The organism is Thermogemmatispora argillosa, from assembly GCF_059696725.1.
The window spans coordinates 2,706,173-2,821,515 of the sequence record NZ_AP019377.1 but is presented as its reverse complement, the minus strand read 5'-3'; the positions used below and the strand labels follow the sequence as shown (position 1 = coordinate 2,821,515).

Below are 115,343 nucleotides of genomic sequence, written 5' to 3'. Positions count from 1 at the left end.
GGCTGCTCAGCCTGGTCACCGGTCCCAAAACCGTCATAGTGACGGTCAGGAGCTGCGCCGACTTGCCCGCTCCGTCCGACTGTTGGGTAAAGGTCACATGGGCGGTATACTTGCCAGCCGCCAGCTCCCCACGCTGAGCTATCAGCGTGACCACCTCGCTCCCGATAAAGCTGCCGCGCGCCGGGTCCACCCTCAGCCAGGGACGATCACTGTTCGCCTGCCAGCTCAACTGGCCACCGCCAGCGTTGAGCAAAGTAATCGCCAGCCTTGTCGTTGTTCCTGGAAGATCCTCTCCCAGATCGACCGTATAGTCCGAAAGCTTCAGCAGCGGCGGCGTTGTCACCGGCGACAGCACCGTAATCGTCGTTGAGATGCTCAGCAACTGCGTTTCATCCACCACAAAAAGCTGATGCTCTCCTGGTTGCCAATCAGGAGTAACGGTCATCTGAAGAGCAAAAGCGCCGATCTCGTTAGCTCGCAGATGCAATGGCTGGCCGTGGGCATCACGCAGTGGAATAGCGCCATCACGCTGCAGGCTCAGCTGATCACCCGCGCCAAATCCCTTGCCCACGAGCGTCAGACTCTCATAGACATGCAACTGACGGGGAATCACAGTCAGCGAAGGCGTAAACGTTGCTGCTGACCAACGACGCGAGAAAAACAGATACGTAAGGATCAAACTGACTGTCAGCACTATGAGAAATAGCGCCAATAAGAAGCGTAACAGCGGATGGCGCTGTCTCTGAAGCTGGAGGGGTAAATGCGCCTCAGCCTGACTTGCATGGGCATGGCCTCCGCGCTGACTCTGTGTCAGCGGAGGCAGGACCTCCTGAGCCTGCAGGAGCATCGGCTGCGGCTCGGGGCGGCCTGTCTGCGGTGTCAGGTCGGCTGGCCCGTGGGGCGCGGGTTGCTCTCTGGTCGGGGAGGGCGGTGTCGAAAAGGGACTGGAGAGATAGGGCTGATCCTCGGGATGTAGTCCGGCATGATACCCAATCGGCTGGGGCGAAGCCGGGGGAATAGAGCGCCGGAGCTGTCTGCGCCCTGCCTTCGGCGCAGTCAACGGCGCAAAAGGATACCCACAGTAACGGCAAGTGTGGGCGTGAGCAGGTACCAGTTTATGACAATGACGGCAACGCTTGGTTCGCATCGGCGTGTCCCACTCTCTGACCTAGCTGCCCAGCGGCACGGCTGGAAGCGCTGGTCTGACTGACCAATCAGCTCACCTCGTCGCCAGTGATGCCGGCTCTCGGCTACGCTGGGACCGGGCTGTTGGAGAGGGAAAGGCTGCATGCTCTCTACTGAGATAGACGTCAGACCTTGCCTGGCATCCAGAGAAGGAGCAGGACCGATCATAGTGTATCATAAATTGTCATCATGGGCACAGCAGTCGGGGAAAGTGGCTGTTGGCCGGAGTGGCAATGAAGGCAGGATGGATACGGGCCTCTGAGACGATGCTAGGAGCGACAGTAAGTTCGCTGTGGTGAAGGCGAGCGGGATGGGTCAACTGCAGGAAGGGAGAGGCAGGGCCGCGAGGGGTGCACCACAGCCCTCGCAGCTTCCTGGGAGCGGCTTACTGCTCGTCGCTCTCCTCGTCGGCAGAAGCGACCAGGGCCAGTAACTCCTCTTCAAGCTGACGCCAGACAAGGGCTTCGGCCTGGCTGATGTCCAGGGGATGACGCCGGCGCGTTGCCTCGCTCATGAGCTGGGCCGTGCGACGACGTAAGCTGGCCAGCAAAGGCTTTTGTACCTCCAGCGGCGGTAATCGGTAGAGCTGAATAAGTTCAACAGGGTAGAATTCATCAGGTTCAAAGGCAAGGAGCAGCAGATTCGTGTACTTGTGCAGAAGAGAGAGCCGCTCCTGAGACAGCAGTTGCGGCTGACTGCTCACCGCCAGCAAACAGCCAGCAACGCGGCGCGCCCGAACAATCGGGCAGGCGACAGCAACGAGAGCCTCGTCTTGCGCCAGAGGGTCTACTCCTGGAGTCGGGATCACGAGCGAGGCTTGCGCCGGCGTCTGAAAGATGACAGTGCGGGCGATAGAGACTGCGTGACCGGCCAGGGATTCGCGGCCATAGAAGCAGGCTTCGCCCTGTGAACTGAGCTGCCAGCGTCGGCTGTCGTTGGTCAGCGCAATGCGCAGGCTGCGCACGCGCCCACCGCGCGAGGGCGGCATGCAGCGCACTATGAGCAGGCTCAAGCCCTGCCGCCGCGGATCAAGATGAATGCTGGCTTGCTGGAGCACCAGGTTGCTGACTACCCATGTGCGTAACGGCTCCGGCACCTTCAGCGCAGCATTCAGAACGCGGTCGTAAAAGACAGGAGCGATCTCCTGAGCTTCACTACAGTGGGCCGCGCTCTGGTCTCCGCGGCTCAATAGAGCGAATTCCCGCGCCACCTGTTCTAATAACCCTTGATGATGCTGTGGTAATGCGCAAAAGAGACGGTAGAGAGCATACGGGCAAGGAGCTTCTTCGCCAGAGACCCAGCGCGCCAGAGTAGTGGAGGAAATGCCTGCTGCTTCTAACAAGCGCATTTGCTCTTGAGGATTGTCTTCGATACTGCTCAGGAATTCATGCCATCGTTGAGGCTCGTACATTCTTCCTTCCTTGGACCCTCTCAATAGCTACACACCGCTCCTCACCTAACTATAGCACGCCCCTCCGACCTCGGCCATTAAAATTCCGTTAAAATTACGATTGATACATCTTTTATCTATATCAGACATATATAAATAGTTATATCTTTTCCAGAAGAGGTGATCGGAGAAAGACCAGGGACAGTTGAGACCCAAAAAGGCTAGCGCAGCCTGAGATCCATACGGGGGAGAGCAGCAGACGAACCCGCTGTCTGCCGAGGACAAAACCTGGATAGTGAGCCGCGCCCGGCGCTGCCCTATGGTATAATCAGTCAAGTACGAACAATCGTTCTTCACTCTCGCGTAGCGAAGCCTGCGAGAGTGGGGGCAGGGAGAGCGATGGCAGATGTAGTCTGTCTGCCTCTCTAGCTGAGACTGGAAAAGAAGACGTGGAGCGGGGGCGGGAGCACTGCGTTTCTCCCTACTCGCTTCAGCAGCGAAGGAAGAGTCTGCCCTATGCCGATTCGCCAACTGGCCCCGGAGGTCGCAGCCAAGATCGCCGCTGGCGAGGTGGTAGAGCGCCCCGCCTCGGTCGTAAAGGAATTAATTGAGAATAGCATTGATGCTGGCGCCACGCAGATCCGAGTTGATCTCATTCATGGCGGTTTACAACTGATACGGGTCAGCGACAACGGCTGCGGTATCCCGGCTGAGGAGCTGCCGTTAGCCCTGGCGCGTCATGCTACGAGTAAGGTCAGCACTATTGAGGACCTGGAGCGCATTCGCTCGCTAGGGTTTCGAGGTGAGGCGCTGGCGAGCATTGCCGCAGTGGCAGAGGTAGTCTTGATCAGCCGTCCGCGCGGGGCGGCACACAGCGCCCAGGTCAGCGCCTGCAATGGTCAGATTTCGTCAGTGAGTTCGGCGGCCTCGCCCGAAGGCACCATTGTCACCGTGCGCAATCTGTTCAGCGCCGTGCCAGCCCGCCTGAAATTTCTGAAAAGCCGCCAGACAGAGGTGAGTCACTGCTTGCATTTACTCCAGCAGTATGCCCTTGCCTATCCCGAGATCCGCTTTACCGTTACCAGCGAGGGGCGCGAGGTCTTTACGACGCCGGGCGATGGGCAACTGGCTACGGTACTGGTGCAGATGTATGGCCCGGCGGTAGCCCGGCAGATGGTGCCGCTCAGCAGCTCAGCGGACGATGATCCCGAGCGCCCGCTGATCAGTGGCTATGTCAGCCGGCCCACGTGTTATAAAAGCACACGCCAGTATCTTTCCTTCTTTGTTAATCGTCGCTGGGTGCATAGCCGCCTACTCATTGCTGCCGTCGAAGAGGCCTATCGGACTCTGCTGCTCAGCGGGCGTCATCCGCTGGCGGTCATCAATATCCAGGTGGACCCGTCGCAGATCGATGTCAATGTTCACCCGGCTAAGACGGAGATTCGCTTCCTACGCGAGCGCCGGATTTACGCCGAGCTGATGCGGGCTGTGCGGCGCGCTCTGCTCGAAGAGGCGGAGGCTCCAAGCTGGCAACCGGCTCAACCGCAACGCTCCGCGGCGCCCACTGCTGCGAGCACCAGCTCCCGCCCTCTCGACGTGCCAGCGACTTCGCTGGGAATGGTAGCGCATCCGACTGCCACGGAGCGGCCCTCCACAGGCGAAGAGCAGACAATACCTCTCGCGCCGACCGTGATCGGGCAAGAACAAGGGGAAGCGCCTACGCAAGCAAGCCCTGCCCTTGAGCAAGAGGTTGAGGGCGAGAGCAGCGCTGGCCCCGGTCTGCGCCATGCTTTTCCTCTTGACAATCCCTGGCTGACAGTGAGCGAGGAAGAAGGCAGAGCCCGGGCAGCGCGGCAGTCGCGTCTGTGGCAGAGCCATAGGCGTCCGCAGCAGGGCGCGCCCTTGTTGCGGACAGATCCCTCTGCGCCAGCCGTTTCCTCTGCCTCCCCAGCGTCCGACGAAGGAGAGAGAGCCGGCCCAGCGGCAGCTCCTCCGCTCGCAGGTCCAGCCTCAATGGACGCTCAGTCTGGTCTTCGTCAGGCGCACAGTAATTTTCCTGAGCTGCGTGTCATTGGGCAATTGCTCCAAAGCTACATTGTTGCCGAAGGACGCGATGGCCTCTATCTGATTGATCAGCATGCTGCCCATGAGCGCATTATTCTGGAGCGCATGCTAGCTGCGCGTCAGGAACGGACCTCGCTGGCGCAGATGCTCCTGACTCCTTTGCGCCTTGACCTTTCGCCTGCCGAGTTAGAGGCCCTCGAAGAGCACCTTGAGGGACTGCGTGACCTTGGCTTCGAGCTGGAGATCGTTGATCATGGGCAGGTGCTCGCGCGCGCCGTGCCCTCGGTCCTCGCCAAACAGCTTAGCGCGCGTTCCCTGCAGGAGCTGCTCCGCGAGCTGACCGCTCCCGAGCACGATGGCTATAGCCAGACCTGGGAGGAGCACGCCCTTGCTAACATCGCCTGCAAGGCGGCCATTAAAGCCAACTATTTTCTAACCAGCAGCGAGATGCGGGAGCTGATCGAGCAGCTCGCCCAGACGCGCGCACCCTTTAGTTGCTGTCATGGCCGACCGACAACCATCCATTTTAGCGCTGCCGCTCTAGAACGCGAATTCGGGAGGCGCTAGTGTTTGCGGAAGTCCTGACCGTGGCCGCCAGTTGGCAGGGTGAGCGGCCTCTGTTAACCTATGAGGTACCGACAGAGCTGGCCGGGCAACTTCAGCCAGGTCAGTTGGTGGCCGTGCCTTATGGTGAACGCCTGGTTGAAGGCATCATCTGGCAACTGCGGGAGACCTGTGAGCATAGCCTCCTGGAAACCCTGCGTCCGTTACAGGCCTTACTTGATGTGCAGCCAGTGCTCTTGCCCCATCAGCGTGCCCTGGCGGAGTGGATGGCCGACTACTATGTGACCTCGCTCGCGCTGGTTGTTCAGCTCATGCTCCCGCCCGGCCTACTGCAGGGGTCGCGTGCTGTCCTGACCCTGGCCAATAGGGAGCCACAGGCAACGGCCTCGCTGCCACTCCAGGCGCTGATCGGTCTCTTGCTCGATGAAGGAGAGATCGATGTTGCCCGCCTGCGGAACATGCTAGGCCCGGCGCGCGCCCGCGCCTTGCTGAAGGAAGCGGTGGCCAGTGGCCTGATCGAGCGGGTGCCGCGTCTGGAGGAGCCACGCCTGCGCCCGCGGCGGCAGCGTGTTGTTCGGTTGTGCCTGCACGGCGAGAAACTGGCTGCCTGGAAACGTCATCTGGAGGCCTCTCTGCCCCAGCAGACAGCTCCTGATGCTGGGCTGAGCAACGCCCTGGAGCTGTTGCACCCCTCCTCTGCTCTGCGCCGGGGTCCGCGCTCTCCGCTCTCTCTTCAAGTGGAGGGATCTGCCGCCAGAGCTCCCAGCGCGGCAGAGCAGGCCCAACACAATGCGCAGACGCTACGCGCCTTACGTGCTCTGGCGGCCATCGACTTATTAGAGCACAGCCCCCCCGATGTACTCTGGACGCCGAGCCGTCTGGCGCGCGCCAGCGGACTCACCCAGGCCCAATTACAGCAGCTCGTCGCCGAGGGCGTCCTCGCCATTGAGGAAAACGTAGAAGTGCGACGTGACCCATTGCGGGATCGCCCCATTGTCCCTAGCTCTCCACTGCCGCTGACTCCCGCTCAGGAGGCCGCTCTCCGTGCAATTCTGGCCCCCGAAGCCGCTCAGAAGCCCCTACTGTTGCACGGCGTCACCGGTAGCGGCAAAACTGAGGTCTACCTGCAGGCCCTGGCGGCTCTCATTGCTCAGGGCAAAAGGGGCCTAGTGCTTGTCCCCGAGATTGCCATCACAGCTCAGGCTGTCCAGCGTATTGCCGGGCGCTTCCCCGGCAGAGTAGCTATTATTCACAGTGCCCTCAGCCCAGGCGAGCGCTATGACGAATGGCGGCGCATCCGCGCTGGTCAGGTCGATGTCGTGCTTGGCTCGCGCTCCGCTCTCTTCGTGCCTTTACCCGACCTGGGTCTCATCATTCTCGATGAAGAGCATGAAACGGCCTACAAGCAGGAGGAACGCCGACCGACCTACCATGCGCGCGACGTCGCCTGCGCTCTCGGGCGCCTCCTTGGTATTCCCGTGGTCCTCGGCAGCGCTACCCCTTCCGTCACCAGCTTCTATCGTGCTCAGCAGGGAGCCTATCAGCTCCTGGAGCTTCCCGAACGCATCGGGGCCCCTCTACCGCCGGTGGAGGTCGTCGACCTGCGCAGCGAACTGCATGCCGGCAACACCAGTATTCTCAGTCGGCGCCTGCACAGCGAATTAGAGCGCGTCCTTGCCCAGCGCCAACAAGCCATTCTCTACCTCAACCGCCGCGGAGCGGCGAGCTGCGTGCTCTGTCGCGAATGTGGCTACGTGGCTATGTGCGAGCACTGCGATGTACCGCTGACCTATCACGCGACTGAGCGCATGCTCCTCTGCCACTATTGCAATGGCCGGCACCCTGTCTTGACACGCTGCCCCCACTGCGACAGCCACGGCTTGCGCTACTTCGGCATCGGCACGGAGAAGGTGGAGCAGGCCATTCAGCAAGCCTTTCCTCAAGCCCGGCTGCTGCGCTGGGATCGGGATACGGCGCGCACCCGCCGCGCCCATGAAGAGCTATTGGATCGTTTTGCCAACCACGAGGCCGATATTCTGATCGGCACTCAGATGATTGCCAAGGGCCTCGATCTGCCTGGGGTGACTCTGGTAGGCGTAGTTGCCGCCGACATCGCGCTCATGCTGCCGGATTTCGCCGCCAGCGAGCGCGCCTTTACTCTCCTCACTCAGGTTGCAGGCCGGGCCGGGCGCGGCAGCGAGTCAGGCCTGGTCATTATTCAGACCTTCAACCCGGAGCATTTTGCCATCGAAACTGCCTCGCGCCACGCCTACCATGAATTCTACGCGGCTGAGATTGCGCTGCGTCAGCGCTATGGCTATCCTCCTTTCCGCCAGTTCGTCAAATTCACCTATAGCCATCATAACCGGCGCCAGGCTCAGAATGAGGCTCTGCTGCTACGCGAGCAGCTCGATCGCGCAATCGCTGAGCTGGGATTAGAGGAGACCGATATTGTAGGCCCTGCCCCTGCAGTCATGGAGCGCATCCGCGACGAATTCCGCTGGCAAATGATCGCGCGTGGTCCAGACCTGCGCCCCTTGCTCCGCGCCCTCTCTATTCCTCCCGGCTGGCACGTCGATATCGATCCAGTAAGTACCATGTAGGGAAAAGCCTGGTTGGCCCGGCGGCCCTGCCTTCAGGGAATGGCCTCAATACGGACACAGCCCTGACCGGGCACCAGGCGCACGCCCAGACGCCGGCTGATCTTCCAGAGCGCCTCGTAGACAGCATCGGCGATCTCTCCGTCCTGCAGCAGACCGGTCAACGTCTGCAGAGTCTCCTGATCTTGGGCGAGCTGCCCAAGAGCCTCCGCCAGGGCGCGGCGCAGATACTTGTCTTCCTCCTCACGACAGAGCAGATGCAGTAACTGAGGCACAATCGAGCGCTCGCCCAATTGACCAAGCGTATGCGCGATCGTGCAGCGTACTGGCAGCTCGATCTCTTCATCACTCAGCAGGGCCAGTAAGTAAGGACCGACGCTACGCTCTCCCAGGTTGCCTAGCGTACGCGCGATCGCCTCCCGCATCCAGGAGCCGCGCCGCCGATCAGCCAGCAGTCTCAGCAAGTGCGGAACGACCCAACGTTCCCCTAGATGTCCTAAAGCTCCCGCGATGGCCTCGCGGACCGGCAGCTCAACCTCCTCATTAGCCAGCAGCTCAAGCAGCAGAGGGATCACCGCACGCTCGCCTAAATAGCCCAGTGCGACCGCGATGGCATGGCGCACCGAACGATCAACATATTCATTTTCAAGCAGGCTGGAGAGCTGCGGAATCACACTGCGCTCGCCTAAGCGGGCCAGGGCGGCTGCAATAGCGTGGCGCAGCGGCAGCGGAAAGCGCTCGCTGGCAAGTAAGCGTAGCAGCTGCGGAGCTACGGAGCGCTCGCCAAGCTGTCCCAGGGCCGCTACCAGAGTATGGCGCAGCGAGAGCGGCAGGTGGTCGTCGGAGAGCAGTCCCAGCAGCTGCGGAGCTACAGAGCGCTCGCCAAGCTGCCCCAGCGTGGCCGCGATGGCATCCCGCACCGAAGGATCAACCCGCTCATCGGTCAGGAGATGCAACAGTTCGGGCGCGATGGAGCGCTCGCCGAGATAGCCGAGAGCATGAGCGATAGCATAGCGCACCGAAGGATCGATCCCCTCGTCTGCAAGCAATCGCAGTAGATGAGGGACAATCGTGCGCTCTCCCATGCGGCCCAGAGCATTGGCGATGGCGTAGCGCACCGAGGCATCGAGCTGCTCATCGACCAGCAAATGCACCAGCGGCAGGGCCAGCGAGCGTTCGCCCAGTCGGCCGAGAGCGTCGGCAATGGCATCGCGCACCAGAACATCGACGCCCTCATCGGCCAGCAAATGCAGCAGGCCCATATTGACCCACTCGCCGCCGATCTCTGCCAGAACCTCTGCGCTGTTACGCCGGTCAAGAGGATAGGGGGTCGCTGTCAGTAAGGCAAAGAGCCGGCTGATCACCTCCTGACGCAGCCCGCTTTCACGCATCGCCGGACGCATGGCCAGGCAACGCCCAGCCAGCAGTAGATTGGTATGGAAAAGGTCATCGCTAGAGCGCCGTCGCCCGCCGCTGCCAAGCAGATGCTGAAGTAGTGGGCTGATGTCGCTCACACGCCCCGCATAGAGGAGAATGACCTCTTCCCACCAGGGATTACCGCGGTGCTTGATCAACTCCAGTAGTTTACCGTGTTCGACCGCATAGAGAGCGGTGAGATATTCTTGCAACGTGAGATGTAAAAAACCGTACCAACCACGGGCCTGCTCCTTTAGGAGGGTGTGCTGCCCAATGATCTCGCTGAAAATGGCCTGGCTCTGCTCGGCATTGAGACCGATGGTGGGCAGGAAGCGAGCGATTTCCTGCAGCAGCTCATCTTCTGGGAAATAGCGCTGACCACGCAGATGAAAATGCCAGGCAATAGCTTCAAGCAACTGCAGCTTGTGCTCCGGCAAAAACTGGCTGTGCCGGCGGATATCGCGGCTGCTGTCCCAGCGGGTCAGCAGAGTCTCCACGCAGCGCCGATAGAGTTCTACTCGTCGATCAGGTAGATCTAACTGCTCTTCATAGAGCAGGACGATCAACGAGAGGAGCAACGGGTTACCCGCCAGAGCCTGCACGCGAGGGCTACGCTCCAGACGATAGATAAGGTCATTGGCGGCCTCGGGGCGCAGCTGCGAGCCAGTCAGGGCCAGCCAGCGCCGAATGAACTGGCGAATATCTTCGGGACGAAAGTCGAGTACCTCCAGCTCGCGAAAGCTGGTGAGACGGCTGCGCTGATGGTAGCCAGCCTTGCGAGCCGTCACGACGATCGGCACCTGTGGGTAGCGCGTGGCTAGCTCCACAATCATCATGACAACTGCCCGATAGGTTGACTCGGCTTCCTCCTTACTGGGGCCGGTCAGCGTCTCATCAAGGGCATCGAGCAGAAGCAGCGCCCTGCCTTCTTGTAAGCGCATATGCATCAAAGCTAGAGCTATAGAGCGAGGAATACGATAGCGTTCTTCCCATGTTCTGGCTGCAAATTGGATAATATCAATATTGTGTGGAGTAGGAGTAGCGCTAGCCGAGACGAGAGTATTCAGCTCGACAAAGATAGGGAGATCGGGTAACCCCTCAAGCTGACCGGCGAGGGAGCGCAAGGCCAAATACTTGAGCAGTGTCGTCTTACCGGCACCGGGATCGCCGAGCACCACGCTGCGACGGTAGCGGCGGACGGCCTCGTCCGGGTCAAGAGTCGAGGATGCCTGGCTATCGCCATAGCGATGGCTATTCCGGCAGAGATCGCTCAAATCGCCGCTGAGCAAACGTCCGTAGCGCTCCTCATCGAACTGATAGCCCGGGCGCGTCTCCTCATGCAGGCGCACACGGATGTAAAGATCGAGTAGATTGATGGGCAGATTCATATCAAGAATCTGGAGGTGGGTCAAGCGCGGGTCACTGCGCAGACCGGCGCGGTACTGCTCAAGTGCCTGGCGCAGGCAGCGGGAAGAGAGGCGTTGACGCCAGGCATTGGCCTCCTCTTCGCTCTGGGAGGTGCGCAGCCGTCCTAGATAGAGATTAACGGCGGCAGGAATGGCTGCAGCCAGCACGGCCCCCGTTAAGGAAATCAGAGCCACTACAATCGGAGTGTTTTCCCACCACGGACTGGCCCCAGCACCAGGGGCAGCGGTAAGCAGCCCTACGATAATCAGGCCTGATGTCAGACGAGTGCTGATCTGCCGCTCAGGCCACTCCCAAAAGGACCAGGGTAGAGTGGTGAGCGCCCAGCCGCAGCTTGCCAGGACTGCCACTGGCGCCCCCACCATAGCCGGAAGGCAAAGCGGGCGGGTACGCATACCATCCTCTTTTCTTGGCTGCCGTGCTCTGGAGGCGAATACCAACGGCCTTGCGTGAAGGACTGTTAACCCGATGTAAACCTTGGTGAGCATCGATAGATCACCACCTCGTTGCCTGCTCATACATACTGGCGAACAGGACAACCAAGACGGTAGCGCAGTCTAGCTGAACATCATCTTCCTCTCCACTAGCGGATGAGCAAAGATCGGCGAGAGGGGCATAGGATGAAAAAAGCAAGTTCGGCCCGGTCCTCCGAGCGCCTTGCCTGCCCTCGGAGCTAGGGGGCCGCTTCTTTCTCCCTTACCAGAGGCAGCCCAGCAGGCTCGTACGCAGCGCCGCGAGAAGCGTCTGAACGTGCAAGGACGACCACCCTCGCCGCGCCTCTGGGGGGGTACCTTCTGGCCTCTCTGCATCCTCTGAAAAGAGGATAGTTGTTAGTTTGTTATCTGTCAAAATAATTCCGCTATATGGAACTGTTGGTCATTGCTGTGGCTCGGCTGGAAAAAGAGAGATGAGCACTGACTGATCAATATGGAGGAAATAAGCTGAGTTTATCTCTGATAAATAAGAAATGGTGCTACTCCTCTAAAAGATGAAGGAGCAGCACCAGCATCGGACAGTCGCCTGCCGAACCGGGCGCAGCCGGCCCGCGACGGCCAGCGGTAGGAGCTCGCCGCGGCGCGGCAGAGGCGGCGCACTCAAGCTGTCCTGGAAAACAGAGGGCGCATCGGAGCGGAAGAAGGAGGCTGGATCAGCAGCGGTAGCAGCTTCGCCACGCGTGGCGTGCCCAGGCCGGTCACGGCGTCCCAGCCGGGACCAGCGCTATAGCCCTGGATCGCCACGGCGTTGCCCTGCCCATCTTGGCCGACAAAGGTATTGTCGCCCGAGGTAATGTCATGGAAGGCCTGGGTATAGAGATTCGAGCGCCCGATAGCATAGAGCGCCGGATTCAAGTTGCCCAGGCGACGACCGGCCATCTGAGCCGCCAGGGCGGCAATACCGGCCCATTGCGGTGAACCGGCGCTTGTACCGCCGAAGCGGAAGACCAGGTCCTCACCCTCGCCTGAAGAACTCCAGACCACCAGCACGCCGCTATCGATACCGGCATTGAAGGCTACATCTGGCAGGCCCCGGTAGCTGCCGATCTGGGCGACCCCGTTCTGATAGTCTGGCCGAGGATAGCTTGTGCTGAAGCCCCCACCGCTGGCCGCCTGATACTGGGGTTCGTCCCAGGCTTCTTCACCCTGATAGCTACCTGTCGTCCCGTTCGCGGCCAGCAGCGTTCCGCCGACAGCCGTGACCAGCGGATCGCTCGCTGGCGAAGAGACGCTCAGGAAGTAGGAGTTACCATCGCAGGTGTACTGGGCCGCGCCCTGATCACCGGAAGCGGCGAAGAGCGTGATACCTTGCGCCACCGCTTTAGCAAACAGCTCATGCTCCTGCTTCAGAAGCTGCGGATCGACACAGCTCTCGCCCTCGCCAAAGCTCTGCGAGATGATGTCACCCAGGTTATGTTCGATCGCGTAGCGTGTCGCGTTCAGCACATCGATGTCCTGGTTGGACTTGGCCAGCACCAGCGTGATGGCCGCGTCCGGAGCGATCGCGTGGGCCCATTCGACATCAAGGCTGATCTCGGCGGCCCAGCCGACCTGCGTGCTGTCGAAAGGATTAAAGGGTGGCAGGCCCTCGGGCGCCACGATGGTGAAACTGGGTGGGTCCGGCAGACCAAAGAGCGTGTCGAAGGTGTGCAGGTCATGGCGGATCGTCGGACTCTGGTAGGCGTCGATGATCACTATAGTGTGCCCCTTACCAGTGATCCCCTTGGCTAAGACTGGGGCGATCTCATAGGCGGCCTGGATCTGCTTCGGCCCGAAGCAGGTCGCCGGATTCGTCGACTGACATGGGAAGGTCCGGTCTTTGTTGACCGCCCCAGCATAGACATACTCGGGCCGGTTGATCACGTAGTGTGGTTTGGCCGCCTGTACGATCTGGTTGGCGTAGAAATGGATCAGCGTCCCTACCAGTAAGCCACACAGGACGATGGCGGTGGCTACCAGGTGCGGCAGCCAGCGCGTAATGGGGGTTCTCTCCATGAGAATTGTGACCTCCTTGTGAGCTAAACGGGACAATGTGCGCCGCGATCGATACCTTGCGGCACCCCATCGATCCTAGTGTAAGAGGCCACAAATCATCTTGAATAGATAAAATCAGTTAAAATATGGTTAAAAATTATAATAATTAAGTAAAAGTTTAAAAGATACAGGTATATAAGGATGCTGAGACATAAAGATGGGAGGGAATAACATGAAAAGAGGAAGAAGCGGAAAAATGAGGAGAGGACAGGCAAGAGGGAGAAGGAGGCCGAGTCAGAGTGGTCCTTCTCCCTCCTTACTTAGCCAGGTTCCTGGCCAGTAGCTACAGAGCGCGGGCCCGAGCCAAATCGCGGCCCGAGGTGCCGCAGCCGAAAGCCACCAGCAGAGGCAAGAGATTGGCCACGCGTGGCGTTCCCCAACCGGTCACGGGGTCCCAACCCTTTCCGGCGGAGTAGCCGTTAATAGTCACCGAGTTGCCGTTAACATCGGTGCCAGTGAAGGTATTGTTCCCGGTAGTGATGTCATGGAAAGCGCGCCCATAGAGTGGCGAATGACCGATCAGGTAGAAAGCCGGATTGAGGAAGCCCACACGGCGATGGCCAAGCTGGTCAGCCAGGGCGGTGATTCCAGCCCATTGGGGCGAACCAGCGCTTGTGCCGCCGAAGCGGAAGACCAGATCCTGACCCAGACCCGAGGAGCTCCACACAGCCAGGACGCCGCCGTCGACCGCGGCATTATAGGCCACATCGGGCACGCCCCGGTAGCGACCGATACCGGCAGTACCGAACTGGTAGAACGGCTTGGGGTAGATGGTGCTGAAGCCGCCGCCGCTGGCCCCTTCATACTGCGGCTCGTTCCAGACTGTCTCACTCTGGTAAGCACCAGTCTGGCCATCAGCGATCAGCTTTGTTCCTCCAACGCCCGTCACCAGCGGATCACTGGCCGGCGAACTCACGCTGAGGAAATAGGAATTGCCGTCGCAAGTCGGCTGAGCCGCTCCCTGATCGCCCGAGGAAGCGAACAACGTAATGCCCTTCAGGGTTGCCTCCAGGAAGAGTTCATGCTCCTGGCGCAGCAGCTTCGGGTCAACGCAGCTCTCGCCCTCGCCGAAGCTCTGAGAGATCACGTCTCCCAGGTTGTGACGGATCGCGTAACGAGTTGCGCTGAGAATATCCGTATCCTGATTGGACTTGGCCAGCACCAGCACGATACGAGCATCGGGAGCAACAGCGTGAGCCCATTCTACATCAAGCGTAATCTCGCCCGCCCAGCTTACCTGGTTCGCATCGTTTGGATCGAAGGGAGTCAATCCGTCCGGTGCGATGATGGTAAAAGGCGGATCGGGTAGCCCAAAGATAGAATCGAAGGTCTGTAGATCGTGGGTGATGGTGGGACTCTGGTAGGCGTCAATGATAACGATAGTACGTCCTTTTCCTGTAATCCCTTTATTCAGGACCGGAGTGATCTCATACGCCGCTTGAATCTGCTTGGGGCCGTAGCAGTTGGGCGGTGTGGTCGTCTGACAGCGGAAGGTCGTATCACTACGGGCGACACCTACGTACTCGTACTGTGGGTGTACCACGGCAAAGCCGCGGACACCATGAGCCGTCAGTGTCGCCGCGCTCGCTCCTCCGCTCAGACCGAGGCTGAGCACCAGCAGCGCGCTGACCGCTACTATGGTGATGAGCAGGCGCGAGAGCCGACGGACGAGAGCTAAATCGTTCATCAATGTCTGACCCCCTTTTCAAAACATAGTGCCTTAAGACAATAGAGAAGGCTCGTGCCTGGTGCGGATAGAGAGGAATAGGAATGGCACCCGCTTATAGTATACATGGTCTTCCAGCTTTTTTTGAAGAGGAACAGGTTGATAGAAGGTAAAGATCTAGCTTAAGAAATCTAAACATGTGAAGCTTGATTGTCTGCTCGCTTGCTTAAGGGCTGGATCATCTCTAGAGGCAAACCCGGCGCGCCTTCTCCGCTTCACTCTCGCTGTAAAGTCTCTATCAGAACCAAAGGTCTGCTGCCACGATGACTGCGTCACTTTCCCTCCAGACCGTTCGTATACTGAAAAAGAAGGAGGGAAAAAGCACGGTAGCAATGGGTAGTCTGCAGTGTCAATCTGAGCAGGAAGGAGAGCTTGACTTGACGATGACCGGGTCGCCAGAGACGTCAGCGCACCAGGGGCGGCAGCCTGGTGAGGAGCGCGCCGGGGTAGGAGAGTCTACAGCAGCGGATACTGTGGAGAGCGGGGGGCAAAAGCAGACCGCGGCAGCCGCCAGGGCTGAGATAGCTGGTGAGGAGCATGAAACTGGAGCTGAAGCCACGCTAGAGCGTCAGGCCGTTGCCGTTGATCGGCAAGAGCAAGCGGCGCTGATCGTCTCCTCGCCCGACACCATAGTGGCTGAGCACGATGCGGACACGCTCCCGCTAGCGCATCCTGTTCAGCAGGGGGCTAGCCAACAAGCCACCTTCCACAGTGCGCCGACGGTGCCGGTCTTGTCCCAAGAGTCGACGCCTGTGGCTCAGCAGCCGCAGCGCTGGTCGCGAGGTCGACTGCGGCCAGAACCGCAAAAGCAGGTCTCGCGTGGTGCTTCGGGTGGCCCCAATTTCAAGAAGCTCTGGCTAGGAACGCTCATCGCCTCTGTGCTTCTGCTGCTCTTGAGCGTAAGCCTCCTGATTTATCTGTTAACCGTGCTGGCGGCACGTGAAGGCCTCTCACCGAGCTCGCTCCTCTCGGCGACCGCTAGCGGCAAACTGGCGGGAGGGCAGCGCGGCCAGACTGCTGCAACGATCGAACTGGCGATCTTCCCTCAGAGCCTCAGCCCGGCCAACTGTCTGCCTGATAACGGCTATCGTTGTACAGTGACGCTGATGGCCAGCGGGCCGGCGGGCAGCGTGCACTGGCAAGCCTGGGCCCAGGGCGTGGCCGCCCGCGTGAACCCTGCCAGCGGCAGCATTGAGCCGGGACAGCAGCAGCAGCTCATTATCTATCTCCCCGCGACCTGCCCGGCCTCGGGAAAAATCATCTTCTCCTGGAACGACCAGCAACTCAGCCTGCCCTGGCGCTGCTGAAGTGCCGTCGAGAGCTGGCCGCCTACCTGCAGCCGGACACTGCTTCTATGGTACTCGGCTGGCTCCTCAACCCTGGGTCTGGCCGCGCCCAGGCCCGCCCCTCAGCGAGGAAGATCAGGACGCGATTTCCGCAGCCGGAGCCATCCTTTCTCTTTGGGCGGCTCCTCCTGGTTGTTCTGCCCCACTGGCGTCAGCCCCATTTGCTCCATGAAACGGATGCCGGTTTCGCTCCACGTGACGCCGGCGGCCAGCTCAATGACCTGGTCGCTGCGCACGGGCACGGGACGGTAGCCCGGCGGTGGCTCCGTGACCTGCGGCCCGGGTCGCGATGTCGGCCACTGCGGATACTTGGGGGCAACAGTCGGTACGTGTGACGGCTTTACCTTTTCCAGCTCCATCGCAGTTACCACCTTCTTTCTATGGAAAACCTCAGAAAACGTGGCAGCCTCAAAAAGGCGTGACGAGAGGAGAGCGCTGTCTATGCTGGCAAGCGGTTCCCACTGCGCTTAATACTCTCTATTTTAAGGAATGAAAGACAGCTCATCCAGCTAGATGATAACGCAAAGCGGGCGCCTCGTCCATATGGTCTCTGCTTCGCCATGCACTCTGAGCCTGCCAGCGCGAGCGCCCCCTTGAGCAGATGAACCAGCAAACAGCTAGCTTGCCCGACGGAGGGCCTTTCTGCTAAGCTGCGAGAAAGTCAGATAAGGTGGGGCCCCCCCTTCAAACACCAGATTGCCAGGGAGGCCGGCGCGGCTTTACCGCTTTGCCCGGCCTCAGAAAGAAAGAGACAATAGCATAGTCACCTGTAAGAAAGCGCGCTGACTGCCATGCCTGGGGAAACAGGATCAGCTGAAATAAGACAAGGGGAGAGCATAGGCATGATCAACCTGCAGGACCCCGCTCTCAGAGAGCAAGTGCGGCGCAAGACTCCAGAAGGCCGCTATGTAGTGAGCGAAGCCGAGCTGGTGCTAGCGATCCGGGCCTGTAGTGCACAGGGAGATAGCGAGCGTGTCCAGCTCCTCAGTGAGGTGCTGGTCGAGCGCTGCGCGCCGGAGTTTCAAAGGCGCACGTTGGGCTTACGCCATCGGCCCGACCTGCGTGAGGAGGCGATTGCCAACATGTTCGAGCACCTGTTGCGGGAGGCGCTCGATCCACAAGAGCTGTTCATGACGCAAAACTTTCCCCATTATTTGCACTGTCTGTGTGCCGATGAGTTTATGCGTGTCCTGCGGCAGGAAGGACTGCACTACCGGCGCGACAGCGAAGGGCGTCCAGCGGGGCAGCCGCAGCATATTCCGCGCTCACTGATGGAGTCGCTGCAGGCGAGTCCTTCCGAGGACGAAGGATCGCCCGGCGCCGATGTGGCTGATCCCCAGGATGCCTATGAGCGCCTGCACGCCGCTGAGGAGAGCGTGCGCATTCTGGCCTACCTTTCGGACCCGCTTGATCGCAAAATTGTGGTGCTGCGCGTCTTCGAGGGACTGAAATGGGACGATATTGCGCAGCTATGTCAGAGGACGGAGCGCACGGTGCGCCTGCGCTATGAGAAGGCCCGGTCCTATCTGCGGGCCTGCCTTGATCGCGAACGGAGGGAGCTGGAAGCCACGCAGGTGCGCCAACAGCTCCAGCCAGGATCAGCGCCGTCTATGCCCACGGCTCACGGGCAGAATCAGCAAAGGTGAGGAGGCGTCAATTATGGCAAGTATGGACAGCCGCACACTCCAACAGCTCAAGATGGCCTGGCTGGCCGCTGAGGAACGCGGCGATAAACAGGCACAAATCGCACTCTTGCGCTCTCATCCCGAGGCTCAGGAGGCCCTTATCGATTTCATCATCGCCTATCGCGCTACGGCGCTCGCAGCAGAGCATGGCGCCCCCGCCTCGCCTGAAGAGACCAGCTTGCTGCCCCTGACGGAGCGGGCCCGTCAACGCGCCTGGGAGCGTGTCTTTGGTATCAGAGCTGACCCTCAGAAGGCCTCTGAGCCCGCTGCTGCCTCGCTTGCTTCCGTCAAAACCCTGCGCGAGCTGCGCCTACAGCGTCGGCTGAGTCTGGTTGAGGCGGCGCGTGGTTTGCACCTGGGCGTCGATGTCTGGAAAAAGTTTGAGGACGGTCTGATCGATCTGCTGAGCCTCAGCGCTCGCCAACTGGAGCGGCTGGCAGGCTTCTTCAATATCAGTCCGCAGCAGTTTAGTGACTTGCTGCGTAACAGTCAGCCAACACTCGCTCTTAATCGCAGGCAGACAGGCGAGGCGGCGCTTCAGCAGCGTCAGGCGGCGCCAACCAGGCAGAGTTTTGCCGAGGCCATTGCACGCAGCGATATGAGCGAGCAGGAGAAGCGCCTTTGGTTAGAGGAATAACCTTGACCGTTTCTCCTCTCTGCCTGGCCTGCTTCTGCTGCTCGCTCAACACGGCCAGGCTTTTATCTGCCTGGCTTGTCATCGCGGTGGCCCGGCATGCTGGTCTGCAGGGCGGAGGAACCTCCTGGGGGGCAGGCGCACGGCCTGGCCGAGGTAGAAAAGCCCTTGAAAGCGACTCAGCTCCCAGGCCAGGTTGTCGCTGCTAAAGCTGCGGGGGCGGGGGCGAAGGCCGCGTATCTCGCCTGGCTGCAGGCCGTAGGCAGTCAGCAGAAAGGCTAGCTCGCGGGGCCGAATGAGATCCCGCCAGCGGACAGAACTGCCAGCCTTGAGATCAAGTGGCAAGCGTTCCCCCATCGGGCTGAGCAGTAGCCGGGCGAGCCAGGTGCGATTGAGGGTCACGAAAACCAGTAGACCGCCCGGCGCCAGCACACGCGCTATTTCTGCAATCGCTGCCCGCCAATCCTTGACCTGCCCCTGAGCCTGCCATGAGACCGCCATTGAGAAAGAGCCGGTTGCGAAAGGCAGCCTCTCAACAGTCCCCTGAACATAGGTAATCACCTGGCCCAGCGCGTGCTCTTGGGCCTGCCGCTGCGCCTGGGCCAGAGCCGCCGGTGACTCTTCGAGACCGACGATTATGGCCCCGCGCCGTGCCAGCTCTATACAAAGCTGGCCGTGACCGCAACCCATCACAAGCAGCTCCTGTTGTCCCAGGGCCTGCCCGCCGTACAGACCTGCCGCACAGCTCTCAATGTAGTCGCAGCCGCTGGCAATCCACTGCTGCCATTGCTCTCCAGCCTGACCCTGAAAAAGTGTTGCCTGCGAACGTTTGACGGTAAACACACCAGAATTCTCCCCAACGAGAACATAGGAGATGCTCATCGATTATATAGTAATAGGGATGGTCGCTTTTCGTCGGAGAGTTGTACAGAAAAAGGAGTATCCTTATAACGAGTGCAAACAAAGCCGGGAAAGATGGTATAATAGGGCGACTGATAACGCGATTGGTGGAGCGAGGAATCTATTCCTATGGCTATGTTTGAAAGTCTCTCAAAGCGCCTTGAAGGCATCTTTAGCGGTCTAAGTGGGAAGGGGAAGCTGACCGAGGCCGATGTCAATGAAGCCATGCGAGAGGTGCGCCTGGCCCTCTTGGAAGCGGATGTCAACCTGCGCGTCGTACGGCAATTTGTCGAGCGCGTACGCGCCAAGGCCATCGGCGCCGAGGTTTTGGGGAGCTTTTCGCCGGCTCAGCAAGTGCTGCAGATCGTGCATGAAGAACTCATAGAGATGTTGGGGGGCCAGGGGAACGAGAACCGGCTTGACCTGGGAGGCCCGCCGCCCAACGTCATCATGTTGGTAGGCCTGCAAGGCTCAGGTAAAACAACGACGGCGGCCAAGCTTGCCAACTACCTGCGCAAAGAGGGGCAGCGCCCGCTACTCGTCGCCGCCGACATGTATCGACCGGCGGCTGTCCGTCAGCTTCAGACGCTGGGCAAACAGCTCTCGATCCCTGTCTACGCCGAGCCGATGGGGGCCAATCCCGTTGATATCTGTGTCCATGCTGTGGACTACGCCCGCGAGCAGGCTGCTTCGGTTGTCATTCTCGATACTGCCGGGCGCCTCAATATCGACGAACAGATGATGCAGGAGATCATCGCCATTCGTAACCGTGTGCAGCCGCGTGAGGTCCTGCTTGTAGCCGATGCCATGACCGGTCAGGAGGCGGTACGCGTAGCCAGCGACTTTAACCAGGCGGTGGCCCTGACTGGCATGATCCTGACCAAGATGGATGGTGACGCTCGCGGCGGCGCAGCGCTCTCCATTCGCGCGGTCACTGGGGTGCCCATTAAGTTTCTGGGCGTCGGTGAAAAGACGGACGCCCTGGAACCGTTTTATCCCGACCGTTTGGCCTCGCGTATACTGGGAATGGGCGATGTCCTGACCCTCATCGAGCGGGCGCAAGAAGCCATTGATCAGCAAGAGGCCCTCCAGACGCAGGCCCGCCTGCAGCAGGGACAGTTTGATCTGGAGGACTTCCTCAAGGCCATGCGCCAGCTCAAGCGCATGGGGCCTTTGCGCTCCATCCTGGAGATGCTCCCAGGCTTCAACAAACTGGCGGCCCTGCCTGAGATGGACGAGGCCTTGGAAGGCGATCCCTTGAAACATATTGAGGCGATCATTCTCTCGATGACGCCCGAAGAGCGACGCAATCCCGATATCATTAATGGCAGCCGACGCCGGCGCATTGCACGCGGTAGCGGCACCAGCGTGCAGGAAGTCAATCAGCTCCTCACTCAGTTCAATGAGATGCGCGCTATGCTGCGCCAGCTCGCCAGCGGCAAAGGCCCCTGGGCCCGCCTGCTGCGTCAGTATGCCAGCGATGGCGGTGGTCTGGCCACAGGATTGCCGGGGATGCCGGCAGCTCCAAATTTGCCTCAGCTGAACTCGGGAGAGGGGAAAAAGACCGGTAAGGCTGCCCGCAAGGAACGTAAGAAGCAAAAGGCCAAGCAGAAGAAGAGGAGGTAATCCCTATGCTGGCCAGACCCCAGCCCCGTGCTCATCCGCCGGCGCCTGGCGCCCTGCTCCTGCTGAGCTTGATGTTGCTCTTATTGCTAATGAGCGCCTGCGGCGGCGATTCTCATGCTAGCCAGCAGGCCAGCCAGAGCAAGGATCAGCTCGATCGCTTGCTGCGCTATGCCCTCTCTATCGGTGTACCGACATCTTTGCTTCAGCCAATCCAGAGACAGGAGGCGGCTCTCAGTAACAGCTCTCCCCCCTTTTCTCCTTTCGACGATCGACCGGTGATTGCGTATTATGATCATCTGACCACTCAATACAAACATTTGCAAGAACAAACCCAGCAAATAATTGATACTGCTACTGAAGAATTCCAGACGCGGGCTCAGCAGGACATGCAGAACTTCCAGGATGCCCTGACGGCCCGTCGCATTGATGGTTTCGGTAATCTTCAATTTTTCACGCAGCAGTATCAGCACGACCAGGGTCTCATGGCCACGGCGCGCTATCCTCGCGATTATGCCGCCATCAGTAAGGATGCCCAGACTCAGGCCCAGGCCCTGAATCTCATGAAGACTACGCATGACCGCTTGAACGATTTGCAAAATACCATTAAGCAACTGCAGAAAGCCAATATCGACGTGACCGCCATGCAGGCTCAATATCAGGACGACCTGCAGTCCTTCAACCAGGCCATCAAGCCTGCCGATTTCCAGCACCTCCAGAGCCTGATCAACGCCCAGTATGAGCTAGCCGTGGTCAATTCCATTCAGGCTGTTCCCTATGTTGGCAGCGCCAAACTCAATGCTTTTAAGGCCCAGCTTGACGATCTCAAAAAATATGGGGTCGATGCCAGCGCCTATCAGCAACGCTACAACGCCGACAAAGCCGCAATGGAGCGCGCCACAACGCTAGAGCAGTACCTGGCGGTCTCGCGCCAGATCGATGCCGATATGGCGGCTATGTATCCCGACCTGGTGCGGGGTGAGGCCTACTGGCTGGTGAACGAAATCGACCGTCAGGCGCGGGCCTGGGGCCAAGCCCATCTCTATCACGATAAATTTGACGGCAACAATTACATTCTCGATGCAGGTTATACCCTCGACGGTATCGGTTACTGGCTTAACCGTGAGCTGAGCTGGACCTACACCACGGAGGACTATCAGGCGATTGTCGACGAGGAGAAGAACGAGCTATTCAATCTCCAGATGATGGAGCAGAACTACAATGATCATACACCCTACAATAAGGTCCATCAGACTGATCTGCAGATCCTCGACCACTATCATCTACGCGGTACGCAAGTACTGATGGTCTCCTTTACTGAGCAGGCCATGCGTATCTACGATCACGGCAAGCTGGTGAACGCCTTCCTGGTCACCACGGGCCGGGTGGAGCGTCCGGCCCTGCCGGGAGTCTGGCCAACGCAGAATCGCGAATCGCCGACAGAATTTAAGTCGAGCGATCCACCAGGCTCGCCCTACTACTATCCTCCTACCCACATCAACTACGCCATTCTCTACCACTGGGGAGGCTTCTTCGTCCACGACGCCTGGTGGCGTGTCGACTTTGGTCCCGGCACCCAATTCCCCCATTATGACCGAGGCGGCGACGAGGACTTTGCCGGCAATGGCAGCCACGGCTGTGTCAACGTCCAGGAAGATCAGATGGCCTGGCTCTATGGCCATACCGATTGGAACACCGTCATCGTCATCTACTGATACTGGCTGCCTGATCCGAGAAGCAGAGAACCTGGCGGATCAAAAGTCGGGAAAGAGTGAATGCGAGAGGCGCTGCTCTGGCCAGTCAGGGTCAGAGCAGCGCTCTCAAAGCGGCAGGCTGCTCTGACCAGCCGAGCCGGGTGCCGGGGAAGCCGTTCCAGACCAAGGGCGAGCAACCTTGCTCCTGCACTTAGGCCACATCCTCCCCCTTGCCCTCGCTCTCCTGAGCCAGCTCGCGCGGCGAAGGCAGTGGAGGCAAGAGATCAGCGCGCACCCGAGGCAGGCGCAGATAAAGATCGGCCCCGCTTACAGGATGGCGCCAACTGCGGGCCGCGCGCAGGTCCTGCAGAAAAGCGCGCTGCAAATCAACACCCAGGGCCTGCCAGAAGAGGCTAATAGCACGACGGGCGAAAGCAAGCGCATTGCGCGGCTCAATGCGGTCCAGATCCTCGAAGAAAAAGGCGCAGCTTGTGAAGCTGCACAGCAAGTAGTACTCAGCCTCTAGCAGCCACAAAGTGCGCTGACGCTTCTCAGCACTGCTGGCTTTCCCTGCCAAAGCGCCGGGCCGGGCAAACTCTTCCCAGAAGCTTTCAGATGAACGCCAGCCGTTGCGCAGGGCCAGGTAGCCGTTGCGGGCTGCCCAGGGGTCGCGCAACACCTCTGCTGCAAAACGCTCGAAGAGCTGATCGCCACGGGCAGCCAGACGACTCAGCGCCTGACGCAGCGCCCCTTTCCAGTCGCTGCGCCCTTCAGTGCAGGCGCAGCCGCGAGACCAGCGATCGACACCATGAAAGCAACTCCAGGCCGTTGGCGTGCGCAGCGTAACCTCACGACGTGGCGGATGCAAGCGCAGATAGCGTTCCAGCGTACACAACTGAAAACCCGCTGCTTCAGCGCTGTGACGTACCAAACGCGTCAAAAACTTATCGCGCCAGATCCAATGGTGGCCGTAGAGTTCGCCATCGGTCGCGATCAGAATCAACTGAGGTTCACGCCGTGCCAGTTTCTCCGCCGCCAGATGAGAGGGCAAAATTGCCGTGGCGAACTGGTCGGCATTAGCCGTCACATTGCCATCAAAGGAGACCGCGCCGGAGAGCGGGGCATGGTAGAAAAAGACCGTCATGCTGCGGCCAGCCGGCAAGCGCACCACATATGGCTCTGTCACATCAACCGAGGTGGCAGCCTGCCAAGGGGCCAGTACAGTAAAGGAGATGCCGCAGCGCGCTAGCAGATCGAGGGTCTCCATATCCACCGCGGTCTCAGGCAGCCACATACCCACGGCCTCGCGACCGTAGCGCTGGCGAAAATCCTCCAGCCCCCAGACGATCTGCGTATACTTATCGCGGCTGTTAGCCAGAGGGAGGATCACATGATGGTAGGGGTGAGCCAGAGCATTGCCGGTGCCATAGCGGGCCCGATGCTGCCGATCGGCCTCAACGATAGTCTGATGCACATCGGGATGATGGTCGGCCAGCCAGGAGGCCAGCGTTGGCCCCAGGTCATAGCTAATCAGCTCAAAATTGCCGGCCTCGGCATTTGGGCGGTAGCATTCCGCCGTAATCTTCTCATTGAAATTGGCGAAAGGAGCGGCTTCGGCCTCGACAGGAATGGCGCCCGTAAAGGGGTCCTCGCGCGGGGGCTGGTAGAAATGCCCGTGGAGGCAGAGGAAGAGAGGCGCAGCATCGGACGTCTCGGCCTCGCTCACCGCTTGCTGTTCAAGCATAGACAAACGAACCTTCTCACCTGCTCACAGGAGTTAGCTGAGCTGCTGCCTGGTCGGCCAACCGGTATCTGGCATAAAGTCGCGTAGTACGAGCGCCCAGGGCGGCCAGTTCCAGAGACAGGCCGCTCTAGCAGTAGAGACAAGCGCAGCAGCTCAGCGGACCCTCGGCCTGACTTGCCTGCCTGGTCAATGCCAGTACCAATGCTGCCTCCGCAGCCGCGGCCGGACTGCCCCGGCAGCGCTGGCGTGGCTGACATGCGGCTCTCAGCTCAGGCCGAGCGCGACTGAGTGCTCATCAAGAACTCCTCATAAGCCTGGCGCAGCTTCGGGTACCGCAGCAGAAAGACACCGGCGTACTCCTGCGTCAGCGGACGAGGCTGGCGGATCAGGCGCATATTGGCCTCTTTGAGGAGGCGGTTACCCTTCTTACTATTGCAGGCCTTACAGCAGGTAACCAGATTCTCCCACGTGCTCTTACCACCGCGCGAGCGCGGGATCACATGATCAAGCGTCAGCTCACGGGTGCGCTTCCCGCAGTACTGACAGGTTTCCTCGTCGCGCAGAAAGATATTCGCCCGCGTCGGCTGAAGGGCAACGCGCGGCACCCGGACATTGGCCAGCAGCTGCACAATCACGGGCCGCTCGTAGTCCAGGCGGCGGGCTCGAATATTCTCCTCAATGGCCTTGCGAACCTCGTCGTCCAGGAAAGTCACTTTCTTCTTTAAGAGCAGGACGACCAAACGACGCTCTGAAATGACCGAGAGAGGCTGAAAGGAAGAGTTCAGAACTAAGACAGGCATGAATGGCTTTCCTTCCTCTCTGTCAGAGCTGAACCACCAGGCAGACAGCGAGGAGGAAGCCGAACCGGGGCTAGAGGAGGAGAGAGGCCAGAGCCTCACCTCTCGTCAGCTTCTCATCGCCGCCTGCATTGCTCACCGATTGGACGAGGAGACGGGCGTTGACATTGCACGATCGGGCAGACAGGGATTGGGCAGACTCCTGATCCGCTGATCAGGGGAGCTGGCTGCTGGGCGACTGCCTGGTATAGCCCTACCCGGTTGGGTTAGCAGGAGGAAGAAGACTGCCATTCTGTTCTATCAGCCCACTGGTCGTCTGCTTCCTCTGCTCTAGAGGCAACCTTTTTCAGGCGAGTGCTATGAGCCAGTAACCGCAGGCTCCACCTGATTATCGGACCGGCGGTCGGGCCTGCCCCGACCTCAGCCGACCGTCGAACTAGCCGGCTGCTGGGCCGGCCAGGCAACGAACCTAACGAGAGATGAGCTCCAGGAAGAGAAAGTGTCAACTTGGTCGGGGTGAGAGGACTCGAACCTCCGACCTCAGCGTCCCGAACGCTGCGCGCTAGCCACTGCGCTACACCCCGCTAAACCGACTCGTGCAAGTTCTTCGCCGGTCTCGCTCGTTTGCTCTGCTCGGTTATTCCCCTTCTACGCAATCGATGGGTGAGACGAACAACCTACGAGCGCCCTCACCAGCGCGAGCCAGTAAGGGAGAGGCGAAACGGAGACGATGCGATGCAGGCCAGGGCAGCCATACTGCTGGCGAGCGGCCTGCAAGCGTAGCCGTTCTCGCGTGCCTCTTGTCGTTGCATAGTATAGCACAGGCGATCTTGGCTTGGCAATAGGGTGAGAGAAAAGAAAAAGCGAGCCTGCTGAGAGCTATCAGCCGGGAGCCTCCTCACTTGTAGGACCGCAAGCTGTCTCTGGCCTGCTCTCGCTGACGGTCGGGGCAGCGGTTTCTCCTCCCTGCGGGGTAGGAGCGGTTGACTGTGGTGGCGAGCCTGCCGAGCCTGCTGCGGCGACCTGGGCGTCTGCCGTCTCGCTCTCCTCGATCAAGCTACCATCGGGTCGCTCATAGATCGTCCCTTTCAGGGATGAATAGCCGATAGTGAAGCCGCCGGGCAGATGGCGTAGCCGTTCCCAATAGACAGGGAAGTCGGCTCGCCGAATGAACTCCTCGATCTGGCGGCGTACGTCGTCTTCGTCGACGGCGTAAAACTGCTGAAGGTACAGGGCGGAGTCGCCCCGGTTGTATTCAAAGAGCCAGAGACTCTTCTTAATGAGCTTCCCTTCTTCTTCCATCATCTTGCTCCTTGCCGTTCGCTGTCTACTCCCCTTGCTGTGGCGTCCTCACAGTCACATCACAGCTCTCCCTCTATAGTAGCCGTTTTTTGCGCATCTTTGAAGATAGGATTGATATCATGCCAATAGAATGATCGGTCGGTCGCTGCCCTTTGCACGGGCCGGCTATTGGCTGGCAGACTGCCAGAGCGGATGCGCCTGGCTTGTCCTTTCCCCACTGGCGCGAAGGACTGAGGCGAAGCGGCGATCGGCTGCGGCAACCCGCCACACAGCGAGGTTGACGCTCTCCCGCCAAAAGTGCTAGAATATATCCTAGTGAGCAGGTCGGATTAAGAGCAACCTGCGTAGGAGCGATGAAAGCGAGGAATCAGTACCCTCCACGGGGCGAGGAAAGGAGCGAGCCATGATTCTCAGAGTCTCGACAAAAGGCGAGTATGGCGTACGCCTCATGGTTGATCTGGCTCGCCATTACTACAGCTCGCGCCCGCGGTCATTAACTGACATTGCGCAGGCCGAGCAGTTGTCTCTAGCCTATCTGGAGCAGCTTGTGAAGCTCCTGCGTGAGGCTGAGCCGCCCTTGGTAGTCAGCACGCGCGGGGCCCACGGTGGTTATCGGCTGAGTCGCCCGCCAGAGGAGATTACGATGGGGGAAATTGTGCGCGTGCTGGAAGGGCCAATCTCGCCTATGATTTGCGCGACCGAGGGGGAGATGACGCAGATTTGCAGTCTGCTGGACTCCTGCAAGACGAAGTTCCTCTGGGCCAGGGTGCGCGATGCTGTTGCCCAGACGCTGGATTCAATGACTCTCGCCGATCTGGTGGGCGCCTCCGAGCAGGAGACGCAGAACGCTCCGACGCATTTTATCTCCATCTCGGATATCCGTGTGGCTCCGTCGTCGGCTGTGTGAGCTGATCTGAACTGAGGTGGGGCTTGTGAGGCAGAGATCGGGCCGGCTGGGCCTGCTGCTGAGATGGGGGCCCTGATTAAGGGTGGCCGGGTGAGAGAGAGAATTGGGGATCGCGAGGAGCGTCGCGCGCTCGGTGTGATCCGCGGGCGGCACGACTCTCCCCCGTTCTGGCTCCAGTGAGATAGACAGGCAGACAGACTGACAGGCTGTTGAGCGAACAGCTCACTGGCCCGAGAACAGGCCGCCTGCCGCGGACCGCGGATGCCGCTCGTGTCTGCTGTCATGAACCGGTTGGCCGAAACTGGCTCTGTTTGGCTCAACGCCAGAGAAGCGAAGGTCGCCGGTCTGATCTGATCATCGCCGATCAGCTCGCTCCGCCTTCGTTCGTGGCTCTGCTCCGTCCGGTTGGTTCTCTCTGCCTGTTCTCACGAACAAGCTAACTCACTTTACTACTACTACTGCTGAAGAAGACGTACAACTGTGGCTGTCAGGCTGAGGTAGTCATATCTCAAGCTTCCAAGGAGGATGGTTTCCGCTAATGGCTTCAGAATTGGTCATTAAGAATCTTCACGCCAGCATCGAGGGCAAGCCCATTTTGCGGGGCGTTAACCTGGTGGTGCGGCAGGGCGAGGTCCATGCCCTGATGGGCCCCAATGGCTCCGGCAAGAGCACGCTGGCCAACGTCATTATGGGTAACCCAAAGTACGAGGTGACCGACGGGGAGATCTGGTTTAAGGGGGAGAACATTCTTGAATATTCGCCCGACCGGCGCGCTCGCATGGGCCTCTTCCTGGCGTTCCAATATCCGATGGCGATTCCGGGCGTCAGTGTCGCGAACTTCTTGCGCCGTGCGCTGGAGGCTGTGCGTGAGGGTCCCCGGCCTGTCGGCGAGGAGACGCCCAGTGGCAAGCCTGCCCCTCGCAAGACAATCCCGCCGGCTGAGTTCCGCAACCTCCTGCGCGAGAAGATGAAGCTGCTCAAGGTCGATAATAGCTTCATTAATCGTTCGATCAATGATGGCTTCTCGGGCGGTGAGAAGAAGCGCGCCGAGATCCTGCAGATGGCCCTGCTGGAGCCGGAGATCGCCATGATGGACGAGACCGACTCGGGTCTTGATATCGATGCCCTTAAGATCGTCTCCGATAGCGTCAATGCTCTCCGCGGTCCTAAGCTGGGCCTGCTGGTGATTACGCACTATCAGCGTATCCTCAATTATATTGTTCCTGATTTCGTACATGTGATGTACGACGGTCGCATTGTGCGCTCCGGTGGCAAGGAGCTGGCCCTGGAGCTGGAGGAGAAAGGCTACGAGTGGCTCCGTCCCGAGGGGAGCGAGGTGGGCGTCAATGACTGAGGCTCTGGCTACAACCGGCTTTTCGCGTGAGGCGGTCATCGCGCTCTCGCGCCACAAGGGTGAGCCTGACTGGATGCTGCAGAAGCGGCTAGAGGCCTGGGAGATTTATGAGCAGACGCCGGCCCCGCTGGGACGGCGCGGCGACCTCGGCACCTTGCAGCGGCTGGCTCGCTTCCATTTCGAGACGCTGCATCCCTATCTGCCGGCTGATGGCAATGGCGCGCTTCCGGCTTCGATCGAGCAGGGCTTGAAGAACGCTCTGGTTGGGGCCGCCGAGCGCTCGGGCCTGGTGTTGCAGCGCAATAGCTCGGTGGTGCGCGTGGAGTTGTCCGAGGAGTTGAAGAGCCGCGGCGTGATTCTGACCGACCTGGATACGGCGGTGCGCGAACACGGTGACCTGGTGCAGCGCTACTTTATGACCCAGGCTGTGCCGTTGGCTACCGATAAGTATACGGCGCTCCATGCGGCCTTTTGGAGCGGCGGGATCTTCCTCTATATCCCAAGTGGCGTAGAGATCGAGGAGCCGATTCTGGCTCAGATCTGGCTCGATTCGCCATCGGCGGCGGCCTTTGCCCATACTTTGATTATCGCTGATGAGCTGAGCAGCGCGCGCTATGTGGAAGAGTATGCCTCGGCCTTCGAGGGCGAGCAGCCTTCCTTGCTGAGCGCGGTGGTCGAGGTCTTTACCAAGAATGGGGCGCGCATCGAGTTCACGAGCCTCCAGGACCTGGGCCGCAATGTCTGGAGCGTCATGCATAAGAATTCGATCCATGAGGCCGACAGCAGCGTCTCATGGGTGATGGCGGATTTGGGCAGCCGCCTGACATTCTCAAACATCGGTTCGAATCTGATCGGCAATGGGAGCGCTGCTGAGCTGGTGGGTGTCTTCTTCAGCGACCAGGATCAGCGCTTTGTGATTAAGAGCCTCTCGAACCATGTGGGCCTGTCGACCAATGCGGAGACGCTGGTACACGGGGCTCTGACCGATGAGTCGCGCGTCGAGTTTGATGGCATGATCCGCGTGCAGCCAGGGGCCCAGCAGACGGCGTCGTTCTTGTCGGAGCATAATCTGCTCCTGAGCAAGCACTGCCGCGCGGAGGCGATTCCGGGCCTCGAGATCGGTGCCAACGAGGTCAGTGCCAGCCACGGTGCTACCACCGGTCAGATCGATGAGGAACAGCTCTTCTACTTGATGGCTCGGGGCCTCCCCAAGGATGAGGCCGAGCGTATCATTGTTCAGGGCTTCTTTGAGCCGGTGCTCCAGCGTATTACGCTTGATAGCTTGCGAACCCGGCTGCGTCGCAATATTGTGCGCCGTATGCGGGGTGGCCATGAGTCTGAGGCTGACTGGATCGAGGCGCAGGAGCGCTGGGAGATCGAGGGTGTCGATGAGGGCGCCGTGAGCTTCGATCGGCCTTCGGAAGAGGAGGAGATCCGTCTACTGCCTGAGTAGGCGCGAGTGCGGGCAGCCGCTTCCCCCGGACGGGAAGGGAGGATGTGGGTTTTGCTCGCCGCTCCTCCTCTCTTTCTTGCTTTTCTTGGCTTTTTGGCTGGCTTGGCCTGGCTGGCTTGACGGCTGTATTGCTACTGTCTGTTGCGCTCGCTCGGCGCGCGGAGACGAGAGCGCCGCGCCACCTCTGCCCATAGGCCGGGCCTTGACTTGATAGGGCCAGACGGGCGGAGTTGCTCGGTGATCCGGTGCCCGACAAGCTGGCGAGCGCGTTGTAGATAGAGAGAAAGAGATCAGGGAATACAATGCAGGACGTTGTTGAGGTGCGCCGCGAGCCGCGCAGTGTCGACGAGATCCGGCGCGATTTCCCCATCCTGACTCGGCAGGTCCATGGCAAGCCGCTGGTCTATCTGGATAGCGCGGCCAGCTCTCAGAAGCCGCTGGCGGTCATTGAGGCTATGAATGCTTATTATCGCAGCACTCATGCCAATGTGCACCGCGGCGTCTATGAGATCAGCGAGGAGGCCACCGCGGCTCTGGAGCGCGCGCGGACAAAGGTGGCTCGCTTTATTCACGCGCGCCAGAGCAAGCAGGTCATTTTTACGCGTAATACGACTGAGAGCATCAATCTGGTGGCCTATAGCTGGGGCGGAGCCAACATCAAAGCCGGCGACCTGATCCTGCTGACGGCCATGGAGCATCACAGCAATCTGGTTCCCTGGCAGCTCTTAGCCCAGCGCACGGGGGCACGGCTGGAGTTCGTGCCGTTGACTCCAGAAGGACGGCTGCGGCTGGATGTCTACGCTCAGTTGCTGGAGCAGAGGCCGAAGCTGGTGGCCTTTACCCATATGTCCAATGTGTTGGGCACGATTAACCCTGTAAAGGAGATGGTGGCGCAGGCCCACGCCGCTGGGGCCGTGGTGCTGGTAGATGCGGCTCAGAGTGCTCCCCATTTGCCGCTGGATGTCCAGGAGCTGGATGCTGATTTTGTCTGCTTTAGTGGACATAAGATGCTCGGTCCTACTGGGATCGGGGTGCTCTACGGTAAGCGCGAGTTGCTGGAGGCGATGCCGCCTTTCCTGGGAGGCGGCGATATGATCCGGAGCGTGAGTCTGCGCTCCTCAACCTGGAACGATCTGCCCTGGAAGTTTGAGGCCGGAACGCCTGCCATTGCCGAGGCTGTTGGGCTGGGGGCTGCTGTCGATTATTTGAGCGCGCTCGGGATGGAGTGGGTGCGCGAGCATGAGCGCGCCATTACGGCCTATGCCCTGGAGCGCTTGCGCACGGTGCCTCACTTGCAGATCTATGGGCCGACTTCGGATGAGCTGCGTGGCGGGGTGATCTCTTTCACGCTGGCTGATATCCATCCGCACGATCTGGCTTCGATCCTTGATCAGGAGTTCGGGGTAGCCATTCGGGCCGGTCACCATTGTGCTCAGCCTCTGATGGAGCATTTGGGCCTGGCTGCGACCGCACGCGCCAGCTTCTATGTCTATACGCTGCCGGAGGAGATCGATATTCTGGTGCAGGGACTGCGGCGGGCGCTGGAGATTTTTCAGCTCTAGGTCTATAATAGTCCCGGGCCTGGCTGCTCCTCGCCGCCTGCCTGCAAAGGCTTGCCGCGGGCTGGCCCCGCTTACGCCGGGCGTGGTGCGCAGAGACCGGGCGAGACAGCCAGATGGCTAGACAGTGAGGCAGCAAGTATCTGCTGCTCTCTGCTCGCCTGGTCGATTCCTTGCCTGGGAGGCAGCGCTATGTCGATGGATTATCGTGAGTATATTCTGGACCATTATCGTGATCCGCGCAACTATGGGCGGCTAGAGAATCCGACAGTGCATGCTGAGGATTCTAACCCGCTTTGTGGTGATCAGGTCAGCATGGATCTCCTGGTCGAGGGCGATCGCGTTACGGCGGTGCGCTTTCAGGGCCGGGGCTGTGCGATCAGTCAGGCGGCCACTTCGATGCTGACGGAAATGGTGCAGGGCAAGAGCGTGCAGGAAGTGGTGCGTTTGGGAAAAGATGATATCCTGGAGGCATTGGGCATTCCGATCAGTCCGGCGCGTATGAAGTGCGCATTCTTGGGGCTGCGCGTGCTGCATAAGAGCCTGATTCTGGCTGGTCTGGAGCGCCAGGAGCAGGCCGCCGATCAGGATGAAGAGCTGTAACATTGGCTCCGACGGAACTATTGTGGCTGTAGAGTGTCAAGCTAGAGAACTGGCAAGAAGGAGTAGCCTACGCTATGCGCCTGGAGGGAAAAGTAGCGGTGATCACCGGCGTCAGCCATCCGGGCCAGATGGGGTTTGCGCTGGCAGCTTTTTTTGCTGAGGAGGGCGCGGAGCTGGTGATCGCGGCGCGCAGTGCGGAGCGAGTGACGGCCCGGACCGCGGAGCTGCAGGCGCGTGGGGCCGCTGTCAAGGGAGTGGCAGTCGATCTGACCAGTGAGGAGGGGGCGCAGCGCCTGGTAGAGGAGGCGCTGACTTGGCGTGGACGCATCGATGTGCTGGTCAATTTGGCTGGCGGGCTGACGAAATACGGTCCTCCTCATGAATGCTCGCTACAGGATTGGGAGAGCGAGCTGAATAATAATCTGCGCACGGCCTTTCTCTGCACGCGCGCGGTCTGGCCTGTGATGTTGGCTCAGGGGGGTGGCAAGATTATCAACTTTAGTCGGGCCTATAGCATTCAAAATGCTGGGGCGCAGACAGTAGCCTACAACTGTGCCAAGGCCGGGGTAGACGCTTTGACTCGCACCTTTGCTCAGGCGGGCAAGGCGGTCGGTATCTCTGTCAATGCGATTGCTCCGGGCCTGATCGCCACCCAGTCGAATATCGAGGAGTTGCATCCTTCTCCCGAGGAGCTACGTGCGCGCTGGGTTAGCCCGCGGGAGATCGCCGAAGTAGCCATCTTTCTGGCCAGCGCCGCTAGCGATGGCCTGACTGGGGCCATTATTCCTGTCCAGGGTCGCGGTATCTGAGCGCTGTGCTGGCAGGCGGCTGCAGGCTGGGCCGCCCGTCTGCTTGTTGAGCACCGCCTGAGTTGCGGCGTAGGGGTCGCTCACTGCCAGCAAGCGCAACGCTGATGAGGTGAGGAGACTGCCATGACTGATTTTGTGGCCGTTGCCCGCTGGGATGAGCTAGAGGAGGGAAAGCTGCTGGGAGTGGAGATTGACGGTGAGCCAGTCTGCCTGGCGAAGATCGAAGGCGTGGTCTATGCCTGCAATGGTGAGTGTACCCATATTGGGGGGCGCCTCTACGAGGGAGAGCTAGAGGGCAGCGTACTCACCTGTCCTGTCCACGGCGCGCAGTTCGACCTCCGTAGCGGCAAAGTCCTGCGTGGCCCTGCCCGTCAGGACCTGGTGCTTTATCCTGTGCGCGTTGAAGATGGGCTGATTAAAGTCGCACTTCCCCCTGAGTGAAGGGCGCTTCCCGCCCGGTCTATGCTGGTCCAGACCAGGCAGTGACCCAAGCTGGCGGCTCTCTCTCCTTGCCTGTCGAGCGCCTCCGAGCAGCCTTTTAGCCGGCCTGGCACGGCATGGCCTGCTGCGCAAAGATCAGGCGTCTAGGTTGCAGTATCCGCCTTCCAAGAGACGCGTCGCTCTCTATTCTTTGCCAATCTTGCGCGGCAATCCTCTTGCGCAGGCGTCGCGGACCCCCTACAATAGCCGCGTGAAACCCTCATTCAGGGAAGAAGCCTAATCTTCACTGCGGATGGAGAAACGCTGTTATGGTAGGCAGGTCGCATCTTCTCATTGGCCTCACAGCAGGTGTTGTTCTGGATAGTCTGGTTCATCTGAGCGGTCCCCCGATTACCCTCGCTCCCAGTGTACCGCTCAAGCTGGTCGTGGCCAAGGCGATCTACTATGTAGCCGTCGGCTTTGGCTCGCTGCTGCCCGACATCGACAATGCGCACAGCACGCTTGGACGCAAATTCGGCTGGATCAGCCGTGAGATCCAGCGCATAGCGGGCCATCGTACTCTTTTCCACAGCCTTCTTGGCCTGCTCCTCGGCTCGCTGCTCGCTTTAGGGGCTCAGCAGCTCGTGCTTTCCTTGTTGGCCATGCGTGGTCTAAGCGCGCCGGCCAGTCTTATGAGCGCCACCCACATGATCTTCTTCGCTGTCCTCTTTGGCTGCATTGTTCACATTCTCTGCGATGCCCTCACTGAGGGCGGTGTCCCCTTGCTCTGGCCTAATCCAAAGCGCTTTGGCTTCCCGCCTAACCCAGACTGGCGCTTTCGGACCGGTACATGGCCCGAGCATGTCATTGTCTGGTCCTTTATTATCCTGGTAGGCATCGGAATCTGGCAGAATGTCATTTATATATAACAGGATGGGGTGAGGGAGGGAGGGGGAGCGCAGAGAAGGAAGGGAACAGGGATAAAGCGCGCTAAGCCGGAGTCAAGCGAAGGAGATGAGGAAGAGTGTGGGGATGAGCAGTAGTAGAGAGAAAGAGCGGCGAAAAGAGGCCATGAAGCTGTTTAGTCTGCGTGCACAAACATGGCTGGCCTGGGGGCTGGTCGTCCTGGCAACGCTGATCTATTTCCTGGAGATGAGTCATCAGGCCGTGCTCCGCTATGATACCTTCAAAGCGACGGCCTTCGATCTCGGTAACTATGATCAGGCCATCTGGAATACACTGCATGGCCGGCCTTTCCAGTTCACCAACCAGGCGATCGACTGGTATGGCCCTCCCACCCGTCTGGGTGTCCACTTCGAACCCATCTTATTGCTGCTCGCTCTCCTCTACCTGATCCGCTCAGACCCGCGCACCCTGCTGGTCTTTCAAACGCTGGTGCTGGCCTTGGGGAGCTTCCCCATCTTTCTGCTGGCGCGCTATTATTTGCCGCGCTGGCCGCTCCTGGCCGTTCTCTGTGTGGTAGCCTATTTGCTGGCGCCGGATCTGCTGGGCCTCAATATTTTCGATTTCCATGCAGTCAGTCTGGCTACGCCTTTGCTCCTCTATGCCTTGCTGGCCCTCACCTACCGCCGCTATGTGCTCTTGGTGCTCTGCTGTTTCCTGGCGGCCTCCTGTAAAGAGGATGTACCGCTGGCGATCGGTCTACTGGGCCTGCTGATGATCTGGCGCTATCGCCTGCCGCGCCTGGGGCTGACGCTCTTCATAGGCGGCTTTCTCTGGTCGGCTCTGGCCTTTGGCGTGATCATCCCCCACTTTTTCCCAGGCCAGCAGGCAAACAACTTTTGGTATCGCTACGAGACGCTCGGCAGTTCTCCAGGGGCGGCCATCGTCAATTTGCTGCTGCATCCCTGGCTGCTCTTTACCACTTTCTTAACGATTGAGCGCTTCTACTATTTAGCCAGCCTTGTCAGAAACACCGGCTTTCTTGCCCTGCTCGCGCCCGAGTGGCTGATTCCAACACTGCCCAGTCTGGCGGTGAATATTCTCAATACCAATCCTGCCTTGTATAGCGGCGTCTACCACTACAATGCCGCGATCATTCCCTTCGTGGCGATCGCAGGCATCATCGGCCTGCGGCGCTTTCTCGGGCTCTGGGCAAGCTGGCGCGGGGAACCGCTCCCGCCGCTGGAGCTGATGGTACCAGAGCGGGGCAAGGAAAGCGCGCAGGGGGAAACAGGCGCCCGCGCGAGCGCCACGCCTGGCGGACGCCTCTGGCTGGTGCGCTTAATGGAGCGGCTGCCGGAGGCCCGCCGTCAGGCCTTGCGAGCCTGGGGGGACAACTGCTACTGGCGTCTCCGCAAATGGGCGCTGCGCCTGCTCAGACCGGCCTGGTGGTGCAGACAGTGGCAGCGCTTCTGTGCGCGAATGATCCCGTTGGCCCGGCAGATCAGCCTGCCCCGTCTGCAAGGCTGTATCATTCTGTGGATTCTACTGCTCATAGTCGTCAATTATGTCGCCGAGGCGTCGATCCTCAATAGTTTCTGGGCGGATCACGAGCCTGGCTCACGCGAGCAGCACATAGAGCAGCTCTTGGCGATGATTCCGCCTGATGCCTCGGTCTCGGCGGGAGATAACCTTAATCCGCATCTCAGTGAGCGGCAGCGTCTGGCCGTCTTTCCCTCCTTTACGGGCACGATTGATGGCAAGCAATATACTGTAGACTACATCATTGTTGATCTCAATGCTGTCTTTCCCGAGGATCGTGCCAGTACGATTGAGATTCTCAATCGCTTGACGGCCTCCGGGCAATTTCGTCTGATTGCGCGCGCCGAGGGTGTCGTTTTACTCAAACGCAATAGTTCATAGTAGGCCATAGTATGTTATAATCCTTGCAGGTGAGACTCTCTGCTTTATTCGTTCCTGTGGACAGTTGACGAACAGAGGAGAGGTGCTATGCACGGGGACCCATTTTATAGTGATCCGACCAGTGTTGAACCAGGCAGAGTGCCGCCACCGGGCGCGTTACCTCCGATGGAGGAGCTGCAACCGAAGCAGGCCCCCCCGCCTCATCAGGAGCCGATGCCAGCGCCAGCGTCGGCGGTGTCACCGCTTCAGATGGCAGAGCTGGAGATGGCCAGGCAAGAGAACGAGGCGCGCACGCTGGTCTTTGCTATTGGCAAGTTTAAGGACTTCCTCTTGTGGTTCCTGGCGGTGTTGGAGGTGGCCTTGCTGCTCCGCTTTATTTTCCGCCTCATCGCTGCTGACCCCAACAATGCCTTTGCCGGTCTGCTCTACGCCCTGACAGGGATCATTCTGCTGCCCTTCAATGGCATTGTCAAAACTCCATCGCTGCATAACTGGGCCTTTGAGTGGCCGACCCTGATCGCGATGGCCGTCTATGCCCTGATCTTCCTGGCTATCACCAGTTTCTTGCGCCTGCTGATCTCGACGCCGAAGGAGACGGCGGAATAGTGGAGGGCCAGGCTTCTCCGTCTCTGGCGGCTCCCATCTGCTCGGCGCTGGCCTACAGCGAGGCGATCACGGAGGTCATAGCCGGCGAGGTGCAGCGTGGAGAAGTACATAGTGTCTTTTCGGCGGCAGCTAACCTGCTCTTCCCGAACGACTTCGTTCTGTCGTTGAACGCACATGATGGCGTAGCGCTGCCCAATGGCCTGCGCCTAAGCGCCTCACGGGGGGCCTTTCCTTTCAGTGCTCTGCGGCCCGGTATGCCGGTGCTGATCGGGGCCTGGCGTTTGCATATAGAAGATCTTCAGTGGACTGTGGACCTGAGCAGTTGCCCGCGTTGGCGTGCGCAGCTCAGGCGTCCGCCGCGGCTTGAGCCGGTGACGGTAGAGCGCAATCGGGAGCGCCTGCGCAGCATGCTCCTGGCTCCGGCGCTGGTAAGGAGCTATGAACAGCAGGGCCACCCTCTGCTGCTGCTCATGAGAGCAGCGCTGGAGGGTAAGCACCAGTTGCCCACGGAACCAGCCGCGCTGGCCGAGCGGCTCGCCGGATGTGGGCCGGGCCTGACTCCCGCGGGCGATGATCTGCTGGTTGGCTGGCTGGCGGCTGGCTGGTGGCTTCGCGGCCCTGCAGCGGATTTTCTGGCGGTTTGCGCGCGACTCGTAACCGCGGCGGCTCCGCGAACGCATCTGTTGAGCCGAACCTGGCTGACCTGGGCTGGACGGGGTTACTTCGCTCTTCCTCTGCTCGAACTGCTGGAGAGCCTGGCTGAGGAGAATGAGGCGCGCTTGCTTGCGCAGGCGCAGGCTGTGCTTGCCCTGGGGGCAAGTTCGGGCTATGATCTCTTATGTGGCCTGGTGTTGGGTCTGGCCTCTCTGTCGCTCCAGCCCTAGGATCAGGCGCCGCGCCTGAGCGAGCGGCGATTGATCAGTCCGCTTTGCTCCCGCTCTTGTCTTATCTTATCCTGCCGACTTGCTTTCTCCGAGCATGTAGCACCATTATTTCTCGATAGAATCAGAGCAGGTCCTTTTTAAGTCATCCATAGTTTACATGGACGTGGCCTTGTGCTATACTGGGCGCAGGCAGGCCGGAGGTACTATGAACAAGCTCAGTGTTTTCACAGGTAACGCCAATCCCGCGCTGGCTGCTGCCATCTGCCGTCACCTGGGGATAGAGCTGGGAAAGGCCGAGGTCTTCCAGTTTAGTAATGAAAACATTTTTGTCAAAATCAACGAGAACGTTCGTGGCCACGACGTTTTCGTCATCCAGCCCTTCAGCTCGCCAGTCAATCGCTCGATCATGGAACTGCTGATCATGATCGATGCGCTCAAGCGGGCCTCGGCCCAGCGCATCACGGCGGTGATTCCCTACTATGCCTATGGCCGCACCGATAAGAAGGATCAGCCGCGAGTCCCCATCACTGCCAGGCTGCTGGCTGATTGCATCACGGTAGCAGGGGCCCATCGCGTGCTGACAATGGACCTGCATGCCGGTCAGATTCAAGGCTTCTTTAATATCCCGGTTGATGAGCTGACGGCCCAGACTCTGCAGGCACGCTATTTTCGTGCAAAGGGGCTGGAGAATTTCACCGTGGTCTCTGCCGACGAAGGGTTCGCCAAAAAGGCTCGTCAGCTTGCTGATCGCCTGAATGCCCCCCTGGCCATTGTCGAAAAGCGCCGTCTGGGCAACGATGGCGTGACAGAGGCCAAGAATGTGATCGGCAATGTGGAGGGACGCGATGCCCTGATTGTCGATGAGGAGATCGACACAGCCAGCTCGATCACGCAGGCGGTGCGCGTTGTGCGTGAGCATGGAGCGCGCGAGGTCTATTGCTGTGCCTCACATGGCGTCTTCTCTGGTCCGGCTATTGACCGGCTACGTGAAGCCGAGATCAAGGAGATCGTCGTGACGGATACGATCCCCTTGCCGGAGGAAAAGCGCTTGCCCAATATGACGATCTTGTCGGTCGCGGAGCTGTTCGCTGGGGCGATCAGCCGTATCCATGAGAACCGCTCGGTGACGGAGCTGTTTCAGTAGTCAGGTGGAGCTAAAACGCCTTTCTTGCTGCTCACACTCGCAGGCCAGGCAGGTGCTAGCGCGTCGATAAAGCGGCAGGCTGTCTTCTCATAACTAAGGCTGGTAACTGTAGGACAGAGAGGCCTCCCCTGTGGCTGAGGCGGCAGAGTTGCAGGGGAGGGCTGCCGCGAGAGAGGTGAGAGCGGGGCAAAGCTGGCTGAGGGCAGATAACGGCCAGCCACGGCTAAGAGGCCTGCACGTGACAGCGGTCTTGCGTCCGCTTCCCGTTTCCTCGCAAGATCAAAAAAAAGAAAGATAGACCGACTTTTCTTTTAAGGTCTATCTCCCTGCTTCTTTTTGGGGATTGGGTTTGACTTATCTGGCTGCTACGCGACTCCTGCGCGAGCAGCCAGAGACCCAAGGAGCGGTGAACGTTGAGTAGCGGCGGTAGGACTCGAACCTACGACCCAGGGCTTATGAGTCCCCTGCTCTACCAACTGAGCTACGCCGCCAGACTGGCTGCGGGCGACGCCACTGCTACACGCGGTGGGGGTACTCCTGGGGGGAGCTACCACCTTGCCGGAGGCTCTCGCTCCGGTTAGCAGGGCTGCCTCACTGGTGATTTCGACTTTATCTTATCACATTCTGTCAAGAGGGAGAGGGCCAGCTTTTGAGAGAAATCCCAGGCGGTGGGGTGAGGCTGAGAGCGAGCGAGGCAAAGGGGGAGAAAAAGCCTCACCCGTAGACACGAGTGAGGCGAAGTAGACGTTATCACTAGAGCGTGCCTTAACGGAGGCAAGAGAAGCATTGCGGGGGCAGGATTCGAACCTGCGACCTTTGGGTTATGAGCCCAACGAGCTACCGCTGCTCCACCCCGCGTCGTTGGTAGTGATTAAAAAGGCACAGTGCTGAAGGTGACGAGTTTTAACCAATCAGTCAGCCGTACCTGCGCTTCAGAAGGAGAGAGGCAGAGAATGGCTGACTGGATTGCGGGGGCAGGATTCGAACCTGCGACCTTTGGGTTATGAGCCCAACGAGCTACCGCTGCTCCACCCCGCGTCGGCGTTTTCATGATACTACAAGATTGAAACGGTGTCAAGGGGGGCTGTCAGGGCAGCAGCCGGAACCGGCTCGTGCTCTCTTTTGATGTGAGCCGGCTGGCTTCGTCTATCAGAGTAGGATGAAGATCGTGCGATCGAAGATGCTTATAGACAAAGGCAGCTTTTCATCAGACCAGCTATGGCAGGCTATTCGAGACGATGTGCTCCAGGCCATCACTTCGATTCAATGGCCGCCAGGCTCAGGCGCTTTCATCCTCTACGATGAAGCGGGGAAACGGCGGAGGGAAGGTGGCAAGTCTTATTTCCCGCTCTGGGAAGCTCTTGGTACTTTAATAGCGAAGGGTGTGCTCTGGATCATTGCCATTGAGCAGGATGCGGTGAGCAGGTCGGTGCCGCGCATTGCGAAAGGAACCGATGGCAGAGCGCTTATGTAAGCTCTGCCCTGGCATTTCCATAGGCGTGAGGAATGGCTCCCTGTTCCCATTCTATGGGAACGCGGGCGACCTTGCCGGTTGGCTGGTAGAGGTCACGCCCCAGAGGTCTGAGTGGCAGGCGCCCTTCGAAAAAAGCCCGGATGCGCTCGCGTGTGATCTTGATATAGGTTTCCTCCTTATCGCAGCCCGCCACACGCCGACCGTGCCTGATGCCTGCGATGAGCGACGAGCCAGCGCCGCAATAGGGGTCAAGCACCCACTCATCTGTCAAGACCTTGTTCGTGGCGAGCTGGGCTGCTTTCGAAAGGAGGAGGCACCGGGCAGATCAGGCAGGGACCTGTCCGGTGCCTCTTCACGAGAAAAGGCCTCACGTTTTCAGCAGAGAAGATGTGTAGCGTAAAGCAGGTGCCCGCCGGGCATGCTCTGCCCGCCTTATTCTCTCGGTCCGTACAAGTCAGCGGGCTGACTCCGACGGACACCGCTGGCTTCGCTCAGTGGTGCTTACTTGCCTCCTTTCCTCAGATGGAATGCCTGCAAGAGGGCTAGACAACGCTACAAGTCGCGCCGTTCAAGGTGAACGAGGTCGGCGCGGGATTACTCCCGTTCCACGTGGCCAGGAAGCCAGGCGAGGCCCCCAGAGTAGCGCCTGCCGGGATCTGAGCATTGTAGGAGGCGTTCGTGATCGTCACCTGGGCCCCCTGCTGCGTGTAGCTCCCGTTCCAGAGCTGGGTAATCTGCTGACCGGCTGTGAAGCTGAAACGCAAGGTCCAGCCGTTAATAGGACTGCTCCCAGTATTTGTGATGGTGATGCTCCCCTGGAAGCCACCCGGCCACTGGCTGACGATGCTATAGTGAACCTGGCAAGAAGCTCCCGGCGACGGTGTAGGCGTGGGTGAAGGCGTGCTAGTAGGAGCCGGCGAGGGTGTTGGCGTGGCTGTTGGGCTGGGAGCCGGGGTCGGCGACGGTGTTGGCGTCGGGGCCGGCGTACCGCCTCCAGTGCCAACCGGAATAACATAGGTCACCAGCGAGCGCGCGGGCACGGTCGCGCTGAAGGAGCCGCCACTCACCGTCAGCGTAGCCTGAGCCGCTGTGTTGTTATTGTTGTTTGTCAGATAGGGGGTTACGGTCGCCCCGTTAGCCACGTTGGTATTCTGCAGCGAGAAGGTCGCCGCTGTATTGCTGCTCGCCAAATTGATGACCACGATGGCCAGCGTGCCGTTGGTGTTGCGATAGGCGGAGACCAACAGATTGCTATCGGAGCTGCTGGCTCCAATGCGCACTGCGCCGGGCCGGATAAAGCGGCTGTAGTTGGCGAAGGCCCAGAGGCGCTTCGACGGCGTGATGGTCGAACCGTTGAGCTGGATCAGGCCCTGATTGTCGGTCGAAACCGAGGTGCTGGCCACGCCCCACCAGTAGAAGAAAGCGCTCAGGTTAGCCGAGGTTAGCCCGACATGGATATGCTGGGCCCAGGTCAGGCCAGAGGCATCGCTGCCATCATCCCAGGCCGCATCAAAGCTATCGAACGTTGACCACTCGGTCTCCCAGACTGGCTTACCGTTCGAATTCAGCGGCGAGGTTGGCGCAGCAGTATAGCCGTGGCTAGAGATGATGCTGACATAAGAGTTGGCCACTGGATCATTGACGATCGCGCTGGTATAGCTGGGAGCCAGGTCCCACCCTTCGGCATCGCAGCAGACGATGCGGGTTGACAGACCGGCATTGGCCAGGGTTGGCCCCAGAATCTTGGCAAAGTCGGCGGTCTGCGTCGGGTTCATCACCATGCTAGAGTACGAGGTGGTCAAATTCGGCTCATTGACAAAGCCAACATCGGTGATGGTCACACCCGCCGCCTGATAATCCTTAATGTACTGCACCAGGTAGTTAGCGTAGGCCTGACGCCAGTCGCCCGAGCTGCAGGTAGCGCCAGGAGCACCGCACAGCGTGCCACCATTGCTTTCAGAGCCGTTGGTCTTCATGAAACCTGGGGCGCTCCAGGCGTCGGCATAGATGCGGGTCACGCCATAGTTCTGAATGACTTGCTGGGTCAGAGGCAACTGGCCCCAATCGGTCCCGATGGGCACGTACTGCGGTGTGGCTGTCGGGCTGCCAGGGCTATTCGGCTCAATAGTATGGCTGCTATCGGAGGGGATCAAGTTGCGCAGAATGGTCAGCCCGGCCCCCGTTGTCGGACTGAAAAGCAGGTCCAGCATCTGTTTCTCAAGCGTGGAGCCAGCGTTAATGATGGCATTGGCCTGCCCGAAGGCCTCAGAGACACCAAAGCCATCAATCGTCTGATAGGTTGTGGCGCCATTGATGGTCACGCTTGAAGCCGCATAGGCCGGGCGCCCTTGAACAATAAGGCTGAGCGTCAAGGCGCTGATGAGTGCCATGAGCGCCAGGCCAGCGCACAGGTTCTTGAGCTGTTTCCTGAGCATAGCCTGTGTTCCTTTCTCCTGAGGACTCTCCTGTGTTGTTTGGTTTGTTGGGTTGGGTATGATCTCTGCCCTGGGTAGGTGGCTAAGAGATGTATGTGAACAAGCCGCGAGCTGAGCCAGGCCTTGCGGTACCTTGGCGCTCCCATCCTACCTACCGAGCAGGCTGGTGGCCTGTACCGCTGCTGGCTGCTGGCAGGGCAGGCTGAGCAGGCCCGGCTCAGCTCTGCTTGTCACGCGCTAGTCAGGTCAGGTACGGTACGGCTGCATTCGTTGTCGCCGCTGCCTAAGCCAGACCGGACCTTGGCTAGACCGTGTTGCAGGTCACGCCGTTAAGGGTGAAGACCGTCGGATCGGTGTGGTTGCTTGTCCAGGTGCCATTGAAGCCGATCGAGACAGAACCTCCGGCAGCGATGACATCGTTGTAGCCTACGTCGCGGGCCGTCACTTGCTGGCCCTGCTGACTCCAGGTGGCGTTCCAGCCCGCCGTTACTTGCTGATCGCCTGGGAAGGTAAAGACCAGCGTCCAGCCGACAATCGCGGCGTTGCTGATGTTGGTGATCGTGATGTTGGCGGTCATGCCACCCGTCCAGTAGCTGGCGCTATAGTGGACGGCGCAGTAGTGCCCGGGCACGGGCGTGGGCGTCGGCGTCGGAGTGACGCCGTTGGCCAGGTCCGTCAGATGGTTCAGCAGGCCTTGCCCGTAAGGGGTCGGTGTGCCGTTGTAGTCGGTGATCAGAGACGGGAAGCTCCAGCAGTTGTACGTATCCCAGGCCCAGGCCAGATAGCCAATGTTGTTCTGGTCCATCCAGGCCATCGCCATGTCGATGAAGCCGTGGGCACAGTCGTTCTCACCGATCTCCCCGGCGATCACCGGCACCTGAGCCGCTACGGGCGCTACCGTCAGAACCCAGCAATTGACGTAGTTACATGTATTGAAATTGTAGAGATGGAAAGAGGCGGCCAGGTTATTCAAGGGGTCGTTCGGCTTGTGGGAGAGCCAGCCCGACAAGTCGTTGGCGTAGGCCAGGCCGCCGAGCATGATGACATTGGTGGCCCCGGTGGCGCGCACAGCGTTCACCAGCGTCTGCATGCCAGCCACAGCGAAGGGCACATCAGTGCATGGGCTGGCATTAGCCGCTGTGCTGCCGTTGAGCCAACAATCCCAGCTCGTGGTGAAAGGCTCGTTGTAGAGATCGAAGATTACCGATGAATTATTCTTGAATGTATTGGCCACCGAGGTCCAGAAAGCCGGCGCGTGATCCAGGTCAGGCATAGCGAGCTGCTTATTCGCCTGCTGGGTGCCGGGGGCGCTCCAGTGCAGATCGAGGATCGTGATCAAGTTATTGGAGGTCAGCAGGTTGACATAATCGATGATGGCCTGCCGATACTGAGCCGCGGTGTACTGAGCGGCGGGGTAGCCATTGATGCCGAGCCAGCAATCCTCATTCAGAGGAAGGCGGACGGCATTAATGTGCCAGCTCATCATCGCGGCTACCGAGGCGGCGTCGCTAGGCCCATCGAAGACGGTAGTGTCGCCGGCGGCATCGCACATATACTCGGTGCCCGAGCGATCCACCCCTAGCGGGCGGACCGGCTGACCGGCGCCATTGAGCAATTGGTTGCCCACGACATGCAGGCCGCTATAGGAGACAGCGGCCTGAGCACGTTGCGCATGGCGGGGCGCGTACCAGATCAAGCCCGCCAGCGCCAGTGCCAGCAAGGCGAAGAGCGCCGGCAAGCTGCAGGACAGGGCTTTCTTCACGAGTGTTCCCTCCTCGTCTGTCGCGACTATCTCGTCCCTGAGAGCAGGCCCATCGGTCCCTGCTGCCATTGCCTACTAGCGAATTAGCTCTGTCTCACTCACTCACTCACTCGCTCCCTGGCTTCTCCCCCTATTGGGGCCAGGAGCCGCCGCTGAGGTCACGACTTCGGCGGCTCCTGCCCAAAGACCAGCGTGCCGTTGCGGTAGACGGGAATATACTGAGTCACAGCCTTCGTTGACGTCAGGCCCTGGCGACTCCAGTCGTTCGATGAGTCCCAGTGGTACTTGTAGTCACTGCCGATGGCCACAATCAGGGCGAATTCGAGGTCGCGCGTATACCACAGCGGGTAAGCCGACCAGTCGAATTCGTAGTAGTAGACCGTGTTAGAGTTGCCCCAGGCGTAAGGGCCGCGTACGGCGACCGGGCCACCGTTGGGCAGGTACTGGTTCTGGTCGTAGTAGATGGCCACTGAGACCGCATTGATCGACTGACCAACGGCCAGCAACTCGCTGATGTTGAAGAAGTAGCGCACCTTCAACCCGGTAACAAACTGCGGCGGCTGAGTGGTGTCGCTATGGAGCGTCAGCGTGATCTGCGTGCTCTGGTTGCTGTCCTGGTTGACCAGCGCTTCGACGAAGAAAGGATTGACGGGCGTTTCAGCCGTAGAAAAGTTGGGGTTGGGCTGTTGACCGGAGCCGTAGTAGTAATAGAGGCCCGCCAGCGCGCCAACGAAGGCCGCGCTGTAGTCGACCGCCACCTCGTTGTAGACAAAGTCGTTAGTGGCGTCATCGTGATAGTCGCTGGTATCTGGGCCGCCAACCAGGCCACCCCACAGCGTATGGCGATGGTTGGGGGGATCAGACATACTATTCGTGAAGGAGCCGTGAGCCGCGCGATGATGGGGATGCTTAGCCGAGTTGGAAGCGAAGCCCACCATGTAGCAACGGTTCATCGGATTGCTGCCTAGAATATAGTTCATCTGCCCCAAGGCCCAATCTGAGAAGCGTGAGTCACCAGTATACTTGCGATAAACCAGAGCGCAGAGCTGGGCAGCGGCGTTGTAGCGGCAGGAGCCCCAGGTGTTGATCACCATGAAGCCGCCGGGCGTCGGCTTCAAGAAATTCTTATCGTTGGGGTCCTGATGGGGGACATTGGACCAGTATTCCAGGTTCCAGCGGGCGATGTACCAGTGCTTGGGATCGTTGGTAATCGGAGCGAGCTTCAAGAACATGCCCCCCCAGACGGAGTCCCAGCAGTGCACCCAGGTATTCTGCCAGTTGTCCTGAGTGCTGTTCATGATGGCCTTGAGATAGCCGGTATAGTGGCCGCTGGAGTCGGTGGCGATAATGTCGTTCAGATAGGATTGCTGGCCGGTGGCGATGTAGAGCCAGATAGCGGCCCAGGCCAGGTCATCGCTATCGCCGCTAGAGTTGTAGAAGCCACCGGAGTAGCCGAGGCCGCGATTGGCAACGGCGAAGCGATAGAGGGCTTTGGCATAGTCCAGGCACTTGGCGGCGTAGGTGGGGTCGCTGCTCTGGCTATTGAGATACATAATGGCCAGTGCGGCGGCGGCCTGCCCACACATGTCGCTCGCCGGCGTCTCGGAGGTAGCGAAGTAGGCCGGACGGGCCAGGTTCTCAACCTCGGGCGGCGCCCAGACGGTATGATCAATAGAGCCTTCGCCAACCTGGTAGCAGAAAGCCACGACGTTGCCGCTGCTGTCGCGGAAGGTGCAGCGTAGCAGGTAGTCGCAGCCCCAGCGCAGGATGGCCATCATATGGGCATCCTGCCCGGTGGAGACGAAGGCTTGACGGAATTCGTAAAAGCCCCAGCCCAGGGTAGAAATGGCATACGCTTGAGGCAGGCCAAATTTGACATGGTCACCGGCGTCATGGAAGCCGCCGCTGACGTCAACTGTGCCTTTACCTGCCGGGTCAAGCACTTGCCGGTGAGCTGCGATGAAGGAGGCCGACATGTTGGTCCCTACGTTATTGCTGTTCTTGGGCTGCAGAGGGACAGCGGTGTCGGAGAGGTCGCAGTCACCGCGCCAGGGTAAGAGGCCACCGGTGACGCCCGGCCCGGATTTCTGGGCGTCGTAGAAGTAGATCGACATCTGCAAGGCTGCGGCCAGGTTATATTGAGGGGTGGGAGCCGCGCTCGCTCCAAGGCTGCTTTCAGCGCCTGCCAGCGCTGCTCCCAGAGAACCTAGCGGCAGCGCTACTAGCAGGTTGCGCGATTGCCGTAGCAGCTCGCGCCGCGAGATGCGGGTAGACACGGTCTGACTCCTTTCAAAACTCTCCAGGGTATCATCCTTGACTCGCTCGTTCGTGTCCTGTCCTATCCTGGACTATCAGCGCGCTGCCTTCCGCTTGTTGGCTGTTTGTCTACTTGCTGACCGGCGAACTTCAACTAACGGCGAAGACAGACAGGCGGATCACCACAACGCGCGCGAATCGCCAGCGCGCAACCCTACCACCTGCAGGCGAGCGCGCCGCGCTGGGTGACTCAAGCCGGCCTGCGCTCCATAGCTGGCTCCTTCCACTTGCCTCTGCCGGGGAAGGTTGGTGCTCTGCACTGTCTGCCTGAAAGCAGTATAGGCAGACCCCACGGCAAAGGCCAGAGCAGGTAGAAGGCAGATGCCAGTCAGTGAGATGACAGCCAGACCTGGCCACTCTTGAGGTAGTTCTCTTGTATTGATGAGATTACGACAATTGAGGTATGTCTGTAGTGGCTCTTCCAGCAGGACTCGACAACATTGACAGCTTCCCCTCTCGCTCGGTACAATACTAAAGAGAAAATCGTATTCGGGTCATAGCGCTTCCACTGTTCATAAACTTTTTCGTGTCCATTGGAAGCTGCAGGTAACACGTATAAATGATTACTCATCCCGACAACACGAGAGATGCATTGCAGGAAGCACCTCCGGCTGTTGCTGTCAAGGGATTGAGCTTTCGCTATCGCGCCCTCAACGAAGAGTTGCCCCCTTCGAAGAAGACCAGAAGAGCTATCCCTGATTCCTCTGGTGCCGAGGTGGAGGCGGAGACTGAGCCGCCCTATGCCATTCGTGATATTTCTTTTTCGCTCGCTCATGGTGAGCTGCTGCTGATTGCCGGGCCGAGTGGCTGTGGCAAAAGCACGCTGCTGAAGTGCCTCAATGGGCTGATCCCCCATACGTTCCGCGGTGAGCTGGAAGGAGAGATCTGGATCGAGGGACGTTCTGCCGCTGGTATGAGCCTGCGCGAGCGGGCGCGCTATGTTGGCACGATGCTGCAGGACCCCGAGAAGCAGATCGTTGGCAGCACCGTTGAGCAGGAGGTTGCTTTTGGCCTGGAGAATCTCAATGTAGAGCGCGCCGAGATCCGGCGCCGTGTCGACGAGGTCCTGCGGCGCCTTCGTCTGGAGGCCTACCGCCAGGAATCGACCTTTGCGCTCTCGGGAGGACAGCGTCAGCAGGTGGCGGCGGCTGGAATCCTGGTAATGCAGCCTTCGATCTTTCTCTTTGATGAGCCGTTTGCTAATCTGGATGCGCGAGCTATCGATGAGCTGGAGGAGCTGATCAATGGCCTGCGTGCCGAAGGGCGGGCCATCATTATTGTAGAGCATCGCGTTGAGGAGACCCTTAAGCTACGCCCCGATAAGGTGCTGTTCATGCAGGATGGACGGCAGGTCTTCCTGGGCGATGTCTCCTCCTTCCTTGAGGTGGCTGACCCGGAACAGGTCAAGCTGCCGATTGAAGCGACGCTCCGGCGTGTACCTGAGGCTGAGCGGCACCGGGTCATTGAGCGTCTGGTGCGTCCCATCGTAACCAGGCGAGCAATAGAGGCGACAGGCTCCAACGCTGGTGAGCCGGTGCTGGTCTTCCAGGACGTCCACTATCGCTATGAGGCCGCTGCAGAGGAGATCTTGCATGGTATCTCATTTGAGGTACGGCGTGGTGAGACAATCGCCCTGCTTGGACCGAATGGGGCTGGCAAGACAACCCTGGTGAAGCAGGCTCTTGGGCTGCTGCGTCCAACGGCGGGCACGGTCTTGCTCTACGGCGAGGATACGCGCAAGCTGAGCGTGGCTCAGTTGGCGACGCGCATCGGTTACGTCTTCCAGAGTCCGAGCGCCATGCTTTTCGCCCCGACTGTTCGGCAGGAGCTGAGCTTCGGCCCTGAGAATCTGCGTTTCCCCCCTGAGCGGCTCAGGCGGGCTGTCCAGCGCGCTGCCGAGGCCCTGGATGTGGCCCGCTTTGCTGATCGCTCGCCTTTCTCGCTCAGCTTTGGGCAGCAGAAGCGGGTGAGTATCGCTTCTGTGCTGGCGATGGAGAGCCGTATCCTGTTGCTCGACGAGCCAACGGCTGGCCAGGATTATCGCTCTTATATCTCCTTTATGGAGCATCTGCGTAATCTTCCAGAGCTTGATGCTCTTCTCTTCATTACACATGATCTCGATCTGGCGCTGCGTTATACTCAGCGCGTTCTTCTCCTCAAGGATGGTCACCTGGTGGCTGACGGGGCGCCGTTAGAGGTGCTGGCCGATCAGTCCCTGCTGGAAAGCTGTAATTTGCGCCCGACTTCGCTCTTGCGCTACCTGCTGGCTGAATGTAGCCGCAGCCTGGCGTGACGGCGAAGGTGAGCAGAGCGAAGAGGAGCTAGTCGCTCTTCTCCACTGGCTTGTTTCTTCCCGTGCTTCTTCTCCTGGTGATTGTTGCTCCCAAGGAATTGTGGTCATTCGTCATCTTTGAGAAAGGAGTCATTGCTGTATGGCAACTACCGAGAAAGAGAGCCTGCGTGAGCGTGGGATCAATAGCCAGGTCTGGGGCCTGGGAGTCCGGCACATTGTTTATATGGCCCTCGGCGCGGCTCTCTATGGCATTTTCAGTTTTGCCACCAATGTCATCCAGCTTCCTAGCGCTGGCAACGTCTCGTTCCGCCCGGCTATTGTCATTCCCCTCTTCTTTGGGGCTGTCTTCGGGCCGTGGGTGGGCCTCTTTACCGGCGGGGTGGGCAACCTGCTCGGGGACTATCTCTCGGGCTATGGGGTCTACTGGAACTGGGATGTCGGCAACGCCTTGATTGGCCTCATCGCCGGCCTGGTGGTCTACTTGACCTGGGGCGTCTATCGCAGCACCCGCTCTATTGTGCTGGCCGAGATCTTTGCTGCTTTAGGTATCATCATCGGCATCGGCTTCGCCTCCTTCACGGAGATGTGGCTTTCAAAGTTCAGCTTCGCGACTGCCGTCGCCGGTTACTGGCTGCCAGCGGCTGGCTCTGATTTGATCAATGGCTTGATCCTCTTGCCTATTCTGCTGGTCGCTTACCGGGCCGCTGTGGGGCGCTTCGGCCGCTAGCGCGGCGCGCTACGCCGGGTCACCTCCAAAGAGTGTGCCCCCTGCGACCAGGGAAGCCGAAGGCGCCAGCTTTCTGCACAAGTCTGGTTGGCGCTGTTCTTGATGGAGCGCGGGAAGAAGTGAACGGCGGCAGAACGCTAGGCGGACGCGGCGAGGGTGCTGGCCTCTGTTCTGCCGCCGCTGCTCTGTCTCTGTCTCTCCCTCTTGCTCCAAGGCGTGCAGAAGGATGCATAAGGAAGATGCGCTATGTTGATAACGTTTCCTTATATTAAGCGCGATACACCTGTTCATCGCCTTGATCCGCGGGCTAAGTTTCTGTTGCTTCTGGCTTACGGCCTGGCGGCGGCTCAGACCTCGAATGTCTGGCTGATTCTGCTCGGCTTTGTGGGAACGGCCTATTACTATCGTCTGGCGCGCCTGAAGTGGTCGGAGACCAGGCGGGCCTGGCTCTTCATTATCTTCCTGAATGTGATCATTGTCTTCGGCAACTATTTTCTCTCCGGCGGCGCCATTGTCCAGGGCATCGATCTAAGTCATCAACATCAGTTATTCTCTTTGCCGTTTTTGGGATTCTTGAATCATCCTCCCTACGTTGGCCCGAAACTACTGGTCTTCAGTGTTGAAAGCATCGCCTATATGCTGACGATGGGCCTGCGCAACTTCAGCATTGCCTTCCTGGCGGTGGCTATTCCCTATACGACCCATCCAGGCCAGATCGGCATCGCCTTCAAGCAAATGGGTCTGCCGGACCAGTTCGCCTATGCTATTGATCTCTCTTTTCGCTTTCTGCCTACGCTGGCGCGCGATTTCAGCGTGACGCTGGATGCCCAGCGGGCGCGGGGCTTCGAGCTGGATAAGCTGCGCGGCGGCATCTTCGGCAAAATCGCCCGCATGGCTCCGCTGGTCGTACCCATTGTGATCGGCTCAATAGTGGGGGCGGAAGACATTGTCAATGCGATGGAACTGCGCTGCTTTGGCCTGGGCAAGCGCACCTGGCTGGCCGAGCTGCGGGCCCGTCCGCTTGATCGGCTGCTCATGGTGCTGGGGATTGCGCTCTTTGTAGGGGTGACGGCCCTGAATATCCTGGGCAACTTCTATCCAAGTGGCCCATTACACATACTCCATGAGCAGGGCCTCCCCGCTTTCCTCTGGCACTGAGATTTGAGGGCGAGGTCAGTCAGGCCAGAGGCAAGCAGGGTATAGGACTGGTCTCGCTCTCTGGCCGTGTGCGTGGTCGCGCAGGCGTTCCTCTCCGCGCTTGTTCTCCTCAAGCGCTGGCGATCGTGATCATCATCATCTGGCCTGCAGACCGAAAGGCCCATGCCGTGCCGGGATTCAGCTCGTCTTGCTATGATATAGACGACAGCTTGTGCAATGCTAACGAGGTCCCGGATGAGACGCACGTTTCTGACGCGCCTGCGGATCAATGGCTCCTATTATGTGCTCGGGGCGCTGCTGCTGCTGCTCGGAGCGCCGCTCTATCAGTGGCTCTGGCTGCTGCCGCACGGCTATGGGGAGGCCCTGGCCGCCGCCAGCCGTGGCCAGTTTAGTGTTTATGTCCTCTGGCTCCACTCGCATCTGTGGGCTTTCGCTCTCTATCGCCTGCTGCAAATCGCCGCCTTTGCTCTCACGCTTAGCTTGCCTTTCACACTCTTCCGCATCATCGTGGCCCAGGAGGTACTGGGACGTGACGAGGAGAGTGGGGCCGGAGAGCCAGCGGAGGAGACGGCTGCTCTGGACGAGGGACAGGGAGCCGCCGAGGACGGCCAGGCCAGCGCCGACGGTGGCTCCAAGCCGCTGCCCCAGACGGCTGAGGAGCTGCTAGCCGTGCCCTGGCGCGGCAAGGGGTTTGCGGTCATCGCGGCCTGGAGTGGTATGCTGGGTATTCTTTTACTGATCCTGGGCAATCTGGCCAGCACGGTCTATCAGGTAGGAGTGGCGCGCGGTTTTAGCGCTGGGTCTGTGCTGATGCCGAGTTTTGCGCTGGTGGTGGGCGTCTGTACGTTGGTCGCCAATACGGTTGGAGGGCTGCTATTGGCGCTGGCAGCGCTGCTGTTCGGGGTCGTGATTACACGCAGTGGCTTGCAGCTCTGGCCACCGCTCTGGGTAGCGCTGGGCTATGTGGCGATTCTTCTGGCACTCTTTCTGATAGGGAGCGCCGTGCAGGTGGCTCTGGCGCCGGCCGGCGGCCAGGCATTTTTGACTACGCCAGCTTTCCTGCTCTTCGCTCTCTGGACCTTGTGGCTGGGTCTCATTCTGGTACGGCTGCGACCCGAGCCGGCTTCCTAGTCGGCGCTGGAGGGAGCGGCAGCCCGCGCGCAGCCGGCCCCGCTTGCGGAACAGAGCGCGCACCTGCTCTATGCGCCGCTTATCCGCCCGCGCCCGCTGTGCTCTTCTCTTAATTGTCGCCAAAAAAGAAAGAAACGGGATATCTGAATCCCCACCACCGCGCCCACAGAGTGGTAGAGCGACTCCCGTCCCCTACAGTATAACCTAAATGCCTCTTGTAACACAAGATATATAGGAGAGGTTGGATATAAGGTACCCCGGGTTCTTTGCCCCTTGTGTTGCAAGGGAGAGCTGGACTCACAACACTCGGCAAGCGAACCTCGGGAACCTGAGAGAATAAGGCAGAGCTTTTGAGCGTAACTGCACAAAAGTGCTCACCAGTCTCAGACATCCGTCCCGGTTCGCTGAGGAGCAATTGTTCATCCATTCATGTCTCGCGTGCCTCAACAGAGGAGGACAAGAGAGAGGCGGCCCGACCCGCGCGCTGAGAAGCGAGAGAGAGCGAGAGCAGAAGCGAGCCGAGCCGGCCTCAAAGCGCGAGACTACGCCCCAGCGGAGGAGCTATCTTCCGCTTCCGCGTTGGGGTCGGAAGGGGAAGCCTTCCCTTCTGTCTGGCCTTCGCCGGCCTCGCTGGGAGCACCGGCGGAGCTGGCGCTAGCGGTTGACGCAGCAGAGCCATAGATCAGATCGTTGAGATCCTTATGCGTCCGCTCAATGATGCTCCGCAGGCGAGCCAGCCGCTCGGGGTCATTTAGCGAGGAGCGGCCTGCGATCATAAAGAGGCGAGCCACCTCGCTGGCCTCCTGGCGCAGAGCTTGCAGCTCTGGCGACCAGAAACGTGCGCCAACGGAGTGCAGCGGCCAGGCCGGGCCGAAGCGTTCCGCCTCGCGCTGATGCTCGGCTAGAAAAGCGCGCCCAGCCTCGGTAATCGTATAGACCTTCCGCCCCTCAACCTCACTCGACGTAATAAAGCCGCGGTCCTCCAACATCTGCAACGTTGGGTAGATCGAACCGGGACTAGGCGTATAGAAGCCACCGGCGCGCTCCTCTAGCACCTTCATCATCTCATAGCCGTGCATGGGGCGCTCCTGGAGCAACTCCAGCAGGACGTATTTCAGATCGCCGCGCCCAAAGAGACGCAGCCGCTCGAAAAAGGCTCCAGGCCCGTGAGGACCTCGACCGTGGGGGCCTGGCCCATGAGGGCCCGGACCGTGAGGACCCGCTCCGAAGGGAGGCCGGGCCCGGCGCGCCTGCCAAAAAGAGGGGAACGAGGGCCTGGGTGGGCGCTGCCACGGGAAGGAGTCACCATCGTCCCAGCCGTAATGTTGCCAGACAAAGCGTCGACCGAACATGAACCTAGCATGCTCCTTTCTCTTCTCTATCTACACGGTAGCTCTTCAGGCGGCCGACCGCGGCGCTGCAGATAGCGATATATCGAAAACTCTCCTTCAGTATAACGATATATCGTATACTTGTCAAGGGGAACGAAGCAGGCGGCTTGCAGAAGGCCGGGGGGCGTGATAGGATGATAAACTGAGGAAGTGGGGGGGGAGCGAGGGAGCCGCCAATTTCGTACAGCCAGCAACTGACCATGCCCCGCAGCGACTGAAGGCCAAGACGAGACTCTATCACCAGCATTCACCAAGCGTGTATAGTTTCTCTTAGATTGGATCTAGTAGCAGATCAGGGAACACAGCGAGAGAGGTAGACATCGTTTGTCAGTCGAGACTGGAATCAGCCACAGGAGATGTGAGGTGCCGGAACAGTATTATCGCCCAGGAGAGTGGCACGTCGGAAAACGAGTAGTCACCATTGGCGGAGGCTCTGGGACCTTCGCCCTCCTTTCGCATCTCAAAAAGTACCCGTATAACATCAGCGCCATTGTCACCATGTCGGACAGCGGCGGAAGCTCGCGCCGCCTCATGGATGAATTTCGGCGTCAACTGCCGCTAGGAGACCTGCGGATGTCGCTTGTGGCACTGGCGCGCAATGGGGCGCTCTGGCGTGAGGTCTTCATGCATCGCTTTGAGACCACGGACGAGCAGGGAGAAGGCAAAGGCGGGGTGGGAGGTCACAGCCTGGGGAATCTGATTCTCAAGGGACTCCAGGACATCAACAATGGCGACCTCATGCTCGCTATCGAAGACGCCCAGGAGCTACTCAATACCGCCGGACGGGTGTTGCCAGTCACCCTGGCGCAGACCACCATCTGCGCTGACCTGGAGGATGGCACCACCATTTGTGGCGAGACCGAGATCGACACGCGCGGCAAAAAGAACCTGGGACCACTCTCGCCCATTGTGCGCCTGCGCATGGTGCCCGAGGACGCCCCCGCCTGTCCTCAAGCCATCCGCGCCATTCGCCGGGCCGATGTCATTATCATTGGTCCGGGCGACCTCTACACGAGTCTGATCCCCAACCTCCTTGTCAAGGATATCGCGCGAGCTGTGCGCGAGTCCGAGGCCGAAAAGGTCTACGTCTGCAATCTGATGACCAAGCATGGCGAGACCGATGGCTACAAAGCCTCCGATTTCGTCAGCGAAATCCATCGCTACCTCGGTGGCCGAGTCGACCGGGTCATAGTCAATGATGGACCATTCCCTCCGGAAGTGCTCCGTACCTATGCCGAGGAGAAAAGCGAGCCGGTGGTCGTTGACCGCGCTCGTCTAACGCGACTGGTGCCCAACGTGGTCATCGGTCATTTCAATCTGGAAGATGACATGTTGGCGCGCCATGATCCCGAACGCCTGGTCCGGGCTATCTTCTCGTCAGATCCCTTCTAATCAAGTCCGGCCAGGCTTAAACTCAGCGGCCTTGATCTCTCTCGCCAGATGCCAGCGGCGCACCACAGCTCGCCGCTGGCTCTGCCCGGTCCTCCCGATAGGGATGGCGGCCATCAACGGCAGTCGGCAGAGCAACCCCCGCTGTGGAGCAGCGAGAAGAGGGAGCGCAGGGAAGCCATTGGCCGCAGCGACGCGACCGGTGAGCGCAGAAGAATACTGAGACAGCGAGGCCATCGCTGGCGCTCCTGTCGGGCATCTAACAAGCCTCAATGGACAGAGACAGGCGGCGGCGTGGTGGCCTCGCTGGTTAGTTGGCCTCGTGAGGCGTGGCTTGCTCTCCTGGCTCTCTCTGAGCACCGGATAGATGACCAGGAAGCGCGGCCAAACACCTGCCTGGCAACAACAGGTCTGCTGCTTTCTCCTGGCTGACTCTTCTCCTACCGCGTGGTTTAGCTCTGCGCCCCCCTCCAACACATTGAGCGACTACGACCCTCCTCTCTCTGCTTTGCTCTACCTACGGCAGACTGCGGGCGATCTGCTCGAACTCCTCGCGCGGGAACGCTCGCATCGTCTGGGTTCGCACGCTGCCTTGAGCGATGGTGCCAAGAATCAAGCGCGCGGCAGTCTGATCGTCAGGAGCTTCGGTAATGATCACGTAGTCGTATTGGCCCATGACAAGATAAAAGCCGATAAGTTTGCCTCCTGCTTCCTGGACCGCCTTTTCGAACATCTGGAGACGCTCGGGGGCATTCTTGGCTTCCCTGATCCCTTGCTCGGTCAGATTGACCAGGCTGATGTAGGTTGGCATCTGAGGACCTCCTCGCCCTTGACAGGTCTTCAACTCAAGATGGAGCGCTACAGGGTCAGTCTTCTGTTGCAATTGTACACTCCCAATTGCACTTTCACAAGCTCTACTGCCAACCTGTCAATCCTTTCTTAAATCAAAGCGTATGTAATACTCCTCTTTCAAGTTGAGGGGTGCTGAAAGAAAAGGCGATGTTCGCAGTAGCCGGCCAGCATACCGACCAGAGAGAAGAGGGCATTCGCATGTCCGGGTGGTGAGCCGAGCACGATCAAGCCGCTATCGAGCAAGAGATAGGCCAGCATAGCCAGGACCATACCCAGGTAGGGGCGTACAAACCAGGTGATCAGCAAAAAGAGCGGTTGACCTCGTGAAGCCGGCTGGCGCAACGAGACCAGACAACTCACGCAGCCGCCGAGCAAGCCGTAGGCCAGGACCAGCCAGGGGACACCAAAGGGAGCGAAGTCCGGCGTAAAGATCACCTGGCCGAAGCCGAGTCCCTCACTGATAGCCAGAGCCAGGACGGCCAGAAGCAAGAGCGCATGATAGATGGCCAGAGCCAGAAGCCAACCCTGGGGGGCGGGTCGGGGGGCAGCAGAGGGTGACGCGGCGGGGGCACCTGACGGCTGGCCCGAGGCGGTCAGAGCTGGCTCTTGCCAAGCTGGGGGCGCCTGAACAGGAGAGGCCGGAGTAGTGCGTTCATCCTTGCCCGTAACGGCCATGATTGGCTCTGTATCCAGCTCAACTTTCTCAGTGAAAGGAGGCGCCACTACTGACCCTGCTGATCCGCTGGTCATCCCACGCGTGGCCGGACCCGCCGTTGGCTCAGAGGCGGGGGAGCTGATCCGGCCTTCCAGATCTAGCAGATAGCTCTCTGGCAGCTTCTGGCGGCGAGCGCTTTCCAATAGCTGCCGTACATAAGGATCGCCGACATAGCGCTCAGGCAAACGTGGCTGAAAATACTTGCGAACCGTCGCCGAAGCGATATAGGTTGTACACGTAATCTCACGCTGGCGCAGAGGTTCGTGAACCACCACCGTCAGTGGTTCGAACAGACCGATTGGCGGAACAGCATCGTGCACCCTATCCAGGGGCACGACCCCATCCTCTGCCGGCAAGGCCAGCCGGCGGGGCACCCGGTAGAGCATTCCCCAAACAGCGGCAGCCGGGTCACTGCTCGGTAGAATCGAGGCCACCACCTCGCCCGTTGCTGTTCGCACTGCACCGAAACCCAGCTCATAGCCCTTGAGCATGCCTGGTCCGTAAGGCAGCGCCAGCCCATCCAGCAACTGAGGGCTATTCAAGAGCACCGTATCCATCTCGGGGCCATACTCAAACAGCCACAGAAATTCATTGCGCTCCTGTCCCTGTCCCGGCTGAGCCGCCGATGCCACCTCCTCCTTCTCTGCCACCTGGCTGGCGATGGGCAGCGGCGTTTCTTCCAGGGAACTGTATTCCTCGGGGACAGGCGGCGCTGCCGGTGCCTCCTCCGGGAACGGCGCGCCTCCCTCTGTCAGGCGGGGGCCGAAAGCGCTCCCTGCCTCGCCAAGCGCCAGCGAAGGTGGACGCGGCGTACTGCTGCGCACAATGGGCACGCCAGGCGCGACAAAATCGTCTCCTCGTCTACGCTTCTCTCCACGTCCCTCGCGTCCCTCGCGCATCTCTCTCCTCTCCCGTCGCTCTTGCTCGCTGATAGCCTCGCGTTCCCGCTTCTGATCAGGCGCCGGCTGTGCCTCGCCTGATTGATTGACCCGTCGCTCTCCCTGAGTTGGCTGCTCAGTCTCACCGTGCATATCACTTCCCCCTTCCAACTCCAGGCGCGGTGCCCGTTTCTCCCTCTCTAGTGCGTGCATCCTCAAGGCCTCTGCCTGCGGCAGTGCGCCGCGCCATGCCATAGTGCCATATCGTGCGTGCCAGGGCTAGACCTGGCCTGCTCCCTTGCTCTCGCAGCAGCCTGATGGCTGGGACTGGTCAGGCCAGCAAACAGGAGCCTTGACGGGCCGGCCAATCAATCAAATGAGCAGGCCGACTCGCTCAGCGACTGACCAGCTCCTGCTTGCTCTTCTGCCGCTCTCAGCTCCCTGACTGGGGCGTTTCGACGCGCAGCATAGCAGCAGGTCCCAGACGGCCAGTTCTCGCGGTGCTGGAAGCAAGACACAGTGTAAGAGGACCGCTGCGCAGCCCTCTGCCTGATCTTTCTTCTCGCTCTGCAGGAGCATACAAGTCTGCAGGAGCATACAAGCAGCATATGGAGATGCTGCGAGAGATGGTTAGGCTACTGCAATTGATAGGATACACATTTGAATCGCTTTCGCCAAGTCTACAGGACCTGTGGCTAGCGAAAGTCACTGAGCGGTTCCTTATTGAAAAAGCCGCGCTCGGTCACAATAGCGGTGATCAGCTCGCCGGGGGTGCGGTCGAAATAGAAGTTACGCACCTCGATACCGGCAATAGGCTCGTCCAGCACCTCCTCTGGCTCTTTCTCTTCGAGTAAGGAGAGGTCACCGGTCCAGGACTGGGGGGAGATTTTCAACGACTCGCACAGGACATAGAAAGGGATGCCGTAGCCGCGACTGGCCCAGGCCAGCAGGGCGGTGCCTGCTTTATTGAGAACATCGCCGTTGGCGAGGACGCTATCGGCGCCGACCACTACGGCAGTGCAACTTGGGAGAAAGATGGCGGCCTCGGCATCGGTAATGAGCGTCACGGCCAGATTCATGGCCTGCAGGCGGCGAGCCATCTCGCGCCCTTCGTAACGGGGGCGTCCTTCCAGGACGATGACCCGTTTGATCTGGGAGGCACAGGCGTGTAGAGCCTCCAGGACAGTGCCCGAGAGGCTATGCGTCATCAGGGTGCCGGCCAGCAGCGGGCGCGCATGAGCGATGATGGCCTGCGGGGCACGCTCGTATTCTTCGCGCAAGCGAGCGGCCTCCAGGGCCATGCCTGCCAGCCCCCCTGGCGCCTGCAGGATACGCCTGACCGCCCCGGCGATGGCTGCCATTGCTGGACGAGCCTGCATCAGCTCCTCACCAGCGGCGCGTAGCTGGGCCAGCCCCTCTTCCGGCGAGCTGTACGGAGCGCGTGCCAGCTCCTCCAATATGGCGATCGTCTCGCCCACCAGCCAACGTGAGCCATGTTCGCGGTCATTGCGCACAGCCTCAATGCGCTCCTGGAGATTCTTCATGCTTTTCTCCCTTCCTGGTTCTAGCTTGGCTTTCGGGCTTGGTCGCTGCCATTACTAGTTATTATCGCTCTCCCTGCGGGAACGTGCCAAGAGCCAAAACAGGGCCAGCTAGCGTGTACTGGCCCCTCTCTTTGGGTTGCTGCCGGGCCAGAGCCATCTCAATTGGTTCTGTTTTTGCTGCTGGCATTGGCTCTTGTGATTCGCCAGAGAGCGCACTACACTGCTATTGGTATGAGCCAATGCAGGAGGGGGAAACAACATGCGACACTCACGCCCATCTGAGCGCCGTTCGCGTTCGTGGTCCGCTGCTCCCGCCGCCTCTGTCTTTGTTCGGCTCGATCGCAGCAGCAGTGTGCCGCTCTATCGGCAGATCTATCACCAATTACGTGAGGCGATCCTCTCCGGGTCTCTGCCTGAAGGGGCTCGCCTGCCAACTGAGCGGGCCTTGGCGCGCGAGCTGGGAGTCAATCGCACAACAGTGATGAATGCCTACAACGAACTGGCGAGCGAAGGCCTGATCGAAGGCCATGTCGGGCGTGGGACGCTGGTCCGGCGCAGCCTGCTCTCATTGCAAGATGAGGAGTGTGAGCCTGAGATGCCTTCCTGGCTGGTGGGGTTGGCTGCGGGAGAGAGCGAGATGCTTGGCCCAGATGCGCGCGTTCTCAGCGAATTGATGGCACTGGCGGAGTATGGTGGGCTGATTTCTTTCGCCAGTGCGATGCCGGAGCCGGCCTTGCTGCCAGCGGAGCTGTTTCGCACGATCTGTCAGGAGGCACTGCTGCCTGAGCGTCAGCACGCGCTCGGCTACTGCCCCGTAGAGGGGCTGCAGAGCCTGCGCCAGCAGGTGGCCATGCGCATGCGCCGGCGCGGCGTTCCTGTGGAGGCCGGCCATATTCTGATCCTCTCTGGCTCGACGCAGGGCATCGGCCTCGTCGGTCGCTTTTTGTTGCGTCCCGGCGATGAGGTTGTGGTCGAGGTCCCGACCTATATCGGGGCGATTCAGGCTTTCCGTGCTTTAGGGGCGAGAGTTATCGGTATCCCCCTGGATAACGACGGCATGCGCCTGGACCTTTTGGAAAGCGTGCTGGCGCGTCATCGCCCGCGCTTGATCTACACGCTGCCGACCTTTCAGAATCCGACGGGGGTGGTGATGGCCCCCGAACGCCGGCGGCGCTTGCTGCTCCTGTGTCGACGCTATCAGGTACCAGTCTTGGAGGACGATACCTACGGCGAGCTGTATTTTGATACGCCGCCTCCGCCGCCGCTGAAGGCTCTTGATAGCAGCGAGCAGGTGATCTATCTGAGCACGTTCTCCAAAATGCTGGCGCCGGGCTTGCGTGTGGCCTGGCTGGCCGGACCGATCCCAATGATTGAGCGCCTCTCGTTGCATAAGCAGATTTTCGATCTGAACACGAATGCCCTTGGTCAGTGGCTGGTGGCCGAGGTATTACGGCGTGGCTGGCTGGATGAGCATCTACAGCGTCTCAGTGCCGCCTATCGGCGCAAGCGCGATCTGATGCTCCAGGCTATTGAGCGCTACTGGCCTCGGGAGGTGCGGGTTAACCCGCCTGGCGGGGGCTTCCATCTCTGGTGTCGTCTGCCTGCTGGCCTGCGGGCCCGTACCCTTCTGCGCGAAGCGGCTGCCGAGGGGGTGGCCCTGCTCAACGGCGAACCGTTTCATGTCGACGGCGGCGGTCAACAGTATATCCGCCTGAGCTATGCCTATCCTCCGGAAGAGCAGATTGAAGAGGGAGTACGTCGCATCGGGGTGGTGCTCAAGCGCTTGCTGCTTCGGCGCAATCAGGAACAGGCGCGCTCCTCCCCGCCGGAGCATATCCCGATGGTCTAGTCGCCTGACTGTTGGTGGCCTTTTAGCGTGTTCGTCCGCCGGCTGACTAATGGCGAGGCGCTCTGTCCTAACATGCGTTTGTTGACAGCCTCCTGAGAGTATCAGAAAATGGTGACCAGGTAGGGCCGGCGCTGCGTTTCAGATGGCAGACCGGACCAGACCGGCTGAATCGCGTTTCCCCTCCCTGGCGCTCGCTGAAGCGGACGTAGAGCATGGCTGGCGAGCTGCCGACCGAGTACCACCTGAGCGCACTCTCTGGCAGAAGCAAGCAAGTAAGCAGAACAGTTGGCGATCGCGTTTGTGCTCTGTATCCTCGCGCCGGCTTAGCCAGGAGGGTCTTAGCCTTGATCCTGGGCTGGGTTCTGGCTGTAATCTTGCGCCGGACCGGCCAGGCTGGGGCGAGTCAGCGGCACTGGTCCTGTACTGGCTGAAGGGCGCCGATGCTGCAAGCGCCAAGAGCAAGCAAGAGGAGTGTCGGGAGTTGAATCGGCTGACTGCGCCGGGCAAACGGCTGTTTCTGAGCGGCGACGAGGCGGTGGCGCGGGCTGCTCTGGAGGCTGGCGTGCATGTAGCAACCGGCTATCCTGGCAATCCCGGCGGTGGGGCGCTGGCGGCGCTCATGCCGCTGGCGGCGCGCTATGGCCTGGCTGCCGAGTGGAGTGTTAATGAGAAAGTAGCGCTCGAGGTCGCTACCGGGGCCGCCTGGGCTGGTAAGAAGAGCCTGGTCACGATGAAGATGTCGGGCCTCAATGTGCTGGCAGATTCGCTGCTCTCGATCGCTCACAGTGGCGTCAATGGGGCGTTGGTGATCTATGCTGTGGATGATGTGGGGGTCTTCTATGGGATGGTTGAACAGGATTCGCGCTACTATGCGCGGCTGGCGAGCCTGCCGCTGTTGATGCCGGCTAATCCCGAGGAGGCCTATACGATGACCTTGTTGGCCTTCCGGGTCTCGACACTCACTGGCGCCCCGGTGATGGTGCTTGGCACGACGGCGGTGGCCGCCGCTCAGAGCTGGATTCGGGTGGCGCCTTTGGAGCGCCCTCCCGTTGAGACAGCGGTGGACTTTCGCCGTGATCTGGCGCGCTTTACAAAGGCGGTTCCTCAGTGGTGTCGCGAGCAACATGCGGCCGCCCTGGCCCGCTTGCAGCGGGCGGGGAGCTTGTTAAGCGTGGCCAATAGGTGTGAAGAGCCAGACGATGCTTGGGTCAGGGCGACTCCCTCCCAGGCGCGGCGCGTCGGTGTAGTGGTGGCTGGGGTGAGCGCGGGGTATCTGGCGGAGATACGTCTGCGCCTGCGGGCGAGAGCGCCGCTGGCGGTCTTCAAGCTCGGGGTAGTGAATCCCTTACCCGAGGAGGAGCTACGGGCCTTCCTGGCTCCGCTGGACGCCGTGCTAGTCCTGGAGGAATTGGAACCGCTGATCGAGACCCAGGTGGCGGCCCTGGTGGCTGAGCATGGTCTCCAGCTACGTCTGTTTGGCAAGCGCAATGGGCTGCTGCCGCGCGTGGGCGAGTACGATCTTGCGCTCGTGGCCCGCGCTCTGGCTGCCTTGTTGGCGGCGGCTGACTATCACGAGGCTGCTGCTGAGGCTCGGGCACTGGCTGACCAAATGACTCAGACGGTGGCTCCACCCTCGACTACAGCTCCTGCGTCCGTTACGGCTCCTTTAGCGCGCACCCTGGAGTTTTGTCCTGGTTGCCCCCATCGCATGACCTACTACGCTCTCAGGCGAGCGCTGCTGCTCGCTGGCTATCAGCCCGATGAGGTCATCACGACGGGCGACATCGGCTGTACCATCCTGGGCATGCATGCGCCGCTCTCGGTCTGCTGGACCGAGGTCTCAATGGGGGCCAGTATAGGCATTGCTCAGGGGCTGAAGTATGCTGGCATTGCGCGCCCTGTAGTGGCGGCGATGGGTGATAGTACCTTCTTTCATGGAGGCATTGCCGGTCTGCTCAACGCGGTTCAATCCGGGGTACGTCTGACCTTGCTCTTGCTCGATAACGGTCTGACGGCTATGACGGGGCAGCAGCCGAATCCAGGGTCATGGCATGACGGCGCCGGGCGTCCAGAGAGGCCGCGAGCCGATATTGAAACGATCGTGCGCGGCTGTGGTGTAACCTTTGTGCGTACGGTCAACCCTTATGATCTGGAGGCTACGGTTGCGACGCTGCGTGAGGCTCTGGATTGCTCAGGAGTGGCGGTAGTCATTGCGCGGGCACCGTGTACGGTTCCGGGGCGCTTGTTGCCTGGCCATACGGCACCCTTCCAGGTTGATCAGGCGCTCTGCTGTGCTGGGCGCGGCTGTGAGGAACTGCCCTGTTATTATCAGGTTGGCTGCCCGGCGGTGGTGCTCTCCTCGGCAGATGAGGACGCCGAAAGGCGAACCTCAGCCGAGCACACAGCGCGTGTGCATATTGATGCGCTCAGTTGCGTGGCCTGTGGCCTTTGCGCCGCCGCCTGTCCTTTCGGGGCAATCAGGCCGTTGGAGAGCGCGACCAGCACCGAGGGCGAGACGAAGGCCCTGGCCTGGCCATCCCTGCTGGTGCAGGAGTAAAGTCAATGTCCGCATCTTCTGAGCTACAGCCACGCTGGCAAGCCCTGGTCCTGGCCGGCGTCGGGGGCCAAGGTTTGCAGACCGCCCTGGAGGTGATGGCCCTGGCTGCCGACGCCGTGGGCTTGACTGTGCACACTTTCGCGCCGCTGAGCCTGGCCCGTCTGGGAGGTAGCGCCTGTTGTCATCTGCGCTTCGGCTCCGTGGCTACGCCGCGCATCGCGGCAGGAGAGGCAGACCTGCTGATCGTTTTAGAGATGAGTGAGGTGCTGCGCATCTTGCCGCTGGCGCGCTCCGGCGCCCTGGCTTTTATCTCGACCTGGCGACGCCCTCCTCTGGCGGCAACCCTGCTGGGCCAGCCTTATCCCGATCAGGAGATGCTGGCCTCTGTCTTGCACCAACAGGGCGTCACGGGCATCTTTGTTGAGCCTCGCTGTCGCGTCCGGCCAAAGGCCAGCCAGCCGGAGACAGCGGGCGAGGAGGTTCCTCCCGGCCTCCTTTCCCTCTTTATGCTTGCTGTCTGTTGCAGCGCCACAGGCTTGCTACCCCGGGCTTCCCTGGAGCAGGCGCTGGCTCGCCGCCTGGCAGAGCTACCGACCGTCGCGCTGCGGGCGCGGCGCTTCTTCGCTTGTGGCTGGCAGTATGGGGCACAGCTGCGGCTGCCGCCGGAGACAGATGGCTCTGGTCTCTAGTCTAGCCGCATAGCCAGGCTGGGGCTTGACAAATCCTTGTGGCTGCGGTAATATGCATACGCGAACACGGTCAAAGCCAAACCGTTGCTGTCTGGCAAACTAGCCTGTTGGGGTGTCGTTCAACGGTAGGACTGCCGACTCTGGATCGGCCAATCGGGGTTCGAATCCCTGCACCCCAGCCAGTTGGAGAGGCTACCAGCCTCTCCTTTTTTGTTTGCCTGTTGGTCAGCGCCGCTGATCACCAGCGGGTAATAGGGCGGCAAAGGAGAAAAAAGGCGGAGTAAGACGGATGACAGAGGGGATGGTATGGCTTGAAAGGGGGAGATTATCGCCGGAAAAACATCCGAAACGATTGGCTGACTCTGTCGTATAATAAGTAGATACGTTTTCTATTTGATGTGCGTGTTCCCCATGCCGGTTTTGCCGGCTTCAAGATCAGCGAGAATCTTGGGACAGCGCTGAAAAGCGCGAGAGCCAGACTGGCGATCCCTGGGGTCTCCGCCTTTAGGGAAGGGAAGGATTCGCTGGTATGGTCTTGTTTCAGTCAGTAAGCAAGCGAGAAAGAAAGGGGCTTCACCATTGATGTCGACTGGCGCAGGCAGAGGCACTGGCACCGACACTGATCCAGCCGGGAGAGTAGCGTTTGAACCAGCCGGCAAAACTTCTTTAGAGGAGGAGATGCGTTCCGCCGCCCGCTGGACGCGCAGGCGCGATATTCCGTTAGCGATTCTGGCCTGGATGGCCCTCGGCGTGCTGGCTCTGTGGGGGATCAGCCATATCGCTCACTCGCTGCTGATGCTGGTCATCGCTGCTTTGTTGGCCTACGCGATCGCTCCCGCGGTGCGCTTATTAGAGCGTTTCGTCCCCCGCCTGGTGGCCATTCTCCTCGTCTATCTCGTCGTCCTGGGCGGGCTAAGTGTCCTGCTCTATTTCGTGATCAGCACGACGGTGGAGCAGATCGTCTCTCTGGCGCATTATGTGCAGCAGATGCTGACCCCACGGCCCGGAGGCTCGGTCACGCCCTTAGAGGAGATTCTCAATCGTTTTGGGATTAGTGCCAGTCAGTTGAGCGACCTGCGTCAGCAGCTCTTCAATCAGCTGCAGAACATAGCCACCAGTGCCCTGCCGATTGTCACCGGGGTCTTTGAAGGCATCCTCGATATTATCATCGTGATGGTGCTGAGCATCTATCTGCTCATCGACGGCGAGCATGCGGTACGTTGGCTGAGGCGAGGCGTACCGACGCGGCAGCGGGCGCGCACCCGCTTCTTTCTGGATACAGTTGAGCGGGTTGTGGGTGGATACATTCGCGGCCAGCTCCTGCTTTCGGCGCTGGTAGGAGTGCTGGTCGGCCTGGGGATGTTCATTCTCCAGGTTCCCTATGCAGTCTTGCTTGGCGTGCTGGCTTTCTTGCTCGAGTTTGTCCCGGTCTTAGGGACACTCACGTCGGGGGCGATCTGCGTTCTGATCGCTCTTAGCCAGGGCTGGCTAACGGCGGTGCTGGTGCTGGCCTACTTTATTGGTGTGCATATCATCGAGGGGGATGTGATTGGGCCGCGCATCGTCGGGCGCGCTGTGGGCCTGCATCCGGTGGTGTCTCTCTTTGCCTTGCTGGCCGGTGCTGAGTTGTTTGGGGTGATCGGGGCGATTTTCGCTGCTCCGCTGGCGGGCGTGTTGCAGGCGCTGCTGGTGGCTGTCTGGCAGGAATGGCGCAGCCTCAATCCAGAGCAATTTGAAGAGCCTCCGGTACCGCTGCCCAGGCCGACCTCTTTCCCGGTCAGACCGGTACCGGCTGAGCAGAGCGTCCCCACTCAGGCCTCGTTACGAGAGGTCGGCGCTGTCGGGGCTAGCGTGCCAGTGCCCGCCGAGACGCTGGCGGACAGCAGTCGTGAGAAGCAAGGTGAGAGCGATCATGGCGGCGTCGGCAATGGACCAGCCTCTGCCGAGGTTCCCCCAACCCTTTCCACCTCTGAGCAGCCGCTCTGAAGAACTATCTAGAGGAAACGAGGCCCTATGAGCCGCCGGTCTCCTCGCTTTTGCCACCTCTGTGGCGCACCGCTAGCGCTGGTAGGGCAATACCTGATGTATCCTAACGGGCTGGTCATCTGCCCGACCTGCGAAAGCACGGCGCCACGCTGTCAACGGTGCGGCTTGCCAGGGCGCCATTTGGGACAGGCGGGGGGGGCCGTGCTCTGCCCCGCCTGCCGTTCGCAAGTGGCATTTTGTGGCTGCTGTGGCCGGGCTTTGTTGGAAACAGCCTATTTGATTGGCGATTCGCCGGTAAAGTATTGCCAGCGTTGCCTTGAGGAACGCCCTCGCTGCGATGTCTGTCAGGCTCCGTTAAACGAGCGGGGGCGCCTTCTGCCCGGGCTCCACGGCGTGACACGCCGATGTGCCCTCTGCTGGGCTGAGGCCGTCCAGGGCCCCCAGGAGGCCGAACCTCTCTATCAGCGCGTCTTTGCCGTGTTGCAGCAAGAACCTGGCTTAGCCTTGCCCGTTCTTCCTCGCCTCCATTTATGTGAGCGGAAAGTGCTGCAAGAGTTGCATCAGCAGCACGGGCGCAGCTTGCAGCCAGGAGAGGGAGGGGAGAGCAGTGACCCCCACTTGCTCGGCATGTTCCTGCAACAGGGTCAGGCTCAGGATATCTATATCGAGCACTATTTACCTCGCGACCTTTTTCAGGCTGTGGCGGCCCATGAGCTGGCCCATGCCTGGCAGGCCTGGCAGGGGCTGCAAGAGCTACCGCTGTTAGTTGGTGAAGGCTTTGCTGAGTGGACAGCCTACCATGTCTTGCAGGCCCTGGGCGAAGAGCGCATGGTCCGGCGCTTGCTGCGGCGCCGTGATCTCTATGGTCAGGGCTTGCAGCGCTTTCTCACGCTAGAGCAACGGCAGGGCCGCGCTGCGGTTCTGACTGCGGCCCGCGCCCGCGGTTCTCTCCCCTTGTAGAGCGCCCCCGCCTCGCTGGCTGATGGCAGCCGCGTCGGGGACGATCCTTGCTTCCTTCCTTGCTTCCTTCCTTCCCCTTTAGCTTCCCTCTGCCTCCATTGCTCACCTCGGGCGGCCAGTTTTTGTCTCAGTGCGGTGCAGTGCTGGACCTGCGGGCCGTTCGCAAGGGTGGTCCGGCGATGCCAGGCTCCGCCGGGCTGTAGCTGCGGCCAGACGAAGAGTGGGACGGTCTGCCTGCCGTCGTGTGGGTGAGATGCGTGTGAGGTAGTTCTGACGATCCCAGGGGGAGCGGGCCCTCGTGCGAGACGGGGCTAAGGGGCCTGGTGTAGCTTCTTGTTTCCTGGCGTTTCAGGGAAGCCTGTGGCCTGTGGAGCGGGCTGGCGGGTGATTGTTTACATGATGCACACAAAAAGTATGCTCAACTTTATACAAAGGTTTTCTATACAGACAATTATAGGTATGCATCCCTTGCTATATTGTATATAGTATGTTATATATCTGTATGTGGTTTGCATATGCAGGAGGTTAAATAGACCATGCTCTCACTCACGCTATATCAAGAATGCCAGCCTGGTCAGCTTGGCCAGCTTGCCACGGCAGGCCCTGCAGCGGGGACAGCCGCCGTTGGGCCGCTGTTGCCTGCGCCCACGACAGGTCTTCCCTTAGAAGAGCCAATGAGCAGTGAGCGAGAGGAAGAGCAGGCTGATCAGCAGCAGCTACTGATTACACGGGTTCTGCGTGGGGATGGAGACGCCTTTAGCGACCTCGCCCTGCAGTACAGCTCGCTGATGTTACGGACAGCCTTCATGATCGTAGGCGATCGAGACATTGCTGAAGACATCGTACAAGACGCCCTCATTCAGGCCTGGCATCATCTGGCTGATCTACGTGAAGCTGGCGCCCTCCGCCCCTGGCTGGTTCGCATTGTTGTCAATCAATGCATCAGCTTTAAGCGTCGTCTGGCGCGCTCCAGTGCCTTTCTGCGTCAGGCGCTCTGTGATCTAGAGACAGACCTGCTGGCCAGAGCCGCCGAGCTGCACAAAGGCTCAATTGAACGGAGCTGGGATCTGGCGCGAGCCGTCGAGGGGCTGCCCACCAAGCAGCGTGTGGCCATTGTCTTGCACTACTACAGTGGCATGACCTTACCTGAAATGGCTCGGGCCTTGCACATTTCGGAGAATACGCTGAAAAAGCGTATCCAAAGCGCCCTGTGCAATCTGCGCCAGGCTCTGACCAGCGATGCCAACGACCAGGCGATGGCTTCTCACTCGCTCTCGGAGCGCTATTTCACGGCAGCGGCTCAGCGGCCTTGAGGGCCAGGAGCGGCTGACCATCGAAGCGAACCACGTTGTTGATCCCGAGCAGGCGAAGCACCGTAGGAGCGACATCCATCACAGTGATTTCGTGGACATCACTCACTTCTGGCTCATGGTGGAGGAGGTTACCGATGAGAAAGACACCATCCTTGCGATGGACCCCCGAGATAGTGCGCCTCGCTGTCTGCGTTGTCAGTAACGGTACATACAACTCGTCTCCAATTGCCAAATCACCCTGTAGCTCAAAGAGCAGGTCCGGCAGTCGCTCCAGGTATCTGCCCTGATAGACTTCCTCGCGTTTGCGAACCCAGCGAAGTAGAGGGCGACCGCGCGAACGCAGGCGTAGCATCTCTTCCTGCAGGCTCACGCGCAGCGCCTCGTAGTCCCGACCTTGTTCCTGGATACGCTGTCGATTAAGGACCACACCACCGAATGGGCCATCACCTCCCAGGCTGAGCACGCGCGCCAGTGAATGTTCTTCGTCGATGAGGCCTGACTCTGAACGAGTCGATGCCTGGCGTTCACGCGCGATAAGCCCGACATGGGCCAGCAGCTCATCGGAGACCGGGCGCCGGCGTGGTCGAGGTGAGAAAGGGCGGTCAAGGAGGTGGAGGCTGCGGGCCTGAACCGTCAGTAAGCCCTGCCGCCGTAGCCACTCGTTGAGATTCACCCGCTGGTGGCTGCGGCGCCCATGACCATAGGCGCTGACAACCATGAGCACGCTTTCGGCTGGCAGCGCTGCCCGTACTTCGCCCACGATGTGGTCACAAAGACGGTAGAAGCTTTGGATACGGGTCAGGTGCTCGCTCTGCCCTGGATAAGCCGGATCGCTGAGATCGCTGTAGTGCCAGAAAAGATGCTGAATAATATCCAGTGTGTTGATTTGCAGAAAGAAGAGGTCCCAAGACTCTTGTTGGAGTAGCTCAAGGCCAAGGGCCGCTTGTTGCAGGGTGCAGCTCACCAATTCATGGTAAAAGGCCCGTAGCTCTTCACGGTGCGCGCGCGCGGCTCGCCCGGCTAAACGCGGCGGAGGGGGAAAGGTCAGGCTTAGCTCGTATTCCTCCGGCGTAATGCTCATGCTGCCATCGCGCGGTGAAAGAGCAAGCATGATCCCGTTAACGGGCCAGGCGGGATAAGCGAGATAGGGGTTGAGCACGCAGATCCGCCTGCCGCTGGCGCTGGCCAGGTCCCAGAAAGTGGTGCCGCAGGTGAGGGCGGGTGGCTCTGCCTGGACCCCGTCGTGGCTTCCTGGCTCTGAGTCACAAGGAAGGAAGGATAGCAGGCCATGATTGGCGGGGTTGAGTCCAGTGTAGAGGCTGCCCCAAGCCGGGATAGTGTCCGGTGGAATGCTGGAGGTGAGTTCCAGAAACGGTGACTCTAGCATGAGGCGCCTGAGATGTGGCAGAGCCGGCCCATAGACACGCAGCAGGTCTGCGTCCATGCCATCGAATCCCAAAATGGCCACTTGTGTCATATCCTTTCACCTTCTCTCGCTCGCTCGCTCAGTCGCTCACTGGTCCGGTCTGTGCTCAAGTTTTCATCCTCAAAGGGGGTCGCGCGGCTGATCAGTGAAGAGTCGCCGCTGCTGCTGCTCCCAATAGTGGAGGATCTCGCTGATCATCTCTGGCTCGCAGCGAACCTGGAAAATGGCACGCTGAGTCACTGTCTGCAGGTGATCCAGGGCTGCGCGATCCAGCCGGCGCACAGTGGCAAGTGTCAAGGTCCCTCGCTCGGCGCCGATGGGCACGCAGCGGTAGCGCCGGGCCAGCTCGTAGGGCAGCAGATGAAGCAGGCGCAGCGATGGGTAGCTGGACAGAAAGGCAAGATAAGGGAGCTGATTGGCTGTCTGACCCTGATCCGCCTCGAGCGCTGGCGCCTCCTCTCCTTGCTGCGCCTGCTCCTGATTCCCACGCTCTCGCTGTTCTCCTCCGATCAGGTGAGGCTGCCGACCTTGCAGCTCGTGCAGGAACTGGCGCGCAGCCTCTCCGGCCAGGCACCGTACGCTGTGCTCAACATCGGCCAGCAAAGGGCCAAGGCGCCGCATGACGGCCTCCGCTCCCACCAGTGTGGCCGAGCGCAGGAGAAGAGCACATTCGCCCTCTCGAAAGAGGATCAAGTCACTGGCCCGAATCTGTTGCCGAATCCGCCGTACGGCCCGCTCAAGCGCTGCCGCCGACTGGGCGGTCGCCTGCAAATGGATCAGCGCAAATGGCTCGCCGTCTAGTATCGCCAGGGCGTTGCCCACTGCGGACGACATGGGAGACATGGCTGCCCCTGCTTCCTGCGGTCCTATGCGCTCCTCGTCTTTCACACCATCCTCCTCTACAGGCTGCTGCTTCCTGCCGCTTCCTGCCACTTGCCGCCCGTCATTGACGGAGCATGGCATGCGCCATATGCTGCGTATGTAGTATACTCTTTTTATGGAAATAAGGGTTGTCTATCCTGGTAGATGAAGAGTTAAAAACAAACCTTAATAGTAAAGAAAAATAATGATTTCGTGTTTTCTATCTTTAACCAGGAAACGAAATATATTACCTGATCGCAACTGAACTTCTCTTCTCAGGGCCAGAGAACCTGTGCCATACTGTGGCAGGTACAAGGCGGCCTGATCAGAGCTTCCCTTTCTCCCCTTGCGTGCGAACGAACGCTCACAGGCTGACCTGATCATGGCCGCCCCTTCTCTGCTGAGCAGCCCAGGCCAGCAGGCGCCGGCGCAAGCGCTTAAACAAGCAAACAAGCAAGCAAGAAGCGAGGTGAAGAAAGCAGGCAGGAAGGCCTGCTTAGGAGGTAGCAGGGAGCATGAATGATTATCTAATTGGGTGGAAAATCCGCTGGAGTCCGATGTTAGCCCCAGATCAAGGCATGGTGCCGGATGCCAGTGTCTTTGCACCTGCGGAACACGGGGAATGGAAGGCCGGAGAGCTGTTTCTTCCAGGTGGGGGGAAAGACGGCGAGTGCGCGGCGCAGTCGGAGGCAGAAAAGGCCTCTGTACTATCTGGCGGCCTCTGGGAAGCGCTCGTAACCTGTGAGGCGAAGACCTCGCCAGAACCGGAGTGGATAGAGCAGGTCTGCTGTCACATTGAGGTGATGACTGCGGGAGCAGGAGAGCGGGCTTGAGGTCGGCAGGCATGGCGCGCGTCACCAGTCCGGGGGCTGGTGGTGTGCGTTGTGCCCGGCGCGGCCCTGGCTCGTGATCTGTGATCCTTCTGTCTACCTATCGTTTTGACTGGAACCTGTGGCGGAGCGGAGGGAAGGAAGCAGACGGGCCTGGCGTTCCAGGACCAGGACCGGACCGGGAGGGGGCTATGCATAGGCAATCGGGTGGGAACGAGCGTGGCAAGGGTCGTTCTCCTCAGCTGAGCGTCATTCTCTGTACCTATAACCGTTGTAATCTTGTGCTCTCAGCGCTGGCCAGCCTGCGGCGTCAGACGCTAGCGCGTCATCTCTACGAAGTGATTGTCGTTGACAATGGCTCACAGGATGGCACGCCCGCTGTCCTGCAGCGCTATTTGCAAGCGCGCACGCCGGATGAGCGTGACTGGCAGGTACGCTGCCTGATCGAGCGACGCAATGGTCTGGCCTATGCGCGCAATACGGCGCTGGAAGTGGCGCGGGGAGAGATTGCCGTCTTTCTTGACGATGACGCCCTTGCCTCGCCACGCTTCCTGGAGCATCTGCTGCAGACCTATGCCGAGACCGGAGCCGACGCCGTTGGGGGGCGGGTGGAACTCTACTGGGAGGCGCCGCGGCCCTACTGGCTGACCGATGAACTGCTGCCTGTGCTCGGCTATTTTGCTCCTGCGAGCGAGCGTCTACAGCTAAAGGCGCCCCAGAGTTTGAGTAGCAGCAACTTTTCTGTTAAAGTTGCTGCCCTGCGGGCGGTTGGCGGTTTCTCGCCGCTCCTCGATAAGCGCCTGGCAGTGCCAACGCGGCTGGGTGTAGAAGATCTCTGCCGGCGTCTTCATGCTGCAGGCTATGCGCTCTGGTATGAGCCACGCGCTTTGGTGGCTCATCGCGCCCATGCCGCCCGCCTCTGCCGCACCTTTTTTATCGGCCACGCCTATTGGCAAGGCCGTTCTGAGGTACTCATGGAACTGAGCGCCGCTCTTGCCCAGCGTGCCGAGGAGCGCAATGCCTGTCTGTCCTGGAGAGCTTTGCTCAGTGATCTACAGCGTCTTGGTCGCCTCTGTCTAGTAGAACAGCCCCAGCTCCTGATCACACGCGGCACCTCGGCGCAGCGCCTGCATCTCACTATGGAGAGCGTGCGCTGCTGGGGACGCTTTCAGCAGCGCTTAAGCCTGCTCTGGCGTCCCCTTCCCCAAGAGGGCAGCCTGGCGGTCTTACTGGTAATGGCGCCGCAGTGCGATGCGGCGACCCTCCTATTGGCGCAGGCTCTACGGCGCGAAGGGCTGGCCTGTCAAGTCGAACGCGCCAGCCTCTCGCTCACCTGGCTTTGGCGTCACCGCAGTCTGGATGGTCAGGCCTGCGGCGTTGTGCAACTGCAACGTCCGGGGGCCTGGTGCTTACCCTTGCGGCGCGGTCTCAATCTGCTGCTGCGGCTCTGGTTGGCGCGTCGCCTGGGGCTGCCGCTGGTCGTTGCCGACAGCGGAGGCTGGTGGCACGGTGCTCGGGGCTTCCGTCCCTTGCTGCGTCGCTGGCTAGAGAGCCTCCTCCTGCATCAGGCCAACGCCATCCTTGTTCCCACGCAGCGTATCGAGGACTGCTATTACGAACGCTCTCTACGAGAGCGGGCGCACGGCCTTCCCCTGGCTGGCTTTCGCGGCTATTATGCCGTTCCTCTACCGCGGGCCGAGGCCTACCGGCGCCTTGGCATTCCGGCCTCCGTTCCCTATGTCTACCTTTGCTTCGCCGACCAGCACAGCGAAGAGGAGACGCTCACTCTCTGCGAGAGTTTTCGCCGCCTCTGGGAAAAGCTGATGCCTGTGCCGGGCGACGTTTCGCAGGGACCCCATCTGCTACTTGTCGGCGTGCCGCCTGATCGCCCCCGGGCCGCGCGCCTGTGGCAGGTAGCAGCGCGCATGCCCATGCTCCATCTCTTTCTCCGCCCCCCGCTTGATGATGAGATCCCGCTCTACTTGGGAGCTGCCGATGCCCTGGTTCTGCCGCAGCGCTCGCATCTGCGCGCCGGCAATGTTGAACTCGCGCTGCTGGCCCTCTCCTACGGGAGGGCAGTCGTGGCTCCAGCGCTCCCCAATTTCGCCGATCTACCGGCCTCACAAGCGGTGGTCTTCTATCACGCCTCGGATGAAGCGGATCTAGAGCGGGCGCTCAGTGAGGTGCGTTCCTGCTCTGCACAAGAGCTGCTGCGCCTCACCGGCGCTGAACCGCAGCTAGAAGCGGTGACGGGCTGGCGCGACTACGCGCGACGCCTCGTGAAGCTCTACGAGCGCTTCCGTTGGTAGTGGAATCTGGCGACGCCGATCGTCCGAGTGAAGGACCGGGACCCTCGCCTCTCTGCTGCCCGGTATGGTAATGTATCAGCGGGGGATCGGTGAGGAAAGAAACTCACTGAGGGACTCATGGGGGGCGGCTCACACGACGCCAGGCGAGCAACCCGGTAACAGAGCAGGTCGCTCTCCCCTGTCCGTAAGCAGAGCGGTTCAGCGGGGAGGCCTCAACCTGCCTGGCCTGTTAGCGGTAGCAGATCTGCGCTCTGGACCCCAGGCTCGTTTGTGAGCAACGGGCGGCATGCTGGCCTTGCCTCCGTGAGGATGCAACCAGAGGAACCTTGCTGCTCCTTGAGATCTCTGCGGATCAACCCAGTGCCTTGGGAAGGGTAGGCGCCGATACAGGGTGGTATCGCTGTCCGCGCCGCGTCGCCGGAGCTGAGCGTGGATGCGTCTGCCTATTCGTGTGCTTCGTTCTGTCAGCAGCGCAGCAGAGGAGAGTACCAAATGATCGCGAGAGACATTATGACCCGCACTGTCTACACCATTCGCCCCGAAGCGAGTGCCCAGGAAGCGGCTCAACTATTGGATCAGAAGCGTATCAGTGGCGCACCGGTTGTCGATGGAGACGGCAGGCTGATAGGCATGGTGACAGAAGCTGACATCATCAGCAAAGTCAACCGCGAGGGCCTGCGCGTCGCTGATATCATGAGCCACGAGCTGATCGTTGTCTCCGAAGAAACTCCCCTGGAAGAGATCGCCGCTTTACTCTCCGAGCGCAAGATCAAGCGCGTCCCCGTTGTCGAAAATGGCAGGCTCGTCGGTATTGTTAGCCGCGCCGATATTGTGCATGCTGTAGCCGCTGGACACCTCATTGTGCGCAACTGGTAGAAGCTGGCATCTCGTGCTATCATAGGAAAGCTGAAGCGTAGCGTAGAGACCACGAGCGACCTGGCCAGCTAGCCAGCCAACGGAGAAGGGCCAGAGGCAGGCGCCTGCCTGGTCAGCGTCTGAACGATGCTGACGCTATCCGCTTCTCAGCTGGCGAGAGCAAGGGGAGGGGAGGGATCTGTCTGCGGCGTGTGACCCTGTGGTGGTGCGTTCGTCTCGGGCCGCGCGCTCTCTCAGGACAGGATCAGGGCGGGACCAGGCAAAGAGCAGATCGCCTCCCCTCACGCATGGGTGCGGGGTGTCGACAAAAGCGCAAGCGGGGCGGGCACGCACACAGCTACGTAGAGGTGAGCCTGTGCCGGAGAGAGACCGTGGCTCCGTCCGTCCGTCCGGGCGCGGTGGTTGCCGCCGCGAGACTGGCAGGCTGGTACCATTGGGCTGCTTTCTCCCGTGGGTGAGAGGCGAAGTGAAAGCCAGTGCCAGACTTCGCTATAATGTGCCAAGATGGAGTAGTTATCTCTCGCAGAAGGAGTGCACAAGCCAGCTTTTGCCGGGAAACCCAACCGGCCCGTGGGCAAGCTGGCTGGGGCGTTTGTCTGGCCGGGTGAGAGAGGAGCGAGCGAGCCGGCGCGGTTCTCCCGCCCGCCCGGATCTAGTGATCGGAACAGGCGAGGTAACGGTCTTGAAACGAGCACATCTTGCCCGCGATATCCTGGAAGTCATAGCCCTGGCGCTAATCCTCTTCCTGGCAACACGCCTTGCCATTCAAAACTATCATGTTGAAAATGTAAGCATGCAGCCGACGCTGGTCGACGGCGAAAATGTCATAGTCAACAAGCTGGCCTATCTGTTTCACCCGCCCGAACGCGGTGATGTCATTGTCTTTCATTGGCCGCTGGATACGCGCCAGGACTTTATCAAGCGCATCATTGGCATTCCCGGAGATGTCATTCGGACGGATAGTACCCATGTGTGGGTCAATGGCGTTCTGCTCAATGAACCCTATATCAAGGCCCCCTACAATGCTATCGCCAATGTCTGGAAGCTGGGCAAAGATCAGTACTTTGTGATGGGCGATAATCGCCCCGATAGCGACGACTCGCGCAACTGGGGCGTCGTGCCGCGCAACTATATCGTCGGTAAGGCGATCGCCGTCTACTGGCCTATCGATAAATGGCAGGTGATCAATACCTATCCGGCGGTCTTTGCCCGTATTCCTACGAACAACCCGCAAACGACCAGCAAATGACCACCGATCAATCAAAAAAGGGAGTGGCCATAGATGAACGATTCAGAGCAGCATTATCCATTGCATCAGCATGAAGACGAGGAATGGGGCAAAGATGATGATGAGGGTGAGGAGCGTCACAGGCGGCATCGCCATCATATTGCGCCCTTCCCGGATCAGAGCAAGGAGGAGGAGGAAGAAGAGCGCGAGCTGCGCCGGCACATGCACCAGCGCGAGGAGCCAAGTCAGCCGGAGCTACCCAGGGGTCGCCTGCTACCGACGCTCATCGTGGGAGCGGTGGCCGGTCTTCTCTGTGCCGCCGAAAACATCGCTATTGTGCTGTTCAATGCCTCCCTCTTTGCCAACGCGGAGCGGCTCGCCAGTCAAAATGCCTATCAGCTTGCCGTATCGATCACGACGCTGTGTGGCCTGGTCATCTTCATCAGCCTCGTCATCTGCGCCGTTGCAGGGTTTATCGTAGGCAAACTGGCAGTGCGGCGTAGCTTTGGCTTCCTTGCCGGCTTTGTAGCCGGCCTGCTCTATTATCTGGGGGCGGTCTTCCTGCCGAACTCGATTCCTGGCTTCCCGACCAATGCCCCGGCGACCGGCAACGCTACCTTTAGCGGAGTGGTGGGGGGTATTGTGGTAACCATTATCTTTATGCTCTTGCTGGGCCTGCTGGAAGGGCTTGCCGCTCTCTTTGGTGCCTGGCTGGCAACGCGTCGCCATCCTTACTACGTGGGCTACAGCTAAGCTAAGAAGCGTTGACAGCGAGCAAGAGCCTCTACAGATGAAGAGAGGCCAGCCACGCAGGCTGGCCTCATGGCGTTTCATCTCATCTGATCTTCGGAGTTTTCCCCGCTTCCTCTCTCCCCTCGGCTGCCGCCCTTTATCGGTGCGGCGGCGAGGGAAGAGAGGAAGAGTCCGAGAGAGCTGAGTGAGAGAGAGGGAGTGCAGTTGTCTACTAGAATAGGCTGCCGTGTGCTCTACTGTGCCCTTTCCTCAGCTCACGACCGCCTGCGAGACATGCGGGACGTAGACCCGATGCTCAAGCAGACGATAGGTTTGCCGCTGAAGCTTGCCGATCAGACTACAGCGACAGCCCTCCACTGGTGCCAGCGGCTCGCTCTGTTCGACAAGGTGTAGATTATGCAAAGCCCCGTCAATGCGCGACAAGAAGAGCACCTGATGGCTGGGGCCATCCTGACGCGCCTCTAAGAAGACCAGCGCCTCTAGCTCGCGTATGCCGGTGCGTTCCCGCAGATACTGTTCGGCGGCCTGGACTGGCTGAGGGTACAATACCCGCCCGCGGCATTTCTCCAGGTAGAGCTTTCCCTGACGATCGGCCTCAAGAATAGCGGCTACTTCGGGCACCTTGACACGGCTGTAATAGATGCCATGTGGGAGACAGACCAGGTTAGCAGCGAACTGATCACCACCAATGTGGCTGCATTGCCAGACCTGCTCTCCAGCCAGGCGGGCCGCTTCGCGATAGATGGGCATGCCAAACTTAGCGCAGCACTGATCGTGCTTGCCATGTGTACAGACAAGATAGAGTGGCTCCCGGCTCAGATAGCAATCGTAATCGGGCGCGCCCCGCTCTAGGGCGGCAAGTGGCAGCCGAGGTAGCTCCTCGTAGCCTGCGAGCTGGAAAGCGTAGAGCGCCAGGCGCTCTGGCTGCGTAATCGCCACAAAGCAGCGTACTGGGCCGCTGCTGCGTGGTCCTCGCCTGATAAAAACCGCCATACTTTGCCGGGTCTCGTAGCTTAAAGCAATATTAGCCAGCCAGCGACGCGCCGGCTCGGGCAAATCATTATAGAGAACAGCGGAACGTTCCCAGGCTCCTGTATATTCCACCAGCACCCAGATCCTTGCCATCGGCGCCAGGCCGTGAAAAGGTACCTGACGCTCCTCAGAGATCTGAGCGCAGAAGATGCGTTCTACCACACCTGATACTCCTCACCATGTAGATGGTTATGGTGCATGGCTATAGCTCCTTTGTGAAGGAAAGCGGCCCCATCCAGCCAGTTAGCCAGAAGAGGCCAATAACCAGCAGGCAGAGCAGCCAGAAACAGAGAATGAACAGGTAATCAGTGCGATTGAAGCGAAATCGCCGGAAATATGAACGCTGTCTGAGGGCGCCAAAGGCCCGGCTCTCCATTGCCAGGGCTGTGCGCTCAGCCCGACGAATGGCGCTGGTTAGCAGCGGAATCAGGTAACGACGTAGGCGCTCGGCCTGGGCTTTGGCGCCGCCCTGGGTTTCGATGCCGCGAATGCGGTGGGCTGCCTGGATCAGGCGGAACTCCTCTTGCAGCAGCGGCATGAAGTGAAAGGCTGCCAAGACACCGTAGCCGAGCCGGTAGGGAAAATGCCACTGCTGCACCATCGCGCGAATGAAGTCGCTAATATCGGTCGTCAGCATAAAGATCAACGACAGCAGCAGCATGGCATAGACGCGCAGGACGGCAGCCGTGCCGGCCAGCAAAGCGCCCTGATAGAGTACCAGCGGGCCAAGCCTCAGCACGACAGGGGTATGATTGAACAGCTCAGCCCGCACCATAAAGGGATAAAGGATCATGAAGACCAATAAGCTAATCATAAGAGGGGCCTGAATGCGCCAGAAAGTTCTTGGAGCGATGCGCGCAGGCCCAACGATCATAGCGCTCGCCAGCGCTATAAAGGCCAGAGGCAGCCAGGGGTCATTTGTCAGCGCCACGAAGAGCACCACAGGCACCAGAGCCACCACCTTCGTGAGCGGGTTCAGGCGATGCAGTAATGAATTCCCCTCCTGGTAGATTACCTGCATGATCTCTCCTCCCTCGCGGCAGCCGCTCCATCCGGGTGGACGCCTAAACCGGGAGCTGCCTCCGCCACCCGCGACGGGGGAGCATATGTCTGGAGGCAGCGCTCACAAAGCTCCTCCAGCGTCAGCAGATCTGACCATCCAAGGCGGCGTGCCAGGCGAGCCAGCGGGGGCAAGGTCAGGCGCGCCTCTCTCAGGAGCTCCTCTTGCGCGAAAAGCGCCGCCGCTGTCCCATAGAAGAGCAGCCGGCCCTCTTGCATGACCGCCACGTACTGTGCATAAGCCGCCACCAGAGACATATCGTGAGTGATCACAACAACCGTGCGCCCCTCGCTATGGAGCTGCCAGAGTAGCTCTAACAAAGCCGTCGCATTGTACTCGTCCTGTCCAAAAGTAGGCTCATCGAGAATAAGGATCTCCTGTCCCATTGCCAGCATTGTGGCCACGCTCAGACGCCGCTTCTCACCGTGACTCAGCGTAAAGGGATTCGCACGCGCCAGAGGGAGCAGGCCGAAGCGCTCCAGCAGCGAGCGGGTGCGCTCCCGCACCTCTGCTGTGGGCAGGCCCATAACGCGCAACCCATAGGCTACCTCATCCTCAACCGTCTCCGTGATAAACTGGTGCTCAGGATTCTGGAAAACATAGCCGACGTGGCGGGTCAGCTCGCGGGCTGGGATCATGGTCAACTCGCGGCCCAGCAAGCGGATAGAGCCACGGGGTGGCTGGAGAATACCGACCAGATGCTGAGCCAGCGTCGTTTTCCCGGCGCCATTGGCTCCGACCACGGCCAGAAAAGCCCCGCGCGGGATTGCTAGCGAGACATCCCGCAACACCTGGCGTCCCCCTGCACAGTATGAGAGCGAGCGCACCTCAATGGCCATCTCCTGGTGACCGCGGTCGAGGCGGCTTACACCCGGGTCCGGCAGGCTCGCGGCTGCGACTGGACGATGGCCATTGACCGATGCCGGCTCCGGCGGGCGCTGATGGGGCGTGAAGCGCGCTGCCCCTCCACCTCTGAGCAGGGCCTCTGCGGCCTCCTCCAGCGTCAAAGGGAATGGCTCAAGCGACCAACCCTGCTGCTGTAGCGCGTGAGCCAGCCTGGCAACCTGGGGGACCCACACCCCTAGCTCCTGCAATGTTGCCAACTGCTCGCTCAGCACCTGGCGTGGCGGACCATCTACAATTACCTGTCCTCGCTTGTCAAGAACCACCATTCGCTCCACCAGATCCATCAGCTCATCAAGGCGATGCTCGATCAGCACAATCGTATAGCGTCCCGCCTCCTTGCAGCGACGCAGGAGCGCAAAGACCTCCTGTGTTCCCTGGGGGTCCAGATTAGCCGTCGGCTCGTCAAAGACCAGGATCTCCGGCTCCAGAGCCAACAGGGCCGCCAGAGCCACCCGCTGTTTCTCCCCACCCGAAAGCTGCTCAACGCGCCGATAGCGTAGCTCTGTCAAGCCTACGAGCGCCAGGCTCTCGCTGATCCGGCGCTCCATCTCCGCTGGCGCAAAGCAGAGATTTTCCAGCCCAAAGGCGATCTCATCCTCCACAGTAAACATCACAAACTGCGCCTCCGGGTCCTGGAAGAGCAGGCCGACCCGCTGCGCCAGCGTAGCGACCGTCGTCTGCCGCGTATCGAAGCCTGCCACGCGCACGCACCCGCTCTGCACCTTGCCGACGCTGTGAGGGATCAAACCATTCAGCGTCAGCGCCAGGGTGCTCTTACCGCTGCCCGATGGGCCAAGCAGCAGCACGGTCTCACCAGCGTAGAGCCGAAGCTGCACCTGTTCCAGGGCTGGCGTGCGCCGCCCGGCGTACTTGACTGTCAGATCCTCGATCTCAATGAGAGCCGTCCTTGTCTCGCTCATCACCTTTCTCCTTTGCCAGCGTCTACCGCTTTGCCTTGCTCGCTACTCAACTCTCCGGCTCCCTGCTAACTTTGGCCACTGCGGCCGGCTAAAGGCTGAGGTTGGGGCTGGTCGGCGTTGACCAACCCCAACGAGAGGCTGAGGTAGCGCTGATCTGGCGCGACAGGAAGAGCCAGGCACTGGCCTCCCTGGGCCAGCCAGGAGGGAACTAGATTTCATCCTGTTCGCGGCGAATCGTGCCAGCCAGGACACCAGTGCGGGCCGCCGCATCACCCAAATACTTGGCCAGAATACCGCTCAGCGTGCTGCTCACAAGCGTGATGACAATCACACCGATCAGCACCGGGAGCGCCAGCTTGAAGGCCGAAGGATAGAAGATAGCATAGATGATCAGCATTACAATCCCGCCCGTAAAGCCGGTCAGCGCCATCCAGGGCAGACCAAAGTGACGGTAGCGCGTGCCAATGGCCACACTGATCTCTCCCGAGCAGGCGTAGAGAATACCGGTGATCATGATCGATGGCCCGTAGGGCGAGATGGGAAGCGTCACAAAACAGTAGAGCAGGGCAATCAAAAAGGCTGCCCCTGGCCTACGTAAGGCGTAGGCGATAAAGAAGCCAGGCAGAATATAGAGTCCAACCCAGGCCCAGGCTACAATCGGACCCAGGACCACGGATAACATGTATGGATAGAGTAGGGCTCCAAGCAGGATGCCAAAGACCACGCTGATGGCCGCCAGAATCAAAATGTCGCGCGTGCTCCAGGCCAACAGCGATAGCCAGGGCCGTGCCGGCTGCCTCACTTCCGTTTGTCTGCTCATCCAGTCATACTCCTCTAATCATCAAAGGCGGGGAAGTAACCCACCGCAGCTAGCCCCCCTGGATATTAGGCAGACCTAATATCCGACTACGCTGCTAAGATATTAGGGCATGCTAATATCAACTGTCAAGAGGCGGAGGGCCTAATGATGGCCGTACCCACTGAGATCAGCAAAACTACCGATCAAGCAGATAGCGTAATGACCTGGCGCCTGATGGCGGCAACCCTGTTGAGGGCATAAAGTACCGGCGGGCGAAGAGCAGGTGAGAGGAAAGGCAGAGAAGGCAAAAGCCGAAACGAAGATCGAAGCTGAGACGACGAGGCCGAGGCGCAACGAAAGCGAGCGCCAAAGGCAATCTGGACCGCAAGGCGGCGAAGGCTACGCAGCTACTTGTAGCCGAGGATAGCTTTGAAAGAAAGATAGAACCCACCCGGGGGTTCCAGCTCAGAAAAGCGCTGCAACCGGGCCAAGCTATAGACCGCTGAGGTGAAGCGCCGCCGGCGCCGGGCGGCCTGGCTGACCAGGCACGACCGGGAGGGGCGCGAATGGCACCAGGCGCCCACCCGCGTGCCGGCATGCAGACAGACAGACTAGCTCTCCTCGATCGTCACACGCTGCATCACATCGCCCACCTGGATGCGGCGCACCACATCAAGGCCAGAGACCGTCTCGCCAAAGATCGTATAATTGGGCGGAAGGCGCGGCTGATCCTCCAGACAGATAAAGAACTGGCTTCCATTGGTATTCGGGCCAGCATTAGCCATAGCCAGCGTCCCGGCCTTGTAGGGACGGCGAACCGGTTCATCGGGGAAGCGGTAACCGGGGTCACCGAAGCCATTGCCAAGGGGATCGCCCCCTTGAATCACAAAGCCAGGCACCACGCGGTGAAACGTCAACCCGTCATAGAAGCCATCGCGAGCCAGCGCCACAAAATTATTCACCGTCAGAGGAGCCTCAGAGGCGAAGAGCCGGAGACGGATATCGCCCTTAGCCGTGCTGATCGTCGCATAGTAGGTCTTCTGCGGGTCGATCTGCATGGGGGGCGGAGCATTATAGCGTCGTTTCGCTGTCATTGTTCACAGATCCTCTCTTTCCTCACTCAGCAAAGAACCATCGCTGCTTGCCTTCAAGCGGCAGGCTCATAACAACATACTATCACCAGGCCCGTTCACGTGCTCCCCCAACTTAACCGGCGCCGGGCTGGGCCAGCGAGGGAGATGCCCGACGAGCAGGACAGAAGCAAGGCGGGTCAGAGAGGCCCAGGAGAAGCTGACCTGTCTTTGGCTCTCGGCCCGCCTGCTTACTTGCCTATCTGTCTGTCTGCCTGCCCGTGCTCAGCTCAGGGAGCAGCCACTACCACCAGGTGGGTAATGACATCGGGTTTGATATTCTTCTGAGAAGGCTGATCGCCCGGACCCTGGATCTTCTTCACGACGTCCATGCCCTGGACCACATGGCCAAAGAGATTATAGGATTTCGTCAGTTCCTTTGCCGGCTGGTCGGAAACGCAGATAAAGAACTGACTGCCGTTATTGGCGGTGCCAGTATTCGGCTTTGCCATAGCCACCGCTCCCGCGGTATAGTTGCCCTTCACAGGCTCAGCGGGCAACGTATAGCCGGGTCCACCGCTGCCATCCCCCTTTGGATCGCCGGTCTGGATAATATAATTCGGCACCACGCGATGAAACTTCAATCCATCATAAAAGTGGTGCTGAGCCAAAAAGACAAAGTTATTCACCGTCTGGGGGGCCAGCTTGGGATCAAGCTCCACCACGATCAAGCCACGATTCGTATTAATACCGGCGCAATAAATCTTATTCGTATTAATGGACATCGCGGGCGGAGCCTTATAGGTATGCTGGATTTTATTGAAAGCCTCGCCCGTCGGCGCAGGCGAAGTATCCGTTAGCTGCTTGACTACCTTCAGGCAGGGCGAGACGGCGGCGCTCTTCGGCTGTGGCTTTGGCGGAGCGAAGGGGCCGATCTTGTAATAGTACATAGCGCCGATTACGGCAGCGATGACCAAAATCGTCAGGGTCACGGCCCAGGGGTAGCGAGCCAGGCCCCGCTTAGGCGGCGTGTAGCCAGGGCCACGCTTCTCCTTCTTGGGGGCAGGCGCTTCTGGCAGCTTGGTGGCGTGCGCGCGGGCGATCTTTTTCGCTCTTCTTGTGGCTGCACGCTTGCTCGTCTTTGGCATGGGGTCTAAATACTGCTCCTTCTTCAGATCTTGCTTGCGGCGAATCGGGATCGCATGGCTGGGCTGAGGCCCAATCAACAGCTCGGCTGCTTCCTTGCTGCGAGACTGTTCTCTTGACGGTGGCAGCGCTGCAGATGGCTGAGTGCCTGCCTGTTGCCTGCTTGCCTGTATGGCTTGCTGCCTGCCCCGATCCGGCGCGATCGCGGACAAACTGGGGAACAGGAATAACCGGCAAACAGCCAGCCAAATAAAGAGCGCTGATTTCTGGGTGCTATGATACCCTGCAGGCCCTTACGGGTCAAGTCCTTTCCTGTCGCCCCCAGGGTGGGGGTCGGGAGCGCACAGTCACCAGAGAATAGGAAGATTCGCCCACTGGGCCATGTGGATAAGATTGTGGATAACTTTGTGGATAGCTGTGGATAACTGCCTCCCAACGGTGGATAACTGGGGGATAACTGCCCATTACCTCAGCTATATGTGCGGGCCGCAAGCGTAAACTATCCCCCAGGATATCCACATATCCACAGGCCGACTGCTAGCCTGCTGTTTGCTTTCGGGCACAAGATTCGCTACACTGTTTAGACACACGGGACTCCCTTCCCGCTGCTGGATAGACCCCTGGCCTGGGTGAGGCGCAAGCAGTTCCTGACTGCATACGCCGCTTGGCTGCCTCTCCTGCCCGAGCGTAGGAGACGTGCGGCCCGTGAGCTGGCCGGTGCGGACGTGGCCAGCGGGCGCGCTGCCGTCAGGCGGGTGCCGAGTCTACTGCCTAAAAGAGCAATCTTATATGATATAATCTTTTCCAGGCTGTTAAGCCGCTTTTTAGCGTCATTATCTACAAAGCGCTGAGCTGCTAAGATTTGCGAGCAAGCACGAACGCTGGAGACAGGACGTGGAGAAGCTGTTACCGCAGAACATTGAGGCCGAATGTGGCGTCCTGGGCAGCATCCTGATTGATCCGGAGGCGATCATTCAGGTAGCTGACTTCTTGCGCCCGGAGGATTTCTATCGCGACGCCCATCGTGCCATCTATGAGGTGATGCTCCAGCTCTACGAGCGGCACGAGCCAGCAGATTTTATTACGCTCTGTGACGAGCTGGAGCGCCAGGGGAAGCTAGAGGAGGTTGGCGGCGCCAGTTACATCACGTCTCTGGTCAACCAGGTGCCCACCAGCGGCAACATCGAGTATTATGGGCGCATTGTGGAGCGCACAGCGGTTCTGCGCCGGCTAATCCATGCTGCCGGTCAGATCGCCGCCATCGCCTACGAGGAAGGCGATGCCGACGTGGCCCTTGATAAGGCTGAGCGCCTGATCTTTGAGATCGGGCGACGGCGCCTGCGCTCAGATTTCTCGCTCCTGAGCGAGATCCTTTCTGAGTATCTGAACAAGCTAGATCAGCTCCATGAGCGACGCGGTGCCATCGTTGGCGTCCCCACTGGCTTCACCGATCTCGACCGCCTCACCGGTGGGCTGCAGCGCTCGGATCTGATTATCCTGGCCGCTCGCCCCTCGCTCGGTAAGACCTCGCTGGCGCTGAGCATGGCGCATAATGCTGCTGTGCGCTTCAAGCAAACTGTGGCGATCTTTAGCCTGGAGATGAGCAAAGAGCAGCTTGTACAGCGACTGCTCTCGATGGAAGCTGGCGTTGATCAGCAGCGTCTGCGCACGGGCTGGATCAATGATGAAGAGTGGGAGCGCATCATGCTGGCGACGCAGCGGCTGGCTGAGGCCCCGATCTGGATCGATGATACGGCCAGCATTTCGACGGCGGAAATGCGCAGCAAGGCTCGTCGCCTCCAGGCGGAACAAGGTGTTGACCTGATTATTGTCGACTACCTGCAGCTCATGCAGACCACCACCGGTGGTGGACGGCGCAATGAGAACCGCGTCCAGGAGATTTCGGAGATCAGTCGTACGCTCAAGGCCCTGGCGCGCGAACTGAACGTACCGGTATTGGCGCTGGCGCAGCTCTCGCGTGCTGTAGAAGCGCGTCAGTCGAAGGTGCCCCAGCTCTCTGATCTGCGCGAGAGCGGCTGTCTGGCCGAGGAGACGCCAGTCTATCTGGCTGACGAGGGGATATACTGCCCTATCGGGCAACTGGTAGGGCGTCAGGGCTTCCGCGTGCTGGCCCTGAATCCGCACACCAAGCGTCTGGAGGTGGCGCCAGTGACACGGGCCTTTGCGACCGGGCGCCGCCCCGTCTATCGACTGGCGACGGCGAGGGGTCAGCAGGTGCGCGCCACGGCCAACCATCGCTTTCTGACGCGCGCAGGCTGGCGGCGCCTTGATGAACTCAGCGTAGGGGGAGAGATAGCTCTCCCGCGGGCCTTGCCCTCGGCGCTTTGCCACAACTCTGGCGAAGGCTGGCCAGCGGCGGAGGCTGGTGAGGGAGATGTCATCTGGGACCGTGTGAATGCCATTAGGCCCGCCGGTGAGGCGGAAGTCTATGATCTGACGGTGGCTGGCCTGCACAACTTCATTGCCGCGGACCTCATCGTACATAACAGCATCGAGCAAGATGCCGATGTTGTCATGTTTATTTATCGGGATGATGTCTATAACCCGGATTCGGAGCGCAAAAATATCGCAGATATTATCGTCGCCAAGCATCGCAATGGTCCTGTCGGCGAGGTAAGCCTCTACTTCCAGGCGAGTCATACCCGCTTCTGTGATCTAGAGCTTTCTCCGCCTCCTGAGTAATCTCTGGATGGATGGCTATGACGTCCTTTGCTGGCTTCCCTTCGGGCAAGAATCCCTATGTCCCTGTGCCGGAGGTCTTCTTCAGGTCGCTCTTACCAGAGATCGAGGATGTAGCGGAATTAAAGGTCACGCTGCACCTCTTCTGGTTGCTCGCTCAAAAGCGCGGCGAGCCGCGTTGCGTGAGCGAGCCGGAGCTACTCAATGATCGCGTGCTGTTGAAGAGCCTGAAGCGGCGCGGTGATCCACGTCCACCTGAAGAACGGGTACGCCAGGGCCTGGAAAAGGCGGTAGCGCGTGGCACGATACTCCGCGTCTACCTCAAGGTGCTCGCTGAAGATGGTTCTGAAGATGAGGTTATTGGCTGGTATTTCTTTAATACAGCGCGCAGCCGGCGGGTGGTGGCCGAGCTGCAGGGGAGTGAGCTGATTCCGGTGCGTCTGCTCGACGTCGGGCAACGCCGCAGCGAGTCAGAGCAGACGCAGCGCCAGCCTCAGGGGAGCCTGGCCTCGTCTGCCCCAGCGGCCTCTACGCTCTCCTCGGCTCCTGTCGCCACCTCCTTTGCGCGTGCGGGCCACGGCCAGAATCAGCATTTACACATTGAGATTGAGCGTCCGAATATATTTGTCTTGTACGAACAGAATATAGGACTTCTTTCTCCGTTAATCGCTGATGAGCTACGCGATGCCGCTGAGCGCTATCCTCCAGAGTGGATCGAGGCGGCTTTTCGCGAGGCTGTCGAACATAATAAGCGTAACTGGCGTTATATTCGCGCGATCTTGAGGCGCTGGGAAACGGAAGGCAGATAAGCTATGGAACGCTTAAACGAGATTATGCTTAAGCAGCGACGGCAGCAACTGCTCCAGCAGCGCGCTCGCCAGACAGGAGCGCTGCCACGGGAGCGCGGCGAGCATACAACGCGCCTGCCTTTGCCCGAGCAGACGGCTGCTCTCAATCGGGCGCTTTCGCGTCCTGGGCGCTCCTCCCGTGGCCACGTTGAGGTGACTGAGGTGCCTGGGACAGAGGCGCTGGCCGATGTCTTGACGGATACCCTGACGTTGGAAAGCGGTGAGTCGCTCTCGCGTCCGAGCCGGCTGGCTGGGCGTCAGAGCGAGCGCCTCTATGGCGCGCGTCGGGATCTCCCGGCGTCATCTCTTCCGCGGCGCGCGCGCGACTACTACTATCGGGCCGACGATTATCTGCCGGCTTTGAGAGGTGATGCTCTCTCCGACGAAGAAGAATGGGAGGATGAGGAGGATGATGATGAGGGAGGGATGCGCTACGGAGATTGGGAGGATGAGCAAGAGTTGCTCGAGGCCACTGCTCGCCCAGCTCGATCCCGATCAGCAGCTACTGGCGCGCTGCCTGCACCAACGCGCTCACCCGCACATCGTGAGGGCGCAGCGCTGCATCGCCAAACTGAGGCCTCGTCTCCGCTGCTGCCTCATGATCGGCTAGCGCTCTCGGCTGCCGGTGCGCCTGCAGTGGCTCGTCAGCAACGCGTCACTCAGCCCCTGCGCCCCAATGCTCTCGCTGACCCTGCCTTGGCACAGCTTCAAGAGACCTTGCGGCTGCGTCAGGCCCGGCAAACGCCAGGACGCGAGCGGCAGACAAATGGGTCTCTGGAAACTGCCAGCTCCAGTGGCTCAACGCTGCCGGCCCCTTTCGGCTCCCAACGCCCCGTTTGCCCAAAGTGTAAGGGGGCGGGCTATCTACGTCTGGATGTCCCCTTTGGCCATCCGCATTTCGGCAAGCCCATCCCTTGCGAGTGCAAGGAGGCTGATCTCAAGGAGCGTCGGCGCCAGCAGCTCCGCAGCATGTCTAATCTCGAAGCGTTCCGCGATAAGAGTTTCAAGAACTTTAACTATACGGTGCCCGGTGTGCGCCAGGCCTACCAGGCGGCACTAGAGTACGCGCGCGAACCTGATGGCTGGTTGCTGCTGGTGGGGCCAAATGGCTGCGGCAAGACGCATCTGGCGGCTGCAATTGCCAATCTCTGTCTGGAGAATGGCTCGCTGGTGCTCTTTGCCACTGTGCCTGATCTGCTGGATCACTTGCGCGCTGCCTTCGCTCCCGAGGCGCCTGAAGTCTATGATCAGCTCTTTGCGCGTATGCGCGAGGCGGAGCTGCTCGTACTCGATGATCTGGGAGCGCAGCAAAGCTCGCCCTGGGCCAATGAGAAGCTTTTCCAGTTGCTCAACTATCGTTATAATCTGCGCTATCCAACGGTGATCACGGCTAATCCGCGCGGCTTGCAGGCCATCGATGAACGCATTCGCTCGCGCCTCTCCGATGCGTCGCTCGTGACGATGGTTACTTTTGAGGGGGCGCTGGATTATCGCCCGCGCAATCCTCGTCGCCATTAGGAAAACCGCGGCCTGATCGCCCGAGCGTGCTGCAGCCTGTCTATTGCCCTGACAAGGACATGGCTGTGGTGCGCTCCACCCTCTCACCGGGGCGGAGAGAGTAGGCGGGCAGGCCCTTTCTCCTCTTCATTTCTGGGCACCTGATCGGGTTCGTGATCAGCGTCTCTGCATGCTACTTGTGCCGCCAGACATAGCATGGTCTATCTGTTCTCCCCAGGTTGCGTCTCTGCTCAGCACTAAGGGGAGAATGGGCTTTTTCTGGGGGTCTTTCGCTGTCAGATGGGCTGTCTCTGCGCGCTCGTTCTCAGGCAGTGATCACTGAAAGGAAGGCTGGCAGCGCGCTCCCGTATTGGGGATAGAGGGGGAGCAATGAGGGTAGGTGGACGGGGGAAGCAGTGGCGAGCGTTGCCAGAGAGGCGGCTTTGTCCAGGGGGCTGTGGCTGGCTCCCTGGCTCGCTATGCCTCTCTTGCAGTTGCCGGGGCCTTCTTGGGTGTGCGATACTATCATAATTGGGAGTAGAGAGTAGGCCTCTGCCCTGGCTCTTCATGCTGCGCTACCTGCTCTGCCCTCCTCTCTGTCCCTGGCAGAGCGCGAAGGAAGGGAAAGAAACGCTCAGTGAACAGGTGTTCCACATGAAACATATTGTCGGCATTTCTGAAATTGTGCTCTGGACGGCGGACAAAGAAAAAGCTTTGCATTTCTATCGGGATCTGCTGGGCTTAGAGGTCATTTCCCCGCCAAACCTGCCCAATGTCTTTTTGAAGGTTGGCGAGGGAAAAGCCGGCATTCCGCAGATGATTGTGCTGGTGCCCAAGAGCGAGGAGATCAAGGCGAAACCGGCGGGTTACCAGCTTCATCATCTGGCGCTGGAGTTGCCCGAGGAAGAGTTTGATGCCCAGTACGCGGCCCTGGTAGAGGCTGGCTATCAGCCGCGCGGTGGCAAGCATCCCGTGCTGGCCAGCCGCACCATGTATGTGGATGACCCTGACGGCAATGAAGTGGAATTCATCTGCCGGGCTAGCGCCGGCTGAGTGCCTGGTAATTCACAGGACAAACGGATGAGCGCGGAAGAAACGAAGCGTGGGGGAGCGAGTATGTATGAATGCGGTTGAGGAGAAGCCCCTTGTACGGGGCACGCTGGTCGAAGATGCACGCTGGGAGCGAGCCCTGACTCGTGCCCTCGCGCGTGTCAAAGGCCCTAGCGATCTGGCTATTCTCTTCGCCAGTGGCCTCTATGCGGAATCGTTTCCTGACCTCGTGCGGCGTGCCTACGAGGAGAGCGGGGTACGGTTGTTGATCGGCTGCTCTGGCCAGGGCGTCATTGGACAGGGTGAGGAGCTGGAGGAGACGCCAGCTCTGGCGCTGATGACGCTGCAACTGCCGGGCGCGCGGCTGCGCGTGGTGCGCTTTACTCAAGCCCTGGTCGAGGAATGCGAGCGTGCCGAGGAGTGGCACACACGCCTGGGGCTGTTACCTGAGGAGGTCAACGCCTGGCTGATCTTTGCTGACCCTTTCCGCCTCGATAGTGAAGCCTTGCTGGAAGGACTGGCCCGAGCTTATCCCCATTGCCCGATGGTGGGCGGTTTGGCCTCGGCCCATCCATTGCTACAGCGTACCTTTGTCTTTCGCAATGGCGATGTCTTTGGCGAGGGCGGCGTTGGCCTGGCCATCGGCGGCTCTTATACCATTCTGCCTCTGGTCTCGCAGGGCTGTGAGCCAATCGGCGAACCCTGGACGATCACGAGCGTGCGCGGGAATCTGGTCGAAACCATCTCTAACCGTCCAGCCTATGAATTGCTCCTGGAAACCCTGCAAGAGCTGCCTCCTTTCTTGCAGCGTCGCGCTCGTCATAATCTGCTCGTTGGTCTGGCCGCTAATGAGTATCGCGAGAGCTTTGGCCGTGGTAGCTTTCTCGTGCGCCCCCTGATTGGGGTTGACCGACTCAGCGGCGGGCTGGCCATCGGCGCTATGCCGCGCGTAGGCCAAACGATCCAGTTCCAGATGCGCGATGCCAGCACCGCCGATATGGATCTGCGCGATACGTTAGAGCGGGCACGGGAGGAACTGCGTGGCCGCGAGCCGGTGGCGGTCATCCTTTGTACCTGCAATGGGCGCGGGATGAACCTCTTTGATACTCCCAATCACGATGCTGAGGCGATCGAACACTATCTTGGTCCCCTCCCACTCGTCGGCCTCTTCTGCAGCGGCGAAATCGGGCCGGTTGATGGTCGCCCTTTCCTTCATGGCTTTACGGCCTGCCTGGCTCTGCTCGTGCGCGTGGAATAAGCTAAGGGCTATAGCTGCCGCCCAGTCAGTCAGTCAGCCAGGGACGCCAGCCCAGGCCGGCGGCAGAGCAGACTGCGGCGGTGTTGGCTCAGGGGACCCGCCGCTACCGGAGGGATGGCGAGAGCGGCGGCTCTGTCCTCAAGATCAAAGAGGCCTGAGCATCCTTGTTGACTCATGCATGCATCTCAGGCCAGCGGGGCAGACCAGACCTGAGCGGTGCCGTCATCGCTGCAGGAGAGTATCAAGCGGCCATCTCGCGACCAGTACGCCGACCAGACAGTGTCGTTATGGCCATGATAAACCAACAATTGGCGCCCACTGGCCGCCTCCCAGATCTGGACAGTTCCATCTTTGCCTGCCGAAGCCAAGCGGCCCCCATCAGGCGACCACGCCACGCTCCAGACGCGATTTTGATGACCACGATAGACCAGCTCCTGATTACCCGTGGCGGCTTGCCAGATGCGGACGGTGGCATCGCGTCCACCAGAAGCCAGATGCTGACCGTCCGGGGCCCAGTCCAGGTTTAAGACTCCCCCTTGATGACCAAGGCAGATGGCCAGTGTCGTCCCATCGGAAGGCTGCCAAATGCGCACGGTGCTATCTTCTGAGCAGGAAGCGAGCAAGCGAGTAACCCGCGACCAGGACAGGCCACGGATGGTGTCCTGATGGGCGACATAGGTGAAGACGGCGCCGCCGTCGCTGGCATTCCATACTTGGACGGTGCTGTCGCCGCTCCCAGAGGCTACGCGCTGGCTGTCGGGAGACCAGGCCAGGGCATAGATAGGCTGGCTGTGACCGCTGTAGGTGAAGAGGATGGCGCCGCTCCTGACCTCGCCAATATAGACCTGATGGTCCTGACCGCCAAAGGCCAGATAGTTGCCATCGGGAGACCAGGCCAGGGCATAGATCTGCTGCTCCGGGTTGCCGCTATTCCAGATCAGCACAGGCCGCCCCGTGAGCGGCTCCCAGATCTGGACCGTCCCGTCCTGGCCACCGGTGGCTGCAAGCCGATTGTCAGGCGACCAGGCGGCACAATAGACATAGCCGTGGTGCCCCGTATAGCGCGTCAAGAGATTCCCCGCGGGGCTAACTTGCTCTGCGGGACTGGTGGGTGTTTGAGTTGGCGAAGGGCTGGGTGAAGGAGAAGGTGAGGCTGTTGCAGGGGATACGGCGGAAGGAGGAGAGGTCGGTGTCGGGCGACCGGCCACATTGGATCTGGCGGTGCTCCTGGGAGAGGCTCCTTGAGAAGAAGAAATCCCCGAGAAGGTGCGCAACAAGGCCAGCGCCAGACCTCCTCCGAGGAGGATTAGACCGCCGGCTCCCATAAGAAGCGCGCGCCGCGGTAGGGTCTGCTCGCTTCTCGCATCAGGAACCGGTTGGGCCGGAGCACCAAAGTCGGGAGGCGGTGGAGCGATCAGCTCCGCTGCGGGAGGCCTAAAGCCACTATGCTCGGAAGATGGCATCGTGTCTACCAGCTCGGTGCGCTCCTCCTCTCCCTGAGCCTTCTCATTCCCAGGCGCCAGTACCATGCGACCACAGAGCGGGCAGAACTTGGCGTCTGGGGGCAATGGCGTGCCACAAAAGCTGCAGAACATAGTATCTATCTCCTTGCCTCACTTAGCCTCACTTGCATCTGCTTAGATTGGCAATGAGTGTCTATGGGTGGCAGGAATGCTGTTTCCTCTACTTAAACGTCGCTTCCCGGCTTCATTTGAGGGGGAAAAAGGCGCTGGCACATGCGCGCCTGTGGCCTTTTCTGGCCAGCGGGGCGACTCGTTTTTCTCCTTTGGCTGTAACCGAGCGCCGGGGCCATTCGTAAAAACATTTCGAAACTACACCGTTCTAGATCTTCCTGAAACCGGATCAGAAAGGGTACGAGAGAACAGTATGCATCGCCTTGCGAAACTGAGCATGGCTAACAGGAGCGTGGTGGCCTTAGCCACCGTAGCGGTCCTCCTGTTAGGAGGATATATCATCCCGTTGTTAAAGCAAGAATTACTGCCATCGCTTGTCTATCCAGCTATTTCGGTCATCACGGCCTATCCTGGGGCGGCCCCAGCCCAGGTAGAACAAGACATCACCGATCCTCTCGAAAGCAATTTCCAGGGGAATCCTGGCGTGCAGCGCATCACCTCGCAGTCCAGTCAGGGACTGTCGGTGATCACGATCTACTACAACTTCGGCACCGACCTGGATCGGGCCCAACAGACCATCAGCGAAGAGATCAGCAAGGCTCAGTCCAGCTTGCCAGCGAACGTTACCCCGCAAGTCCAGCAATATGACTTTGCTGACGTGCCGATTATCATTCTGGCTGTCAGCTCGGATCAGAATCAGCAGGACCTTGCTGTACGCCTCAAACAGATTGCGGTGCCGGCCCTGCAGGGGATCAACGGCGTCGCTAACGTAAGCGTCACTGGTGTCCGTCAGCAAATTGTCAGCATCACCCTTGATCCCAAGAAGCTCCAGCGCTACAACCTCAGCGTGAGCCAGGTTGAGCAGGTGCTGCAGGCGAACAACATGACGCTACCGGCGGGCCAGCAGACCTCGGGAGACCAGACGCTCTCGGTCCGTGTTGGGAACACGCTTGGCTCGCTGGACGATCTCAAGAACCTGGTGGTTGGTGAACAGGCAGTTCTCCCCCAGGGTCAGTATCCGACCGGGGCCAGCGCCGCCGGCATGACCGGGGCTGGCGCTGGCAGCAGCGCCGCCGCGCTGCAGCAGCAACTGAACGCCGGTACTGCTGCTGCCGCGGGAGTGACCCTGAAGCCGATCAAGCTTGGCGATGTGGCCACTGTCAAGGAAGATCTCGCGCCCTCCAGCACCCTCACGCGTACCAACGGCAAGCCCAGTCTGGGCATCTCGATCACCAAGACCAATGACGGTAATGCCGTCTCTATCTCCCAGGACGTCAACAAGCAGATTCCTGACCTGGAGCGCAAGCTTGGCTATAACGCCCACATTACCGTCGTCAGCGACCAGGCTCCCTACATTCAGGAGTCGGTCCGCGACCTGGCGCGCGAAGGCCTGCTCGGCGCCCTTTTTGCCGTCGTTGTCATTCTGGTCTTCCTGCTATCGGTACGTTCCACATTGGTGACGGCGATCTCTATCCCGCTCTCGATCATCATCGCCCTGATCTGCCTCTGGGTAGGCAACTACTCGCTGAACCTGCTCACGCTCTCAGGGCTGACCATCGCCGTCGGGCGTGTCGTTGACGACTCCATTGTTGTTCTTGAAAATATCTATCGCCATCTGCGAGGAGGGGAAGACAAACGCACCGCCGTATTAGCAGGGGTCAAAGAAGTTGCCACCGCCGTTACGGCCTCGACACTGACCACCGTCTGTGTCTTCCTGCCGCTGGCCTTTATCGGCGACATTGTGGGCGAATATGCTCACCCGCTGGCCTTCTCGGTGACAGTAGCCCTGTTGGCCTCTCTCCTGGTGGCCCTGACCATTATCCCCGTGCTGGCCTACTGGTTCCTCAAGGGGCCTGCAGAGAAAGCCAACGCTGGGCGTGAACTGCCCCACGAAAAGCCGAGCTTCCTGGAGCGGGCCTACGTACCGCTGGTCCGCTGGGTCACAAGCCACCGGGCCATCACCCTGGTGGTTGCTCTCTTGCTCTTCCTTGGTAGCTGCGCGCTCTTCCCGCTTCTCCCCGTCAATGTCTTCGGAAACCAGGGGGCAACCTCCTTCCGCTTTAGCCAGAAGCTAGAGCCTACGGCCAGCCTGGCTCGGATCGATGCGGCCACGCGGCCTGTCGAGCAGATCCTCAGCACCATCCCTGATATTCAGGCCTATCAGGTAACCATTGGCGGCGGCGGTGGCTCCTTCCTGAACCTCAGCCCGGGTGCTTCCAGTGGCGGAAGCGCCACCTACATCGTTACCGTCAAATCAAGCTCGGATCTCAATCAAGTGCAACAGACCGTTCGTGACCGCCTCAAGGGGCTGAGCGGGGTTGGCACCTTCACCTTCCTGCAGACCAGCAACAGCAACATCGTGGACATTACCGTCCAGGCGCCGGACGAAACGACCCTGCGTCAGGCCGCCCAGCAGGTCTACGATGCCGTGGCCGATACTCCCAATACGACCGACGTCAGCAGCGACCTCGCCTCTGCGGTGCCGCTGATCGATGTCCACGTCGATCCTCAGAAGGCCCTGGCTCACGGTCTGACGGCGGTGCAGGTGGGGCAACTCCTCCAGATGGTCTACAACGGCACCACTGTAACCCATGTGACACTCAATGGGGTGCAGCAAGATGTCGATCTCAAACTGGGAGCGGCACCAACCAGCCTGCAGCAACTGCGTGATCTCCAGCTACCGACCGGCTCAGGCAGTGTGCGCCTGGGAGACATCGCCACTGTCAGCCAGGTCAACGGGCCAACCCAGATCTCGCATCTTAATGGCACGCGCACAGCCACCATTACTTTGACTGCCACCATCGACAACGTGGGGGCGGTTACCCATGAGGTAGAGAAACGCATTGACAGCCTGCATCTCCCGGCGGGGGCGAGCGCCAGCCTGGGTACCAATACCTCGCTGCAGAACCAGGCCCTACAGCAGTTCTACTTTGTGCTGCTGGTGGCCATTCCTCTGGTCTACATTGTCATGGTTGCCACCTTCCGCAGCCTGGTGCAGCCACTGATCCTGCTGATCGCCATTCCTTTCGCCGGCGTTGGCTCCCTGATCCTGGCGGCAGCCACACGTACGCCGATCGGCATCTCTTCGCTCTTCGGCTTCCTGATGCTGATTGGCATTGTGGTCACCAATGCCATTGTCCTGATCGACCTTGTGAACCAATATCGGGCGCGCGGTCTGGACGCGCGTACGGCAGTCATAGAGGGCGGACGCCGACGTCTGCGCCCCATCTTGATGACAGCCCTCGCCACTGTCATGGCGTTGATCCCGATGGCCCTCGGCATCGGAGGCGGTGACAGCCTGCTGATCTCGGGCGACCTCGCCATCGTGGTCATCGGCGGTCTGACTTCCTCAACCTTGCTGACGCTCCTGCTGGTTCCCACCCTCTATGTGCTCGTTGAGGATATCAAGGAGCGCTTCAACAGGAGACCGACACCGCCCGCCACTGGCGGTGAGCGCGCCGAGGCCGTAGTCGCCCAGTCGTAACCGTAACCGCTGGGGCGGGTGCCGAAGCAAAGCTCAAAATGAGAAAGCGGAGGAGACCAACAAACGACTGGTCTCCTCCGCTGCTTCTTGCTGGGGCTATGGCCCCAGAACCGCCAGACGACAAAACGCCCATGCTCGGCAAAGACCCGTTTTCGCGCCTGCCATCTTACGTCAGGGGTAGCTGTAGCTCAAGCCTGGCTTCAAAACTCCAGCGGGCAAGTAAGTGATTCAATCAACAGAGCAAGAAAAAGCAGTGCTTCCTCCCTCTAGGCCAGATAACGCGGAAGGAAGCACCATCGATAAACAAAGACAATAAGTGCAGCGTCGTACAGCAGGGCAGGTAAACGGGCAAGCAAACAAGCAGACAGGCAGCAAATGCCTGAGCGCCGGGCCCTGGCCCTAGATATCCAGCTCAGCGTTTTTCGCGTGGCTCTCAATAAAGCGCTTGCGAGGAGCCACCTCGTCGCCCATCAGCATATTGAAGACACGATCTGCCTCTACCGCCTCCTCAATGGTCACCTTCAGAATCGTGCGGCGGGCCGGGTCCATCGTCGTTTCCCAGAGCGTTTCGGGGTTCATTTCACCCAAGCCTTTATAGCGCCCCACCTCCGGCTCCTTCCCGTTATGTTTCGCCTTGTATTCGGCGATCAAGGCATCGCGCTCCTCATCCGAATAGGCGTAGCGCACCTCCTTGCCCATCTTCACATGATAGAGGGGCGGCTGAGCGATATAAAGGTGCCCGTCCGTGATCAGCGGCTCCATGTAGCGGAAAAAGAAGGTCAAGAGCAGCGTACGGATATGGGCCCCATCGACATCGGCATCGCACATAATCACAATGCGTCCGTAGCGCAGCTTCGATTTATCGAAAGACTCACCGATGCCCACGCCGATGGCCGTAATAATATTCTTGACCTCCTCGTTTTCAAGCATCTTCTGCAGGCGAGCGCGCTCCACATTGAGAATCTTACCGCGCAGAGGCAGGATCGCCTGAAAATGGCGATCGCGGCCCTGCTTAGCGGAGCCACCGGCGGAGTCGCCCTCGACAAGGTACAGCTCACAGCGATCGGGACGGCGCTCAGTACAGTCGGCCAGCTTCCCGGGGAGCGTCGTATCGAGCGCGTTCTTCCGCTGAACCAGCTCGCGAGCCGCGCGGGCTGCTTCGCGAGCGCGAGCCGAAGTCAAGCACTTCTCGATAATCGCGCGCGCCTCCGAAGGCGTCTCCTCCAGGTAAACCGAGAGCATTTCCGCCGTCACCGCCTCGACGATCGGGCGCACCTCAGCGTTATTCAGCTTGGCCTTCGTCTGCGCCTCAAATTGCGGGTTCGGCAGCTTCACACTGACCACCGCCGTCAGACCCTGGCGCACATCCTCACCAGTCAGATTGCTCTCCTTTTCCTTGAGGAAGCCCATCTTACGCGCATAATCATTGAGCGTACGCGTCAGGGCGCTGCGAAAGCCAGTGATGTGCATGCCACCGTCCACAGTATTGATGCCGTTAGCGAAAGAGAACTCCGTCGTATTCCAGCTATCGTTATACTGGAGCGCGATTTCAACCTTCACCTGGTCGACCTCGCGCACGATACTGACGGGACGGCTTTGCAGGCAATTGCGGTTCTTATTGAGGTAGCGGACAAAGGAGACGAGGCCGCCTTCAAAGTAGAAAGTGACCTCGCGATCAGTGCGCTCATCACGGAGGGAGATAGTCAAGCCGCGGTTGAGATAGGCGATCTCGCGGAAGCGCTGGGCCAGGACATCAAAGTTGTAGTCACGGGTCTCCATAACCTGGAGATCAGGGAGAAACGTAGTTTTAGTGCCGTGGCCCTCAGCCGGCCCCAGATCCTCCACCGGAGTGACAGCGACGCCGCGCTCATAGCGCTGGCGATAGCGGCGGCCATCGCGCTTCACCTCCACCTCGCACCACTCCGATAAGGCATTGACCACCGAGACACCCACGCCGTGCAGGCCACTGCTGAACTGGTAGACTCCACTGCCAAACTTCCCGCCGGCGTGCAGGATCGTCATCACCACTTCCAGCGTCGACATCTCAGGGCGCTGATGATGTTTTTCTACGGGGATGCCGCGCCCATTATCCTCGATCGTCACCGACTCATCAGCATGGATCGTGACCGTCACCGTATCGGCGAATCCGGCCATCGCCTCATCGACGCTGTTGTCGACCACCTCATAGATCAGATGGTGAAGACCGCGCTGGTCGGTCGACCCAATATACATACCGGGTCGGACGCGCACCGCCTCCAGACCCTCCAGAATCTGGATATGCTGCTCATTGTACTCCCCACTACTGACGCTACCACGCGGCGCCACCTTGGAGCCGTTGAGCTTCTCCTTGGGGAGAGCGCCATCACCAGCTACCTGCTCAGCCGTTGCTGCCAGAGTTTCTCTTGCTTTTGCCATAGGGTCTGCACGTTCCTTTAACGCTAACAGCCTTCTCTTTATAGAAAAAGAGCCAAGAGGCCACTCTCACTCTCTTTAGAGATCACAGCCTGCAGACTCGCGCCGACCGCAACTGCTGGGCCAGCCGCGAGCCTTACATAGCGGACCTGACTGCCTCAGCTCAGGTCATCCTCTCTGACTGGCTGACGAAAGAAAGGGCGAGCTTGTCTGCTCACTCAGTCCCGCAGCGTCGTCCATCTCGCCGCTCATCTGCTCCTCAAGCACCTGGCTCTGACCGAAGCCCCAACATAAAGGCAGAGACACGCGGCATCAGCCTGTCCCTCCCTTCCAGGAACGGAACCACTGGCCTTCTTGTCTGCTCGCTTGCTCGCCATAACCACACCCAGACCAACCTTTGCCTTGCGACCAGGCTGAACAGAGAGACAGGCAGACAGACAGGCAAGCATCGCTAAACCCTGCTGTAAGCTTGCATTGCTGCCTTATGCCTGTGCCTACCTCCTGGTCTGCCAGCTTACAGGGCACAGCCAGCGCCAGCCATTCTCGGTTGCGCTGCATCTGGAACTGTGCGCCTGGCGGTCCCAAGCACTGTCGTGCTGACCAGGGCGAGGAAACAGGCTCTGCGAGGAAAAGATCACAGCGACTAAGCTGCTTATACGTTCTTTCTGAAAGAGAGAAGCCAATGTGGTAACGAAGTTACCCTTTAATGTCTCTCTTATTATATCACATGCAGGGCTTCGGGCCAATCAAAGACGGACAGATTGACCATCACAAAGAGCCGAAGCGACCGACGCACACCTGCCCATATCCGTGCCCGGCTCTGCCTGCCTATCCCGCCAGAGCGAAGCTTAGCAGCCGACCCTGGCAGCCTCGCTGTTCCCCTACCTGCCTGTCTGCTGTAGAGGGGGGCATTGGACCAGGCCGCTCCTGGCGCAGCTCTGGTGAACGTGGTGCCTGATCACAACACGCCGCGAGCGCCATCCACACTGCCAGGTCGGACAAAGCGGGCAATGCAGCAAGCAACGTATCAACCCGCCAACCAACGCGCATCGTCTCAATGGTGCTAGAGACGGCAAAAAACACAAGAGCCGTCTGGCCTGGTCAGCAAACCGGGCAGGCGGCTCATCGCTAGTCACCAGCTTGCAGCAAGGCAGGGGATACCGAGCTAGTGCCTGGGAGCCAGCGCAGCGCTCACCGTACAGGGGAGAGGTGCCAGACAAACAAGCGACAGAAGCTGAGAAACGAGACGGCCCGGCACGGCATCACAGCCAGAACGCCTCATCGAATCAGCAACAGTCGCTGACAGTTGCCAGCCATCGATCACCGATCCATTGCTCGTCTGATCAGCCAGCCACTCAGTCAGCGGGCATAGCGAGCAATGAACTAAAGGGCTGAGTCAGCTCAGAGAGAAACAGAGAGCCAGAGCTAGAAGCGGTTGCCGCTGAGCGGGCCGCTCATTGGAACACCCGGCGGCTGATTGGCGGGCATACCGGCAACACCTGGCATAGAAGGCACGCCTGGCACGCCGGAGACGCCAGGGACGCTAGGCATGCCCTGCATTGGCATGGCCATCAGATTAGTAGCGCAGTAGGGGCAGAACGACCAGCGCAGCTCAAGAAGACGCTCACACTTCGGGCAAGGCCGCTTAAGCTTCTGCCCACAGGACGGGCAGATCTGGAAATCCGACTCTACCCGAGCATGGCAATTAGTACAAGTCTGACGCTCGGTCATCTCCGCCAGCAGCGATTCCTCCTCTAGCTGGCGCTCATAGATCTCTGCCAGCGTTTGGCGCGGGCGCAGAATCAAGTAGATCAGTAGCCCGCCCACATTAAAGACCGCCACCAGCAAGGTTGCAATCACTTGAGTGGCTAGATCCTGGGAGCGGGAGCGAATATCGCGAAATGTCCAAATGATCAAACTTATCCAGAAAACGAAGAAGAACGCGAGAAAAAAACTGATAATAAGCCCCAGGGCGTTCTGCAAAGTGGTCAGCAGGTTGCCCCCCCCGGGAGTGGCTCCGAGAATAAGGGTTAAAGATTGCGCGTTCACAGGATGAAGGCCCCTTTCAGAATAGACATAGCTCAGTACACACAATTACAACGGACATCCCCGCTTGAATGTTGCTCCTTTCAGGACTTCCGGTACCCATAGGGTTGGCCCGCTGGAGAGAAAGACCCCCGGCGGGGCGGTCAAGAGAGCAAAGCAGGCAAACGAACAAGCGTCTTCTCTGCTCTGTCTTCTTCATGACCGCCCCGCCGCTCTTCCAGCCTTGTGGCTTTAGGCCCGCTTCTCCCGCCCCGCTTCTCCGTTGACCGCTATGCGAAGGCCTCGCCCGCCGCTTTCGCCGCCCTAGAACAACTTGCGGAGAAACGGTCTAACGGAACAGCAACGTCAGAATCTCGCCGGCGCGCAGCCGTCGCCGGAGAGGAGGTGTGTCCTGCAGCGATGAGCTATCCTGACCTCCCTGCCATTCGAGCTGCTCGCGCGGTTCCTCCAGTAAGTTTGCCACAAAGGCCTGACTGGCGGCAAGACCGGGATGGAAAGTCGCCTCAACCTCGTGATCGAGCGGATTATAGACACGCACAACCCAGCCCTGATCATCGAGTGAGCGCTTGAGCGCACTGACAACCAGCTCAGGAGGTGAGACCTCGACCAGCGAAGTTCGGGTCGGGAGCTGACCAGCATGCTGGCTGGTGACCAGCGCGCGGACCGGCAGATTGAGCGCCTGGGCCTCGCGCAGCACCAGGCCATCCTCGGCCTCCCAGGTACCACGGTGCGGCACCAGCGCATAATCGAACTCGTGACGCCCGGGACACTGAGCCTCCGGCGTGTAGTACATTGGGCCAGCCGGACCCTGGCGCGTTGAGAGATCATCGCGCGAGAGCCACTCCACACAGCGCAGCAAGGTCAGAGCCAGCGCCATCTGCCCCGGAGCCAGACCCGGCCCGCCCTGCACGACCTCATATTCAGGCAAGCCGCGATTGAGCACCGCCAGGCCAATCTGACCGTCGCTGAGATCGACAAAGCGCTTCTGCGGGAAGGTATTGACGGGCGCCTCAGCCCAATCGCTGAGGTTCTCCGGGCGAGGAACCGTCACAGGGCGCAGGCGCACCTCAAACGTTCCCTCAGCAGCTACCCTTTCTATTGTATAGGGGATGGGGAACAGCACCCGCAGACGATGGTCGCGCGCATTGTTCTCTACCGTCGTATGGATATCGATGCGGCGCACCCCGGGGTAGAGTGAAATTTCACTACAGATCGGACAGTCGACAAAGCGCTCGCTGCGACTATCGCGGCTATCGCTGCAGGTTGCTGGCAGGCGCCAGACCGAGCTGATGCGCAGCGTAGCGCGCACCGGGCCAGCGCTCAGTAGCTCGATGCGCGGCGGCTGAGCCGGCGTGCTGATCAGCGTATCGCGCGCAGGCGGGCAGTACGTATACAGATCGCCGACATCGCCACCGTCGACAAAGCGATGCAGGCCGCGGAAAACTGCGCCCGTCTCCTTATCGGTCACGGTCAGCGTGCCGAAATCGCTATCCACCTCGACACGATAAAACTCATTCTCGATCGACTGCGGCCCACAGCGCAGCGTCGCATGCTCCAGCGGCGGGAGCTGGTCGACCTGAACCGCCGGATAGAGCCAATAGGTTTTCGCCCCATAGGGAGGCAGGTCGCTGGCCAGGAACTCGACTTTCTGCTGCATCAGCTCAAAGACCTCGAACTCCAGCGCCTTGATCTCCTCGCGCTGAAGGAGCTGCAGCACCTCCTGCTCGCTGGCGAGCAAGCGCTCGCGATCGCCCTTGAGCAAATTGGAAGGGGCAAGCGCGATCTCGATACGGCGCAGGTCGGGAGTGGCAGCCGGTAGGACGCGCAGATCAACGATCTCATCAGGATCGTCGGGGATGCCCATAGCGATCCTGATCGTATCGTGGGTCAGGGCCAGGAATTGGCCAGGACGGTCAAAGGTGCCCACGGCCTGCATGCGCGCCAGCGCCTGACGCTGGATAGTCTGGCTACCGATGCGGCGCCGATGCTCACCCAGCACCCGGAAAGGCAAGGCCCGCCCCTGCTCATCAACGAGCACCGCGCGCTGAAGCGACTCGGCGATATGCACCTCGACAGAGACCGCTGCGTTGCGCGGCCCGGGTCCCATGTTGAAGACCACGATCGGGAAGGGCGCTCGCTCCTGCCCCGCCAGCGGCTGCGGCGGCAGCGTGCTCATCGTATCGGTGATCCGCTGCAGGGCACGGCTAACGAGAGCCTCGCCGATCTGCTGACACTGAGCAAAGCGGACGCTGTTCTCCCGATGGACCTGGTCGATGCTGCAGCCACAGATGCTATCGTGCGGCTGATTCTGCAGCAGGTATTTCCAGGCCAGATTGACCAGACCACGCGGGTAGTCATCGCCAAGCTTCCAGGCCCAGAGCGTCAAAGGCTCAACCCAGTGCTGTAGCAGATGCTCCTGAGCGGTGTTCTGCTGCTTGATCCACATGCGCGTCGAGAGCACCGCCGGGAGCAAATGCGCATATTTGCTACTACGCAACTCGCCCTTGAGAAGGCGGAGCTGACGCTGCTGCTGCTCAATACGCCGGCGCACCTGCTCGATGTACTGGGGGATTGTGCCAATCTGAATATGGATACCTTCATACTGATGATGATTGCTGTGACCAGAGCGCGAGACGTTCCCCAGCAGCTTATTGGCCGCCTCGATGGTGGCCGGCAGGCCCTGCTGCGGCTCCAGATGGTCGGAGCCGTTCATCAAAAGCAGCGTGTCCGTTGTGGTGGGCGTGCGATCAAGCAGCTGCGAGACCACGATCTCCAGCCGGGTGATGAAGGCATCGGGGGTCAGGGGCATCAGGCGCGCATTGCCATAGCCCTCGGGCAGGTAAACCACCAGAACCCTGGTGCCATCTGGCGCCTCCCAATAGAATTCACTTTCTCTGACCTCATCGCCCACACCTCGCCAGAGAACCGCGCTATCAATGCCGAAACCCTGCAGAATCTGCGGCATCTGGGCAATGTGACCGAAGCAGTCGGGCAGGTAGCCGACACGCATAGGTTCCCCAAATCGCGCTGCCTGCTTGAGACCCGTCTGCAAATTGCGGATCAGCGACTCACCGCTGACCAGAAACTCATCGGGCTGGAGGTACCAGGGGCCGATAAGGATACGCCCTTCAGCAATGTATTGCTTGAGCCGCTCCTCCTGCTCGGGTCGCACCTCCAGATAATCTTCAAGCACGATTGTCTGCCCATCAAGCATGAAGTGCTTGAATGCAGGGTCATGTTCCATGATATTCAGCAGTTTGTCTATGGTTTGCACCAGTCGGATGCGAAACTGCTGAAAGGTCAGATACCACTCGCGGTCCCAATGGGTATGTGGCACCAGAATGATGCTGAGTTGCCCACTCATACGTTTTCCCTTGTTATGTTTCCATCTTTTATCGATTTATTGCTGTACATTTACCACCTGCACCGTGTAGTGGGGAACCTGCTGGCAGACGGCGATTACCGACGCAGGTACAATAAATGTTGAAAGATATTATACTCGCTGTCTACCCGGATGGCAATAAATGCCCCTGGAAGTAAGACTCTTAGTTAGTCAAAATGGCCCCCTTGCATTGAAGCTTGCTCCCATATATAATCTTCGCGCCAACACCTACCATTCAATATCGAGGAACTGCGACCTGTGGTCACCAGCCTACACGTTGTCTTATCACACGTTCAGGTTGCCCCTCTTTTGCAGGCTCGCCGGGAGGGGAGGCGGCAGTGTGAACTCTCGCCGGACCTGGGCCTCTCCCAAGTGACTGTTGCGCTCACTGAAGAGGGGGTGCTCTTCCCTTCAGGCGAGCTGTTACGTTGGGACGATGTTGAGCGTATCGCATCTGCTCTCAATAGTTGTTTCTTGTTAGAACACGGTTCTGTGCGCGCCATCCAGACCTTCTCGTCGGTGACCAATCGCCCCTGTAGCCTCTATCCGACGCAGGGGGCGCCCAGCCTGCTGATTGCTGGCTTTGTGATGCACCGCGTGAAGGAGGTTGATCCGCTGGAGGACACGCGTCTCAAGATGCGTACCCTGGTGCCCATCAGCGGGCGCGTGCTGGACACAGCCACTGGCCTGGGCTACACTGCCATCGAGGCGGCCCGTCATGCCGACGAAGTTGTGACTATTGAGCTTGATCCTGCGGTTCAGGAGGTGGCTCGGCTCAATCCCTGGTCACAGGATCTCTTCCATCATCCCAAGATCCGTCGTATGCTGGGCGACGCCAGTGAGCTGGTCCCGACCTTCCCGGATCATTATTTTTCGCGCATTGTCCATGATCCACCCGCCTTTGACCTGGCTGGCGAACTCTACTCGGGTGCCTTCTATCGCGAGCTGTATCGAGTGCTTCGCGGTGGGGGGCGCCTCTTCCACTATGTGGGCGACCTGCAGAGCCGCGCTGGGAGCAGCACCCTCCGGGGGGTGACCCGCCGCTTGCAGGAGGCTGGCTTTGCGCGGGTGGTGCCGCGTCAGGAGGCGTTTGGCGTGGTGGCCTATAAGTAATTTGTGACGATGAGGCTGTCTGCTGGGCCTCAGTCTGTTCTCATTCTCTCTAGCTAGCTAGTTGGCTTTGATTCTGACTCCTCGCTGTGCTCGCGCGCCTCCCCGACTCCTGGCGCGGGCGCCGCCTCTTCCTGGCACAGCTCACAGATGGTGCTGAGGCCCTGCTCTATGGTCTCCTCATCGGCTCCCAGGGAGACGCGCACGTAGTCAACGGTTCTGGAGCCGAAGAGGTTGCCTGGTACAACCAGCACGTTCCGCCGCCGTAGCAGCTCCAGGGCGAAGGCTGTGGCCTGCTCTCCGGCGCTGCTGTCGCTCTTGTCCTGGTGGCCATGACGCCTGCCTCCCACCTTCCTGGCGATGTTGACCAGGATGTAGAAGGCGCCATGTGGGGTATACTCGTAGCGTCCATAGCGCTTGAGGAGGGCGACCGCTTGATCGCGACGCTGGCGGTAGGCCGCGCGCATTTGGGCGACGCAGTCTTGTGGCCCCTGTAAGGCCGCCGCCGCTGCGCGCTGGGTGGCCAATGGCAGGCTGGTATAGCTGGCATCGAGCACCTGGCTGAGGCTACGCATGAGAGCCTGACCCGTGACCAGGTAGCCGATGCGCCAGCCGGTCATGGCGTAGGTTTTCGAAAAGCTATAGACGCCGATGAATGTCCCTCGCTCGCGTTCCGCCGCTGTCAGCAGGGTAGCAGGGCTGACGTGCTCTCCTTCAAAAACCAGTTCATCGTAGCATTCGTCTGAGAGCAGCAGCAAGCGATGGCGACGCGCGAAATCCAGGAGCGCGGCAATCAGCTCCCGCGGGAAGACGGCCCCGGTTGGATTGCCGGGACTGTTGATGATTAACAGGCGCGTGCGCGCGTTGACCCGCCGCTCCAGCTCGCGCAGGTCTGGTAGCCAGCCGCTCGCCGGGTCAAGCGGGTAGGGTACGGGCCTGGCTCCCACGATGGCGAGCTGGCGATAGTAGTGGGGCCAACCAGGATCGGGCAGAAGTACCTCATCACCCGGGCCGACGGTCGCCAGCAGCGCTAGCTGAACCGCGCCTGTGCCGCCGACGGTGACTCCAATGTTGGCCGGTGAGACCTCGTAGCCGTTGACCCGCTGGATCTTCTCGGCCAGAAGCTCGCGTAGCCAGGGCCAGCCGCAGGACGGGCCGTATGTTTGGGCCTCCTGCTGGAGGGAGGCAATGGCAGCGGCTACGATGTGCTGCGGGGTGCGAAAGCTGGGTTCCCCAATCTCGAGACGGCGCAGCACCTGGCCCGCCCGCTCTCGCTCCTCGGCGACCCGGCGCAGCTCAGCAAGGGGATTAGGCGGCAGGCGCTGCCAGAGTCGCTGACCTGGCTCCTCTCTTCCCTCTGCGATCTCTTGCTGCATGTCCTCTGTTCTCTCTCCCACTTACTCATTCTATCACATAGACCCGGCTGTCTGCTCCCGCCGACCAGCGCTGTCCCTTGCTATCCGCCTCTCTCAGCTCTCGCTCTCCCATCCTGGTCGTGGGGCGAGTGAGCTGGAGTCGGAGCCGCGCGGCGCTAGCTGTGGCTGATTGAAACGGGCTGAATCCTCTCAAATGATGCCCCGCGCGCGGAAGGAGGCGATATCTTCCTGGCTGTAGCCAAGCTCGCTCAGGATCGCGGCGGTATGTTCGCCCAGCCGTGGGGGCTGATAGCGCTCTTCCTGGGAGGTATCGGAGAGGCGTGGCAGGGCGCGCAGCGCGCCGAGCGTCCCACCGGCGATCTCGCTCATCTGGACGACAGCACGGGCCTGGGCCTGGGAGTCACTGAGGGCCTCTTCCAGGGAGTAGACCGGCCCGACGCAGGCGTCGAGATCGGCCAGCTCGGCCAGCCATTCAGCGCGTGTCTTGGTTTTGAAGATGCTTTGTAAGATGGCGATCGCCTGTTTGCGCTCCTCTGGCCCGACAGGCGTATGGAACGGGAGCAGCTCTAGATGGCCGATGCGAGTGCAGAAGGCGTGCCAAAATTTCGGCTCGAGGGCGGCCAGGGTAATGTAGCCACCATCTCTGGTCTCATAGATATTGTAGCAAGGCAGGCCACCGTCGAGGGGAGAGTGTCCCGGTTGGGGGGCCTGGCCTGTCGTCAGGTAAGTGCTGATGGCTAGTGGAAGCAGGGCCATTGCGCCCTCGGTCATAGCGACATCGACGAAGCGTCCCTGACCGCTCTGGCTGCGCCCGACAAGGGCCGTAAGAATGCCGATCACGGCCATCAGGCCGCCGCCGGCCAGATCAGCCAACTGGGTGGGGGGCATGACTGGCCGCCCCTGTTGATCGCGGTTGTAGTGTAGCAGACCAGCGTAACCGAGATAGTTCAGGTCGTGCCCTGCGCGCTGGCTGTAGGGTCCGTCCTGACCGTAGCCGCTGATGGCGCAATAGATCAGCTCAGGGCGAACCTCGCGTAGCTGCTCGTAACCCAGGCCCAGGCGCGCCATTACCCCGGGCCGAAAGCTCTCCAGCAAGACATCGGCGCTGCGCACCAGACGCAGGAAGATCGCCCGGCCCTCCTCAGACTTCAGATTGAGCGTCAGGCTGCGCTTATTGCGGTTGACAGCCAGAAAGGCCAGGCCCATGCCCGCGGGACCGTAGGGGGGCATGTTGCGCCCATAGTCGCCGCTACCAGGCTCTTCAACCTTGATCACATCGGCGCCAAAGTCGGCCAACAGTTGTGAGGCGTAGCCGCCAGGCAGAAGACGGGAGAGGTCGAGTACACGAATGCCGCTCAGAGGCTGGGTCATGCCTGCTCTCCTTACTGCAGTGTGGAAACTCCTGGTCCGTCCAGGGCGTTTGACTAACGCTGTCTGTCTGCTTGCAACGATTCGCGCGCGGCGATGTTCGCTATGTTATAGCAGGATTAATCAGCCCTGTCAATCCTTCTCCCAGAGCAGGGGTAGGCTACCTGATCTTAGTGAGGGCCGGGGGCGCCTCGGCGCGTAGAAGGGGCCGGCGGCCTTCGTCAGCCAGCGCTCTGGGGATAGCCTCTGCGGTCTGCATGCGCCGAGATGGAGGGCGCAGCGTGATACAATGCTTTCAGAGCTAAGAATCTGTTGGAAATGAGGAGCAGAGGAGTAGATGCCTATCGCCATTGTTGTTCATGGAGGAGCCGGCGTAATCCCCGAAGAGCGGGCTGAGGTCGCACAAGCTGGTTGCCGGGAAGCGGCAGAACTGGGATGGCGCGTCCTGGAGCGGGGAGGCTCAGCGCTTGATGCGGTCGAGACGGCGGTACGTGCGCTGGAAGATAATCCTGTTTACAATGCGGGTACGGGAGCCACGTTGACACAAGATGGCCGGATCGAGCTCGATGCAGGCATCATGGAAGGGCGTACCTTGCAGGTCGGGGCTGTCGCTGCCGTCGAGGGGGTGAAGAATCCGATTACGTTGGCGCGGCGCGTCTTGGAAAGTCCTCATGTACTGCTCGTAGGGCATGGGGCCCAACAGTTTGCCCTGGAGCAAGGGATTCCGCTCTGCCGCACCGAAGAGCTGTTGACCGACTATCAATATCGGCGCTGGCGCGAAGCTCGGCGAGAGACAGCGGGCCAGATGAGCGAGGAAGACGAAGAAGAGCCGCTTTTCTACCGTCTGGAGGTAGCGACGACAACCTTTGTCCCCGATGAGGGAGAGCCTCCCTATTATCGCCTGCAGGTCGGCGCTACCAGCATTCATCTGGACGAGGAGCGACATGGAACGGTCGGAGCCGTGGCCCTGGATGAGTCGGGCCTATTGGCGGCAGCTACTTCTACAGGCGGCATCTTTCAGAAGTATCCCGGGCGCGTCGGCGACACTCCTCTTGTCGGTTGTGGCTTTTATGCTGACGAGCATGCGGCGGTCTCCTGTACTGGTCAGGGCGAGGATTTCGTACGCTTGCTGCTGGCGCGGCGGGCCGCCGATTTTGTGGCGCTGGGGGCCAGCGCCGCTGTAGCGGCTCAGGCGGCAATCGCGGTCTTGAGCGCCAAAGCCACTGGCAAAGGGGGAATCATCATTGTCGATGCGCAGGGTCAGGTCGGACTGGCCCATAACAGCCCACAGATGGCCTATGCCTACCGCTGTTCGGGCATGGAACAGTCAGTTTGTGGCATCTAGGGAAGCGCAATGCCGGGTATCTCGCCCTCTTCAGGGCCGGCTGGCCGGCCTCGGCTGGCTGGCCAGCCAGGGCGAGATCACTTCACTCACCATCTCGCCAGTTCTGGATACCTCCTTTCTCCTCCCCTTCTCCTGCCGGCTTCCCTGACTTTGCGCTGCTCCTGCTGAGCTTGCCGGTTTGCTCATCTAATGCAGTAGCAGCGTGCTCAAGAAGAAGCCCAAGACAAAGAAGCAGGCGAAGATCACCAGACCGCAGACCAACAGGAGGAGGAACGGGATCTGCTGCTGCTCCTGTCCTGGCTCTGCCTCTGGCCTGACGCCGGCAGAAGGTGGCGTACCGGTATAAGAGTAGAAGGGGTTCTGTGGCTGAGCGGGAGTCACCTTCAGCGAGCTATCGGCTACGGTAGGAGAAGCCGGTGAGAGTTCCAGGGCGGGACCTGCGTGAAGGCCGGCGCTGGCGGATGGCGTTGGGGAAGCAAACGAAGAGAGGCGGCGTCCTCCCTCGCCGCTCGGCAGCGATGGGAGGGGCTGGCCTTCCGTTTCAGGCAGCAAAGGCGTGGGGGTGAAGGGGCGAGCGGCAGCGCTCTCCTCCACTGCCGGCGCTGCTACAGCCACCGAGACAGGCACGGCGGCCTCAAGAGCCTCTCCCAGCGCCTTCAGCTCCATATAGAGAGCTTCGGGTCTATTGATATGCTGGGGGTGATCGCGCATCACCGCGCGAGCGATGAGGTCGCATAGCTCTGGGGGGGCAGTACGCAAGAAGCGCAGGCGACCGTCGGATGGTGGTTCGACACTCGTAGCGCCGGCGGGGCGTCCTGCCAACAACTGATAGAGCAAGAGGCCGGCGGCGCGGGTATCGTCATCAAGGCGGCCCTCACTCGCCTGACCCCAAGGCAATTCCTGATCGGAGAGCACGATGCCGGCGGCGCCGACCACGCTCCAGGCGCTGAAATAGGCAACATCGCTGGGAAGAGCGAAATTATTGACGCGTAGAAAGCCCTGTCGATCGCGCAGGATCGCGGAGGGCGTGAGGTCGCCGTGGCAGACGCGGCGTGTGCCGCTTGCAGCGTAGACCAGGGCCTGACAAAGCTGACAGCCAAACTCAATCACCTCAAGAGGGGAGAGCTGGCGCTGAAGCAGGGCCGCGAAATCCTCGCCCTCGACGTATTCCTGCACCACATAGAGCTGATCGCCCTCGCCGACGATATCGTAGAGGCCCACAATATGCGGGTGGGAAAACTGAGCTGTCATACGCAAGGCGGTGCGGTAGACAGACACCTGCGACGGGGGCACCGCCTTGACAGCGACGGGGCGCTGCAGCACCTGGTCCAGGCCCTGATAGACGGTGCAAAAAGGTCCCTGCTTAATCAAGCGTCGCAGCAGGTAACGCCTGCAAATGACCCGGCCTGTTTCCACAATCGATGCCTCTTTATCAATCAAAGCGATTACAGATCCTGGAGAGCCAGCGTCACCGCCCCGACAAGGCTCGCCTGGGGGCCCAGCTTGCCCTGAACGATGCGCAGATGCTGGCTAGCCGCGGGCAGACAGAGCGCGCGCAGGCGCTCGCGCAGGGGGGCGATCAGGGGTTCCCCTACGAGCGCGACCGACCCGCCTAAGATGATCATACCGGGATTGACAAGATGAACGATATTGGCCAGAGCGAAGGCCAGGTAAGTCAGCACTTCCTCGATCAGGCAGCGGGCCACCGCATCGCCCTCGGCGGCCAACTGGAAGACCTGTCCCACCGTGATGCGCTCGGCGCGCCCGTCGGTGAGGCGATGGATGGCTGCCAGCGTCGCCGGGTGTTCGACGGCGCGCCCGATCAGCGTGCGGACGATAGCCTGAGCGGAGGCGATGGCCTCCAGGTGACCATAGCCGCCACACGAGCATTTCGGGCCGTTGGGCATCACGAGCAGGTGGCCGATCTCGCCGGCGGTCGAGGTTACTCCGTGGTAGATGCGGCCATTGACAATCAGGCCGCCGCCGATGCCGCGGCCCAATCCGACGTAGAGGGCTACTCGCTCCCCGATGCCAGCGCCGTAGAGTACTTCGGCCAGAGCGGCGGCGTTCGCATTATTGTCGATGATGCAGGGCACGTTCAGGCGCTCCGCCAGGTAATCCTGGAGGGGGAAGTTATCCCAGCCGCGCGCGTGATAGAGCGTCCGCACGATCCCCTGTGAAGCGTCAACCGGCCCGCCCACAGCCACGCCCACGCGTAGCACACGCCCGCCGCGCAGGCGTTCGGGAGCCAACACCTCTGCTAGCATGGCCTCCAGCAACTGGAGCAGAGTCGTCGTATCGGGAATGTACTCCAGCGGGCGGCGTAGCTGATAGAGAATGTTGCCGTCCAGATCGGCCAGTGCCACCGATTGACGTGTGCCGCTGCCGCTGATCTCGATCCCCACTACATAGCCCTGGGTTGCCAGCAGCTTACCGGTTGACCTTGGCGCCTGGCTGCTGCCTTGTGTAGACACGCTCCTGTCTCCTCTTGCGGGCTTGCCTGGTGCTGCCGGTGTGGCAGGAGAAGAAAGAAAGATAGATAGATAGACAGAACAGCTTACAGCAGAAGGGAGAGGGCAGCTTGCGGCGCCCGCCAGCGCTTGCTTGCGCTCTCGCTGTCCTGCTCGCTTCTTCACTAAGGCTGCTTCCTACTCACGCCCTGGCGCTGCCTCGCTCTGCCCGCCAGCGGGGTGGGCCATTCCAGGAATTCTGATTACTCCCTTGTTACAGGCAGTGCTCTCTAGATGAACGAGACAGCGGCTTCAGTATATCATAAGAAATGCCTCACGCAAAGTACGTTAGGATGGCTGTCTTACCTCAGCCTGCTCTTGCCAGCTCGCTTTGTAGGCCGTGCTCTGACCTTTTGCTTGCACGAGAAAAAGGCTAACCGCTACAATTGGATGGAGAAGGCATGAAGCTATGTTCAGGTCAGCTAGAGGTCGGGCGGTGTGGCCTGGCTTCTGGCCGGTAGTGCTGCAATGATGTGATGATCTATGAGGGAGAGCGATGGTCTCATCTGCGCTAGCTGAACCGCGTACTTTTGTGGGGCGGGGCCTCAGTCCGCTGAAGCGGGCGGTGACGGTGGTGGCCCTGCTGACTATTACGCTGGCGGTGCTCCTTATTGCCTGGCATGAGGGGCTGTCTGCGATTGGGAGCACGATTGCGGCCTTGCTCTTTATTGCTGGCTTTATCTATTATCTGTGGATAATTGCCCCGCAGCCTTTTACGATCACGGTCAGTGCGGAGGAAATTGTGAAGCGTGACCGGCGCGGCGAGGCGGTGGCGCTGCGCTGGGAGGAGCTAGCGCGTGTCAAGGAGGAGTTCTTCCCCAACGGTACACGCATTAGTCTGGCGCTTTACCGCCGCCCGACAGCCACAGAGGGAGCCGAGGCGAGCGGCCAGCCGGTGCGCGTCTGGGTGGTCTATCGCGATGATGTCGATGATTTGGATGGGCTGACGGCCCTCGTGCAGCAGCTAAAACCCGCCGACTGCCGCTGGGAGAGCGCCAGAGTCCATGAGTGATGCTTGACCATCACTCACGGACTCCTGGAGCGCTCGCTGTCTTCTGGGTTGCTCTGCGCGAATCGCTCGCCGCGGCATGGCTGCTTCGCCAGTCGGGCGCTGCGGTTCGTTAGAAGCGCTTTTTTATAGGCCGATTACCTTAAAGCTAGTGATGGCGAGCTGAAAGCCGAAGCAGGAGAGGCCCACCTGTGTGGTAGTGAGATAGCGGTTATCAGTAACGGCCAGGAGCTGGCCGCCGTCGATCAGCAGCTTGAGGCTGTTACCCTTGACTTCGACACGGTAGGTGTGGCTGCGGTTCCCAGGGTTGAACGGGACGCTAGCCAGGATTTGGCTATCGATGCTGAAGGTGTAGTAGCCGTTGGCGATGAGGCGCGCCTGATAGGGGTTGTTATCTAACCCTTCGTAGGTGATAGCCGCGATATAGCCGTGCCAGGGGTTCTTTGTGGGGTCCCCGCGCACCGTGATGCCGAAGCCATCGTTGTAGCTGCTATTCGCTGAGGTAATTTGAAGGGTGACTTCTACTGCGTAGTTGGAAACGCCGCCGAGTGAGCAGGGGGCCCCAATCGTCGGCTGCAGGCTTTCATCGTCGTTCGTGCCATCATTGAGCAATTGGCCGTTGAGAACTTTCCAGTCGGAAGAGCCAGACCAGCCATTCCAGCCGTGTGCGGCGTCGGCCTGGCAGAGAATGCTACCAGAGGCCGGCTGCGTGGTTGGCGAGGGTGTCGGCCCTGCCGGCGAGGCGGTCGCAGTCGCTGCGCTGCTTGGTGATGTCGGCTCCTGATTCTGGCTGCTCTGGGTAGCTCCGGTCTGCGCAGTGGGAGGTGTGGATGTGCTCGGTTGGGTACTGCTGCCCACTTTGATGAAATTGAAGATCAGCGAGATCAGGAGCAGCAGACTCAGCAGTACAGTGATGCCAATGTAGAGGCCTCCTGGATGGCGCCTGCTTGCTGGCGCTGGCAACGGTGAAGAAGGTGGAGGAGTAAGGGTCGAGGGTGGCGTGGGCTGGCCCCCATGTGGGACGGGCGTAGAAGGACCGATCGCTGCTTGCCAGCTCATAGCGGGCGGCGGTGGGGGTATAACCGTCTGGCCCCTTTCGCTCTGCGCAGAGGGTGGCATGGGGGTCTGGTTAGCCTGGAGCACTGTCGATACGTCGCTGGTGGCGAGCTGGCTGAGTTGGTCGATGATACGCTGATTGTAAAGGGAGCATTGGGGATTGACGCAGACTCCACTACTGTGGAGGCGGTGACCACATTGGCCACAGAACTGCGGTAAATCAGCGCTACTCTGGCTCATGACAAGGCCTCCGTATTAGTCAACATCGGATAGTGTCGGATGGATAGGTAGCTGTAGCTGCTCTTTCAACTCTGCATGTTCCTCCCGATCCTTCGTCCGCTTCTTTTTATCCCCCTTATTGTAGCACTGGTAGTGTCTACCTGTCTGTGAACTCTCTCTCTCTACGCTGCATATGTGGACCGTCTCGGCTCTATCTGTGGGCGCTAGTGTTGACCTGACTCAGGCAGGCGGCCAGGTAGTATAATAAAAGCACGAGCCGCTTTCCTCGCGGCCCTGCAGCAGGACATAAAGGCGGTCTTCTGTATGGATGCACGTATCTCTCAGCACCATCTGACGGTTCGTGAACAGCTGGTCCTCAGTTTCCTCTGGCTCGGACTGAACATCCAATCAGCCGCTCTCTTACCGATCGTTATTCCGACGCAAATCCTTCTGTTTGTGGCTCCGGGCCAGGTGGGGAGTGCCGAGCAGGCGACCTTTCTCGGTTGGCTATCGGCTATGGGCGCTTTTTTTTCGCTTGTCGTGCCCCCGATTGTCGGTCTGCTCTCCGATCAGACCAGCAGCCCCTTTGGTCGACGGCGCCCCTACATCGTGGTTGGGGGAGGGCTGACGCTCTTGAGTGCTCTGCTGTTGGCGGGGGCTGTTAGTGCAGCGCTGTTGGTGGTCGGGCTGGCGCTCTTCCAGTTTGCCAGCAATGTGGTATGGGCCGCGTATCAGGGCTTGCTGCCTGATCTGGTGCCCGAGGATCAGCGCGGCGAGGCTTCCGGCTACATGGGCCTGATGACTATCTTGGGCAATGTTGGCAGCCTGGGTTTGGCCGCCTGGCTGCTTGGCGGGGTAAGTCTGGGATCGCTCGGCGCTCCTCTGATTATGCGAGGAGCGCTGATTTACTATGTGGTTACCGATCTGGTGATGCTCCTCGGTATTGTAGTGACCGCCTTCGGTGTGCATGAGGTGCCTTATCATCCGGCGGCGCAGGCCGAAAGCCGGCTTCGCTCCTGGCAAGGACTGCGTCACTGGCTGGTCACCAACTGGGTCGCTCCCTGGCGCAGCGCCAATTTTACGATCGTCTTCATGACGCGCTTCTGCGTCATGATGGGCCTGTACTTGTTCATGACGTTCATCGAGTACTACTTTGCCAACGTGGCCCGCGTCTCGAATTTCGTTCAGCAGACGGCGGCGGTGGCGACTCTGGCCC

82 protein-coding genes and 5 tRNA genes (2 of these 87 running past the window's edge) are annotated in these 115,343 nt (G+C 60.1%); 47 read left to right on the top strand and 40 right to left on the bottom strand.

From position 1 onward, the window contains the following. Together AC6H1L_RS10980 and AC6H1L_RS10975 are read right to left on the bottom strand one after the other, a co-directional pair. A protein-coding gene (locus tag AC6H1L_RS10980; RefSeq protein ID WP_497597556.1) for a BACON domain-containing protein crosses the window boundary here: on the bottom strand, nt 1-1,147 show its 5' portion. 974 nt of this gene lie to the left of the window's left edge; the window shows 1,147 of its 2,121 coding nt (coding positions 1-1,147); it begins with the start codon at nt 1,145-1,147; its stop codon lies off the left edge, out of view. A gap of 423 nt (nt 1,148-1,570) precedes the next feature. Continuing rightward, a complete protein-coding gene (locus AC6H1L_RS10975) occupies nt 1,571-2,596 on the bottom strand; it encodes a hypothetical protein (protein WP_497597555.1) in 1,026 nt (341 codons plus the stop codon). Nucleotides 2,597-3,091: 495 nt separating this feature from the next. Between AC6H1L_RS10975 and mutL the strand changes: the two genes are divergently transcribed. Continuing rightward, nucleotides 3,092-5,206, top strand: a complete 2,115-nt coding sequence (mutL, locus tag AC6H1L_RS10970; protein WP_497597554.1) for a DNA mismatch repair endonuclease MutL — start codon at nt 3,092-3,094, stop codon at nt 5,204-5,206. Continuing rightward, nucleotides 5,206-7,806 carry a primosomal protein N' gene (gene priA / locus AC6H1L_RS10965; protein WP_497597553.1) on the top strand — a complete coding sequence of 867 codons (2,601 nt, stop codon included), beginning with the start codon at nt 5,206-5,208 and terminating at the stop codon, nt 7,804-7,806. The genes mutL and priA overlap by 1 nt, the downstream gene beginning before the upstream one ends. Before the next feature lie 32 nt (nt 7,807-7,838). Here priA and AC6H1L_RS10960 read toward each other — a convergent pair whose 3' ends face one another. From AC6H1L_RS10960 to AC6H1L_RS10950, 3 genes are all read right to left on the bottom strand, one after another. Continuing rightward, nucleotides 7,839-11,039, bottom strand: a complete 3,201-nt coding sequence (locus AC6H1L_RS10960) for a HEAT repeat domain-containing protein (protein ID WP_497597552.1) — start codon at nt 11,037-11,039, stop codon at nt 7,839-7,841. A 699-nt stretch (nt 11,040-11,738) separates the two neighbouring features. Next, a complete protein-coding gene (locus tag AC6H1L_RS10955; RefSeq protein WP_497597551.1) occupies nt 11,739-13,133 on the bottom strand; it encodes a S53 family peptidase in 1,395 nt (464 codons plus the stop codon). 322 nt (nt 13,134-13,455) lie between these two features. Then, nucleotides 13,456-14,859 (bottom strand): S53 family peptidase, encoded by a 1,404-nt coding sequence (locus AC6H1L_RS10950; protein WP_497597550.1) that lies wholly within the window; start codon nt 14,857-14,859, stop codon nt 13,456-13,458. Between the two features lie 422 nt (nt 14,860-15,281). On the opposite strand from AC6H1L_RS10950, the gene AC6H1L_RS10945 reads away from it, so the two are divergent. Beyond that, the gene (locus tag AC6H1L_RS10945; protein ID WP_497597549.1) at nt 15,282-16,205 is read left to right on the top strand and encodes a hypothetical protein; all 924 of its coding nucleotides are present in this window, start codon (nt 15,282-15,284) and stop codon (nt 16,203-16,205) included. A gap of 101 nt (nt 16,206-16,306) precedes the next feature. Here the strand turns inward: AC6H1L_RS10945 and AC6H1L_RS10940 are convergent, their stop codons facing one another. After that, complete coding sequence (locus AC6H1L_RS10940) at nt 16,307-16,603, bottom strand: hypothetical protein (RefSeq protein ID WP_497597548.1); 297 nt, start codon at nt 16,601-16,603, stop codon at nt 16,307-16,309. Nucleotides 16,604-17,086: 483 nt separating this feature from the next. Here AC6H1L_RS10940 and AC6H1L_RS10935 point away from each other — a divergent pair, with 483 nt between their 5' ends. Both AC6H1L_RS10935 and AC6H1L_RS10930 read left to right on the top strand, forming a co-directional pair. After that, a complete protein-coding gene (locus tag AC6H1L_RS10935; RefSeq protein WP_497597547.1) occupies nt 17,087-17,890 on the top strand; it encodes an RNA polymerase sigma factor in 804 nt (267 codons plus the stop codon). Nucleotides 17,891-17,903: 13 nt separating this feature from the next. After that, nucleotides 17,904-18,566 carry a hypothetical protein gene (locus tag AC6H1L_RS10930; RefSeq protein ID WP_497597546.1) on the top strand — a complete coding sequence of 221 codons (663 nt, stop codon included), beginning with the start codon at nt 17,904-17,906 and terminating at the stop codon, nt 18,564-18,566. A 78-nt stretch (nt 18,567-18,644) separates the two neighbouring features. Here AC6H1L_RS10930 and AC6H1L_RS10925 read toward each other — a convergent pair whose 3' ends face one another. After that, nucleotides 18,645-19,445, bottom strand: a complete 801-nt coding sequence (locus AC6H1L_RS10925) for a class I SAM-dependent methyltransferase (protein WP_497597545.1) — start codon at nt 19,443-19,445, stop codon at nt 18,645-18,647. Nucleotides 19,446-19,598: 153 nt separating this feature from the next. On the opposite strand from AC6H1L_RS10925, the gene ffh reads away from it, so the two are divergent. Together ffh and AC6H1L_RS10915 are read left to right on the top strand one after the other, a co-directional pair. Continuing rightward, on the top strand, nt 19,599-21,089 hold the full coding sequence (ffh, locus tag AC6H1L_RS10920) for a signal recognition particle protein (protein ID WP_497601535.1): 1,491 nt from the start codon (nt 19,599-19,601) through the stop codon (nt 21,087-21,089). A 5-nt stretch (nt 21,090-21,094) separates the two neighbouring features. Beyond that, nucleotides 21,095-22,801: a L,D-transpeptidase gene (locus tag AC6H1L_RS10915; protein WP_497597544.1), complete on the top strand. Its 1,707-nt coding sequence runs from the start codon at nt 21,095-21,097 to the stop codon at nt 22,799-22,801. A 190-nt stretch (nt 22,802-22,991) separates the two neighbouring features. Here AC6H1L_RS10915 and AC6H1L_RS10910 read toward each other — a convergent pair whose 3' ends face one another. The 4 genes from AC6H1L_RS10910 to AC6H1L_RS10895 all read right to left on the bottom strand — a co-directional run bounded on the left by AC6H1L_RS10910 (nt 22,992) and on the right by AC6H1L_RS10895 (nt 26,626). Then, nucleotides 22,992-24,524 (bottom strand): DUF3536 domain-containing protein, encoded by a 1,533-nt coding sequence (locus AC6H1L_RS10910; RefSeq protein WP_497597543.1) that lies wholly within the window; start codon nt 24,522-24,524, stop codon nt 22,992-22,994. Nucleotides 24,525-24,793: 269 nt separating this feature from the next. Further along, a complete protein-coding gene (locus AC6H1L_RS10905) occupies nt 24,794-25,324 on the bottom strand; it encodes an HNH endonuclease (protein WP_497597542.1) in 531 nt (176 codons plus the stop codon). Nucleotides 25,325-25,829: 505 nt separating this feature from the next. Beyond that, a tRNA-Pro gene (locus AC6H1L_RS10900) sits at nt 25,830-25,905 on the bottom strand. Nucleotides 25,906-26,203: 298 nt separating this feature from the next. Then, complete coding sequence (locus AC6H1L_RS10895; protein WP_497597541.1) at nt 26,204-26,626, bottom strand: hypothetical protein; 423 nt, start codon at nt 26,624-26,626, stop codon at nt 26,204-26,206. A 400-nt stretch (nt 26,627-27,026) separates the two neighbouring features. Here AC6H1L_RS10895 and AC6H1L_RS10890 point away from each other — a divergent pair, with 400 nt between their 5' ends. From AC6H1L_RS10890 to AC6H1L_RS10835, 12 genes are all read left to right on the top strand, one after another. Continuing rightward, on the top strand, nt 27,027-27,530 hold the full coding sequence (locus tag AC6H1L_RS10890) for an RrF2 family transcriptional regulator (protein WP_497597540.1): 504 nt from the start codon (nt 27,027-27,029) through the stop codon (nt 27,528-27,530). A gap of 538 nt (nt 27,531-28,068) precedes the next feature. Further along, on the top strand, nt 28,069-28,884 hold the full coding sequence (sufC, locus tag AC6H1L_RS10885) for a Fe-S cluster assembly ATPase SufC (RefSeq protein WP_497597539.1): 816 nt from the start codon (nt 28,069-28,071) through the stop codon (nt 28,882-28,884). Further along, nucleotides 28,877-30,337, top strand: a complete 1,461-nt coding sequence (gene sufD, locus AC6H1L_RS10880; RefSeq protein WP_497597538.1) for a Fe-S cluster assembly protein SufD — start codon at nt 28,877-28,879, stop codon at nt 30,335-30,337. Before sufC ends, sufD begins: the two co-directional genes overlap by 8 nt. 302 nt (nt 30,338-30,639) lie before the next feature. Then, complete coding sequence (locus AC6H1L_RS10875; protein WP_497597537.1) at nt 30,640-31,899, top strand: cysteine desulfurase; 1,260 nt, start codon at nt 30,640-30,642, stop codon at nt 31,897-31,899. Between the two features lie 189 nt (nt 31,900-32,088). Then, a complete protein-coding gene (gene sufU / locus AC6H1L_RS10870) occupies nt 32,089-32,499 on the top strand; it encodes a Fe-S cluster assembly sulfur transfer protein SufU (protein ID WP_497597536.1) in 411 nt (136 codons plus the stop codon). 74 nt (nt 32,500-32,573) lie between these two features. Beyond that, nucleotides 32,574-33,308, top strand: a complete 735-nt coding sequence (locus AC6H1L_RS10865) for an SDR family NAD(P)-dependent oxidoreductase (RefSeq protein WP_497597535.1) — start codon at nt 32,574-32,576, stop codon at nt 33,306-33,308. A 123-nt stretch (nt 33,309-33,431) separates the two neighbouring features. After that, the gene (locus AC6H1L_RS10860) at nt 33,432-33,749 is read left to right on the top strand and encodes a Rieske (2Fe-2S) protein (protein ID WP_497597534.1); all 318 of its coding nucleotides are present in this window, start codon (nt 33,432-33,434) and stop codon (nt 33,747-33,749) included. A 308-nt stretch (nt 33,750-34,057) separates the two neighbouring features. Beyond that, on the top strand, nt 34,058-34,657 hold the full coding sequence (locus AC6H1L_RS10855; protein ID WP_497597533.1) for a metal-dependent hydrolase: 600 nt from the start codon (nt 34,058-34,060) through the stop codon (nt 34,655-34,657). Between the two features lie 142 nt (nt 34,658-34,799). Then, nucleotides 34,800-36,554: a DUF2079 domain-containing protein gene (locus AC6H1L_RS10850; RefSeq protein WP_497597532.1), complete on the top strand. Its 1,755-nt coding sequence runs from the start codon at nt 34,800-34,802 to the stop codon at nt 36,552-36,554. Between the two features lie 87 nt (nt 36,555-36,641). Next, nucleotides 36,642-37,160, top strand: coding sequence for a hypothetical protein (locus AC6H1L_RS10845; RefSeq protein ID WP_497597531.1), 519 nt, complete (start codon nt 36,642-36,644; stop codon nt 37,158-37,160). Continuing rightward, complete coding sequence (locus AC6H1L_RS10840; RefSeq protein ID WP_497597530.1) at nt 37,160-38,044, top strand: oxamate carbamoyltransferase subunit AllH family protein; 885 nt, start codon at nt 37,160-37,162, stop codon at nt 38,042-38,044. The genes AC6H1L_RS10845 and AC6H1L_RS10840 overlap by 1 nt, the downstream gene beginning before the upstream one ends. Nucleotides 38,045-38,249: 205 nt before the next feature. Further along, entirely contained in the window at nt 38,250-39,188 is a 939-nt protein-coding gene (locus AC6H1L_RS10835; protein WP_497597529.1) for a ribose-phosphate diphosphokinase, read from the top strand. A 418-nt stretch (nt 39,189-39,606) separates the two neighbouring features. Here AC6H1L_RS10835 and AC6H1L_RS10830 read toward each other — a convergent pair. The 3 genes from AC6H1L_RS10830 to AC6H1L_RS10820 all read right to left on the bottom strand — a co-directional run bounded on the left by AC6H1L_RS10830 (nt 39,607) and on the right by AC6H1L_RS10820 (nt 40,226). After that, a tRNA-Met gene (locus AC6H1L_RS10830) sits at nt 39,607-39,679 on the bottom strand. Nucleotides 39,680-39,974: 295 nt separating this feature from the next. Then, nucleotides 39,975-40,046, bottom strand: a tRNA-Met gene (locus tag AC6H1L_RS10825). 108 nt (nt 40,047-40,154) lie between these two features. Next, a tRNA-Met gene (locus AC6H1L_RS10820) sits at nt 40,155-40,226 on the bottom strand. Nucleotides 40,227-40,368: 142 nt separating this feature from the next. On the opposite strand from AC6H1L_RS10820, the gene AC6H1L_RS10815 reads away from it, so the two are divergent. Further along, the gene (locus tag AC6H1L_RS10815) at nt 40,369-40,662 is read left to right on the top strand and encodes a PDDEXK family nuclease (RefSeq protein WP_497597528.1); all 294 of its coding nucleotides are present in this window, start codon (nt 40,369-40,371) and stop codon (nt 40,660-40,662) included. Here AC6H1L_RS10815 and AC6H1L_RS10810 read toward each other — a convergent pair. The 4 genes from AC6H1L_RS10810 to AC6H1L_RS10795 all read right to left on the bottom strand — a co-directional run bounded on the left by AC6H1L_RS10810 (nt 40,655) and on the right by AC6H1L_RS10795 (nt 47,135). After that, on the bottom strand, nt 40,655-40,933 hold the full coding sequence (locus AC6H1L_RS10810) for a DNA methyltransferase (protein ID WP_497597527.1): 279 nt from the start codon (nt 40,931-40,933) through the stop codon (nt 40,655-40,657). The two genes, AC6H1L_RS10815 and AC6H1L_RS10810, sit on opposite strands and share 8 nt — an antisense overlap. 271 nt (nt 40,934-41,204) lie before the next feature. Continuing rightward, nucleotides 41,205-43,097, bottom strand: a complete 1,893-nt coding sequence (locus AC6H1L_RS10805) for a cellulose binding domain-containing protein (protein ID WP_497597526.1) — start codon at nt 43,095-43,097, stop codon at nt 41,205-41,207. A 304-nt stretch (nt 43,098-43,401) separates the two neighbouring features. Further along, entirely contained in the window at nt 43,402-44,859 is a 1,458-nt protein-coding gene (locus tag AC6H1L_RS10800) for a cellulase family glycosylhydrolase (RefSeq protein ID WP_497597525.1), read from the bottom strand. A 158-nt stretch (nt 44,860-45,017) separates the two neighbouring features. Beyond that, the gene (locus tag AC6H1L_RS10795; RefSeq protein WP_497597524.1) at nt 45,018-47,135 is read right to left on the bottom strand and encodes a glycoside hydrolase family 9 protein; all 2,118 of its coding nucleotides are present in this window, start codon (nt 47,133-47,135) and stop codon (nt 45,018-45,020) included. Nucleotides 47,136-47,734: 599 nt separating this feature from the next. Between AC6H1L_RS10795 and AC6H1L_RS10790 the strand changes: the two genes are divergently transcribed. The 4 genes from AC6H1L_RS10790 to AC6H1L_RS10775 all read left to right on the top strand — a co-directional run bounded on the left by AC6H1L_RS10790 (nt 47,735) and on the right by AC6H1L_RS10775 (nt 52,484). Beyond that, nucleotides 47,735-49,468, top strand: a complete 1,734-nt coding sequence (locus AC6H1L_RS10790; protein ID WP_497597523.1) for an ABC transporter ATP-binding protein — start codon at nt 47,735-47,737, stop codon at nt 49,466-49,468. A gap of 139 nt (nt 49,469-49,607) precedes the next feature. Then, entirely contained in the window at nt 49,608-50,195 is a 588-nt protein-coding gene (locus AC6H1L_RS10785; protein WP_497597522.1) for an ECF transporter S component, read from the top strand. Between the two features lie 246 nt (nt 50,196-50,441). Then, nucleotides 50,442-51,353 carry an energy-coupling factor transporter transmembrane component T family protein gene (locus AC6H1L_RS10780; RefSeq protein ID WP_497601489.1) on the top strand — a complete coding sequence of 304 codons (912 nt, stop codon included), beginning with the start codon at nt 50,442-50,444 and terminating at the stop codon, nt 51,351-51,353. Nucleotides 51,354-51,587: 234 nt separating this feature from the next. Further along, on the top strand, nt 51,588-52,484 hold the full coding sequence (locus AC6H1L_RS10775) for a hypothetical protein (protein WP_497601488.1): 897 nt from the start codon (nt 51,588-51,590) through the stop codon (nt 52,482-52,484). Nucleotides 52,485-53,026: 542 nt separating this feature from the next. On the opposite strand, the gene AC6H1L_RS10770 is transcribed toward AC6H1L_RS10775, so the two are convergent. Next, nucleotides 53,027-53,836: a PadR family transcriptional regulator gene (locus AC6H1L_RS10770; protein ID WP_497601487.1), complete on the bottom strand. Its 810-nt coding sequence runs from the start codon at nt 53,834-53,836 to the stop codon at nt 53,027-53,029. Between the two features lie 402 nt (nt 53,837-54,238). Here AC6H1L_RS10770 and AC6H1L_RS10765 point away from each other — a divergent pair, with 402 nt between their 5' ends. Next, entirely contained in the window at nt 54,239-55,267 is a 1,029-nt protein-coding gene (locus tag AC6H1L_RS10765; protein ID WP_497601486.1) for a gluconeogenesis factor YvcK family protein, read from the top strand. Here AC6H1L_RS10765 and AC6H1L_RS10760 read toward each other — a convergent pair whose 3' ends face one another. From AC6H1L_RS10760 to AC6H1L_RS10745, 4 genes are all read right to left on the bottom strand, one after another. Next, on the bottom strand, nt 55,268-55,501 hold the full coding sequence (locus AC6H1L_RS10760; RefSeq protein WP_497601485.1) for a hypothetical protein: 234 nt from the start codon (nt 55,499-55,501) through the stop codon (nt 55,268-55,270). It abuts the gene before it with no gap. Between the two features lie 280 nt (nt 55,502-55,781). Beyond that, on the bottom strand, nt 55,782-56,075 hold the full coding sequence (locus AC6H1L_RS10755) for a GYD domain-containing protein (RefSeq protein WP_497601484.1): 294 nt from the start codon (nt 56,073-56,075) through the stop codon (nt 55,782-55,784). A gap of 158 nt (nt 56,076-56,233) precedes the next feature. After that, nucleotides 56,234-57,862, bottom strand: a complete 1,629-nt coding sequence (locus AC6H1L_RS10750; protein WP_497601483.1) for a gamma-glutamylcyclotransferase family protein — start codon at nt 57,860-57,862, stop codon at nt 56,234-56,236. Nucleotides 57,863-58,404: 542 nt separating this feature from the next. Then, nucleotides 58,405-59,253, bottom strand: coding sequence for an eIF2B alpha/beta/delta subunit family protein (locus AC6H1L_RS10745; RefSeq protein ID WP_497601482.1), 849 nt, complete (start codon nt 59,251-59,253; stop codon nt 58,405-58,407). A 162-nt stretch (nt 59,254-59,415) separates the two neighbouring features. On the opposite strand from AC6H1L_RS10745, the gene AC6H1L_RS10740 reads away from it, so the two are divergent. The 8 genes from AC6H1L_RS10740 to AC6H1L_RS10705 all read left to right on the top strand — a co-directional run bounded on the left by AC6H1L_RS10740 (nt 59,416) and on the right by AC6H1L_RS10705 (nt 68,607). Next, nucleotides 59,416-59,535: a hypothetical protein gene (locus tag AC6H1L_RS10740; RefSeq protein WP_497601481.1), complete on the top strand. Its 120-nt coding sequence runs from the start codon at nt 59,416-59,418 to the stop codon at nt 59,533-59,535. Then, a complete protein-coding gene (gene pdxR, locus AC6H1L_RS10735; protein WP_497601480.1) occupies nt 59,513-61,102 on the top strand; it encodes a MocR-like pyridoxine biosynthesis transcription factor PdxR in 1,590 nt (529 codons plus the stop codon). The genes AC6H1L_RS10740 and pdxR overlap by 23 nt, the downstream gene beginning before the upstream one ends. A 481-nt stretch (nt 61,103-61,583) precedes the next feature. After that, entirely contained in the window at nt 61,584-63,659 is a 2,076-nt protein-coding gene (locus AC6H1L_RS10730) for a thiamine pyrophosphate-dependent enzyme (protein WP_497601479.1), read from the top strand. Between the two features lie 5 nt (nt 63,660-63,664). Further along, on the top strand, nt 63,665-64,348 hold the full coding sequence (locus AC6H1L_RS10725; RefSeq protein WP_497601478.1) for a 2-oxoacid:acceptor oxidoreductase family protein: 684 nt from the start codon (nt 63,665-63,667) through the stop codon (nt 64,346-64,348). Between the two features lie 108 nt (nt 64,349-64,456). Continuing rightward, nucleotides 64,457-64,530 (top strand) — tRNA-Gln (locus AC6H1L_RS10720). Nucleotides 64,531-64,930: 400 nt separating this feature from the next. Then, nucleotides 64,931-66,334 carry an AI-2E family transporter gene (locus AC6H1L_RS10715; protein ID WP_497601477.1) on the top strand — a complete coding sequence of 468 codons (1,404 nt, stop codon included), beginning with the start codon at nt 64,931-64,933 and terminating at the stop codon, nt 66,332-66,334. Between the two features lie 27 nt (nt 66,335-66,361). Next, nucleotides 66,362-67,294 (top strand): hypothetical protein, encoded by a 933-nt coding sequence (locus AC6H1L_RS10710; RefSeq protein ID WP_497601476.1) that lies wholly within the window; start codon nt 66,362-66,364, stop codon nt 67,292-67,294. A 674-nt stretch (nt 67,295-67,968) separates the two neighbouring features. Next, nucleotides 67,969-68,607 (top strand): RNA polymerase sigma factor, encoded by a 639-nt coding sequence (locus AC6H1L_RS10705; RefSeq protein ID WP_497601475.1) that lies wholly within the window; start codon nt 67,969-67,971, stop codon nt 68,605-68,607. On the opposite strand, the gene AC6H1L_RS10700 is transcribed toward AC6H1L_RS10705, so the two are convergent. Together AC6H1L_RS10700 and AC6H1L_RS10695 are read right to left on the bottom strand one after the other, a co-directional pair. Continuing rightward, nucleotides 68,582-70,084 carry an alkaline phosphatase family protein gene (locus AC6H1L_RS10700; RefSeq protein ID WP_497601474.1) on the bottom strand — a complete coding sequence of 501 codons (1,503 nt, stop codon included), beginning with the start codon at nt 70,082-70,084 and terminating at the stop codon, nt 68,582-68,584. The genes AC6H1L_RS10705 and AC6H1L_RS10700 overlap by 26 nt on opposite strands. A gap of 69 nt (nt 70,085-70,153) precedes the next feature. Beyond that, entirely contained in the window at nt 70,154-70,921 is a 768-nt protein-coding gene (locus AC6H1L_RS10695) for a GspE/PulE/PilB domain-containing protein (protein ID WP_497601473.1), read from the bottom strand. A gap of 994 nt (nt 70,922-71,915) precedes the next feature. On the opposite strand from AC6H1L_RS10695, the gene AC6H1L_RS10690 reads away from it, so the two are divergent. The 4 genes from AC6H1L_RS10690 to AC6H1L_RS10675 all read left to right on the top strand — a co-directional run bounded on the left by AC6H1L_RS10690 (nt 71,916) and on the right by AC6H1L_RS10675 (nt 76,890). Further along, nucleotides 71,916-74,033, top strand: a complete 2,118-nt coding sequence (locus AC6H1L_RS10690; protein ID WP_497601472.1) for a glycosyltransferase — start codon at nt 71,916-71,918, stop codon at nt 74,031-74,033. A gap of 492 nt (nt 74,034-74,525) precedes the next feature. After that, the gene (locus AC6H1L_RS10685; protein WP_297166229.1) at nt 74,526-74,909 is read left to right on the top strand and encodes a CBS domain-containing protein; all 384 of its coding nucleotides are present in this window, start codon (nt 74,526-74,528) and stop codon (nt 74,907-74,909) included. Nucleotides 74,910-75,591: 682 nt separating this feature from the next. Beyond that, the gene (gene lepB, locus AC6H1L_RS10680; protein ID WP_497601471.1) at nt 75,592-76,158 is read left to right on the top strand and encodes a signal peptidase I; all 567 of its coding nucleotides are present in this window, start codon (nt 75,592-75,594) and stop codon (nt 76,156-76,158) included. A 33-nt stretch (nt 76,159-76,191) separates the two neighbouring features. Further along, nucleotides 76,192-76,890 (top strand): YrzE family protein, encoded by a 699-nt coding sequence (locus AC6H1L_RS10675; protein WP_497601470.1) that lies wholly within the window; start codon nt 76,192-76,194, stop codon nt 76,888-76,890. 249 nt (nt 76,891-77,139) lie between these two features. Here AC6H1L_RS10675 and AC6H1L_RS10670 read toward each other — a convergent pair whose 3' ends face one another. The 6 genes from AC6H1L_RS10670 to AC6H1L_RS10645 form a co-directional block, all read right to left on the bottom strand. Next, a complete protein-coding gene (locus AC6H1L_RS10670; protein WP_497601469.1) occupies nt 77,140-78,084 on the bottom strand; it encodes a ferredoxin family protein in 945 nt (314 codons plus the stop codon). A gap of 40 nt (nt 78,085-78,124) precedes the next feature. Next, entirely contained in the window at nt 78,125-78,943 is an 819-nt protein-coding gene (locus tag AC6H1L_RS10665; RefSeq protein WP_497601468.1) for an energy-coupling factor transporter transmembrane component T family protein, read from the bottom strand. Next, entirely contained in the window at nt 78,934-80,808 is a 1,875-nt protein-coding gene (locus tag AC6H1L_RS10660; protein ID WP_497601467.1) for an ABC transporter ATP-binding protein, read from the bottom strand. The genes AC6H1L_RS10665 and AC6H1L_RS10660 overlap by 10 nt, the downstream gene beginning before the upstream one ends. Nucleotides 80,809-81,016: 208 nt before the next feature. Then, complete coding sequence (locus tag AC6H1L_RS10655; protein ID WP_497601466.1) at nt 81,017-81,628, bottom strand: ECF transporter S component; 612 nt, start codon at nt 81,626-81,628, stop codon at nt 81,017-81,019. 590 nt (nt 81,629-82,218) lie between these two features. Then, on the bottom strand, nt 82,219-82,701 hold the full coding sequence (locus AC6H1L_RS10650; RefSeq protein WP_497601465.1) for a peptidylprolyl isomerase: 483 nt from the start codon (nt 82,699-82,701) through the stop codon (nt 82,219-82,221). 266 nt (nt 82,702-82,967) lie between these two features. Beyond that, on the bottom strand, nt 82,968-83,825 hold the full coding sequence (locus tag AC6H1L_RS10645; protein WP_497601464.1) for a peptidylprolyl isomerase: 858 nt from the start codon (nt 83,823-83,825) through the stop codon (nt 82,968-82,970). 892 nt (nt 83,826-84,717) lie between these two features. On the opposite strand from AC6H1L_RS10645, the gene dnaB reads away from it, so the two are divergent. The 5 genes from dnaB (at nt 84,718) to AC6H1L_RS10620 (ending at nt 91,176) form a co-directional block, all read left to right on the top strand. Next, nucleotides 84,718-86,526 (top strand): replicative DNA helicase, encoded by a 1,809-nt coding sequence (gene dnaB / locus AC6H1L_RS10640; RefSeq protein WP_497601463.1) that lies wholly within the window; start codon nt 84,718-84,720, stop codon nt 86,524-86,526. Nucleotides 86,527-86,543: 17 nt separating this feature from the next. Continuing rightward, nucleotides 86,544-87,332: a DnaD domain-containing protein gene (locus AC6H1L_RS10635; RefSeq protein ID WP_497601462.1), complete on the top strand. Its 789-nt coding sequence runs from the start codon at nt 86,544-86,546 to the stop codon at nt 87,330-87,332. Nucleotides 87,333-87,335: 3 nt separating this feature from the next. After that, nucleotides 87,336-88,889 carry an ATP-binding protein gene (locus AC6H1L_RS10630; protein WP_497601461.1) on the top strand — a complete coding sequence of 518 codons (1,554 nt, stop codon included), beginning with the start codon at nt 87,336-87,338 and terminating at the stop codon, nt 88,887-88,889. A gap of 633 nt (nt 88,890-89,522) precedes the next feature. Next, nucleotides 89,523-89,921: a VOC family protein gene (locus AC6H1L_RS10625; protein ID WP_497601460.1), complete on the top strand. Its 399-nt coding sequence runs from the start codon at nt 89,523-89,525 to the stop codon at nt 89,919-89,921. A 67-nt stretch (nt 89,922-89,988) separates the two neighbouring features. Then, nucleotides 89,989-91,176, top strand: coding sequence for an FIST signal transduction protein (locus AC6H1L_RS10620; protein ID WP_497601459.1), 1,188 nt, complete (start codon nt 89,989-89,991; stop codon nt 91,174-91,176). A gap of 185 nt (nt 91,177-91,361) precedes the next feature. Here the strand turns inward: AC6H1L_RS10620 and AC6H1L_RS10615 are convergent, their stop codons facing one another. Continuing rightward, a complete protein-coding gene (locus AC6H1L_RS10615) occupies nt 91,362-92,771 on the bottom strand; it encodes a WD40 domain-containing protein (RefSeq protein WP_497601458.1) in 1,410 nt (469 codons plus the stop codon). A gap of 316 nt (nt 92,772-93,087) precedes the next feature. Between AC6H1L_RS10615 and AC6H1L_RS10610 the strand changes: the two genes are divergently transcribed. After that, the gene (locus tag AC6H1L_RS10610) at nt 93,088-96,294 is read left to right on the top strand and encodes an efflux RND transporter permease subunit (RefSeq protein WP_497601457.1); all 3,207 of its coding nucleotides are present in this window, start codon (nt 93,088-93,090) and stop codon (nt 96,292-96,294) included. Nucleotides 96,295-96,693: 399 nt separating this feature from the next. Here AC6H1L_RS10610 and gyrB read toward each other — a convergent pair whose 3' ends face one another. The 3 genes from gyrB to AC6H1L_RS10595 all read right to left on the bottom strand — a co-directional run bounded on the left by gyrB (nt 96,694) and on the right by AC6H1L_RS10595 (nt 104,116). Further along, nucleotides 96,694-98,709, bottom strand: coding sequence for a DNA topoisomerase (ATP-hydrolyzing) subunit B (gene gyrB / locus AC6H1L_RS10605; protein ID WP_497601456.1), 2,016 nt, complete (start codon nt 98,707-98,709; stop codon nt 96,694-96,696). A 1,422-nt stretch (nt 98,710-100,131) separates the two neighbouring features. Beyond that, nucleotides 100,132-100,755 carry a zinc ribbon domain-containing protein gene (locus tag AC6H1L_RS10600; RefSeq protein ID WP_297162855.1) on the bottom strand — a complete coding sequence of 208 codons (624 nt, stop codon included), beginning with the start codon at nt 100,753-100,755 and terminating at the stop codon, nt 100,132-100,134. 325 nt (nt 100,756-101,080) lie between these two features. After that, nucleotides 101,081-104,116 carry an alpha-mannosidase gene (locus AC6H1L_RS10595; protein ID WP_497601455.1) on the bottom strand — a complete coding sequence of 1,012 codons (3,036 nt, stop codon included), beginning with the start codon at nt 104,114-104,116 and terminating at the stop codon, nt 101,081-101,083. Between the two features lie 276 nt (nt 104,117-104,392). On the opposite strand from AC6H1L_RS10595, the gene AC6H1L_RS10590 reads away from it, so the two are divergent. Further along, on the top strand, nt 104,393-105,247 hold the full coding sequence (locus AC6H1L_RS10590) for a class I SAM-dependent methyltransferase (protein ID WP_497601454.1): 855 nt from the start codon (nt 104,393-104,395) through the stop codon (nt 105,245-105,247). A gap of 53 nt (nt 105,248-105,300) precedes the next feature. Here the strand turns inward: AC6H1L_RS10590 and AC6H1L_RS10585 are convergent, their stop codons facing one another. Together AC6H1L_RS10585 and AC6H1L_RS10580 are read right to left on the bottom strand one after the other, a co-directional pair. After that, entirely contained in the window at nt 105,301-106,620 is a 1,320-nt protein-coding gene (locus tag AC6H1L_RS10585) for a pyridoxal phosphate-dependent aminotransferase (RefSeq protein ID WP_497601453.1), read from the bottom strand. A gap of 189 nt (nt 106,621-106,809) precedes the next feature. Next, complete coding sequence (locus AC6H1L_RS10580) at nt 106,810-107,991, bottom strand: CaiB/BaiF CoA transferase family protein (protein ID WP_497601452.1); 1,182 nt, start codon at nt 107,989-107,991, stop codon at nt 106,810-106,812. A 334-nt stretch (nt 107,992-108,325) separates the two neighbouring features. Between AC6H1L_RS10580 and AC6H1L_RS10575 the strand changes: the two genes are divergently transcribed. Beyond that, nucleotides 108,326-109,333, top strand: coding sequence for an isoaspartyl peptidase/L-asparaginase family protein (locus tag AC6H1L_RS10575; RefSeq protein WP_497601451.1), 1,008 nt, complete (start codon nt 108,326-108,328; stop codon nt 109,331-109,333). A 186-nt stretch (nt 109,334-109,519) separates the two neighbouring features. On the opposite strand, the gene AC6H1L_RS10570 is transcribed toward AC6H1L_RS10575, so the two are convergent. Both AC6H1L_RS10570 and AC6H1L_RS10565 read right to left on the bottom strand, forming a co-directional pair. Then, entirely contained in the window at nt 109,520-110,773 is a 1,254-nt protein-coding gene (locus AC6H1L_RS10570) for a protein kinase domain-containing protein (RefSeq protein ID WP_497601450.1), read from the bottom strand. Nucleotides 110,774-110,778: 5 nt separating this feature from the next. After that, the gene (locus AC6H1L_RS10565; protein WP_497601449.1) at nt 110,779-111,807 is read right to left on the bottom strand and encodes an ROK family protein; all 1,029 of its coding nucleotides are present in this window, start codon (nt 111,805-111,807) and stop codon (nt 110,779-110,781) included. 532 nt (nt 111,808-112,339) lie between these two features. On the opposite strand from AC6H1L_RS10565, the gene AC6H1L_RS10560 reads away from it, so the two are divergent. After that, nucleotides 112,340-112,855, top strand: coding sequence for a hypothetical protein (locus AC6H1L_RS10560; protein WP_497601448.1), 516 nt, complete (start codon nt 112,340-112,342; stop codon nt 112,853-112,855). A 123-nt stretch (nt 112,856-112,978) separates the two neighbouring features. Here AC6H1L_RS10560 and AC6H1L_RS10555 read toward each other — a convergent pair whose 3' ends face one another. Then, nucleotides 112,979-114,148, bottom strand: a complete 1,170-nt coding sequence (locus AC6H1L_RS10555) for a LamG domain-containing protein (RefSeq protein ID WP_497601447.1) — start codon at nt 114,146-114,148, stop codon at nt 112,979-112,981. Nucleotides 114,149-114,451: 303 nt separating this feature from the next. Between AC6H1L_RS10555 and AC6H1L_RS10550 the strand changes: the two genes are divergently transcribed. Next, nucleotides 114,452-115,343, top strand: the 5' portion of a protein-coding gene (locus tag AC6H1L_RS10550; RefSeq protein WP_497601446.1) for an MFS transporter. 1,187 nt of this gene lie beyond the right edge of the window; only the first 892 of its 2,079 coding nucleotides appear in the window; the start codon lies at nt 114,452-114,454; its stop codon lies beyond the right edge, outside the window.

Coding starts and splice junctions, on each gene's coding strand:
- AC6H1L_RS10925 (WP_497597545.1), bottom strand. CDS start 19,445: ATGAGCATCTCCTATGTTCTCGTTGGGGAGAATTCTGGTGTGTTTACC.
- AC6H1L_RS10665 (WP_497601468.1), bottom strand. CDS start 78,943: ATGCAGGTAATCTACCAGGAGGGGAATTCATTACTGCATCGCCTGAAC.
- AC6H1L_RS10635 (WP_497601462.1), top strand. CDS start 86,544: ATGACGTCCTTTGCTGGCTTCCCTTCGGGCAAGAATCCCTATGTCCCT.
- AC6H1L_RS10945 (WP_497597549.1), top strand. CDS start 15,282: ATGACCGGGTCGCCAGAGACGTCAGCGCACCAGGGGCGGCAGCCTGGT.
- AC6H1L_RS10745 (WP_497601482.1), bottom strand. CDS start 59,253: ATGAAGAATCTCCAGGAGCGCATTGAGGCTGTGCGCAATGACCGCGAA.
- sufC (WP_497597539.1), top strand. CDS start 28,069: ATGGCTTCAGAATTGGTCATTAAGAATCTTCACGCCAGCATCGAGGGC.
- pdxR (WP_497601480.1), top strand. CDS start 59,513: ATGCGACACTCACGCCCATCTGAGCGCCGTTCGCGTTCGTGGTCCGCT.
- AC6H1L_RS10955 (WP_497597551.1), bottom strand. CDS start 13,133: ATGGAGAGAACCCCCATTACGCGCTGGCTGCCGCACCTGGTAGCCACC.
- AC6H1L_RS10555 (WP_497601447.1), bottom strand. CDS start 114,148: ATGAGCCAGAGTAGCGCTGATTTACCGCAGTTCTGTGGCCAATGTGGT.
- AC6H1L_RS10775 (WP_497601488.1), top strand. CDS start 51,588: ATGAGACGCACGTTTCTGACGCGCCTGCGGATCAATGGCTCCTATTAT.
- AC6H1L_RS10585 (WP_497601453.1), bottom strand. CDS start 106,620: ATGCAGCAAGAGATCGCAGAGGGAAGAGAGGAGCCAGGTCAGCGACTC.
- AC6H1L_RS10660 (WP_497601467.1), bottom strand. CDS start 80,808: ATGAGCGAGACAAGGACGGCTCTCATTGAGATCGAGGATCTGACAGTC.
- AC6H1L_RS10890 (WP_497597540.1), top strand. CDS start 27,027: ATGATTCTCAGAGTCTCGACAAAAGGCGAGTATGGCGTACGCCTCATG.
- AC6H1L_RS10675 (WP_497601470.1), top strand. CDS start 76,192: ATGAACGATTCAGAGCAGCATTATCCATTGCATCAGCATGAAGACGAG.
- AC6H1L_RS10790 (WP_497597523.1), top strand. CDS start 47,735: ATGATTACTCATCCCGACAACACGAGAGATGCATTGCAGGAAGCACCT.
- ffh (WP_497601535.1), top strand. CDS start 19,599: ATGTTTGAAAGTCTCTCAAAGCGCCTTGAAGGCATCTTTAGCGGTCTA.
- AC6H1L_RS10715 (WP_497601477.1), top strand. CDS start 64,931: ATGTCGACTGGCGCAGGCAGAGGCACTGGCACCGACACTGATCCAGCC.
- AC6H1L_RS10935 (WP_497597547.1), top strand. CDS start 17,087: ATGATCAACCTGCAGGACCCCGCTCTCAGAGAGCAAGTGCGGCGCAAG.
- AC6H1L_RS10845 (WP_497597531.1), top strand. CDS start 36,642: ATGCACGGGGACCCATTTTATAGTGATCCGACCAGTGTTGAACCAGGC.
- AC6H1L_RS10770 (WP_497601487.1), bottom strand. CDS start 53,836: ATGTTCGGTCGACGCTTTGTCTGGCAACATTACGGCTGGGACGATGGT.
- AC6H1L_RS10915 (WP_497597544.1), top strand. CDS start 21,095: ATGCTGGCCAGACCCCAGCCCCGTGCTCATCCGCCGGCGCCTGGCGCC.
- mutL (WP_497597554.1), top strand. CDS start 3,092: ATGCCGATTCGCCAACTGGCCCCGGAGGTCGCAGCCAAGATCGCCGCT.
- AC6H1L_RS10650 (WP_497601465.1), bottom strand. CDS start 82,701: ATGACAGCGAAACGACGCTATAATGCTCCGCCCCCCATGCAGATCGAC.
- sufU (WP_497597536.1), top strand. CDS start 32,089: ATGTCGATGGATTATCGTGAGTATATTCTGGACCATTATCGTGATCCG.
- AC6H1L_RS10960 (WP_497597552.1), bottom strand. CDS start 11,039: ATGCGTACCCGCCCGCTTTGCCTTCCGGCTATGGTGGGGGCGCCAGTG.
- AC6H1L_RS10575 (WP_497601451.1), top strand. CDS start 108,326: ATGCCTATCGCCATTGTTGTTCATGGAGGAGCCGGCGTAATCCCCGAA.
- AC6H1L_RS10690 (WP_497601472.1), top strand. CDS start 71,916: ATGCATAGGCAATCGGGTGGGAACGAGCGTGGCAAGGGTCGTTCTCCT.
- AC6H1L_RS10685 (WP_297166229.1), top strand. CDS start 74,526: ATGATCGCGAGAGACATTATGACCCGCACTGTCTACACCATTCGCCCC.
- AC6H1L_RS10950 (WP_497597550.1), bottom strand. CDS start 14,859: ATGAACGATTTAGCTCTCGTCCGTCGGCTCTCGCGCCTGCTCATCACC.
- AC6H1L_RS10580 (WP_497601452.1), bottom strand. CDS start 107,991: ATGACCCAGCCTCTGAGCGGCATTCGTGTACTCGACCTCTCCCGTCTT.
- AC6H1L_RS10780 (WP_497601489.1), top strand. CDS start 50,442: ATGTTGATAACGTTTCCTTATATTAAGCGCGATACACCTGTTCATCGC.
- AC6H1L_RS10630 (WP_497601461.1), top strand. CDS start 87,336: ATGGAACGCTTAAACGAGATTATGCTTAAGCAGCGACGGCAGCAACTG.
- AC6H1L_RS10815 (WP_497597528.1), top strand. CDS start 40,369: ATGCTTATAGACAAAGGCAGCTTTTCATCAGACCAGCTATGGCAGGCT.
- AC6H1L_RS10755 (WP_497601484.1), bottom strand. CDS start 56,075: ATGCCAACCTACATCAGCCTGGTCAATCTGACCGAGCAAGGGATCAGG.
- AC6H1L_RS10855 (WP_497597533.1), top strand. CDS start 34,058: ATGGTAGGCAGGTCGCATCTTCTCATTGGCCTCACAGCAGGTGTTGTT.
- AC6H1L_RS10710 (WP_497601476.1), top strand. CDS start 66,362: ATGAGCCGCCGGTCTCCTCGCTTTTGCCACCTCTGTGGCGCACCGCTA.
- AC6H1L_RS10835 (WP_497597529.1), top strand. CDS start 38,250: ATGAACAAGCTCAGTGTTTTCACAGGTAACGCCAATCCCGCGCTGGCT.
- AC6H1L_RS10625 (WP_497601460.1), top strand. CDS start 89,523: ATGAAACATATTGTCGGCATTTCTGAAATTGTGCTCTGGACGGCGGAC.
- AC6H1L_RS10560 (WP_497601448.1), top strand. CDS start 112,340: ATGGTCTCATCTGCGCTAGCTGAACCGCGTACTTTTGTGGGGCGGGGC.
- AC6H1L_RS10805 (WP_497597526.1), bottom strand. CDS start 43,097: ATGCTCAGGAAACAGCTCAAGAACCTGTGCGCTGGCCTGGCGCTCATG.
- AC6H1L_RS10645 (WP_497601464.1), bottom strand. CDS start 83,825: ATGCCAAAGACGAGCAAGCGTGCAGCCACAAGAAGAGCGAAAAAGATC.
- AC6H1L_RS10750 (WP_497601483.1), bottom strand. CDS start 57,862: ATGCACGGTGAGACTGAGCAGCCAACTCAGGGAGAGCGACGGGTCAAT.
- AC6H1L_RS10615 (WP_497601458.1), bottom strand. CDS start 92,771: ATGTTCTGCAGCTTTTGTGGCACGCCATTGCCCCCAGACGCCAAGTTC.
- AC6H1L_RS10895 (WP_497597541.1), bottom strand. CDS start 26,626: ATGATGGAAGAAGAAGGGAAGCTCATTAAGAAGAGTCTCTGGCTCTTT.
- AC6H1L_RS10725 (WP_497601478.1), top strand. CDS start 63,665: ATGTCCGCATCTTCTGAGCTACAGCCACGCTGGCAAGCCCTGGTCCTG.
- AC6H1L_RS10610 (WP_497601457.1), top strand. CDS start 93,088: ATGGCTAACAGGAGCGTGGTGGCCTTAGCCACCGTAGCGGTCCTCCTG.
- sufD (WP_497597538.1), top strand. CDS start 28,877: ATGACTGAGGCTCTGGCTACAACCGGCTTTTCGCGTGAGGCGGTCATC.
- AC6H1L_RS10700 (WP_497601474.1), bottom strand. CDS start 70,084: ATGACACAAGTGGCCATTTTGGGATTCGATGGCATGGACGCAGACCTG.
- AC6H1L_RS10620 (WP_497601459.1), top strand. CDS start 89,989: ATGAATGCGGTTGAGGAGAAGCCCCTTGTACGGGGCACGCTGGTCGAA.
- AC6H1L_RS10705 (WP_497601475.1), top strand. CDS start 67,969: ATGAGCAGTGAGCGAGAGGAAGAGCAGGCTGATCAGCAGCAGCTACTG.
- AC6H1L_RS10930 (WP_497597546.1), top strand. CDS start 17,904: ATGGCAAGTATGGACAGCCGCACACTCCAACAGCTCAAGATGGCCTGG.
- AC6H1L_RS10905 (WP_497597542.1), bottom strand. CDS start 25,324: ATGCCTGTCTTAGTTCTGAACTCTTCCTTTCAGCCTCTCTCGGTCATT.
- AC6H1L_RS10910 (WP_497597543.1), bottom strand. CDS start 24,524: ATGCTTGAACAGCAAGCGGTGAGCGAGGCCGAGACGTCCGATGCTGCG.
- AC6H1L_RS10875 (WP_497597537.1), top strand. CDS start 30,640: ATGCAGGACGTTGTTGAGGTGCGCCGCGAGCCGCGCAGTGTCGACGAG.
- AC6H1L_RS10760 (WP_497601485.1), bottom strand. CDS start 55,501: ATGGCCTCGCTGTCTCAGTATTCTTCTGCGCTCACCGGTCGCGTCGCT.
- AC6H1L_RS10940 (WP_497597548.1), bottom strand. CDS start 16,603: ATGGAGCTGGAAAAGGTAAAGCCGTCACACGTACCGACTGTTGCCCCC.
- AC6H1L_RS10595 (WP_497601455.1), bottom strand. CDS start 104,116: ATGAGTGGGCAACTCAGCATCATTCTGGTGCCACATACCCATTGGGAC.
- AC6H1L_RS10850 (WP_497597532.1), top strand. CDS start 34,800: ATGAAGCTGTTTAGTCTGCGTGCACAAACATGGCTGGCCTGGGGGCTG.
- AC6H1L_RS10975 (WP_497597555.1), bottom strand. CDS start 2,596: ATGTACGAGCCTCAACGATGGCATGAATTCCTGAGCAGTATCGAAGAC.
- AC6H1L_RS10860 (WP_497597534.1), top strand. CDS start 33,432: ATGACTGATTTTGTGGCCGTTGCCCGCTGGGATGAGCTAGAGGAGGGA.
- gyrB (WP_497601456.1), bottom strand. CDS start 98,709: ATGGCAAAAGCAAGAGAAACTCTGGCAGCAACGGCTGAGCAGGTAGCT.
- AC6H1L_RS10655 (WP_497601466.1), bottom strand. CDS start 81,628: ATGAGCAGACAAACGGAAGTGAGGCAGCCGGCACGGCCCTGGCTATCG.
- AC6H1L_RS10865 (WP_497597535.1), top strand. CDS start 32,574: ATGCGCCTGGAGGGAAAAGTAGCGGTGATCACCGGCGTCAGCCATCCG.
- AC6H1L_RS10785 (WP_497597522.1), top strand. CDS start 49,608: ATGGCAACTACCGAGAAAGAGAGCCTGCGTGAGCGTGGGATCAATAGC.